The organism is Vibrio sp. CB1-5 (assembly GCF_059412285.1).
The window spans coordinates 115,344-230,686 of sequence record NZ_JBJHPB010000001.1; the positions used below are offsets into that span (position 1 = coordinate 115,344).

Annotated in this window: 107 protein-coding genes and 2 pseudogenes (2 of these 109 cut by a window edge); 43 read left to right on the forward strand and 66 right to left on the reverse strand. The window is 45.0% G+C overall.

What is annotated here, in order from left to right; genetic code table 11:
* A protein-coding gene (locus ACJB0T_RS00455; RefSeq protein ID WP_479290047.1) for a mechanosensitive ion channel family protein crosses the window boundary here: on the reverse strand, positions 1–1,446 show its 5' portion. Its footprint begins 234 nt before the window's first position; only the first 1,446 of its 1,680 coding nucleotides appear in the window; the start codon lies at positions 1,444–1,446; its stop codon lies beyond the left edge, outside the window.
* A gap of 182 nt (positions 1,447–1,628) precedes the next feature.
* Between ACJB0T_RS00455 and ACJB0T_RS00460 the strand changes: the two genes are divergently transcribed.
* A complete protein-coding gene (locus tag ACJB0T_RS00460) occupies positions 1,629–1,880 on the forward strand; it encodes a GlsB/YeaQ/YmgE family stress response membrane protein (protein WP_479290045.1) in 252 nt (83 codons plus the stop codon).
* Between the two features lie 201 nt (positions 1,881–2,081).
* On the opposite strand, the gene ACJB0T_RS00465 is transcribed toward ACJB0T_RS00460, so the two are convergent.
* Positions 2,082–2,501 carry a DUF1801 domain-containing protein gene (locus ACJB0T_RS00465; protein ID WP_479290043.1) on the reverse strand — a complete coding sequence of 140 codons (420 nt, stop codon included), beginning with the start codon at positions 2,499–2,501 and terminating at the stop codon, positions 2,082–2,084.
* A gap of 26 nt (positions 2,502–2,527) precedes the next feature.
* The gene (locus ACJB0T_RS00470) at positions 2,528–3,586 is read right to left on the reverse strand and encodes an oxidoreductase (protein ID WP_479290042.1); all 1,059 of its coding nucleotides are present in this window, start codon (positions 3,584–3,586) and stop codon (positions 2,528–2,530) included.
* Between the two features lie 121 nt (positions 3,587–3,707).
* Between ACJB0T_RS00470 and ACJB0T_RS00475 the strand changes: the two are divergent.
* Positions 3,708–4,139: pseudogene (locus tag ACJB0T_RS00475) on the forward strand (DeoR/GlpR family DNA-binding transcription regulator); the annotation flags it as partial.
* A gap of 54 nt (positions 4,140–4,193) precedes the next feature.
* On the opposite strand, the pseudogene ACJB0T_RS00480 reads toward ACJB0T_RS00475, so the two are convergent.
* The 9 genes and pseudogenes from ACJB0T_RS00480 to nrfB all read right to left on the reverse strand — a co-directional run.
* Positions 4,194–4,307, reverse strand: a pseudogene (locus tag ACJB0T_RS00480) (isochorismatase); the annotation flags it as partial.
* A gap of 35 nt (positions 4,308–4,342) precedes the next feature.
* On the reverse strand, positions 4,343–4,810 hold the full coding sequence (locus tag ACJB0T_RS00485; RefSeq protein WP_479290041.1) for an ASCH domain-containing protein: 468 nt from the start codon (positions 4,808–4,810) through the stop codon (positions 4,343–4,345).
* A 1-nt stretch (position 4,811) separates the two neighbouring features.
* Positions 4,812–5,306, reverse strand: a complete 495-nt coding sequence (locus tag ACJB0T_RS00490) for a GNAT family N-acetyltransferase (protein ID WP_479290039.1) — start codon at positions 5,304–5,306, stop codon at positions 4,812–4,814.
* The gene (locus ACJB0T_RS00495) at positions 5,299–5,718 is read right to left on the reverse strand and encodes a GNAT family N-acetyltransferase (RefSeq protein ID WP_479290038.1); all 420 of its coding nucleotides are present in this window, start codon (positions 5,716–5,718) and stop codon (positions 5,299–5,301) included. Before ACJB0T_RS00495 ends, ACJB0T_RS00490 begins: the two co-directional genes overlap by 8 nt.
* An 87-nt stretch (positions 5,719–5,805) precedes the next feature.
* Positions 5,806–6,234 (reverse strand): cytochrome c-type biogenesis protein, encoded by a 429-nt coding sequence (locus ACJB0T_RS00500; protein ID WP_479290037.1) that lies wholly within the window; start codon positions 6,232–6,234, stop codon positions 5,806–5,808.
* Positions 6,227–8,194, reverse strand: coding sequence for a heme lyase CcmF/NrfE family subunit (locus ACJB0T_RS00505; protein ID WP_479290035.1), 1,968 nt, complete (start codon positions 8,192–8,194; stop codon positions 6,227–6,229). Before ACJB0T_RS00505 ends, ACJB0T_RS00500 begins: the two co-directional genes overlap by 8 nt.
* A 123-nt stretch (positions 8,195–8,317) precedes the next feature.
* Complete coding sequence (gene nrfD, locus ACJB0T_RS00510) at positions 8,318–9,274, reverse strand: cytochrome c nitrite reductase subunit NrfD (RefSeq protein WP_479290033.1); 957 nt, start codon at positions 9,272–9,274, stop codon at positions 8,318–8,320.
* 1 nt (position 9,275) lies between these two features.
* Positions 9,276–9,962, reverse strand: coding sequence for a cytochrome c nitrite reductase Fe-S protein (nrfC, locus tag ACJB0T_RS00515; RefSeq protein ID WP_479290031.1), 687 nt, complete (start codon positions 9,960–9,962; stop codon positions 9,276–9,278).
* A 1-nt stretch (position 9,963) separates the two neighbouring features.
* The gene (gene nrfB / locus ACJB0T_RS00520) at positions 9,964–10,557 is read right to left on the reverse strand and encodes a cytochrome c nitrite reductase pentaheme subunit (protein ID WP_479290029.1); all 594 of its coding nucleotides are present in this window, start codon (positions 10,555–10,557) and stop codon (positions 9,964–9,966) included.
* 503 nt (positions 10,558–11,060) lie between these two features.
* Between nrfB and nrfA the strand changes: the two genes are divergently transcribed.
* The 4 genes from nrfA to ACJB0T_RS00540 all read left to right on the forward strand — a co-directional run bounded on the left by nrfA (position 11,061) and on the right by ACJB0T_RS00540 (position 14,977).
* The gene (gene nrfA, locus ACJB0T_RS00525; protein WP_479292244.1) at positions 11,061–12,479 is read left to right on the forward strand and encodes an ammonia-forming nitrite reductase cytochrome c552 subunit; all 1,419 of its coding nucleotides are present in this window, start codon (positions 11,061–11,063) and stop codon (positions 12,477–12,479) included.
* A gap of 146 nt (positions 12,480–12,625) precedes the next feature.
* Positions 12,626–13,057 carry a hypothetical protein gene (locus ACJB0T_RS00530; RefSeq protein WP_112461725.1) on the forward strand — a complete coding sequence of 144 codons (432 nt, stop codon included), beginning with the start codon at positions 12,626–12,628 and terminating at the stop codon, positions 13,055–13,057.
* Between the two features lie 179 nt (positions 13,058–13,236).
* Positions 13,237–13,917 (forward strand): hypothetical protein, encoded by a 681-nt coding sequence (locus ACJB0T_RS00535; RefSeq protein WP_479290027.1) that lies wholly within the window; start codon positions 13,237–13,239, stop codon positions 13,915–13,917.
* Position 13,918: 1 nt separating this feature from the next.
* On the forward strand, positions 13,919–14,977 hold the full coding sequence (locus ACJB0T_RS00540; RefSeq protein ID WP_479290025.1) for a 3-oxoacyl-ACP synthase III family protein: 1,059 nt from the start codon (positions 13,919–13,921) through the stop codon (positions 14,975–14,977).
* 68 nt (positions 14,978–15,045) lie between these two features.
* On the opposite strand, the gene ACJB0T_RS00545 is transcribed toward ACJB0T_RS00540, so the two are convergent.
* Together ACJB0T_RS00545 and ppsR are read right to left on the reverse strand one after the other, a co-directional pair.
* Positions 15,046–15,669 carry a TPR domain-containing protein gene (locus ACJB0T_RS00545; RefSeq protein WP_479290023.1) on the reverse strand — a complete coding sequence of 208 codons (624 nt, stop codon included), beginning with the start codon at positions 15,667–15,669 and terminating at the stop codon, positions 15,046–15,048.
* A 134-nt stretch (positions 15,670–15,803) separates the two neighbouring features.
* A complete protein-coding gene (gene ppsR, locus ACJB0T_RS00550) occupies positions 15,804–16,637 on the reverse strand; it encodes a posphoenolpyruvate synthetase regulatory kinase/phosphorylase PpsR (RefSeq protein ID WP_479290021.1) in 834 nt (277 codons plus the stop codon).
* 154 nt (positions 16,638–16,791) lie between these two features.
* Here ppsR and ppsA point away from each other — a divergent pair, with 154 nt between their 5' ends.
* Entirely contained in the window at positions 16,792–19,179 is a 2,388-nt protein-coding gene (gene ppsA / locus ACJB0T_RS00555) for a phosphoenolpyruvate synthase (protein WP_479290019.1), read from the forward strand.
* A gap of 97 nt (positions 19,180–19,276) precedes the next feature.
* Here the strand turns inward: ppsA and ACJB0T_RS00560 are convergent, their stop codons facing one another.
* Positions 19,277–19,930 (reverse strand): thiopurine S-methyltransferase, encoded by a 654-nt coding sequence (locus tag ACJB0T_RS00560; protein WP_479290016.1) that lies wholly within the window; start codon positions 19,928–19,930, stop codon positions 19,277–19,279.
* A 231-nt stretch (positions 19,931–20,161) separates the two neighbouring features.
* Between ACJB0T_RS00560 and ACJB0T_RS00565 the strand changes: the two genes are divergently transcribed.
* Positions 20,162–20,938, forward strand: a complete 777-nt coding sequence (locus ACJB0T_RS00565) for a RelA/SpoT domain-containing protein (RefSeq protein WP_479290014.1) — start codon at positions 20,162–20,164, stop codon at positions 20,936–20,938.
* A gap of 118 nt (positions 20,939–21,056) precedes the next feature.
* Here ACJB0T_RS00565 and ihfA read toward each other — a convergent pair whose 3' ends face one another.
* The 5 genes from ihfA to ACJB0T_RS00590 form a co-directional block, all read right to left on the reverse strand.
* Positions 21,057–21,350, reverse strand: a complete 294-nt coding sequence (gene ihfA / locus ACJB0T_RS00570; protein WP_006074250.1) for an integration host factor subunit alpha — start codon at positions 21,348–21,350, stop codon at positions 21,057–21,059.
* 467 nt (positions 21,351–21,817) lie between these two features.
* A complete protein-coding gene (gene pheT / locus ACJB0T_RS00575) occupies positions 21,818–24,223 on the reverse strand; it encodes a phenylalanine--tRNA ligase subunit beta (protein ID WP_479290012.1) in 2,406 nt (801 codons plus the stop codon).
* 18 nt (positions 24,224–24,241) lie between these two features.
* Positions 24,242–25,225 carry a phenylalanine--tRNA ligase subunit alpha gene (gene pheS / locus ACJB0T_RS00580; protein ID WP_112461716.1) on the reverse strand — a complete coding sequence of 328 codons (984 nt, stop codon included), beginning with the start codon at positions 25,223–25,225 and terminating at the stop codon, positions 24,242–24,244.
* 192 nt (positions 25,226–25,417) lie between these two features.
* Positions 25,418–26,116: a class I SAM-dependent DNA methyltransferase gene (locus ACJB0T_RS00585; protein WP_479292243.1), complete on the reverse strand. Its 699-nt coding sequence runs from the start codon at positions 26,114–26,116 to the stop codon at positions 25,418–25,420.
* A 164-nt stretch (positions 26,117–26,280) separates the two neighbouring features.
* Entirely contained in the window at positions 26,281–26,754 is a 474-nt protein-coding gene (locus ACJB0T_RS00590) for a GNAT family N-acetyltransferase (RefSeq protein ID WP_479290010.1), read from the reverse strand.
* A 149-nt stretch (positions 26,755–26,903) separates the two neighbouring features.
* Here ACJB0T_RS00590 and ACJB0T_RS00595 point away from each other — a divergent pair, with 149 nt between their 5' ends.
* The 7 genes from ACJB0T_RS00595 (at position 26,904) to ACJB0T_RS00625 (ending at position 35,277) form a co-directional block, all read left to right on the forward strand.
* A complete protein-coding gene (locus ACJB0T_RS00595; RefSeq protein ID WP_479290008.1) occupies positions 26,904–27,542 on the forward strand; it encodes an NAD(P)H-dependent oxidoreductase in 639 nt (212 codons plus the stop codon).
* Positions 27,539–29,455 (forward strand): monovalent cation:proton antiporter-2 (CPA2) family protein, encoded by a 1,917-nt coding sequence (locus ACJB0T_RS00600; RefSeq protein ID WP_479290006.1) that lies wholly within the window; start codon positions 27,539–27,541, stop codon positions 29,453–29,455. The genes ACJB0T_RS00595 and ACJB0T_RS00600 overlap by 4 nt, the downstream gene beginning before the upstream one ends.
* Positions 29,456–29,600: 145 nt before the next feature.
* The gene (locus ACJB0T_RS00605; protein ID WP_479292241.1) at positions 29,601–30,881 is read left to right on the forward strand and encodes an MATE family efflux transporter; all 1,281 of its coding nucleotides are present in this window, start codon (positions 29,601–29,603) and stop codon (positions 30,879–30,881) included.
* A gap of 94 nt (positions 30,882–30,975) precedes the next feature.
* Entirely contained in the window at positions 30,976–31,272 is a 297-nt protein-coding gene (gene hpf, locus ACJB0T_RS00610) for a ribosome hibernation-promoting factor, HPF/YfiA family (protein WP_479290004.1), read from the forward strand.
* 152 nt (positions 31,273–31,424) lie between these two features.
* Entirely contained in the window at positions 31,425–31,589 is a 165-nt protein-coding gene (locus ACJB0T_RS00615; protein ID WP_495292905.1) for a hypothetical protein, read from the forward strand.
* A 202-nt stretch (positions 31,590–31,791) separates the two neighbouring features.
* A complete protein-coding gene (gene emrD / locus ACJB0T_RS00620; RefSeq protein ID WP_479290002.1) occupies positions 31,792–33,000 on the forward strand; it encodes a multidrug efflux MFS transporter EmrD in 1,209 nt (402 codons plus the stop codon).
* A gap of 225 nt (positions 33,001–33,225) precedes the next feature.
* A complete protein-coding gene (locus ACJB0T_RS00625; protein ID WP_479290000.1) occupies positions 33,226–35,277 on the forward strand; it encodes a GGDEF domain-containing protein in 2,052 nt (683 codons plus the stop codon).
* A 47-nt stretch (positions 35,278–35,324) separates the two neighbouring features.
* Here ACJB0T_RS00625 and ACJB0T_RS00630 read toward each other — a convergent pair whose 3' ends face one another.
* Together ACJB0T_RS00630 and ACJB0T_RS00635 are read right to left on the reverse strand one after the other, a co-directional pair.
* Positions 35,325–37,436: a methyl-accepting chemotaxis protein gene (locus ACJB0T_RS00630; protein WP_479289998.1), complete on the reverse strand. Its 2,112-nt coding sequence runs from the start codon at positions 37,434–37,436 to the stop codon at positions 35,325–35,327.
* A 293-nt stretch (positions 37,437–37,729) separates the two neighbouring features.
* On the reverse strand, positions 37,730–38,812 hold the full coding sequence (locus ACJB0T_RS00635; RefSeq protein WP_479289996.1) for a TRAP transporter substrate-binding protein: 1,083 nt from the start codon (positions 38,810–38,812) through the stop codon (positions 37,730–37,732).
* A 282-nt stretch (positions 38,813–39,094) separates the two neighbouring features.
* Between ACJB0T_RS00635 and ACJB0T_RS00640 the strand changes: the two genes are divergently transcribed.
* The 7 genes from ACJB0T_RS00640 to ACJB0T_RS00670 all read left to right on the forward strand — a co-directional run bounded on the left by ACJB0T_RS00640 (position 39,095) and on the right by ACJB0T_RS00670 (position 46,517).
* Positions 39,095–39,715 (forward strand): LysE family translocator, encoded by a 621-nt coding sequence (locus ACJB0T_RS00640; protein ID WP_479289995.1) that lies wholly within the window; start codon positions 39,095–39,097, stop codon positions 39,713–39,715.
* Between the two features lie 421 nt (positions 39,716–40,136).
* Positions 40,137–42,695 carry a nitrite reductase large subunit NirB gene (gene nirB / locus ACJB0T_RS00645; protein ID WP_479289993.1) on the forward strand — a complete coding sequence of 853 codons (2,559 nt, stop codon included), beginning with the start codon at positions 40,137–40,139 and terminating at the stop codon, positions 42,693–42,695.
* A gap of 2 nt (positions 42,696–42,697) precedes the next feature.
* A complete protein-coding gene (gene nirD, locus ACJB0T_RS00650) occupies positions 42,698–43,021 on the forward strand; it encodes a nitrite reductase small subunit NirD (RefSeq protein WP_479289992.1) in 324 nt (107 codons plus the stop codon).
* A 166-nt stretch (positions 43,022–43,187) separates the two neighbouring features.
* Positions 43,188–44,045 carry a formate/nitrite transporter family protein gene (locus tag ACJB0T_RS00655; RefSeq protein ID WP_479292240.1) on the forward strand — a complete coding sequence of 286 codons (858 nt, stop codon included), beginning with the start codon at positions 43,188–43,190 and terminating at the stop codon, positions 44,043–44,045.
* Between the two features lie 112 nt (positions 44,046–44,157).
* Complete coding sequence (gene cobA, locus ACJB0T_RS00660) at positions 44,158–44,913, forward strand: uroporphyrinogen-III C-methyltransferase (RefSeq protein WP_112461707.1); 756 nt, start codon at positions 44,158–44,160, stop codon at positions 44,911–44,913.
* Positions 44,914–45,167: 254 nt separating this feature from the next.
* Positions 45,168–45,449, forward strand: coding sequence for a CG2 omega domain protein (locus ACJB0T_RS00665; RefSeq protein ID WP_479289989.1), 282 nt, complete (start codon positions 45,168–45,170; stop codon positions 45,447–45,449).
* A 39-nt stretch (positions 45,450–45,488) separates the two neighbouring features.
* Positions 45,489–46,517, forward strand: coding sequence for a DUF4382 domain-containing protein (locus ACJB0T_RS00670; RefSeq protein WP_479289987.1), 1,029 nt, complete (start codon positions 45,489–45,491; stop codon positions 46,515–46,517).
* Positions 46,518–46,668: 151 nt separating this feature from the next.
* On the opposite strand, the gene ACJB0T_RS00675 is transcribed toward ACJB0T_RS00670, so the two are convergent.
* The 14 genes from ACJB0T_RS00675 to ACJB0T_RS00740 all read right to left on the reverse strand — a co-directional run bounded on the left by ACJB0T_RS00675 (position 46,669) and on the right by ACJB0T_RS00740 (position 59,105).
* Positions 46,669–47,682, reverse strand: coding sequence for a tetratricopeptide repeat protein (locus tag ACJB0T_RS00675; protein WP_479289986.1), 1,014 nt, complete (start codon positions 47,680–47,682; stop codon positions 46,669–46,671).
* A gap of 10 nt (positions 47,683–47,692) precedes the next feature.
* Complete coding sequence (locus tag ACJB0T_RS00680) at positions 47,693–48,613, reverse strand: type II secretion system F family protein (protein WP_479289983.1); 921 nt, start codon at positions 48,611–48,613, stop codon at positions 47,693–47,695.
* 1 nt (position 48,614) lies between these two features.
* Complete coding sequence (locus tag ACJB0T_RS00685) at positions 48,615–49,583, reverse strand: type II secretion system F family protein (RefSeq protein WP_479289981.1); 969 nt, start codon at positions 49,581–49,583, stop codon at positions 48,615–48,617.
* 13 nt (positions 49,584–49,596) lie between these two features.
* Positions 49,597–51,048 carry a TadA family conjugal transfer-associated ATPase gene (locus ACJB0T_RS00690; RefSeq protein ID WP_479289980.1) on the reverse strand — a complete coding sequence of 484 codons (1,452 nt, stop codon included), beginning with the start codon at positions 51,046–51,048 and terminating at the stop codon, positions 49,597–49,599.
* Positions 51,049–51,064: 16 nt separating this feature from the next.
* Entirely contained in the window at positions 51,065–52,285 is a 1,221-nt protein-coding gene (locus ACJB0T_RS00695) for a CpaE/TadZ family protein (protein WP_479289978.1), read from the reverse strand.
* Between the two features lie 9 nt (positions 52,286–52,294).
* The gene (locus ACJB0T_RS00700) at positions 52,295–52,837 is read right to left on the reverse strand and encodes a TadE/TadG family type IV pilus assembly protein (RefSeq protein WP_479289976.1); all 543 of its coding nucleotides are present in this window, start codon (positions 52,835–52,837) and stop codon (positions 52,295–52,297) included.
* A complete protein-coding gene (locus tag ACJB0T_RS00705) occupies positions 52,830–53,264 on the reverse strand; it encodes a TadE/TadG family type IV pilus assembly protein (protein WP_479289974.1) in 435 nt (144 codons plus the stop codon). The genes ACJB0T_RS00700 and ACJB0T_RS00705 overlap by 8 nt, the downstream gene beginning before the upstream one ends.
* Positions 53,261–54,475, reverse strand: coding sequence for a TadE/TadG family type IV pilus assembly protein (locus ACJB0T_RS00710; RefSeq protein ID WP_479289972.1), 1,215 nt, complete (start codon positions 54,473–54,475; stop codon positions 53,261–53,263). Before ACJB0T_RS00710 ends, ACJB0T_RS00705 begins: the two co-directional genes overlap by 4 nt.
* Positions 54,476–54,484: 9 nt before the next feature.
* Positions 54,485–54,757, reverse strand: a complete 273-nt coding sequence (locus ACJB0T_RS00715) for a hypothetical protein (protein WP_479289970.1) — start codon at positions 54,755–54,757, stop codon at positions 54,485–54,487.
* A 10-nt stretch (positions 54,758–54,767) separates the two neighbouring features.
* A complete protein-coding gene (locus ACJB0T_RS00720) occupies positions 54,768–56,234 on the reverse strand; it encodes a type II and III secretion system protein family protein (RefSeq protein WP_479289968.1) in 1,467 nt (488 codons plus the stop codon).
* A gap of 9 nt (positions 56,235–56,243) precedes the next feature.
* Entirely contained in the window at positions 56,244–56,999 is a 756-nt protein-coding gene (gene cpaB, locus ACJB0T_RS00725) for a Flp pilus assembly protein CpaB (protein WP_479289966.1), read from the reverse strand.
* Entirely contained in the window at positions 56,992–58,341 is a 1,350-nt protein-coding gene (locus tag ACJB0T_RS00730) for an ATP-binding protein (RefSeq protein WP_479289964.1), read from the reverse strand. The genes cpaB (ACJB0T_RS00725) and ACJB0T_RS00730 overlap by 8 nt, the downstream gene beginning before the upstream one ends.
* Before the next feature lie 9 nt (positions 58,342–58,350).
* Entirely contained in the window at positions 58,351–58,863 is a 513-nt protein-coding gene (locus ACJB0T_RS00735; RefSeq protein WP_479289962.1) for an A24 family peptidase, read from the reverse strand.
* Between the two features lie 62 nt (positions 58,864–58,925).
* Positions 58,926–59,105, reverse strand: a complete 180-nt coding sequence (locus tag ACJB0T_RS00740; RefSeq protein WP_353496052.1) for a Flp family type IVb pilin — start codon at positions 59,103–59,105, stop codon at positions 58,926–58,928.
* Positions 59,106–59,557: 452 nt separating this feature from the next.
* On the opposite strand from ACJB0T_RS00740, the gene ACJB0T_RS00745 reads away from it, so the two are divergent.
* Entirely contained in the window at positions 59,558–60,328 is a 771-nt protein-coding gene (locus tag ACJB0T_RS00745) for a helix-turn-helix domain-containing protein (RefSeq protein WP_479289960.1), read from the forward strand.
* A 109-nt stretch (positions 60,329–60,437) separates the two neighbouring features.
* On the opposite strand, the gene ACJB0T_RS00750 is transcribed toward ACJB0T_RS00745, so the two are convergent.
* The 15 genes from ACJB0T_RS00750 to ACJB0T_RS00820 form a co-directional block, all read right to left on the reverse strand.
* Positions 60,438–61,886, reverse strand: coding sequence for a hypothetical protein (locus ACJB0T_RS00750; RefSeq protein WP_479289958.1), 1,449 nt, complete (start codon positions 61,884–61,886; stop codon positions 60,438–60,440).
* 193 nt (positions 61,887–62,079) lie between these two features.
* Positions 62,080–62,700 (reverse strand): OmpA family protein, encoded by a 621-nt coding sequence (locus tag ACJB0T_RS00755; RefSeq protein ID WP_479289956.1) that lies wholly within the window; start codon positions 62,698–62,700, stop codon positions 62,080–62,082.
* 8 nt (positions 62,701–62,708) lie between these two features.
* Positions 62,709–64,361, reverse strand: a complete 1,653-nt coding sequence (locus tag ACJB0T_RS00760; protein ID WP_479289955.1) for a TadE/TadG family type IV pilus assembly protein — start codon at positions 64,359–64,361, stop codon at positions 62,709–62,711.
* Position 64,362: 1 nt separating this feature from the next.
* Positions 64,363–64,923 carry a tight adherence pilus pseudopilin TadF gene (gene tadF / locus ACJB0T_RS00765; protein ID WP_479289952.1) on the reverse strand — a complete coding sequence of 187 codons (561 nt, stop codon included), beginning with the start codon at positions 64,921–64,923 and terminating at the stop codon, positions 64,363–64,365.
* Complete coding sequence (locus ACJB0T_RS00770; protein WP_479289950.1) at positions 64,910–65,392, reverse strand: TadE/TadG family type IV pilus assembly protein; 483 nt, start codon at positions 65,390–65,392, stop codon at positions 64,910–64,912. Before ACJB0T_RS00770 ends, tadF begins: the two co-directional genes overlap by 14 nt.
* Positions 65,393–65,394: 2 nt before the next feature.
* A complete protein-coding gene (locus ACJB0T_RS00775) occupies positions 65,395–66,012 on the reverse strand; it encodes a tetratricopeptide repeat protein (RefSeq protein WP_479292239.1) in 618 nt (205 codons plus the stop codon).
* Positions 66,013–66,121: 109 nt separating this feature from the next.
* Entirely contained in the window at positions 66,122–66,970 is an 849-nt protein-coding gene (locus ACJB0T_RS00780; RefSeq protein WP_479289949.1) for a type II secretion system F family protein, read from the reverse strand.
* On the reverse strand, positions 66,967–67,869 hold the full coding sequence (locus tag ACJB0T_RS00785; protein WP_479289947.1) for a type II secretion system F family protein: 903 nt from the start codon (positions 67,867–67,869) through the stop codon (positions 66,967–66,969). The genes ACJB0T_RS00780 and ACJB0T_RS00785 overlap by 4 nt, the downstream gene beginning before the upstream one ends.
* Position 67,870: 1 nt before the next feature.
* Positions 67,871–69,142, reverse strand: a complete 1,272-nt coding sequence (locus ACJB0T_RS00790) for a TadA family conjugal transfer-associated ATPase (protein WP_479289944.1) — start codon at positions 69,140–69,142, stop codon at positions 67,871–67,873.
* Entirely contained in the window at positions 69,139–70,380 is a 1,242-nt protein-coding gene (locus ACJB0T_RS00795) for a CpaE/TadZ family protein (protein ID WP_479289942.1), read from the reverse strand. The genes ACJB0T_RS00790 and ACJB0T_RS00795 overlap by 4 nt, the downstream gene beginning before the upstream one ends.
* A 2-nt stretch (positions 70,381–70,382) precedes the next feature.
* Positions 70,383–70,877, reverse strand: coding sequence for a hypothetical protein (locus ACJB0T_RS00800; RefSeq protein WP_479289941.1), 495 nt, complete (start codon positions 70,875–70,877; stop codon positions 70,383–70,385).
* Positions 70,874–72,256 (reverse strand): type II and III secretion system protein family protein, encoded by a 1,383-nt coding sequence (locus tag ACJB0T_RS00805; protein ID WP_479289939.1) that lies wholly within the window; start codon positions 72,254–72,256, stop codon positions 70,874–70,876. Before ACJB0T_RS00805 ends, ACJB0T_RS00800 begins: the two co-directional genes overlap by 4 nt.
* Positions 72,256–73,077, reverse strand: a complete 822-nt coding sequence (gene cpaB, locus ACJB0T_RS00810; protein ID WP_479289937.1) for a Flp pilus assembly protein CpaB — start codon at positions 73,075–73,077, stop codon at positions 72,256–72,258. Before cpaB (ACJB0T_RS00810) ends, ACJB0T_RS00805 begins: the two co-directional genes overlap by 1 nt.
* 37 nt (positions 73,078–73,114) lie before the next feature.
* Positions 73,115–73,549, reverse strand: coding sequence for an A24 family peptidase (locus ACJB0T_RS00815; protein WP_479289935.1), 435 nt, complete (start codon positions 73,547–73,549; stop codon positions 73,115–73,117).
* A 107-nt stretch (positions 73,550–73,656) separates the two neighbouring features.
* Positions 73,657–73,878 (reverse strand): Flp family type IVb pilin, encoded by a 222-nt coding sequence (locus ACJB0T_RS00820; protein ID WP_479289933.1) that lies wholly within the window; start codon positions 73,876–73,878, stop codon positions 73,657–73,659.
* A gap of 483 nt (positions 73,879–74,361) precedes the next feature.
* Between ACJB0T_RS00820 and ACJB0T_RS00825 the strand changes: the two genes are divergently transcribed.
* The gene (locus ACJB0T_RS00825) at positions 74,362–75,249 is read left to right on the forward strand and encodes a LysR family transcriptional regulator (protein ID WP_479289931.1); all 888 of its coding nucleotides are present in this window, start codon (positions 74,362–74,364) and stop codon (positions 75,247–75,249) included.
* Positions 75,250–75,439: 190 nt separating this feature from the next.
* Positions 75,440–77,032: an alpha-amylase family glycosyl hydrolase gene (locus ACJB0T_RS00830; protein ID WP_479289929.1), complete on the forward strand. Its 1,593-nt coding sequence runs from the start codon at positions 75,440–75,442 to the stop codon at positions 77,030–77,032.
* 129 nt (positions 77,033–77,161) lie between these two features.
* On the opposite strand, the gene ACJB0T_RS00835 is transcribed toward ACJB0T_RS00830, so the two are convergent.
* Together ACJB0T_RS00835 and ACJB0T_RS00840 are read right to left on the reverse strand one after the other, a co-directional pair.
* On the reverse strand, positions 77,162–78,619 hold the full coding sequence (locus tag ACJB0T_RS00835) for a glyceraldehyde-3-phosphate dehydrogenase (protein WP_479289927.1): 1,458 nt from the start codon (positions 78,617–78,619) through the stop codon (positions 77,162–77,164).
* Between the two features lie 345 nt (positions 78,620–78,964).
* A complete protein-coding gene (locus ACJB0T_RS00840; protein WP_479289925.1) occupies positions 78,965–79,735 on the reverse strand; it encodes a siderophore-interacting protein in 771 nt (256 codons plus the stop codon).
* A 280-nt stretch (positions 79,736–80,015) separates the two neighbouring features.
* Between ACJB0T_RS00840 and ACJB0T_RS00845 the strand changes: the two genes are divergently transcribed.
* A complete protein-coding gene (locus tag ACJB0T_RS00845) occupies positions 80,016–80,237 on the forward strand; it encodes a hypothetical protein (protein WP_479289923.1) in 222 nt (73 codons plus the stop codon).
* A gap of 101 nt (positions 80,238–80,338) precedes the next feature.
* Here ACJB0T_RS00845 and ACJB0T_RS00850 read toward each other — a convergent pair whose 3' ends face one another.
* The 6 genes from ACJB0T_RS00850 to ACJB0T_RS00875 form a co-directional block, all read right to left on the reverse strand.
* A complete protein-coding gene (locus ACJB0T_RS00850; RefSeq protein WP_479289921.1) occupies positions 80,339–80,722 on the reverse strand; it encodes a Rid family detoxifying hydrolase in 384 nt (127 codons plus the stop codon).
* A 137-nt stretch (positions 80,723–80,859) separates the two neighbouring features.
* Positions 80,860–81,054 carry a hypothetical protein gene (locus ACJB0T_RS00855; protein WP_479289920.1) on the reverse strand — a complete coding sequence of 65 codons (195 nt, stop codon included), beginning with the start codon at positions 81,052–81,054 and terminating at the stop codon, positions 80,860–80,862.
* 99 nt (positions 81,055–81,153) lie between these two features.
* A complete protein-coding gene (gene tnaA / locus ACJB0T_RS00860; RefSeq protein WP_479289918.1) occupies positions 81,154–82,626 on the reverse strand; it encodes a tryptophanase in 1,473 nt (490 codons plus the stop codon).
* A 255-nt stretch (positions 82,627–82,881) separates the two neighbouring features.
* A complete protein-coding gene (tnaC, locus tag ACJB0T_RS00865) occupies positions 82,882–82,956 on the reverse strand; it encodes a tryptophanase leader peptide (protein ID WP_479292237.1) in 75 nt (24 codons plus the stop codon).
* 288 nt (positions 82,957–83,244) lie between these two features.
* Entirely contained in the window at positions 83,245–84,465 is a 1,221-nt protein-coding gene (locus tag ACJB0T_RS00870; RefSeq protein ID WP_479289917.1) for an alpha/beta hydrolase, read from the reverse strand.
* A complete protein-coding gene (locus tag ACJB0T_RS00875) occupies positions 84,458–84,823 on the reverse strand; it encodes a DUF333 domain-containing protein (protein ID WP_479289915.1) in 366 nt (121 codons plus the stop codon). The genes ACJB0T_RS00870 and ACJB0T_RS00875 overlap by 8 nt, the downstream gene beginning before the upstream one ends.
* Positions 84,824–85,101: 278 nt before the next feature.
* Between ACJB0T_RS00875 and ACJB0T_RS00880 the strand changes: the two genes are divergently transcribed.
* Together ACJB0T_RS00880 and ACJB0T_RS00885 are read left to right on the forward strand one after the other, a co-directional pair.
* A complete protein-coding gene (locus ACJB0T_RS00880) occupies positions 85,102–86,307 on the forward strand; it encodes an MFS transporter (protein ID WP_479289913.1) in 1,206 nt (401 codons plus the stop codon).
* Between the two features lie 197 nt (positions 86,308–86,504).
* Entirely contained in the window at positions 86,505–87,230 is a 726-nt protein-coding gene (locus ACJB0T_RS00885; RefSeq protein ID WP_479289911.1) for a DUF3581 domain-containing protein, read from the forward strand.
* A gap of 63 nt (positions 87,231–87,293) precedes the next feature.
* Here ACJB0T_RS00885 and ACJB0T_RS00890 read toward each other — a convergent pair whose 3' ends face one another.
* Both ACJB0T_RS00890 and ydiJ read right to left on the reverse strand, forming a co-directional pair.
* Positions 87,294–87,758: a methyltransferase family protein gene (locus ACJB0T_RS00890; protein WP_479289909.1), complete on the reverse strand. Its 465-nt coding sequence runs from the start codon at positions 87,756–87,758 to the stop codon at positions 87,294–87,296.
* A 67-nt stretch (positions 87,759–87,825) separates the two neighbouring features.
* Positions 87,826–90,864 carry a D-2-hydroxyglutarate dehydrogenase YdiJ gene (ydiJ, locus tag ACJB0T_RS00895; RefSeq protein WP_479289907.1) on the reverse strand — a complete coding sequence of 1,013 codons (3,039 nt, stop codon included), beginning with the start codon at positions 90,862–90,864 and terminating at the stop codon, positions 87,826–87,828.
* A gap of 271 nt (positions 90,865–91,135) precedes the next feature.
* Here ydiJ and ACJB0T_RS00900 point away from each other — a divergent pair, with 271 nt between their 5' ends.
* The 6 genes from ACJB0T_RS00900 to ACJB0T_RS00925 all read left to right on the forward strand — a co-directional run bounded on the left by ACJB0T_RS00900 (position 91,136) and on the right by ACJB0T_RS00925 (position 96,353).
* A complete protein-coding gene (locus ACJB0T_RS00900) occupies positions 91,136–91,816 on the forward strand; it encodes a DUF3334 family protein (RefSeq protein ID WP_479289905.1) in 681 nt (226 codons plus the stop codon).
* Positions 91,817–92,039: 223 nt separating this feature from the next.
* Complete coding sequence (locus ACJB0T_RS00905; RefSeq protein WP_338164238.1) at positions 92,040–92,723, forward strand: DUF2786 domain-containing protein; 684 nt, start codon at positions 92,040–92,042, stop codon at positions 92,721–92,723.
* Between the two features lie 57 nt (positions 92,724–92,780).
* Entirely contained in the window at positions 92,781–93,806 is a 1,026-nt protein-coding gene (locus ACJB0T_RS00910; RefSeq protein ID WP_479289902.1) for a hypothetical protein, read from the forward strand.
* A gap of 163 nt (positions 93,807–93,969) precedes the next feature.
* Positions 93,970–94,158 (forward strand): hypothetical protein, encoded by a 189-nt coding sequence (locus ACJB0T_RS00915; RefSeq protein WP_042498447.1) that lies wholly within the window; start codon positions 93,970–93,972, stop codon positions 94,156–94,158.
* A 340-nt stretch (positions 94,159–94,498) separates the two neighbouring features.
* The gene (locus tag ACJB0T_RS00920; RefSeq protein ID WP_052413260.1) at positions 94,499–94,900 is read left to right on the forward strand and encodes a hypothetical protein; all 402 of its coding nucleotides are present in this window, start codon (positions 94,499–94,501) and stop codon (positions 94,898–94,900) included.
* 346 nt (positions 94,901–95,246) lie between these two features.
* A complete protein-coding gene (locus ACJB0T_RS00925; RefSeq protein WP_479292235.1) occupies positions 95,247–96,353 on the forward strand; it encodes a phosphoribosylaminoimidazolesuccinocarboxamide synthase in 1,107 nt (368 codons plus the stop codon).
* Positions 96,354–96,440: 87 nt separating this feature from the next.
* Here the strand turns inward: ACJB0T_RS00925 and ACJB0T_RS00930 are convergent, their stop codons facing one another.
* Positions 96,441–96,827 carry a hypothetical protein gene (locus ACJB0T_RS00930; protein WP_042498440.1) on the reverse strand — a complete coding sequence of 129 codons (387 nt, stop codon included), beginning with the start codon at positions 96,825–96,827 and terminating at the stop codon, positions 96,441–96,443.
* 234 nt (positions 96,828–97,061) lie between these two features.
* Complete coding sequence (locus ACJB0T_RS00935) at positions 97,062–99,437, reverse strand: helicase-related protein (RefSeq protein WP_479289900.1); 2,376 nt, start codon at positions 99,435–99,437, stop codon at positions 97,062–97,064.
* Between the two features lie 209 nt (positions 99,438–99,646).
* On the opposite strand from ACJB0T_RS00935, the gene ACJB0T_RS00940 reads away from it, so the two are divergent.
* From ACJB0T_RS00940 to ACJB0T_RS00950, 3 genes are all read left to right on the forward strand, one after another.
* Positions 99,647–101,335 carry an NAD-dependent malic enzyme gene (locus ACJB0T_RS00940; protein ID WP_479289898.1) on the forward strand — a complete coding sequence of 563 codons (1,689 nt, stop codon included), beginning with the start codon at positions 99,647–99,649 and terminating at the stop codon, positions 101,333–101,335.
* A gap of 89 nt (positions 101,336–101,424) precedes the next feature.
* Positions 101,425–101,748 (forward strand): DUF3392 domain-containing protein, encoded by a 324-nt coding sequence (locus ACJB0T_RS00945; protein ID WP_112461664.1) that lies wholly within the window; start codon positions 101,425–101,427, stop codon positions 101,746–101,748.
* Positions 101,749–101,771: 23 nt separating this feature from the next.
* Positions 101,772–102,533: a SanA/YdcF family protein gene (locus ACJB0T_RS00950; RefSeq protein ID WP_479292233.1), complete on the forward strand. Its 762-nt coding sequence runs from the start codon at positions 101,772–101,774 to the stop codon at positions 102,531–102,533.
* 36 nt (positions 102,534–102,569) lie between these two features.
* Here the strand turns inward: ACJB0T_RS00950 and ACJB0T_RS00955 are convergent, their stop codons facing one another.
* The gene (locus ACJB0T_RS00955) at positions 102,570–103,862 is read right to left on the reverse strand and encodes a GGDEF domain-containing protein (protein WP_479289896.1); all 1,293 of its coding nucleotides are present in this window, start codon (positions 103,860–103,862) and stop codon (positions 102,570–102,572) included.
* Between the two features lie 867 nt (positions 103,863–104,729).
* Here ACJB0T_RS00955 and ACJB0T_RS00960 point away from each other — a divergent pair.
* From ACJB0T_RS00960 to ACJB0T_RS00970, 3 genes are all read left to right on the forward strand, one after another.
* Positions 104,730–105,785, forward strand: a complete 1,056-nt coding sequence (locus ACJB0T_RS00960) for an extracellular solute-binding protein (RefSeq protein WP_479289894.1) — start codon at positions 104,730–104,732, stop codon at positions 105,783–105,785.
* Positions 105,782–107,470 carry a diguanylate cyclase domain-containing protein gene (locus ACJB0T_RS00965; RefSeq protein WP_495292906.1) on the forward strand — a complete coding sequence of 563 codons (1,689 nt, stop codon included), beginning with the start codon at positions 105,782–105,784 and terminating at the stop codon, positions 107,468–107,470. Before ACJB0T_RS00960 ends, ACJB0T_RS00965 begins: the two co-directional genes overlap by 4 nt.
* 64 nt (positions 107,471–107,534) lie before the next feature.
* Positions 107,535–108,365 (forward strand): DUF2797 domain-containing protein, encoded by an 831-nt coding sequence (locus ACJB0T_RS00970; RefSeq protein WP_479289891.1) that lies wholly within the window; start codon positions 107,535–107,537, stop codon positions 108,363–108,365.
* Positions 108,366–108,418: 53 nt separating this feature from the next.
* Here the strand turns inward: ACJB0T_RS00970 and ACJB0T_RS00975 are convergent, their stop codons facing one another.
* A complete protein-coding gene (locus ACJB0T_RS00975) occupies positions 108,419–109,642 on the reverse strand; it encodes a cysteine desulfurase-like protein (protein ID WP_479289889.1) in 1,224 nt (407 codons plus the stop codon).
* Positions 109,626–110,282 (reverse strand): 2OG-Fe dioxygenase family protein, encoded by a 657-nt coding sequence (locus ACJB0T_RS00980; protein WP_479292232.1) that lies wholly within the window; start codon positions 110,280–110,282, stop codon positions 109,626–109,628. Before ACJB0T_RS00980 ends, ACJB0T_RS00975 begins: the two co-directional genes overlap by 17 nt.
* A gap of 522 nt (positions 110,283–110,804) precedes the next feature.
* Here ACJB0T_RS00980 and trxB point away from each other — a divergent pair.
* From trxB to cydC, 3 genes are all read left to right on the forward strand, one after another.
* Positions 110,805–111,761 carry a thioredoxin-disulfide reductase gene (gene trxB, locus ACJB0T_RS00985; protein WP_479289887.1) on the forward strand — a complete coding sequence of 319 codons (957 nt, stop codon included), beginning with the start codon at positions 110,805–110,807 and terminating at the stop codon, positions 111,759–111,761.
* Between the two features lie 122 nt (positions 111,762–111,883).
* Complete coding sequence (cydD, locus tag ACJB0T_RS00990) at positions 111,884–113,671, forward strand: heme ABC transporter permease/ATP-binding protein CydD (RefSeq protein WP_479289885.1); 1,788 nt, start codon at positions 111,884–111,886, stop codon at positions 113,669–113,671.
* Positions 113,664–115,343, forward strand: the 5' portion of a protein-coding gene (gene cydC / locus ACJB0T_RS00995) for a heme ABC transporter ATP-binding protein/permease CydC (RefSeq protein ID WP_479289883.1). It continues 42 nt past the right edge of the window; 1,680 of the gene's 1,722 nt are visible here — the first part of the coding sequence; it begins with the start codon at positions 113,664–113,666; its stop codon lies beyond the right edge, outside the window. The genes cydD and cydC overlap by 8 nt, the downstream gene beginning before the upstream one ends.

Below are 115,343 nucleotides of genomic sequence, written 5' to 3' on the forward strand. Positions count from 1 at the left end.
AGTGAGAACTGCTTCTGCTTTGAGCAAATCATCGCCGTAACCAATACCAAACACCATATCCACTCGCCTTGTACGCTCGTGAGTAACATTCTTTATTACGTCACCCCAAATTTTACTGTTCGGCACGATGATAATTTGGTTATCGAATGTTCTGATCGTGGTGTTCACAAGACTCATGTGACTTACCTTACCGTCTACACCACCAGCAAACACGAAGTCGCCAACATCAAATGGGCGGTAGATGAGCAGCATCATCCCAGCTGCGAAATTCGAGAGTGTATCTTGCAGTGCAAAACCGATGATCACACCCGCAATACCAAAACCAGTAAGGATGGGGGCGAGGTTTAATCCAATTTGAGACAACCCGACCATAATACCGATCACCCAGACAATATTGCCTGACATCGATACAAAGAAGTTCTGCATAAGGTGAGACAACTTCAGATTTTTATTGATCACAGCCTTGGCGACAACTTTTCTTACCAGCTTAACAATCGCCCGAGTAACAAATAGGATTAGCAGGAAGATCAATACTTGAAATAGTTGCTGTGGCGCGTTGTCAGCCAGCCAGTCTACAGCTTGACTCCACCAGTGACTAATAAGTGACAACATCACTTTTCCGTCAAGGATGTCTTGGGTAATGTTCCCAGTAATCGAGAATACTTGGCGTTTGTATTCTGAGGTATCTATCCCGACCTCATCACCGAGTACAATGAGATTTCGTAAACTTTTGGTCTCAATGCTCAGACGCTGTTTCAAGATAAGTTGAGCAGTTTGCAGTCCCGCTTTATCCGCTTCGGGCGCAGAGGCTATTTGAGAACCTACAGCTGTCGCTTGTTGCCCAAAATACTCAATAGAAGCAGACGTTAATCTTAGTTTGTTCCCAACCAGTCCCTCGAACTCATCTTCCGCCTTTTTGTCTTGAACACCCAACTTTTCAAACCACTCTAAGTTTTGCCAACTCGCGTTATACGTAGTGTTCAAATAGTCCTGTAGCTCACTGTACGAATTCAAAATCGTTAACTTGTTCTCTTCCTTGGCTGCGTTGAACTCTTTTGAAACTTCGTCATTCTTTTTCTCTAGGTACTCTTTAGCCGCAACAGTGTATTGCTGCTGAACTCTTACTTGATCAATCAACGCCTCTTTTGGCAGTGAACCTTCATCAATGGCCTTGCCAATAACCTCGCGAAGATCATTATTTTTATTAAATAATCGAAACTGAATCGCGTCTTTTTGGTCACCTGTGGTGACTTTTAACTGCTCTGATAAATCTTGTATCTCAGCGTTGAGACTATTTAGAGCTATTTCGGTCTTTGATGCTTTAGGGGACGCCGTTTGATCCGTTGCTGTCTCAGCATGAATATATCCGCTAAAAACTGCCAACATCACCGATAGAAAGACCACAATCCGACCGCGTGGAATTGATAAGAAAGAAGAAACACGCATTCAAAACTCCTTGATGGTGCTAAGTTTTTTGTTAGTTCTCTAAATATAGAACACAATCTCAATTTCCCAACGGTCTCCAATGAGAGATTGCTTGGATGATCACCTTCAATCGGCAATGGGAACACAGCACGTGACTTGAATCGTCTATGCTTAACAAGATTCTCACTTCGAAGGAGTTAAGTATGGGTATTCTCTCGTGGATTATACTCGGGCTTATTGCGGGTGCATTGGCCAAGTGGTTAATGCCTGGCAATGACGGAGGTGGCTGGATTGCGACCATGCTTCTTGGAATAGCTGGTGCATTTGTCGGCGGGTTTATCGGTGGATTTTTAGGATTTGGTGGTGCTAGTGGCATCAATATCGGCAGTATTATTACTGCGACACTCGGTGCCTTTGTCTTACTGTTTGTCTACAATCGTTTTCTGAAGAATTAATCGACGGAGCGCAGAATTGCCTTCACAACTGCTCACAAAGTCCGTACATCCGTATTTTGACATGGCGAGATCACGCAGTTTATTAGCGTAAAAGGAGTACTCTTCATCAAGGGTTTGAATCGTAGCTTTAAAGATGACGGCAAACAAATCTAGCTCCCTGCTCTGTTTATCAATATTAGATGGGTTAAATATGGTGTTGCTTCAAGCACAGTCGTATCTGGTTTCCATGTCAGATACCACTTTCTCAAGAAGGTCCTCTAATGCGGAACGATGAATTTTCTCCAAATTCGCGATGTAAAGGCATGACTTAGCCGTTTTGACATTACCTAAAGCCGCTAGCTCTTTCTGGAACTTGTCAAAGCCTTGCATGACATAAATAGTCGTATTGCTCTTTCTGGGAGAGAAACCTGTCATCAACCAAGAATACGTTCCACGAGTGTTAGTGTATCGGTATTCACCAAACCCGATAATACTCTCTCCCCACATAACTGGCTTACGCCCCGTGATTTGAGTGAACATTGTGAGTAATGTCTCAGCATCTGCTCGACGCTGCCAATGTTCCACATTGCGGATAAATTCCACTGGGCTTGCGTCTGTTGGCCGTGTTTTTAGCGATGACATGGTTTGTCCTTGTTTTAGCTATCTCGTTATAGCTTAAACCCTTTTGCCTGTGTAATTAAAAGCTTCTTACCCAAACGACTACTTTCCATCGCCAGCTCAATCAATCGAATGACGTGAAGCGCTTCTTCTGGTTTTACCGGAGGTTCAAGGCCATCCTGAATCGACTTGGCGAGCTGCTTAAAGTACTCCTGATACGCCCCAAGCTCAGTTTTTACTGCCTCTGCTCCTTGCTCTTGATACAGCGTGCCGTAACTCCCCTGTGTCTCTTCTGACCAGTTTAGCGTAATGGGCAGAGCGCCAGAGATGAGCCTAGCTTCTTGAGGATCAAACCCACACTTCTCATAGTTTCCTAGCGTTCCTTTGACGGTGAAACGTCGATTAGGTCCAGCATCAAACATATCGCCGTGCAAAATCGCCAAATGCTCTGGATAATGCAGAATTACATGAAAATAATCGACATTGGTCGAGTTTTCGCGTCGTATTTTGCACTCAGCGCTGACATAATCCGGCATTCCAAACAGCTTCACAGCTTGGTCAATAAGGTGGGAACCGAGATCAAATAAGATCCCACCGCCATCCGTCGTTTGTTCTCGCCAGCGTTGACGGACTTGTGGTCGAAAACGGTCATAGTGGGATTCAAAGTGTTTGATATCCCCAAGCTTCTGTTCTTCAATCAACTTTTTTACCGTTAGGAAGTCACCATCCCAACGTCGGTTGTGATAGACGCTCAAAACTCGATTGTGCTTTTTCGCGATTTCAATTAAGGCTTCTCCGTCTTCAATACGGGTAACAAACGGTTTCTCAATCAACACATGTTTACCATTTTCCAGCGCTAGTTTCGCCAACTCAAAATGAACATGGTTAGGGGCGGTAATAATGACTAACTCTGCATCTGTATCCTCGATCATTGAGATTGCACCGGTGTAGTGTTTAACATCTGGCAACGTAATATTGACTTCATCCGCTTTACTGGTGCTAATGGCAGTTAGTTCAAACTCAGGCAAAGTGGTGATAAATGGGATCTGGAAAGTTTTGGCGGAAAATCCATATCCGATGATGGCGGTTTTAATTCTCTTCTGGGTCATTGAACACTCTCTTCACTTATTAAGACTGCGGCATCATCAGCATTTCACTTAAGCGAAAGCCTTCACTTGTCGCTTAACGTGACGCAAAGCATGCAGATTAACTTACAAAACAGCACAAAACCTTACCGTCAAATCAACGGTCATTACTAACTCAATTGAGAGCTTGAGTGCATTGAGTCATAAGCCTAATGTTCGAAAAAGCGTGCTCGGTGGCGCATTCGATGACTTCTCACACGCCATTCTGGGTGATATGACTATTGAACAGATCAAAAAATATCAGGCGAGCAAGGCGTTTATAGGAATTGGTGCGATATCAGAATCTGGTATCACTACCGATTTAGAGACCGATGCCAATCTGAAACTGGCGATGGCAAAGCAGTCTAAGCAAGTGATTTGTGTAGTGGATAGTACTAAGTTCAACACCCAACTGATGTACCAATCTTGTACATGGGCGGATATTGATATCGTTGTCACGAATCAGCGACCGCCAGAGAACATCGTAAAGCAGATCGAGCTTCATGGTGTGGAAGTGGTTATCCTTCCTGAAACATAAGAACCAAAACCACAGTACGTGGGGTGTGCTGTGGTTTTGGTGCGGCAGAGTGTGCTATCGCTCACCCAACACTTCAAACTCATCATGGGTTAAACGATATAATCCATCTTCTTGTATCTCCAACAATTCTTTTTTTACCACACCGAACGCTTTGTTCATCGGCCCATCTAGAGGCGTTCTGTTTGGATAGTGATACTTGTCATTCAGCTCGGATACACCTTTTTAAAACGCTCAAGTACTAATTCACTTTCGGGTGAAAATACCACACCGATGTCGTTGGCATACCATTCAAAAAACTTAATATGGGCCTCTTTCCACCAAGCGTAAGTCCGATCGCCCTCGCCCTCCGCATAGGCGAACTCTTCGCTCACTTGATTGAACGGACACACTTCGACGGACGTTAATTGAATCACACATATCGGGTTTTGTTGCCAATCTAAGACAAGCGAGTAGCTGCCAACTTGAGGTAATGGTTCGTCTTCGGCATCCCAACCCGCTTTTAATCCGCATGATGCGGTTTTGATCCCTTCGTTAATCAGTCTGGCGCACTCGTTGGCGTTGTACTCATCGGCACAGTAGTGCTCAGCAATGACGTTGTCGATATTGACGCTTTCAGGATTCGGCAGAGTATCGAGAAACTGTTGGAAAAACTCTCGTTGAATAGGTGTCATATTATAGTTCCTTGACCATGACTATCACCTCACAGCCTTTACTATTAGTTTGATGAAGCTTTTTCCATCCGAGTTTCGCGTACAATCCGCCGGATAGATCTTCTGTTTGTAGATAAAGTTTCTCAACCCCAAGGGCTTTGGCTTTCTCGATCACGCTATTGACCACGATTTTCGCAACACCTTGGCCTCGATAATCGGAGTCCACATACACACCACCAAGCCAATCCTCATAGTCAACGTAACTGGGTATTTCATGTTTACGAATATGCGCAGTCGCAATCAGTCGCACGTCATCACAAATAACTATATGCGCTGGAATGGAGCCGTCTTGTAAAAAGGTCTCAAGCTTCTGGGTATAGCTTTCCAACGTATTATTGGGATCTCGCTTGCCCCAAGCATTAAAATACCAATCGATGACTGTCGGCTTGTGCTGAGGCACATCAGTCAACAATACGCTACGCAATTCTTTGTTATTGGGGCGGTTTAAACTAGACATAGGATTCAATTCCCTTTTTCTGCATTAAGAACTCCGGCTGTTGAATCGACTTAAACCCAAACTTTTGGTAGAGAGAATGCGCGTCGACAGTGCCGAGCATGGTACGTCTCAAGTCTTGTAAGTCAGGGTGCTGTTCAATGGTGCTCAATATGAGCTTGGCAATACCTTGCCCTTGCTTGTCATCGACAACAAAGACATCACTCAGATAGGCGAACGTCGCACGGTCAGTTATAATGCGTGCAAAACCGACTTGGTTACCGTCACTGTCATAGGCACCGAAACACAAAGAGTGTTCAATCGATTTTTCAACCACAGATAAAGGAACGCCTTTCGCCCAATAGCTGTTTGAGAGATAACGGTGTATGAGTGTGATATCGAGGTGTTGTTTTTCAGTAGATACCGAATACGGCATAGCGGCTTATCTCCTTCATCCTTGAACTTGTTATAGAGATAAACAATTTAGGCTTTGATATCAATAGTCTATTTATATCGCAGCAAGCTATTTGCGGGAATTTCGACGAATAGTCACAACCATCAAACCACCGAGTGACAAGGCGAAGACGATGGGCATTCCCCACAGGAGCATGTTTTTACCGCTCAATGAAGGTTGATAAAGGACGTGCTCACCATAGCGATCGACCATGTAATCTTTTACTTGCTGATTGCTTTTCCCTGATTTAACCAACTCAAATACTCGTAATCGAATATCCTTTGCGACTGGAGAGTTAGACTCGATCAGGTTTTGGTTTTGGCACATGGGACAACGAAGCGTTTTAGCGAGATCGATGGCTTGCTTCTGCTGTTTGGGAGTATCAAACTCAAACAAGTCAACGGAGTGCGCTTGTGTCGCGAATGCATGACTTGAGCATAGCAAGAGTGCAAACAAAAGCGTGATTGGTGAGAAAGCCAAACGTAATTTATCAATCATTCGCAGTCCCCCTCAATGACGACATCAATGACGCATTTTTTGAAGCTACCACATTCTTGGACGAACTCAGCAATGCGGTACATGCAGAGATACACACCAATAGTGCACCGAACCAAATCCAACGCACAAACGCTTTGAATTGAATGCGCACGGCGTAATCTGTTGTATCCACTTTATCACCCAAAGAAATATAAATATCACCGTGCCAAAGTGGTGTCATGGAAGGCTCTGTCATGGTCATAACTCGCACCGAATAGTGACGTTTTTCTGGCGTAGCGATTCTAGTATATTGGTCGTTGTCTTTATCGATGATATCAATAACGGCTTGCTCAGCGGTAAAGTTTCGACCTACGTATAAATGTGTATCAACGTAGGTAACTTGGTAATCACCAAAGTCTACTTGGCTGCCAGGACCAAGTCTCTTGGTGATTTCATAAGAGTATTCAGCATTCATCACACAGCCAAACGACGCGATAGCAATACCAATGTGCGCAATACATGCCGAGAGCGATGTCTGCTTAGTCTTGGTGAAAACTGCAGCAATATGTGACATAAACACCCAAAGGCTTGCCCAAACCGTAAAGAGCGCCCAGTTCGACCACTGCGCGCCGACTGGCTCATAGTGCGTGGTGCAATAGATCACGATAGCAAAGGCCAATATCATTGAAACAACCAACAAGATAACGGGCCGTCCAATACTCAGCTTCTGACTGGTACTCGACCAGCTAAGAAACGGTACCGCTCCCATAACAAATAGACTCACTATCGCGATGGGACCAAACAACAAATTAAAGTACGGAGCACCCACGGAGATATTCCCAAGCCCTGCAAGTTCATAAACCATCGGATAGAAGGTGCCAAACACAACGACGGCGGTAGCCAATACAAACAAATTGGCTGAAATCAGTACTAGAAATGGCTTAGTCACCACGCTTGTAATACTGAGCGACTTGATAGAGTCGGCTCTAGCGATTAAAGCGACAAACGCGAAAACAAACACTGAGGTTAGAATCGCTAGCAGGCTAAAGCCTTTGGTTGGGTCTACAGCAAAAGCATGCACCGATGTCAGCACCCCAGAGCGTACAATAAAGGTGCCAAGAATACTCAAACAGAAAGTGACAAATGCGAGAGAGTAAGTCCAAAAGACAAGCTGTTTGCTGCGAGCAACCATCATGGTATGCAGCAACGCAGTCGCGGTAAGCCATGGAAGCAGCGATGCATTTTCAACCGGGTCCCAAAACCACCAGCCTCCCCAGCCTAACTCGTAGTATGCCCACCAAGAGCCTACAGCGATGCCTGCTGTCAAAAACAGCCATGCGATTAAGGTATAGAAACGTGCACTTGGAATCCAATCAAAGTCGACGTGTTTTGTAAGTAGCGCACCCAGCGCCATCGCGAGAACCGACGCAAACCCCACATACCCGATATAAAGCAAAGGCGGATGTATGATGAGTCCAATGTCTTGGAGCATCGGGTTTAAATCGCGACCTTGAAGTGGGATGACTGCATTCAACTCGAACGGGTTTGATGCCGCCAGCGTAAACCAAGCGAAGATGGCTACGATGCTCTGCATGATCCAACTTGCGTGATTCTTCGCACTGATACGCTGTTTTGAACAAGCAATGACAATACCCCAAAGTGACAATGTCACCACCCAAAACAGCATTGAGCCTTGGTGTCCGCCCCATGTTGCTGCGAGTTTGTAACCTAAATGGAGTTGGTGATTGGAGTTGTCTGAGACATATCGAATTGAAAAGTCGTCAACCGCAAACGCATAAGCCAACACCACAATGGCGCTCAACGCGAACAAAAAAGATATCGCGCTGAAAAATCGGTTTAAATTATTCGCACTTACAACATTTTGCTGACCTTTGCTCGCGATAAAGGCTCCATACAACACAGCAACCGTACTCGTCACTGCCACTGCAATTAATGTGAATAACCCTATATACCCGAGCATAACACCTCATACGAGACGGCTTTCCATCCCAATAAATCAAACCTTTGAAAACACGCTTTTATTAACCCAACATGCTTTCAAAGATCCCCCGCAAAACACGGGGGAACTAGACTGAAAAACGTTCTAAACTACGGTCATCTGTCCTGCATACAGCACAAACGTACGCAGCATCAGCACCCCAATCAAACTCAAGGTAGTCACCACAAGGATGAAGCCGTGATTCAACTTCACCTCTCCTGGGCTAAAGTAGTTTAGCGCCAATGGCAACAGCATCCCGATACCGATCACGCCATACCAGAACCAGCTAGACCAAAAACCACCGCCGATGGCATTCCATGCTGCCACTTCGTTTTGACCACCACTGAAGATAAGACCGGTAAAGAAAGTCACAATCACAAACAGTTCAAACAACACCACTGGACGCTCAAAGCTGTGCACCCACTTCACGCTTGGACTATGTGAATCTTCTTTAAACACAAGAATACCGAACAGCAAACTCGCTGCTGCGCCCGAAGACAAGCTCGAGAACAAGAACAAGATTGGCAGTACTGGGTTATTTAGCATCGGGTACGTTTTAAGTGCCGACAGTAAGAAGCCCGTATATGCCGCCAATACGATAGCCAGAAACCCTAAAAACAGTTCTAGTCCGTTTTCAATTTTCTCCAGCTTAAGCAAAATGTTTTCGACAAAATCGAATTTGCTCCCTAGCACATCCATGATTGGCTTTCTGAAAATCATACCAATCCAGATAAACAACACCGCCATATACACTTGGAATAAGATGACACCCATCGACATCACTGAGGATGGATTGTAGTAGATCATGATTTTCCAGAACTCAAGCGGTTTGGTCAGGTGGAATACCAAAATAAGCAAGCCAACAATGATGCCAAAAGGTGCTAGCCAAGCCATCGCCTTCATGATGCCATTTTGCGCTGGGTCGCCTTCGATAACCTTACGCTTGAGGTAAATGGCAATTAGAGCGGAGCCTGCTGACATCCCTGCTAAGAAAAGATAGATCGCGATGATCCAGTCCCAAACAAGGGAGTCGAAATGAAAGGCTGTTTCCCACGTACTCATACTACACCTCCCCCTTGTGGAATGCGGCTTTGAACAACTTAGGTTTCGTGCCTAGATGCTCCTTATCGCGATAAATCACTCTAATGCTCAGCATTTTATTGATGTCGCTATTAGGATCATTCAAATCACCGAACACCAATGCCTTAGTTGGACAACTCTCTACACATGCCGGCAGTTTGCCCTGCGCCAAATTAGTATCGCGGCAGAAATTACATTTGTCTGCAGAGTGATTCTCAGGATGAAAAAAGCGCACTTGATAAGGACAAGCGGCTAAACAGTAACCACAACCCACGCACTTTTCTTTATGTACGTCGATGATGCCTGTCTTCTCATCTTTGTATGCTGCGCCCGTTGGACACACGTAAACACAAGGAGGGTTCTCACAATGCTGGCATGATTCACGAGTAAATCGGTACTCGACATCAGGGTACTCGCCTATCGGCTCTGAGCGGTGGATTTCCAGTCTGGATACCCCTTCAGGCACTTTATTCACCTCACGACAGGCATCGGTACAAGCAGTACAACCAATACAAGCATTTTCGTCGTGGAGCATGCCATAGCGCACCGCTTTCTCGGTTTCTTCACTTGCCACCGAATTACGTGCAGTGACGACTGAAGTTGTTGCGACACCAGTGGTGAATATCACAGCGCCCGTGCCGGCAAGAAAGTTTCGTCTTGAACAACTCATATTACTTGCCCTCCTCTTCACGTTTTTCGTTGAAGTCTTTGTGGCAATCGACACACATCTTAATTTTTGTTTTGTGGTCGTAAGACAGCACTTTGGCTTTCTCAGCATGAACTGAATGGCAATTGGTACAGGTTAGATTCTTTGCGTGAACGTCATGCGTCCAGCTATCTTTTTGCAGATATTGGGGTTGATGACAATCTGTACATCGACTGTTTGCTTTGAGAATGGCCTCTGGATCTAACCAAGTTTTATCTGTACCTGGTTGAGACTGTGCAGCATGATATTTAATCACCGTCGACGCACCATCACGATGGTCTGGTCCGATATTGCTATGACAGTCTGTACAGCTTGGCGCCGCACCTCTAATCTCGACAACATTCTTTCCATGAGAGCCTGCCAGAGTTTGTTTCGAGTCTTTGTGACATTGGATACACTTGTAATCCTTGTCACGTATCAACTCCACCTTATGCCGTGTAGAGTCCCCTTCTTGCACGAGGGCTGCATCGTCGGCAAAGGCATTGAGTGAGTAACCACAGAGAGTAAATGCTAGGAGGGCCTGAAGCATTATCACCATGGTCAATTTAACATTGCCCATTGTATCCTTTCCTTAAACCCAATATTGCGAACCTAACCATTCACTTATCGGATTAATAACCAATGACTTTTCCTTTCAATCAACGAACTATTAAATATAAGTCCGAAACTTACTCAGAAATGAAATCAATTCTTATTTAGGATGAGCCACAACGCTTCACGGTTAAATAATAGTACGACTCCCTGTATTCCCCTAACCACTTGCGTTCAATTAGTGAGCGATATCACTATTGTTAGTGTGTGAATTTTTACATAAGCCATTGTTTTTAATGGCAATGAAACTCACATCAAAAACAACCACACCTAACCCTTTAGGGTTAGATGGATGTAGATGTGAGCTTCATCACCTAGCTAAATTGATCTAAAACAGTAAATGGACCGAGTTGTAATCAAATATTACTATCCATGAGTTAATATGAATACGTCTAACAATTAGACATCTCCAAATCTTGTTTAGGAAATTTGCCCCACAACGCATTTCAAAAATTAGAATATGGAGATACCATCGTGAACAAGCACTGGATTATAAGTTCCGTTGCTGCATTAGCTATATTAGGTGCCGCTAGTGTGCCCGCTTTTGCTGCCTCTGAAAAAGAGTTAATGGACCCGAGAAATCAGGCCTACGAACAAGACCATCCTGACCAATACCATTCTTGGAAACAAACGAGCGAGAGTGTCGAAATCGAAGACGCCCTAGCCCACGATCCCAATATGGTGATCTTATGGGCAGGCTACGGCTTTGCTAAAGATTACAACAAAGCTCGTGGACACTTCTACGCACTAGATGATGTGCGCCAAACACTAAGGACCGGTGGCCCGACCGATCCAAAATCAGGCCCAATGCCTATGGCATGTTGGAGCTGTAAAAGCCCAGACGTAGCACGCGTAATCGATGAACGCGGCGAGGACGGTTACTTTGAAGGCAAATGGGCACGCTTAGGTGCTGAAATTTCAAACCCTATCGGCTGTGCAGATTGCCACGACACACGCAGTGAAAAATTCAAGAACGGTGAACCTGAACTCGCACTGACTCGTCCTTACGTTGAACGCGCCTTTGAAGCTATTGGCAAAAAGTTTGATGAACAATCGCGTTTAGATAAACAGGCTTCGGTTTGTGCTCAGTGCCACGTTGAGTATTACTTCACAGGGCCAACGAAAGCTGTGAAATTCCCTTGGGATATGGGCACCACTGTTGGAGAGATGGAACAGTACTACGACGCACTCAACTTTAAAGACTGGCAGCACGCTGTCTCTAAAGCGCCTATGCTAAAAGCCCAGCATCCGGGCTATGAAACTTGGCGTGACGGCATCCATGGCAAAAACGGCGTTGTTTGTGTTGACTGTCATATGCCGAAAGTGACCAAAGAAGATGGTACGGTTTACACAGACCATAAAGTAGGCAACCCATTTGATCGCTTCGAAGATACCTGTGCAAACTGCCATACTCAAAGTAAAGATCAGCTACAAGGCATCGTATCGACTCGCAAAGCACAAGTACTGAATATGAAACTCACGGCTGAGAAGCAAATCGTAGCCGCTCACTTTGAAGCTGGTGCCGCATGGGATGCGGGTGCAACCGAAGAAGAAATGAAGCCAATCCTAACCGATATTCGTCATGCGCAGTGGCGCTGGGACTACGCAATCGCTTCTCACGGCGTTCACATGCATGCACCTGAGATGGCACTAGAAATTCTTGGTACATCCGTCGACAAAGCGGCTGATGCTCGTGCAAAACTGATTCGCTTACTTGCGAAAAAAGGCATCACCGACCCTGTTGAGATCCCAGATATTTCCACTAAAGAGAAAGCGCAAGCAGCTTTAGGAATGGATATGGATAAGATGAACGCAGAGAAAAAGCACTTCTTAGAAACCGTAGTACCGGAGTGGGATAAAAAAGCGGCTGAGCGTGAGGCGAACTACTAGGTTTTCTTACTATTGAATATGTGATCTATTCGAGATTAACGTAAGCCCCAACCCAATGGTTGGGGCTTTTTGCTAGAATCGTAAGTAGCTGAAACTACATTGTGTTTCCAAAAGCACGAACGGCACACATACACATAAGGGATCTCATGAAAAAACGTCTTCTGCTTGGTCTATGTTTAGCCTCTACTTTCTCGTTTGCCGGTACCTACAATAGTGTGTCGGTCGGTACCACCAGCGAAGGTGGCTTTGGTGTAGGCCTCTATTACGACAGAAACCTCAGTTATGGTTTCTACGCAAATTTGGCTGGAGGGACAGGGCCGAATAATGATGATTTTGGCCTCAATGTCGGATTAGTTAAATCGCTCAGCGACAACTTTGTCGGTTATGCTGGTGTAGGCGTAGCGAATCGAAGTGAAGAGAAAATTACAGACGCGCCATTTAAAACGTATGAATCGGATTTACGATTCAACGGTAACATAGGCTTACTCTTTAAAACCGGTGTCACTGGTTTCACCGCAGATGTTGGCTACAACACCGGGTTAGAAGCGGCCTACTTTGGTCTTGGGTATACCTATTAACTCTCACCACCAACTCGTTCTCACCAATAATTCTCACTCGAAAAGTGCCCTGGTTTTCTTCGCAAATGTTTAGATAAACTAAACATGAATTTAATAAAAAACTTAACGTATAAGAAAGGAATTCGGTTCTACCTCGGTCTTGGTGTAGTGTGTGTTGTAAAAGGATTTTGAGAGTGCCCATGAAACCATGTTTTCCAGCAGTTCCCTTTGAAGGTGTCAGTGAGAGTCCGGTTAAGTACTGGCTTCACGAGTATCGAAATACGATATTCGAGTTTACACAGCCACAGCAAATTGCTCTATCTAGACTACTTCCCTTATTGGTGTGCGGAGAGCAAAGCTCACAATGGGTTTTCTACAACGAGGCACAACGTGATCTTCCCAAAACGCTCGCGTCAGCCCAAAGCGACTTTGAACGCATTGTCGCTGATGAGCAATACCATGAAGACGCACTTGAGTTTGTACAATCTCAATTAGAACAACCTGCTGATGTTGTAGCGATAAAACGCCGCAGTCAGCGCTTTTTTGCCTCGCTGGGTTCCAGAAACACTTTCGAAGAACACTTTGCTCAAATCGCGTGTCTTGACGCATTGGTTTGTAAAATCATGTTGAGTCTAGAAAAAGGCCGGCTTGACCCGTACCATCCATTTGTTTTGCTATGCCGATCTATCAAACAAGACGAAGCACGTCATGTTACTGCCGCAAAAAAGCATGCTGTCGCTCTAGGATACGACCGTGCAAAATGGCAAGCACTCAATACACTGATTTCACAAAAACTGTTCAAACTACTCAATACTGAGCGAGAAGCGTTTGAGACGCTTGGCATTACTCTTGAGCACATTTTTGAAGCTAGGGAGAGCTAATATGAGTGCAACGTTTCTGCCTGGCAGTGTATCACTGCTCGCAGCCCACCATTTATTCCCAGAACAACATTTGGACAACGCACAACTGTTAGATGCGTTAGAGCGATTGGCTGGGAAACGCTATGCAAAAATTGCGTCTCGAATTTCGCCATTTCTGGGTATTGAGGGGCGCCATTTCTCTCGCAGCATCTATTCGCATACCAGCGCACCGACGCCAAGTAACTCTGATCTTGTGGTTAGTGTAGTGACACGACTGCTTGAGCAATCTAACACTCGTTTAGACTCTATCGATTATTTAATTGGCCACACTACAACGCCTGACACACAGCTCCCGCCTAGCATTGCATGGGTCGCGGAGAAGCTTCGCTATCACGGCCCTTTCATGGAGTTAAGGCAAGCCTGTACTGGATTTTCAAGCGGACTACAAATCGCCGTTCCTAGAATGGCGATGTTAAACAAGCCTGTGATGATTGTGGGCAGTGAAACGGGATCTGTGTACTTTGATTATCACCCAGATTTTCTCGACCAATCCCAGCTGGTCAATTACATGCAAATGGGTGATGGAGCCAGCGGCGTCATTATCGCTCCAGAAGACGTACCGGGATTGGGTAAGATTTCAGACTGTTTTACAGGTCAAATTGGCGTTGAGCAATCACCAGGTTTATCGCTAGACGGCGGCTCAATGTCCGTATATACCCAAGATGGCAAAGCTCGTTTTCATCACGATGCCAGCAACGTAAGAAAAAGCGGTGAAGCGTTGTTTCAAGCCAGTATTCTTGCTTTGAGAAGCCGTGGCTATGAACTCAACGACTTTGACTACATCATCCCCCATCAAGCAAGCGGCCATATCGACACCATGCTAGCTGAAGCACTAGACATTGATCCAACCAAGATCATTAACGACGCCAAACACTGGGGTAACCTAGGTTCTGCTGCTATTTGGTGCAGTTTCTCTAAACTCGTTAATAGCGGAGCACTATTGAAAGGAAGCAAGGTGGTGATTCTTGGAGCCGAAGCAACTAAGTATATGTATGGTGGATTTGTGTATACACACGCCTAGAAACGAAACAATCTTTATTAGCCGCTAAAGCTTTTAGCGGCAGTGATTCAAAGCCTTTAAGTCATGAACTATTGCATGCCTTTGGCTTGGTTAATTTTTTCAACAAGCGCCGCTCTATCTATACCCACTCGATTCGAATCCAATATCTGCGTCCAAACACGTATCGCCTCATCATATTCTGCATTTAAGAAGTAGTCCGAAGCAATAAGTTGCAATGCCGTGTCGTTGTCACTGTCAAGCTCTAGTGCTTTGTTTAGGTAGCGCTGAATGTCAGGCGTTATCGTTTGTGAGGATTGATAGTAAAGCGCCGTAGCCAAAGCCGCATACTGCCCTGAATACGGCATACTAGAGAGGCGAATTGAGTAATTGAAGCACGTTGCGGCGGAATCAAACTCCAGACTCTGCATATACAGCTGACCTAGCTTAAACCAAGACTCGGCATCGTTTGGGGATTCTGTTAGTGAATTTTGAAGATCAAGCATGACGCTTTGATGGTCTTGTACATGACTGAGAGCGGCTGGCTCTGGTAACGGTGTGCGAAACTGGCTCCATAGCAAAAATGAAAAGCCTACAATACTCGCACTCAACGCCGTGGCGTAGCCAACTCTTTTTTTAAGTTCAGATACTTTGTTCATACTTGCATAAGCGACAACAAAAACTACGGTGATGCTTAGCAACACGAAAATCAACATGGTATGACTGGATTCTTATTCGAATGAAGTTTGCCACTATTATAACGAATAGCTGCAAACAGCGCTGTGAGTCAGAGCGCTGTTTGAAGTCTTGTCATCGGTAACTTTTAGAGTTGGAAATGGGTTCTCTATTCTTAGAATACCCGACGCTTCAATCCAGCTCGCTCTAATACCCTCGTTGAGATCTCCTCCACCGACAGTGACGTTGTATTGATATAAGGGATCGCTTCGCGCCTAAACAACGCTTCAACACTCGCCAGCTCCTGCAGACATTGCTCGGTACTGGCGTATTCACTTCCTGCTAAGCGGTTTTCACGAATCTCTGTGAGGCGCTCTGGGTTGATAGTCAGGCCAAACAACTTATGACGATGGATTTCAAACTCCGGCATTAGGCGCAAGCGTTTAATATCATCATCGATAAATGGATAGTTCACGACTCGCAAACCGAACTGCATTGCAAGATATAGGCTAGTTGGTGTTTTACCACTGCGAGACACGCCCAGTAAAATCAGGTCGGCTTCCTCAAGGTTTTTAAGCGAGACGCCATCATCATGCGCAAGGGTATATTCAACCGCCGCGATGCGATCAAAGTACTTCGCAGAATCCTTGCCAACACTGTGTGAGCGCTGAAGTTTTGGCTTAGGCTCCAATTGTAAATCCGCTTTAACCTGAGCCACCAGACTTTCTAACACATCGTAACAAAACGCTTGTGACTCTAGTAATCCTGCTCGAATTTCAGGCACAACAATGGAGAAAAACACCAAAGGTTTCACGCCATTACGTTCATAGGATTGATTAATTTCCCTAATGAGTTCATCAAGCTTATGAGCGCTCTCTACAAAGGGAAATGTCTTTTCTTTGGCTTTGAATGGAAATTGACCGAGCACTACGTGCCCCAATGTCTCACAAGTAATCGCTGTACCGTCAGAAACGTAGAATACGTCACGACTTTGACTATCATTTTTCATTTTTTATTTAATTTTTCAAATTAATTTAAGTAGGATGCTTTACATAATATCGATAACAAACCCTAGCATTCAATCACGTTCCCCCACAGTTTGTAAAAATAGTTAACTATTTTTTCACTGAATACGTAATCGTTTGCTATATCCTACAGCTGCAATGTTTCTGGAGAAAGACATGCAAAACAACACCCTTTGGTTTAATGGTCTGTCAATGGACGATGTCGATAAGGTCGGCGGCAAAAATGCTTCGCTTGGCGAGATGGTATCTAATCTTGCTAATGCGGGTGTTTCAGTGCCAAACGGCTTTGCGACAACATCCTATGCCTTCAACCAGTTCCTCGATTTCGAAGGATTGGATGAGCGCATTCACGGGCTATTAGACGAACTTGATGTTGATGATGTTGACGCACTGCGTAAGACAGGCGCGACCATCCGTCAATGGGTATTAGAAGCCCCCTTCCCTGCTGATTTAGAGCAGGATATTCGAACTAACTATCAAGAACTCATCGAAGGCAATGAAGAGCTTTCTGTCGCAGTGCGCTCCTCCGCAACGGCTGAAGACCTTCCTGACGCCTCCTTTGCGGGTCAACAAGAAACCTTTTTGAACGTAAAAGGCATTGATGCGGTTCTAGAAGCCACTAAGCATGTCTACGCGTCTCTGTTTAACGACAGAGCGATTTCCTATCGTGTGCACCAAGGGTTTGACCATCGCGGTATCTCGCTATCAGCGGGCATCCAACGAATGGTTCGTTCAGACAAAGCGTCTTCAGGCGTTATGTTTACTTTGGACACTGAATCTGGCTTCGACCAAGTGGTATTTATCACTTCGGCTTGGGGTCTAGGTGAGATGGTAGTACAAGGTGCCGTGAACCCAGACGAGTTCTATGTTCACAAGCCACTACTAGAGCAAGGTCAAGCGCCGATCGTTAAGAAGACGTTTGGTTCTAAGCAAATCAAGATGGTTTACTCTGACAACCAAGAGATTGGCAAACAAGTCGATATCATCGATACGTCTGATGAGGAGCGCAACCAGTTCTCTCTAAACGACGAAGAGATCAAAGAGCTTGCGAAACAGGCGATGATCATCGAGAAGCACTATCAACGTCCAATGGACATTGAGTGGGCAAAAGATGGCATCGACGGCAAGCTGTACATTGTTCAGGCTCGTCCTGAAACCGTGTGCTCTCAAAGCGAACAAAACGTCATTGAACGTTTCCAACTAAACAACAAGGCAGATGTGTTAGTTGAAGGCCGTGCTATCGGTCAACGCATTGGCACTGGTAAAGTTCGTCTTGTTGATTCATTGGATCAAATGTCGCTAGTTCAAGAAGGTGACGTACTGGTTACTGACATGACTGACCCAGATTGGGAACCAGTGATGAAGAAAGCAGCGGCGATTGTGACCAACCGTGGCGGCCGTACTTGTCACGCAGCGATCATCGCTCGTGAACTTGGCATTCCAGCTATCGTTGGTTGTGGTAATGCGACAGATAGTCTAGAAGATGGTGCGGTGGTTACTGTGTCATGCTCTGAAGGTGAAACGGGCTACGTTTATCAAGGTGAGCTGGACTTTGAAATCCGCCGCTCTGCTGTCGATGAGCTACCATTGCTTCCAACAAAAGTAATGATGAACGTGGGCAACCCAGATCGTGCGTTCGACTTCGCTCAAATTCCTAACGAAGGTGTCGGTCTTGCACGTCTTGAGTTCATCATCAACAAGATGATTGGCATTCACCCGAAAGCGCTACTGAACTTTGATCAGCAGTCTCCTGAGCTGCAAGCCGAGATCACTCAGCGTATTCGCGGCTATCAAGATCCAATCGACTTCTATGTGAGCAAGCTGACTGAAGGCATTTCAACCATCGCGGCAGCGTTCTGGCCTAAGCGTGTGATTGTTCGTATGTCGGACTTTAAGTCAAACGAGTACAGCAACCTAGTGGGCGGTAAAGAGTTTGAACCACATGAGGAAAACCCAATGCTTGGTTTCCGTGGTGCTTCTCGTTACATCTCTCCTGTGTTTGAAGACTGTTTTGAACTTGAAACGCAAGCGATCAAGCGTGTTCGTGATGAAATGGGTCTGAAAAACGTTGAAATCATGATCCCATTCGTTCGTACACCAAGCGAGGCGGCACAAGTTATCGACCTACTTGCTAAGTTCGACCTTCGTCGTGGTGAGCAAGGCCTTAAGGTCATCATGATGTGTGAACTACCATCAAACGCCGTTCTTGCTGATGAGTTCTTGAAGTACTTCGATGGATTCTCGATTGGCTCAAACGACATGACTCAGCTAACGCTTGGTCTTGACCGTGACTCTGGCGACGTAGCGCATCTATTTGATGAGCGTAACCCTGCTGTGAAAGCCATGCTGAAAATGGCGATTGACGCAGCGACTAAAGCAGGCAAATACGTTGGTATTTGTGGCCAAGGTCCATCGGATCACGATGATCTAGCTGAATGGCTGATGGAGCAAGGTATTAGCTCGGTATCACTTAACCCAGATACAGTGATCGATACGTGGCTGAAGCTGGGTAACGTAGCTAAGTAACCACTGAATATCATCACTGTGGTAAAGAAAATGCCAGAGCACTCGCTCTGGCATTTTTGTATTCATTTATTGGGATGACATCCCGTGTCCACTTTTATTAACCTTTATGGGTAATAAGCCAAGCTTCTTCTGAAAATCGAGTTAACCCTTGCTGAATACGGCGGTGATTGCTGTCTGCTTCCTCACGCTCTAACAGGGTCACATCAAAGTCATCACCAAAATGTTTCATCACTTCTGTGCTAGGTACGCTGTATGGTGGGCCTGTCATCTCGCTTTGAATATAGTCCAATGTGATAAGAAGAATACGGCCGCCCGGTTTCAGCGTTTGTTTTAGCTTTTCAACGTAGAGCGCTCTCACCTCTTCAGGCATGGCAATCATCGCTGCGCGATCGTAAATCAACTCTACCGGCTGAATCGGCGCGGTAAAATAATCACCGACATAAATGTTCAGCTCATCAAACTGATATAACTCAAACTGACCATTGATTGGGGTGACCATCGGCGTGTAAAAATGCTCTGAGAAAAACGAACGCACCGCAATTTGACTCAGCTCGACGCCTTGTACGTCATCGTGACGCTGCGCCAACCAAACTAAATCCTCTGACTTGCCACAAAGAGGGACAAAGACCTTCTCGTCACGGCTTGGGGATACTCGCTCCCAATACTTAATAAGCAACGGGTTCACATCTTCCAAGTGAAAACCTATTTTGTTTGCAGCCCACTTGTCGTGCCAAAGTTCAAAATCGTTCATTTATCATTCATATTCGCTGTAGATAATGGTTAACGTAGAGTTTACAGAGTGCAGACAAAATGTCACACCCATTCGCGTAGATTTTATTAAGCGATAGGCATCACAGTTTACAAACTCTGTTACACAGTTTGTGTTGGGTTTTCCATAAGGAACCCCATATTATGATTAGCAACACTCCTGCGCGTTAACGCCTTTTTTGTACCCGTTTTTATAACGTAACTAGGAGAGAGAATGAGCACGTTTCTTCGTACTGCAGCACTAATGCTATTGGTACTCAGCCGCGCACCTGCATTTGCGGCCACGCTTAATCAATCCGATTCCACCCCAACAAAAGGAAAGCAAGAGCAAAACGAAGTTTGTCCATCTGTATTCAAACACAGTCTTAGTGGCTTGTACGGCATTGATGCTATTCAAGGCGCTGCCTTCCAACCCCATAACGATTTTGACATCTTGTACAGCAAAGCCCACCAGGCTCAACATGAGCTAGAAGCGCTTTGTAAAACCACCGCCCTACTGACTGACACCGATGCCTACTTTGCAGGCGTAAAATCTGCTGAGCGAGCAAAAGTGAAGATTGACACCGAGCTCAACGGTCAGGTGAATCAAATCACAGATCTGGCTCGAGGTACTATCGTCGCTCAAGACGTTGAAAGCCTTGTAGGCGCTTATGAAGCGCTTAGCCGTGAAGCTCAGGTAGTAAGGGTTAAAAACCGCTTCAAAAGCCCAGCAGCGTCTGGATATCGTGACCTCAATATCTTGGTTAAATTACCTAAGACCGGAATTATCGCTGAAGTACAACTGCACCTTAAAGACATCGCAGATGTTAAAAGTGGACCTGAGCACGATTTGTATGAAATCGTTCAAGGAATTGAGCGTAGAGCCGCCGCTGAAAGCCGCGCACTTAATGAGTTTGAGACTGCACAAATCGCCAGCCTACGACGCCAATCAATGGAGCTGTATCAAAACGCTTGGCAACCTTACATTACGACCAACATTCGAGCGGCCTAGTCCGCTCTTGATTAAACGCATTTAGAGCAATGACTTAGCGTCCGATATCCCCTAAATACCTAACCCCTAAACCACAAAAAGACCACACTAGGTGGTCTTTTTGTTTAACAGTAGGACATTAATCTACTTTGATATTTTCGACTCGAGCCTTCAGTTTCTGACCCGGACGGAATGTCACTACGCGTCGAGCGGAAATGGGAATGTCTTCACCAGTTTTGGGATTTCGACCCGGACGTTCATTTTTGTCACGCAAGTCAAAATTACCAAAACCCGACAGTTTTACCTGTTCGCCACTTTCAAGTGATTTTCTAATTTCTTCGAAAAACACTTCTACCGTTTCCTTGGCATCCCTTTTACTGAATCCGAGTTTCTCAAATAGGTTCTCAGCCAGATCGGCTTTTGTGAGCGCCATAAAACTCCCCTCAAAGCTAATTCATACCTTGTTATCGCAGTGATAACGCTTAAGATTTCGTTCGACCAATCAACAACATAACAGGCCAACTTTGAAAAGTGTAAGCCAACCTTCTGATTTTCGCCAACTTTTTTATTTCAGAACTATGTCAGGATTTTGCTTTAAGTTTTAGCAAGTTATCGGATTTTCAGCATATTTTAGAGATATAGATTACCCAGAAACATTTACACAGAATTTTATTCCAAAGGACAGAGTTAAATTAGACTTTAATAAAGTTATAAACAAAATTGAAAATAGTGACCTTGATGCAGATGAGTTGTAATTTATTGTGTAAAAACAGCGAGTTGCAATATATTTTCGATATGAAACTGGGTTTTTCTTCCCTATTATATTGAGATATAAAAAAAGCGAGTTACTTTTCAGTAACTCGCTTTTTCAGGCAATTCACGTTGATACGCTAATCGCGATTAGTCACGAAGCGATGCACCAAATTTCTCAGAAATATGGGTAACAATTGCGTCTACCGCACCTGCGATATCTGCATCTTCAAGTGTGCGCTCTAGAGACTGTAGAGTCAAAGCAATCGCTAGACTCTTCTTACCTTCCTCAACGCCCTTACCTACGTAAACGTCAAACAATTTCGCGTCTTTTAAGAACTCGCCACCTTGCTCTAAGCAAGCTGCAACGATGTCACCAGAAGCTACTGCTTCATCAACAACAACAGCGATGTCACGACGGTTTGCAGGGAACTTAGAAAGTCCAGCCGCTTCTGGAATCACTTTCGTGTTGATCGCAGACCATTCAACTTCGAATACGATAGTACGACCGTTTAGACCGAACTTGCGCTCAAGCTCTGGGTGAATAGTACCAATGACACCAACCTCTTTGCCATCTACAACAATTGCTGCAGATTGACCTGGGTGAAGTGCTGGGTGTTTTGCTGCAGCAAATGAGTAAGCTTTCTCGTTTGCAGACAGCTCTAGAATCGCCTCTAGGTCACCTTTTAGGTCAAAGAAATCAACCGTGTTGGTTTCAATGTCCCAATGCTCTTCGCTGCGAGTACCCGCAATCACACCTGCAAGCATAGGCTCTTGGCGCATGCCATTTTCAGCACTTTCACAAGGGATGAAACGCAGACCGTATTCGAATAGACGAACACGTGGTTGTTGGCGCTTCTGGTTGTGAACAACCGTATTTAGAAGGCCTTGAATAAGACCAAGACGCATTGCTGACATATCCGCAGAGATTGGGAATGGCAAAATCAGTGGCTCAACGTCTGGCACAACAAGCTTCTGCTGCTCTGGCTCAACGAAGCTGTAGGTAATCGCTTCATGGTAGCCACGGTCAACAAGCAGATCACGTACGCGTTTCAACGGAAGATTCGCTTCAACGTGGTTGTGCATCTTAAGTGTTGCAGCAGGGTGTTGATTTGGAATGTTATCGTAACCGTAGATACGACCTACTTCTTCAATCAGGTCTTGTTCGATTGCGATGTCAAAACGCCATGTTGGTGCAACGCCCGTCCAACCTGTATCGGTTGTCGTTACTGTTAAACCTAGACGCTCTAGGATCTCAACAACTTCAGAGTCAGCGATGTGGTGACCAAGAAGTGAATCTAGCTTAGTACGGCGCAGTTCAACTGTGTTTGGCTTAGGAAGATCAGCGTCAGACTCAACAGCAACGACAGGTGCTACTTCACCGCCACAGATTTCAACTAGAAGCTCAGTTGCACGCTCCATTGCGCTGACTTGCAGTGCGTAGTCCACACCACGCTCAAAACGCATTGAAGAATCTGTGTGAAGACCGTAGCTACGAGCGCGGCCACGAATGTGGTCCGGTGCGAAGAACGCACACTCTAGAAGCACGTCTTTAGTCTCCGTTGTTACACCAGACTCTTCACCGCCAAAGATACCCGCAATAGCGAGTGCTTTGTTGTGGTCTGCAACAACAAGTGTGTCTGCGTTTAGTTCAGCTTCAGTGCCGTCTAGAAGAGTCAGTTTCTCGCCCTGCTCTGCCATACGAACAACGATACCACCTTCAATCTTAGCGAGATCGAACGCGTGCATTGGCTGACCTTGCTCTAGAAGCACATAGTTAGTGATATCTACAACAGGGTCGATTGAACGAATACCACAACGACGCAGTTTCTCTTGCATCCATAGTGGTGTTTCAGCTTGAACGTTCACGTTCTTAACGATACGACCGAGGTAACGAGGACACGCTTCCGTTGCTTTAACTTCAATAGACGCCACATCAGCAATAGATGCTTCAACAGGGTTAACCGCTGGTGCTGTCACGTCAGCACGGTTTAGAACGCCAACTTCACGAGCAAGACCACGGATGCTGAAACAGTCAGCGCGGTTTGCAGTTAGGTCAACGTCAACAGTTACGTCATCAAGACCTAGGAAGTCACGGAAATCAGTACCGATTACTGCGTCTTCAGCCAGTTCCATAATGCCGTCAGATTCAACATCGATACCTAGCTCAGTAAACGAGCACAGCATACCGTGTGAAGGTTGACCACGTAGTTTTGCTTTCTTGATTTTGAAATCGCCTGGAAGAACAGCACCAACCGTTGCTACTGCTACTTTCAGGCCTTCACGACAGTTTGGAGCGCCACAAACGATGTCTAGCAGTTGCTTTTCGCCATTTTCGTCTTGGGCGCCAACATCAACTTTAGTCACGCGTAGTTTGTCTGCGTCTGGGTGCTGACCACACTCAACCACTTTACCTACTTTAACGCCAGTGAAAGAGCCCGCTACAGGCAGTACGTCGTCTACCTCTAGGCCAGCCATTGTAATTTGGTGCGTAAGCTCGTCAGTAGATACTGAAGGGTTTACCCACTCACGAAGCCATGATTCGCTGAATTTCATTGTGATGAACCCTCTGGATTACTTGAACTGTTTTAGGAAACGTAGATCGTTCTCGAAGAACGAACGTAGGTCATTTACGCCGTAACGGAGCATAGCTAGACGCTCGATACCGATACCGAATGCAAAACCAGAGTATTTTTCAGGGTCGATGCCTACGCTGCGAAGTACATTTGGGTGCACCATGCCACAGCCTAGGATTTCTAGCCATTTGCCATCTTTACGCTTTACGTCCACTTCCATTGAAGGTTCAGTGAATGGGAAGTATGACGGACGGTAACGAACTTCAAGATCTTCTTCGAAGAAGTTAGTTAGGAAATCGTGCAGGATACCTTTCAGCTGTGCGAAGTTAACATTTTCGTCAACCAGCATGCCTTCCACTTGGTGGAACATTGGCGTGTGTGTTTGGTCGTAGTCGTTACGGTAAACACGGCCCGGTGCGATGAAGCGGAATGGTGGTTTGCCATTTTCCATCGTACGGATCTGTACGCCAGACGTGTGTGTACGTAGCATCAGATCAGGGTTGAAGAAGAAGGTATCGTGGTCAGTACGAGCTGGGTGATCTTCTGCAATGTTTAGTGCATCAAAGTTGTGGAATGCATCTTCAATTTCAGGACCAGACTCAGTGCTAAAGCCTAACTCACCAAAGAACTTTTCAATACGCTCAACAGTACGAGTAACTGGGTGTAGACCGCCGTTCTCGATACGACGACCTGGTAGGGTTACGTCGATAGTTTCTGCCGCTAGCTTCGCTTCAAGCTCTGCACGTTGTAGTGCGTCTTTGCGTGCTGCAATAGCTTGCTGAACCACGCCTTTTGCTTTGTTGATCTCTTGACCAGCACTGCGGCGCTCTTCTGGTGGTAGTTTACCTAGGCTTTGAAGTTGAGCCGTTAGCTCACCTTTCTTACCTAGATACTGAACACGCACTTCGTCAAGTGCGACTAGCGAGTCTGCAGCGTCAATCGCTGTGCCCGCGTTAGCAATGATCTCTTCTAGATGTTGCATCGTTTCCTCGTCTACCGTCCGGTAGTATCCATAAGGGTGTTTTTTGATAGCTGTACATACTAATAAAACCCGCCGCCAATGCCAAATTGATTTGTAAATTGAACGGGTTATTGGGCAAAAAAAACACGTTTTTTGCCCTTTTGATGAAAAACTAGCAGGAAACGATGAGTAATCGCGGTTTTCTAGAGGCGATTATTTGGCTTGAGCTCGGATGAAAATGAAGTTTGGACGACGAGATAGTCGTTCAAAAGTCTCTGGAGCCAGCGTTTGCATCTCGGGCGCAGGCTTACCTTCAGAAAACTTGTCTAAAATAAAACCGGCTTCAGATAAGCTATCAAATAAGTTCGTTAATGAACGTCTAAAGAATGAAACCTCCACGGGCTCACCAACGGTATCCCAGTGCTCAGTAATACGTTCTACATCAAAGTAGTTATTGAAGGCATCGTCTTCAAAGTCGATGATCGGATGGTGAGTAGAAAAAACAAAGGTTCCCCCCGTTTTCAGAACACGCTGCACTTCTGAAAACAAAGGCACCAAATCTTCTAAGTAGTGAATCATCAGTGGGCAAACAACAACGTCATACTGATCACTGACTTCATTCGGTAAGCCTTCTGTCAAATCTTGCGAATAGCATGTGACAGCGTCACCCAGGCGACGTTGGGTCAACGCGACCATTTCCTCTGATAAATCAATCGCCGTGACAGTTGCACCTTGCTTCGCGAAGAGCTCCGCGTAGACGCCAGGACCACAACCTAAGTCAAGAACCCGCTTGTTTTTCACATCACCGACGAGCGCGAGTGTAGATGGACGTTCATAAAGTGCATTATATGCATTGTTTTCAATCGCTTCGGCATATTTGTCCGCATGCTTGGTGTACATCTCACCCATCAGAGCCTCCAACTTTCACATTTATCAACTATGGTAATCGCGGGCAATCTACCTTTCACATTTTTACTCGTCAATGGCTGACAACGCGATATTACTTAATCTTAACCGCGCCAAACTAAACGAAGCATATCCTTATATTAACGATTTCACTTTAAATTATAGAATCATCATCCAATCTCTTTTTCCATCAGAAAGTTTTTCAAACTTACGCCACGAACATTTGCTTCATTTTCTCTAACGACATTGAATCCGAAATGAAGATAAAACGGCTTGGCCGTGATACTTACATATGAATAAAGCTTGGGTAAGGTCATCTCAGCTGCCTTTTCATGAATAACGCTCATTAAAGCACGGCCAACACCTTGCCCTTGGGATTGATGATGGCAATAAAAATGATCAATGAGACCATCTGGCTGTAAATCGCTGTAACCTAGAATACGTTCACCGTCTGTCGCGACAAACGGCTGTTTTGAACCAATATAGCGCTCGAACACCTCTATTTTCATGTCTAACGGAGCCCAGCAATTAACCTGCACCTCATTGTAATCTTTGCGATTTACAGTGCGAATTGTTTGTTGATAGAGCTTCAGTAGCCACCGAGCATCATGGGTTGTTGCTGGTCGGATAGTAATTTTGCTCAAAACAACTCCTTATCACGTAAACTGTCATGAAAACATCCAGCCATTACTAGGTAAAAGCCTTGCCCGGTCACTAGATGGTAACCAATTGAAAAATAGCTTGTTGTGTACTAAATATTAAGACTCATAGAAAACGTCAAGCGGAAGCTATTATGCCCGAAAATAACAAAAAAGTTCTTGTGCTTTACGCTCACCCTTCACAGCGCCGATCTGAAGTCAACGCTCCCATGTTTCGAGACGCCACATCCGTCAAGGGCGTGACCGCGGTGGATCTCTATTACGAGTACCCCACGTACAACATCAACATTGATAAAGAGCAACAGCGACTCCTTGACCATGACGTCATCATCTTCCAATTTCCTCTCTACTGGTATTCAACGCCCTCTATTCTGAAAGAATGGCAAGACTTAGTCCTAGAATATGGATTTGCTTACGGTCAAGACGGCACTGCCCTGCATGGAAAAACTTTCTTCTGTGCTATCTCAGCTGGCGGTAAAGCGGAAGCGTATCAAACTGATGGTTACAACCATTTCACAATCAGAGAGTTACTACAGCCACTAGAGCAGACTGCAACATTGACAGGCATGACCTACCTTCCTCCATTGTGCCTGTTTGGCTCTCGCACGGCACAAGAAGAGCGACGCATACCAGAACATCGGGAACGCTGGCGTGAGTTACTCACCCTGCTCGTCGAAGATAAATTCGATACCCAACACGCCATGCCAATGGAAAAACTCAATCACTATTGGCCTCAAGAGCCATCTGTTGAATCTGATGAGGGAACGTCATGACCGAGTATTTTTTACAAGCATTCGTCTATTTGATTGCCGCCGTCATTGCCGTACCTATCGCTAAACGGCTTGGCCTAGGCTCTGTTCTCGGCTACTTGATTGCAGGCGTTGTCATCGGACCAATCATCGGACTGGTTGGTGAAGAAACAACCGCCATTCAACACTTTGCTGAATTTGGTGTCGTGATGATGCTATTTTTGGTTGGCTTAGAGCTCGAGCCCAAAATGCTTTGGGGGATGCGACACAAGCTTATTGGCCTAGGGGGGATTCAGGTAGGTGGCACAGCTGCAGCTGTCATGGCTATAGCATTAGCGCTCGGACAAACATGGAGCATTTCGTTAACTATCGGCCTTATTTTCGCGCTCTCTTCTACCGCTATCGTGCTGCAAACCTTCCATGAGAAGGGCTTAGCAAAAACTGAAGGTGGCCAAAGCTCCTTTTCTGTGTTGCTATTCCAAGACATTGCCGTCATTCCAATGCTTGCCTTCATACCGCTTTTAGCGATTCCTGAGTTGGTTGAGCAAGCCCAAAATGCTGTTGACCAAGCCGCAGAACATCATGAGCAGATAAGTTTGGTCGCAGGCTTACCAGGTTGGGCCTATGGCCTAGTAATTACTGCATCTATCGCCGTGGTTGTGGTTGGCGGGCATTTTCTAAGCCGTCCGCTATTTCGCTTTGTTGCATCTTCTGGCCTTAGGGAAATCTTTACCGCTACGGCGTTAATGTTGGTAATAGGGATTGCCGCATTAATGAGCTTAGTGGGTCTATCTCCTGCTCTGGGTACGTTCCTTGCGGGTGTTGTTCTGGCAAACAGTGAGTTCAGACACGAGCTTGAGTCTAATATCGACCCATTCAAAGGCTTATTGTTAGGGCTTTTCTTCATCACTGTAGGTGCCGGCATCAGTTTTGAAATCTTGTTTAACGACTTCTTTGTTATTATTGGGTTAACTCTCGGTGTCATGCTGTTGAAAGCAGCCGTCCTCTACCTCTTAGCCATGATATTCAAAATACAAAACAGTGCTCGCTGGTTGTTTACATTAAGCTTGGCGCAAGCGGGTGAGTTTGGTTTTGTACTCTTGAGCTTCTCGGTACACAACCATGTATTGCCGAATGACATTGCACAGACGCTTTCACTGGTCGTCGCACTCTCCATGTTCTTAACGCCGGGCCTATTTATCTTGTTTGATAAAGTCATCCTGCCCCGCTACGAAAAACAGAGTAACGACAGAGAGGCGGACACGGTTGACGAACGTGGTAGTGTACTCATTGCTGGCATGGGTCGCTTTGGACAGATTGTTAACCGACTGCTCGTCGCCAATGACGTGAGTACGGTGGCATTGGATGTTCGAGCTGACCAAGTTGATAACATGCGCCAAATTGGTACCAAAGCCTTCTTTGGTGATGCCTCCAAACCTGACATTCTTCATACCGCAGGGATCGAGGAAGTAAAACTGCTCGTCGTCGCCATTGACAATCAAGAAGCCAGTATTGAGCTTGTAAAGTATGTTAAACATACGTACCCTCACGTGAAAATTCTCGCAAGAGCGTTCGACCGTGGACATGGCTACCAACTCAGACAAGCTGGTGCGGACTATATTGAATCAGAAACCTATCATTCGGCACTAGAACTTGGTGCCAAAACGATGAATTGTTTAGGCTTCCATCCTTTCTTTGTGGAACAACAAAAAACCACGTACAAAGTCATTGAAGATAAACAATCAGACCATCTCTACGAGGGGTGGAAAGGTGGCGCTGAGGGTGAGCGCTATGATAATAACTACCGTGATCTGTTTATAGAACTAGAGGGTTTTATTAAGGACGCGATGCAAATTGATCGCAACGACAAACACTCTCGCGAGCGTGGCTGGACACCACCTCCAAAAGGCTACGCCGACAAGTTTGAAGAGTCGTAATTAAAGGTCTGTTCAATACAAGGACGGGCACATTGCCCGTCTTTATTGTTTTATTTGCCCTAACCTTTACTCGCAGCATTAGAAACAAAACAAAGAGAACAACGTGGATAAAGATTCAAAAAAGCTAGCTAAGCAACTGTTTAATATGACATTACCTATGGTGCTAGGTGTCCTATCACTGATGAGTTTTCAACTGGTAGACAGTGCATTTATTGGCCAGCTAGGCGTACTACCTCTCGCGGCACAGGGTTTTACCTTGCCGATGCAAATGGTGATCATTGGTATACAGGTTGGTCTTGGCATTGCGACGACAGCTATCATTTCTAGAGCGCTTGGTGCGAACAATGACGAATACGCAAAGCAGTTAGGTGGATTGATTTTGGTGTTTGGTAGTGCTGGTGTAGCAATCATCGGCGTGCTGATCTGGTTTATTCGCCACCCAATTCTTGCCATGTTAAGCGCCCCTGAAAGTGTTTATCCAGTCATCGATAGCTATTGGCCATATTGGTTATTGAGCTCATGGGTGGGTGCAGTACTCTACTTTTATTACAGCGTTTGCCGTGCCAATGGCAATACTGTTCTGCCGGGAATGATGATGGTCATTACCAGCATTATCAACCTTGCCCTTGACCCTTTATTTATTTTTACTTTTGACATGGGCATCAACGGCGCTGCAATTGCAACGATCGTTGCCTTTGGTATTGGTATTGCAGTCGTAGCCCCGAAAGTAGTGTCAAAGAACTGGGCATCATTTAATTGGTCCAACGTGGATATCGGCGAGAGTTTACGCTCAATTTGGAAAATCATGGCGCCAGCCATGGTCAGTCAATTACTACCACCGCTATCTTCTATGCTGGCAACAAAGCTGCTCGCGACTTTCGGCACTGCTGCCGTTGCCGCTTGGGCGCTAGGCTCACGCTACGAGTTTTTTGCCATTGTAACTGTGCTTGCCTTAACCATGTCGATGCCGCCTATGGTGGGCAAACTGCTTGGCGCAAAAAATATCGAGGACATCAAAAAGCTGGTTAACATCGCGGTTGGCTACATTTTAGGATTTCAATTGTTAGTCGCCGTTATTACTTGGCTATTCGCCACTCAACTTTCCTCACTTATGACCAGTGAAGACAATGTATTCCAAATCTTGAATTACCACCTGATTTTAGTGCCATTCAGTTTAGGGCCACTTGGCGTATGTATGCTTATGGTGTCTATTTCAAATGCTTTAGGCAAAGCTAAAACAGCCCTAACCATTTCGACCCTTCGATTATTCGCATTTTTCTTGCCTTGTTTGTGGCTCGGTGCACAATTTGGGGGAATTCAAGGGCTCTTTTATGGTGCGCTAATTGGTAATATCCTGGCTGGATTAAGCGCCTGGTTTACATACAGTTATTCGGTTAATCAGCTAGAGAAATCATTAGTTCAATAACCTCTTTCACTTAAAATGGTAACGGTAACGGCTTTGTCAAACGCCCTCTCCTTTGCTAGGTTTAAAATACGTAGTGAAAGGAGAGGTGCAATTAATGAAAATAAACATTCAGACCCATCACGTATCGATCGGCGACGACTCAAGAGAAGAGATAGAAAGTAAGTTCGAAAAAATTGCGGCTCACTTCCCGCAGCTCATTAGTAGCGACATCATCATTAGAAAAGAGCATGACCAACACGAGGTGGAAATATTCACCAACTACGAAGGCGTAAGGGTCTCAGCCAAAGCTACCCACGACGTCATGTACCCCGCAATCGCGGCATCGTTAAAGAAACTAGAAGCAGGGCTTCGAACTCGTAAAGGCCAGCTAAAAGCGGACATCCACTCTTAAATCAATTATCACGACATCATTGACGTGGTTTCTGCCTAACCAAGATTCCAAAGCCGACAGTACGTCGGCTTTTCAACGCCTGTGGCACAAAATGGCAACTCTACAATTTTCATTCCGCTACTATGTGCTCCTGACAACGTAGAGCAGACAAGATGACCTATAGAGAATTTCAACATACTGACGCATACAAGCTTATGGTGGGCACGGGTGACCTGATCACGTCCATCGCCAACTTTAGCTTTGCAGTAATCAAAGCTGTAGCCAAAGCCGGCTATTGGGTTGCACGAAAAACTCACTTATGGATCGCCCCGCGATAGCAATGAAACTATACCGCGAGTATCCAATACCGGACACTCGCATTACTTTTTCTAATCTACAATAAAAATAATTGTCGTGATTAATATCACACTTTATTATTGATGAAAGATCGGACTGGCACTAATATCTGCGCCCTAACACTGACAGGGCAAATCCTAGGCAGGTTTCATCACTCCCTATTGTTTACGAGATATTTGAGAAATGTCATCCAAATTTCCATTAGCAAAGCTGACCTTTTTGATCGCTATTCTGACCGCCGTAGGTCAAATGACTCAAACTATGTACGTCTCATCTATTGGGCAAATGGCGCAAGAGTTTCGTGTCAACCCTGCCATGCTACAAGCTGTGATGGCGTGTTACCTGATCCCTTATGGTTTATCGCAGTTCGTATATGGTCCTCTATCAGATAAATTGGGTCGTAAACCTATCATTTTAGTTGGATTAGCTATCTACCTTGTCGGTGCTGTTATTAGTCTGTTCGCTCATTCATTCGAGCTATTTTTGCTGGGCAGCTTCATTCAAGGCGCTGGTATCGGTAGTGGCGGAGCGATGTCTCGAACACTTTCTCGAGACTGTTTCTCAGGAGAAGAACTGCACCGCGCAAACAGCATCATTAGTATGTGTGTGATTTTTTCACCACTGCTTGCACCTGTGCTTGGTGGCGTGTTCACCGAAACACTGGGTTGGCGTTCAAGCTACCTGTTCTTAACTTTGTTTGCCGTTGCTGTAGTGATTGTAATGGCATCGAAACTGATGGAAACGCTACCGCAAGAGCGCCGAAGCAAAAGCTCTGCAATGGACAACTATCGATTTGTACTATCAGATCGTCGCTTCCAAGGCTATGTGGTTTGCCTCGTGGCAACCTTTGCCGGAGTTGCAGTATTCGAAGCAGCGGCTGGCGTATTGTTTGGTGGCGTACTTAAACTGTCCGCGCTGACTGTTAGCATTCTGTTTGTAATGCCCATCCCAGGCTATTTGCTGGGCGCTGGTTTCTCCTCCATGCTAGCCAAACGCTACGGTACACAAGCAGCATTTAAATTTGGTTTGGCTGCTATTGTACTTGGCTCTATGGTGGTGTTACTGCCAGGTCTACAAGGTGCAACTGACGCTTGGACACTAACGTTTGGGTCCACAGTCTATTTTCTGGGTGCTGGTGTTTTATTTCCAGCAGCAACCACGGGCGCATTAACACCCTTCCCGAATCATGCTGGTACGGGGGGTGCGGTATTGGGCGGCATGCAAAACCTTGGAGCTGGACTTGCCACACTTGGAGCATCGGTTGTTCCTGCCAGCAGTCAACTTCCGCTCGGGGTAATTATGCTTATCATGTCGCTATTGGCAATGTGGGGGCTTCATATTGCCAATCGTGATAGAGGTCATGACAATAGCAATGGTGCTGTCATGGTCTAAAACACACATTGACAGAATTACCTCACAAGGCGACGTTTAACGTCGCCTTTTTGCCGTAAAAATTAGACTCAATTCGACATATCGTTGCGTTTCAATACCATTTATCGACTTCTATTTTGTTTTCAGTTAGTTAACATTGCAATATGGCATACAGCGGCTAGAATGGTGACTTACCTCTACCCAATAATGCCATGGAAGGAGTCACTGGAGTTGAGAGTTCGCTGTATGCATCACCTTGTTGTCATTGTTATCTCCACTGCTCTAGTCGTCATTAATGCCTTTCCAAGTGCACATGCCGCTAGCACAGAAAATAAAACCTTTCTGGTCTCTGCTCACGAACGTGACTTTCTAGCGAGATTTATTTTTTCGACCATTGAGAGTCAATCAAACTTTCGCTTTGAATATGTGGCGGCATCAGATTTTACTGAACGACTTAATGCCGTTGAAAATCGCAAACTCGATTTTGTCGCCAATATCACTTTTACCAAAGCTCGCTCTCAACGATTTATTTTTTCACAGCCGATCAATATAGAGCCTACCTATTTGTACACTCAAACCGGGCAAAGCTTTGACGAGCTTTCTGTGATTGGCACCACCATGGGGACAGCGTTTAACGATATTATCCAACGCTACTACCCAGATAAACGTGTATTGAGTTTTAACGATAATGAAGTGGCGTTTGAAAGCATGCGCAGCGGCGATATTGATGGCTACATTGGCACATTTTTACAGCTAGAATGGTTTTTAAATGCTGGATTTAAAGCGGCTCTAATTAATGATAGGGTCTCAATACCGCCTGTCTCTATCATTACTAATAAACAAGAGAACGCGCCTTTGTTGGCGAAGTTCAGTCAAATCATCTCACAAGATTCTGTTCAAAAGCAGATACGTAGTTATATCGAAAGCTACATCACCAACATAGCAATCAAACAGTTAAAAAGTGACATTGAGTCTTCTGGCCTAGACCTTAGGGCGCCTCTAGAGGTGCATCTCAACCACAGAAAGCCTTACGTCTATCAATCGAAAGATGGTAATGTAAAAGGCGTCGCCGTCGAACTAGTTAACGAAATCTGTCGTCTCGGCTCTTTGCAATGTGAACTGATCTACGAGCCGAACAAGGCCTGGGCGGCATCGCTGCAAAAACTCATGCTTGCCGAGCACGACGTTATGATCCCTATTGCCGATCTCAGACACCGGAAAAAGCATATGATCTTCAGTCGACCTTTTGCTTCGATTGATGGCGTCGTTGCCAAACGGGTGGGGTTTAAAGAAGAAGTCTACAGGCATATCTCTGAGCTTTTTGCTGAGCGTGTAGGTGTTGTTGAAAATGATGTTTTTGCCACCATTACCAGGCGATTGCTACCAAACAAAGAATTGGTCTATTTCAAAGACACCGAAGCCATGGTACGAGGTTTAATTGCCGGGACGATTGACTACGCCGTCACTAACCGCGTCACACTTAATACTTTGCTTTATGAGCAAGTGCTGTCGGAAATTACCGAAGACCATTACTTTAAACCTTTTTATCAGTCTCAACTGAGTTTTGGTTTTCCGAAAACAGAACGTGGCGAAACATTGGCAAAATTGTTCAACCGTACTTTGGACTTTGTCGATACAGAAGCGATCCATCAAAAATATCAGCCACCAGCAAACTGGCGGGAGCTTAATAAAAAAGAGCTAGATAAAAGGCGCTTGAACATAATCAATGTTCTGCTCGGATTGTTTATTTTAGTCACCATCGTATTTGGCTATCTCACCAACCATAGAGCAAACCACGACGCCCTAACTAAGCTCAAGAATCGTCATGCGTTGAATCGTATTCGTAAGCAATCTTTAGGTAAAGGAAACGGCCTTATTTATATTGACCTTAATGGGTTCAAACAAATAAATGACACTTACGGTCACACTGTCGGCGACCAAGTCCTAAGATGCTACGCCAAGCTACTGCGCCAAACGGTCAAAGGGACGAGCTATCGAATTGGCGGTGATGAGTTTGTTGCTATTACGCCTCTTAGCAAAGATAAATTGTCGGAATTGCTACCAAGATTAGAAAGTTTTGATTTTAAACTTCGTGACCAAGATAAAACACTGCAGCTTCACGCAGCGGTAGGTGTCTTCTTACCTGACAGCAGTGAGCTAAGTATTAAGCAACTACTCATCTACACTGACTTTGCCATGTACGAAGCGAAGAGAAACCAGGATCTTCGAAGTGTTATCGTAGACAAAGCTAAGTTGGCGGAGCTAATAGAAGCTAACGGTATTAATAAAGCTTCTTAAAGAGCTAAGAAACAGTAAAGGAGGCAACGCCTCCTTTACTATTGTGCTTACACTTCAAATCGGCCAACCAATTGATCTAGCCTTGAGATAGAGTTTTGCATAAGTGATGTTCGACGTGCTAACTGCTTGGATTGATATTGCAGTGAACTTGTCGACTCAGCAGCATGCTCCGCTGTCTGTGAATTGGTGTTACTCATGTCCGCCAGTCCAGTAATTGCAGCAAACAATGAGTTTACCGATTGTTGTAGCTGTTCGTTCTGCTTCGATGTATCAGCTAAATAAGCATTGCTTTCAACATTTTCAATCCCCGCACGCATGGTATTCACGGCTTTCTCAGACTGTTGCCTTAATTGTTCCATCAAATCACCAATATCCTTCGCGGCAGCGGCGGTTCTATCTGCTAAAGTTCGCACTTCATCAGCGACCACAGAAAAGCCTCTACCGTGCTCACCCGCCCTCGCCGCTTCAATGGCGGCATTCAGCGCGAGTAAATTGGTCTGTGCAGTAATGTCTGTAATTAATGTGACGATGTCACTTATCTTTTCCATTTCAGTGTTCACGTCATTCACGCTGGCAGACGAAGACTGAACAATCTCTTTTATGTTGTCGGCGCTACTACGAGCCGTTTCATACTCCTGATGCGCTCGCTCCACCGATTCCGTCATCAGCACATGCATTTCTCTTGCATTATCATTAGCAGAACGGATTTCTTCAACTTGCTGGTCGGAAAGATCAATAAGCTGGGAGATGGACCCAGACGTATCCTCACTTGACTTAGACAGTCGCTGACTACAACGAAACATAGATTCAGAGACGTTGTTCACCTCACGACTCGCAAACACCAATTCTGATACCACGGTTTCCAGGTTATCAATGAAGCTGTTTGTCCATCGGCCTAAATCCCCGGTCTCATCCGCTTTAAACTTCGATGCATCGAGCCGTTGCTTTAGATTTCCATCCCCTTCTGCCAGCACCTTCATCACTCCCGTCATCTGCTCAAGGCTTAGTGACAAAGGTTTAGCCGTGCGTGCTCTAAACAGTAACGTTAATGCACCAGCAGTGAGTAATGATACACCCGCACTCGAATACGGATCCCAACCCAAAAAATGCTGAAGAGCGACTGGTAACAGTGTGACCAACATAGCTGAAGCCATAAAGCGGCGAGTTAAACGCCCCACCAGCGAGCGGTGACGGTGTACTTCTTCAAGATCCGACTCACACATCATGCCCCATCGATCAATAGAGCCCGGTAACTGAAAGGTCACACCCTTGCCAATCACTGGAATGTGGCGATAGTCCGAGTATCCAGGATAATCAACATAGATATTGCTGCCATTTTTGATCGTTTCACGCACGCCTGGGTGAAGTTGGTTGGTTGCGGGATCATTAAACACCACCTCAAATTCAGTATGATGACGAATTTGCACTGTCCCCCAATCCGTTTGAACCCCTTGCTTTAGATTCTCACCATGAGAAAAGGTGTTATCTTCAAATCGAGAGCGCGACAACGCTACTCCTTGAGCGATGGACGGGTCAAACTTCGACTCAACCATGAATAGATAGTTGTCCCCAGACTCACTGTAGATATGCCCCGCTTCTCGCTGAATCAAATCTCCCAGTACATCATTTGGCACACGTCCGCAGAGCACAGGAGAGTTAGGTTGATTCACATCGAGAGGTTGGTAGAACATCAAGGTAACAGCATCATGAAACTTGGACGATGATGCCCCTATTGTTAGCGTTTTCTGGTCAACATAAGGACCATGTAAGAATGGCTTCACTTGACCAAGCTCTAACGCCTTTAAAGAAGTCAGTCTTTTTCCATTGTGTTCACGATAGCTAGAGTTGATTGTCACGCCAAGGCTATCGACTAAGAAAAGCTCAGTGAAGTCCTTACTACGCTTAAGCAATAGATCGAGCGCTTCAGACTGTTCATCTTGCGTCTTTGAGGAGAGATAAAACGCGGCATCTTCCAAGAACCTCCATTGATTAAGCGCCCATGTTTCTAGCAGCTTCACCCGAGTTTGAGCAATGCTCTCGAACGTTTGCTCAAGCTCATTGATACGACTGCGATTGGCAAAACAAGCCACGCGCATCGCAATCTTCCCCGTATTCCCAAACCATGGTAGCCAGCGTTTTTCTGTTGTCGTTAAGTTCATGTTCAATCCCTTGAATCTAGTTTGTTGATAATAAAGCAATTTATATACCCGTATTCTGTAGGGTTTAATCACTCACAATTACAAAGGATAGGCGGATAAAAAGGGGCGTCATCGCACTAAATGGCCTTATTTAGCACCAACTCAGTGCAACACTAGCACCAAATGAGGGAACTGCCCTTTCGAGGGGCAAAACATATCCTTTACCAGTCGAGCGACAAACTAATACAAAACGGCCCATTTCAACGAGTGAAATGGGCCGTTTTAGTGCGTAACTAGATACGCTTTAATCACACTTAATTTGTTTGCTCATTCAAGTAAGCTTGCAGTGAGATGTTGGTCCATTCACGCATTTTGGTTAAATATGACGCTTGTGAATCCAAGATTTCTTTTGCCAGTTCATCATTCGCCGCTTGTTGCTTAAGCAGTTCACCGTTCGCTTGTTTTAGAGCATTAATTACTTCAGGTGGGAAGCTACGAACTTTAATGTCTGGGTACTCTGAACTCATCTTAGACCAGCTGTTCGCATTTTCATGGAGCGCTTGGGTATACATATCAAACGCCGCGACGCGGAACGAAGTCTCTAGAATGATTTTTAGATCGTCCGGTAGCTCTTGCCAAACTTTTTTGTTTACTAGGAATTGTGTCTCAGAACCTGGCTCATGCCATGCTGTATAGTAATATGGTGCAATTTTCTGAAAGCCCATTCGTAAATCAAACGCAGGTCCAACCCACTCTAATGCATCAATAGTGCCGCGCTCCAGCGACGTGTAAAGCTCTCCTGGCGCGATATTCGTAGGCTTAGCGCCAACTTGAGCCAACACTTCACCAGCAAAACCTGGTATACGCATTTTAAGCCCTTTCAAATCCTCAACCGTATTGATTTCTTTTTTGAACCAACCACCCATCTGAATATCAGAGTTACCACCCGGGAAGGACAATAGGTTGTGTGGTGAATACACTTGCTGCATCAACTCTAAGCCGCCACCATGATAAAACCATGAGTATTGTTCCATGGTTGTCATACCAAATGGCATTGATGAGAAGTATAGCGTGTTGGGAACCTTGCCTTTCCAGTAGTATGAACTGGAGTGTCCGAGGTCATACTGGCCAGATTTCACCATATCAAAGACACCCAGTGGTGCTTTGTGCTTGTTGGCCGAATCGATGCGAATAATCAAACGTCCGTTCGACATTTCTTTCGCAAGCTTAGCCATATTCTTACTTGCATCCCCTAATATGGGGGTATTCGGCCCCCAGGTTTCAGCCAGTTTTAGTCGATAAACTTTGTCATCGGCTTGAACGTGAACTGCGGCAAGAGTGGTTAGAGATGCGACGATAAGAGTACTGACTCGACGAATGGTTTTTTTGAAGTCCATTTCTTAGATTCCTATGTACGTTATTGGGTAACTCACCAACAATGGATGTAAACACCTTGTATGTCAAAGTGTTATCATTTAGCTTCGCTCGGATTGAGCAGCCAATATGACCAATATTTAACCACTTGCCATTATTTTATCCTTTTCGCCACACCAACCCTTTATTAACCTCCAAACCAAAGGTCGCTATAAATATTCCATTCTGTTTAACAAAGTGATAGTTCTGTCACGGATTCTCTGATATTAATAGCCGAATTGTTCAATATTTTGAAAAGTAACACTATGGACTGGGCTACGCTGACAATATTTATCCCCACCTTTTTCTTTGTATCTATCACTCCTGGTATGTGCATGACACTCGCGCTGACCATGGGCATGAGCATCGGCTATCGACGCACCTTATGGATGATGATTGGTGAGCTTCTGGGCGTTGCGGTTGTTGCTCTCGCAGCTATTTTGGGTATTGCGGCAGTGATGTTGAGATACCCAGAAGTGTTCACCATTTTCAAAGCAGTAGGTGCGACTTACCTCTTCTATTTAGGCGTTCAAATGTGGCGTTCACGCGGTAAACTCGCCATCACATCCGAGGTTGAGCAATCGTCACGCCACAACGATTGGGATCTTGTTGTACAAGGCTTTGTCACGGCCATCGCCAACCCTAAAGGCTGGGCATTCATGATTTCACTGCTTCCACCTTTTATTGATCAATCCAAGTCAATGTTTGGCCAGGTCTCCATGATGCTTGCCATTATCTTGGTCAGTGAGTTCGTCTGCATGACGATCTACGCAACCGGTGGTAAAGGTTTAAAGCGCACTCTGGGTAATGCCAACAATGTACGAACCATGAATCGCATCGCAGGCACACTGATGTGTGGCGTTGGTGTTTGGTTGTTTTTAGGCTAATTTGTTTTGGTTTAAATAGTGGGCTCCTTTTCGGGGCCCATTTTTTTGTTGGGTAACATCAGCAATGACTGCCGGCTCTCATGCCATCAAAAGCATAGTGCCTATATCGGCACTTCCTGTTACTGACGTTAGTACTGCGGCAGTTAGGCCCTAGAACGTACAAATGCGTAGGTAAGTTACACAATATGTAATTAAAGCACCTTAATATGACAACATGTATAGGTCATTATCCGTCGAACCCCCCGCCTACATAGAATATACAGATAGCTAGGGCTCGCTTCTATGCCATTGTCGATTAGTTAATCACCCTCTCTACCCCTTTAGAGTAGTTTAAGTCAGTAATTGATTTACATCATGTATTAATTTGCTTTCACAAATAACAATGCAGACAGATTTGAAGAACTAACACTTAGGTATAATCATGAGCAAGATGAAGCTTGTCGTCGTAGGAAACGGCATGGTTGGTCATCGCTATCTCGAGGACTTAGTCGAGAAAGCAGATATGGCCAACTATGAAGTGACTGTCTTCTGCGAAGAACCCCGCGTTGCGTACGACCGTGTACACCTTTCCTCTTATTTTTCGCACCACACTGCTGACGAGCTCTCTCTCGTTAAAGAAGGTTTTTACCAAAAGCATGGCATTAACGTATTGATTGGCGAGCGCGCTATCAATATCAACCGTGAAAACCACATTGTTTACTCCAGCACTGGTCGTGAAATCAAATACGACAAACTCATCCTCGCTACTGGCTCCTTCCCATTTGTCCCGCCTATCAAGGGCAACGAAAGCAAAGACTGTTTTGTTTACCGCACTATCGAAGATCTAAAAGCTATCGAAGCAACCGCTAAGAAAAGTAAGAGCGGCGTTGTGATCGGTGGTGGCCTGCTAGGTCTTGAAGCTGCTGGTGCACTAAAAGCACTAGGCGTAGAAACTCACGTTGTTGAGTTTGCACCAAAGCTAATGGCAGAGCAGCTAGACCAAGCTGGCGGAAACCAGCTGCGTTCAAAGATTGAAAGCATGGGCGTCAACGTTCACACCAACAAGAACACGCTAGAAATCGCTCCTGAAGGCAAAACAGCACGTAACGTGATGCGTTTTGCTGACGGTACTGAGCTAGAAACTGACTTCATCGTGTTCTCTGCAGGTATCCGTCCTCAAGACAAACTTGCTCGCGAAATGAAGCTAGATATCGCACCACGTGGTGGTATTGCGATCAACGACTTCTGCCAAACGTCAGATAAAAACATCTACGCAATTGGTGAGTGTGCATCTTGGAACGAAACGTTCTACGGTCTAGTAGCGCCTGGCTACAAGATGGCAACGGTTGCGGTTGACCACATTGTAGGCAACGACAGCAAATTCGAAGGCGCTGACATGTCAGCGAAGCTTAAGCTTCTTGGCGTGAAGGTAGGCTCAATTGGTGACGCTAACGGTCGCACTCCTGGCTGTAAGAGCTACGTTTACCAAAACGAAGAGCAAGAAGTTTACAAGCGTCTTATCGTTTCTGAAGACAACAAGAAGCTTCTTGGCGCAGTGATGGTTGGTGATACTTCTGACTACGGCGATCTACTTCAGCTAATGCTGAACGAAATCGACCTACCAGAGCACCCAGATGCACTCATTCTTCCAGCGCATGCTGGCGCTGAAAAGCCTACTTTAGGTGCCGATTCTCTTCCTGAATCAGCGGTTATCTGTTCTTGCTTTGACGTTACTAAAGGCAAAATTGCTCAAGCAGTTGCTGAAGGTCACCACACAATTGGTGACATCAAAGCAGTGACTGGCGCAGGTACTGGTTGTGGTGGTTGTATCCCTCTTGTGACTTCAGTTCTGAATGCTGAGCTTGCTAAGTCTGGTATCGAAGTTAAGAACGATGTATGTGAGCACTTTGCTTACTCCCGTCAAGAGTTGTTCCACCTAGTGCGTATCGGCGAGATCAAGACGTTCGAAGAACTGCTTGAGAAACACGGTACAGGCTACGGCTGTGAAGTATGTAAGCCACTAGCAGGCTCTATCCTAGCATCTTGCTGGGGTGACCACATCCTTAAGCCTGAGCTAGTTAAGCTACACGATACCAACGATAACTTCCTAGGTAACATCCAAAAAGACGGTACTTACTCTGTTATCCCACGTATGGCTGGCGGTGAAGTCACACCTCAAGCGCTAAAAGTGCTGGCTGAAGTAGCTGCAGAATACAACCTTTACACTAAGGTGACGGGTGCACAACGTATCGGTCTGTTCGGCGCGCAAAAAGACGACCTTCCAGCAATCTGGAAGAAGCTGATTGACGCGGGTTACGAAACAGGTCAAGCGTATGCGAAAGCACTACGTATGGCGAAAACGTGTGTGGGTTCAACTTGGTGTCGTTACGGCGTTCAAGATTCTGTTGGTCTAGGCTCTCGCATCGAGAACCGTTACAAAGGCATCCGTACTCCTCATAAGATGAAGTTTGGTGTTTCTGGCTGTACTCGTGAATGTGCTGAAGCACAAGGTAAAGACCTTGGCATCATCGCAACTGACGCAGGTTGGAACATGTACGTGTGTGGTAACGGCGGCATGAAGCCTCGTCACGCAGACCTACTGGCTTCTGATCTAGACGAAGCAACGCTAATCCAATACATCGACCGCTTCATGATGTTCTACATCCGTACTGCTGCGCCACTACAACGCACTTCAGTTTGGATGGAAAACATGGAAGGTGGTGTGGACTACCTACGTGAAGTTATCGTTGATAACAAGCTTGGTATCAACGAGCAACTTGAAGCTGACGTACAACGTCTAGTCGGCGATTACAGCTGTGAGTGGAAAAACACAATTGAAGATGAGTCTCAGCTTACGCGTTTTGCTCACTTCATTAACAGTGACCTACGTGATGACAATGTGGTATTCGTTCAAGAGCGTGACCAACACCGTCCAGCAACATTCACTGAGAAGCACTCAAATGCGAAAGGCGACATCCTACACGTTGAGCTGGAGAAGTAATCATGGCATTTCAAAAAGTATGCGACATCCAAGATATCGTCCCGGGCACAGGTGTTTGTGCATTGATTGACGGTCAGCAGGTTGCCGTTTTCCGCCCAAGTGCTGCAGAAGAAGTTCGCGCTATCAGCAACATGGACCCGTTCTATCAATCTAACGTGCTATCACGTGGCCTGATTGTTGAACACCAAGATGAGCTTTGGGTTGCAAGCCCGCTTAAGAAGCAGCGCTTTAACCTAGCTACCGGTGCGTGTATGGAAGATGAGCGCTTTAGTGTCAAAGCTTACAAAGCTCGCGTGACTAAAGGTGCAGTAGAAATATCTGCTTAACATCGAATATGCGCTGAAGAGTGAATAACCATAGGGGTTGCTTTGGTCCTAGGTCCTAGGTCCTAGGTCCTAGGTCCTAGGTCCTAGGTCCTAGAAACCATGTTTACAACCCCTATCACTATTCAATCTTAACTTTTTTATTTTTACACTTTGTTGGAGAGACATGATGTCTACTGATTTTAAACCTGCACAATTCGTTCAAACTATGATCGACGTTGGCGAAGCGAAGACCAAAACCAGCACTCGCGATCTACTTTTGCGCGGTACTATGGCAGGTATTATTCTGTCATTGGCGGTAGTTGTTGCTATCACAACCATCGTTCAAACAGGTATGGGCGTTGTGGGTGCGCTTGTGTTCCCTGTTGGTTTCGTTATTTTGAGCGTAATGGGTTATGACCTTGTAACCGGTGTTTTCGGTCTTGCACCTTTAGCAAAATTTGAAAACCGCCCAGGTATCACTTGGGGTCGCATCATGCGCTGCTGGGGCCTAGTAGGTCTTGGTAACCTTATCGGTTCATTAATTGTTGCCTACCTAGTGGCTGTATCACTAACAGGTAACTTCTCTCTTGAGCTAAACGCGGTAGCGAAGAAGTTCATTGCGGTTTCTACTGCTCGTAGCCTTGGTTTTGAAAACATGGGTATGGACGGATGGATCACTTGTTTCGTTCGCGGTATCTTCTGTAACCTAATGGTTTGTCTAGGTGTAATCGGCAACATGACAGCACGTACTGTTGCGGGTCGCGTTGCTATGATGTGGTTCCCAATCTTCATCTTCTTCGCACTAGTATTTGAGCACACAGTAGTGAACATGTTCCTGTTCCCACTAGGCATGATTCTAGGTGCTGACTTTGGTATCGCGACTTGGTTGAACTTCAACCTTATCCCTACCATCCTGGGTAACATCGTTGGCGGTCTAATCATGACATGTATCCCGCTTTACCTAACTCACGCTAAAACTGCACCTTCAATCTCTACTGAAACAGAAGAGCAAGTGCAAGCGGAACCAGCTCTAAGCGCGAAGTAATCTCGATATGACCTCACCTTCGTGGTGAGGTCTTTTAACTCTTTGGTTATAAAAAGTCGTACTGCCGAGTATCACTCTTTATACCCAAATTTTGATTTGATAGGCGTAGCTTATGACCACTAATCACACATCTTTAAATGCCGGCTTTGTTTCATTAGTCGGTGCGGGGCCTGGAGACCCTGATCTTTTGACAGTGAAAGGATATCGCGTGATTCAGTCTGCGGATGTAGTCGTTTTCGATAGACTCGTATCCAGAGATATTCTTTCGCTGGCAAAACCTGATGCAGAGATGATCTATGTAGGTAAGAAGCTTGACTATCACTGTGTTCCACAAGATCAGATCAACCAGATCTTGGTAGAGAAAGCCAAAGAAGGCCAAAAAGTCGTTCGCCTTAAAGGTGGGGATTCATTTATCTTTGGCCGCGGCGGTGAAGAGCTAGAAACACTGGCTGAAAACGGCATCAACTTCGAAGTGGTTCCGGGTATCACCGCAGCTGCTGGAGCTACAGCGTATGCAGGCATTCCCCTGACCCACCGCGACCACGCACAAAGCGTGCAGTTTATTACCGGTCACGTGCAAAAAGATGGCCGTGAAATTGAATGGGGCTCGCTTGCTCAATCCAACAACACGCTCGTATTCTATATGGGTCTAAAGCAAAGCGGACGCATTACTGACAAGCTCATTACTCACGGTCTCGATGAAAACACGCCGTGTGCGGTGATCGAGAATGGAACACGCAAAGAACAACGTGTTTTCCAAGGTGCGCTAAACACGCTACCTCAAATGGCCAGCGAAGCAGAAAGCCCAGCCTTAATTGTGGTTGGGAGTGTGACTCAATTGCACGACAAACTTAAGTGGTTTAACTAAGCGTCTTGATGACACTTATATAAATAATGTTTCTATGCAAACGTGCCTTTTAAATTCTAAAGCCAGCGGACTACGCTGGCTTTTTTTACGCCTAATCCCATAAGCTTTCGCTTGTCTTCCGACAGCGTGTCTCACTTCTGCTATCCGCTGACAGAATGCTTTCCCAGCATTGAATAGCTCTGACATATCCTTACTAAACTTAACTAACCTATACACGCTTGACGTGTCCCTCAACTTGCAACGGTAGGTTAGCAATGAAAATACTCGTCTCATTGGCTCTTGGAGCTTTACTCCCCCTTTCTGCTGTACAAGCAGATGTCACAATCAAAGGCGATCGCATGGAAATCAGTGACGATTGCCGAAAAATCGAAGGTGACGTGATGACACTACGTTCAGAAGATTGTGATGACGACTCAAAAGGCGGCAATAAAAACAAGGGTGACAACCGAAGCGTCCATGGCGACGATAACCCGGGCAAAGGACACGGCAAGGACAAAAACAACAAAGGTAAAGACCGCGACAAAGACGATGATTGATCATCAGGTTTTACCAGCAGTGTAATTAAGGAATGAGTTATGAAGTATTTAAAGCTTACCGCCGTTGCGGGTGTCGTGTCACTTGCACTCGTTGGGTGTGGTGGAGATTCAAGTTCTCCGGCAACAACGACGCCTGTGACGCTCAGCGTTACAGACGCTCCTGTGGATGAGGTCAAAGAGGTTGTTGTGACCTTCGGCACCGTGGCGCTATTGCCACAAGATGGTGGTTCACCACTTATCTATGATGTTTACTTAACCGACGATGAAGGCAACCCGGTTGATGAGAGTGGCAACCCTATTCCTGACGGTGAAGACCCAGTACCACTGAGCGTCAACTTGCTTGACTATCAAGGCAGTAAGGTAATGCCACTGATTAAAGATGAAGTCGTGACTGTAGGTAACTACAAACTTTGCGTGTTCGCTAACGATGGTGATCACCCGACCCACCCCTCCTACGTCATTGAGGACGACAATACCGAGCGCGAGTTGTCGGTTAAAGGTAACGGCGCTTGCCCACAAGGTGTAGGTAAAATAGACAACACAGGTGTACTGTACTTCAATGATTCGTTTGCGGTAAATCCGCAAAACAACGACTTTGCAGTAGAGTTTGATCTACGACGAGGCTTAAAAAATAACTCAACGTTCCCAGATTACAGCATTCAACGTACCTCGGTCACTCTGATTAATACGGCTGTGACTGGCAATATTGAAGGCACCGTATCAACGGCGACGTTCAACGCTTGTAACAATCCAGCGGACGCCAATGTAGTGCAAGCTGTGTATTTATATGAAAGCGGCACTACGCAAGAAAACATGGCGCCTATTGGCGGAACCGATACCGTTAAGCCTCTAACCTCTGCAAGCGTTAGTTACAATGAAACGCAGCAAGTCTACGAATTCTCATTTGGTTTCCTAGACCCTGGTAGCTACAACCTTGGGTATACTTGTACTGCGCAGCATGATGATGGCGAAGAAGATTCAGCCCCTGTGGCAGCTGGTTTCAACATATTCAGTGTTCAATCAGATGTAACGGTAGTTGGTAACCAAGACACGAGTGTAGAATTATAATTAAAACTGAAGATTTACTTTTGTTTGAAGCGCTCTTTGATTAAAGGGCGTTTTTTTCATCATAAAACAAAAAAAGCAGCCGCCCATCCTTGGGCGAGCTACTTTGCTGCTACGAAACTCTTTCAACGCAAGTGAGTCAACGCGAGTAAGACTAGTTGTTGGAAATTATCACTTCTTTATTACGTACTTCAGAAAGAGCACGTTCCAGATTATCGTTAGCTAATTCGTAGTATGATGGCTTAGCATCGATCGCCTGTTGAAAGTACGGAATTGCGCGCTCAGGCTTGCCTTTTAACATAAGAAAGTAACCGACGTTGTTTAAAGCCTCGGGCTTTTCAAGATGACGACTAAACATGTTTAACGCTCGATTTTCATAACCTTGAGCTAGGTAAATGAGTGCCATGTTGTTTTGAGCTTTTTCACTGTCGGGCTCACGGTTCAGTGCTCGCTGGGTAAACTCAGTGGCTTTGGTGTAATCTCCAGACATGTAGTAGGAGTATCCCATATTCAGGAGGACCTTATTTTCAAATGGCAAGATAGAGCCCGCTTTATCATAAAAGGAACGTGCAATGTCGTATTCGTTATCAACATCAGAAAGCACCCCTAACCCCATGTAAGCGTAACCTGGTGATGTTCGGTCTGTGCTAAGCGACTCAATAAGAGTGACGCTCACATCCTCTCGTTTAATCGTTTTTGGCGACGAGAATCTCAATTGGTCTGCATTTACTGCTCTTAAAAAGAAACTCTCACTCTCTGGAATACGGCCCGTGCTAGCGTAAAACATACCTAGCTGCTCCAACGACTTACTATTATTCGGGTTAGCATTCACAGACATGTTGAGTGCTCGCTCGGCTAAATCATTATTACCACGAGAAAGATGTATCTTACCAATCGTATACAAGGTCTGGTCCTTGTAGGCAAGGTTTTCAAAGGATAGTGAGCGGATGTATTCATATAACGCGAGATCAATATTCCCTGCATTGAGCGCAGCATCCCCTCTTTGAATAGCTTCAACCTCTGATTGAGGTGGTGGCTCTTGAGTCAGGGTGTCAATCGGTCTACCCTGGTATAAAGATGTGTCATATTTTGGTCCCGTATCGGTAGACGAGCAACCAAAAATCACGAACGTTAAAACTAGCATCAAAAGTGAGGTAAGTCGTTTCATCGTATTTTCCTTATTCGAATGCCGACACTATCGTTATTACTGCAGGACCAATCGCCACAATAAAGAAGCATGGCCAGATAAATAGCAACATTGGAAACAGCATTTTAGTCGGTATTTTCGCTGCAATTTCCTCTGCAGCCTGGTTTCTTCTATCTCGATAATCTTCATTATAGTCTCTTAACGTATCAGATAGGCTGCCACCAATCCTAGAGGCGTGCGACAACATACTTACAAGCCCTTTGAGTTCACTCAAACCCGTTCTAACAACCAACTCATCAAATGCCCTAGGTAACTCAACACCAGCTTTTACTTTGGCACAAATGGTTTCGAGCTCATCCGCTAATTCAGGATGCGAGATATATGTCTCACTCGCGACTCGTTTCATCGCAGCTAAAAAACCTAGACCGGACTCTGTACATACCACCAGCAAATCTAATGTGTCGGGTATTCCTGCTCGAATTCTTCTTTGTCTCTTAGATGCTATACGTGCCAATATAAAGTTGGGCGCGAATAATCCTATAAATACCAACAGTGCCGCATACAGTATGCTTTGGCTGCCATTAGAGCTCAGAACAAACACAACCGCAGCCAAAACTGCACCTATCGTGAATGACAGCATTTTCAACGCATAGAAGTTTGCAATAGCATTTTTATGGTGGAAACCAGCATGCATCAGTTTCAGCCGAACGCTTTGCTGCTCTTTTTCGGATCTAGGTACATAGGAAGGAGCCAAGGACTCTAGTGTATCAATCACTTTGCTCTTTTCCTGTTTTTGCTCAGGAGAGGCAAGATTATGAACTCTCCTATCTAACGCAGACTTGGCACCAACAAACATAAAACCGATACCAAACACGAGTATGGTCACCGCCAGCATTAGCACGGCCAAAAATACCCATTCACGTGGTATGTCAAGAGTTGCAAGCACGTCCATGTTACACCTCGATATTCACTACTTTTTTAATCCAAATAGCACCAATCAGTAAACTTACCATTCCAAAAATTACTGATTTAATGCCTCGCGGATCTGTCCACAATGGCTCCACGAACTCTCTATTACCCAAATAAAGAGCCATGAATAGCACAAACGGAGCCAAGACCAATATCCATGCACCCATACGACTTTCTGCGGACAGTGTTTTGATTTTCCTTGCGAGTTTAAACCTGGCTCGTAAAACCACTGATACTTTCTGTAGGTTCTCTGCCAAGTTACCACCCGTGTCTTTCTGCAATAACACAGCTGATGAAAAGGCAAGCATCGATACGGTAGGAACTCTATCGGCCATAGAAAGAATGGCAATCTTAAGGTCATAACCAAAATTAAGAAGGTTGAAGGTATGTTTAAACTCCCCCCCCACCGGGTTTGGCAATTCATCCCCTACCTCTCGAAATGCCTGAGTCAACGGTTGGCCGGCCTGTAGCATCCGACGCATAATATCTAACGCTTCAGGAAGTTGCTCTTCGAACTTCTCCAATCGACTGTTTATTTTCCAGTTTATATAAAAGATCACACCAGAAATAATGATGACACTTGCTACTAAACCTAAATACCAAGGGTAATCAGTCAACAACAAAGCAACCGTGACCAACAAGCAGAACAATATTGTTCGAGCCAAGATGTCTCCGAGCCCCATTTTTACACCCGCCAACTCAAGCATTTTCTTCATGTTCGCAAAATACTTGATTGACACTAGCCTTCTATCAATAGGTGATAGGGATTTATTGTAGTAGTCATTCAGCAGAGTGATGCTTTCAGTGTCGAGTTGGCCTTTTGCCTTATTTAGCCGCTTCGTAAGCTCAATATGTTTTACTTTTTTACCCGCAGCAGGAAGAATGAGTGCCTGTGAGATAATAAATACGGCAGTAAAAATCAGTACAAAAAACAATGTCATACTCATCTTCAATTCCCTCTAACGCTCATTTCAGATCATTAAAAAGTTCAAACGGTACATCGATTCCCCGTTTAATTAGGTGAGAATGGCAGTCGGGCACCACTCCTGTCGCTACATACTTCCCTTTTACGTTGCCTTCACTATCGAGACCCTCGCGCTCAAACCTAAAGATCTCTGACATGGTAATAATTTCTCCTTCCATGCCATTGATTTCTTGAATTGACACCATTCTTCGTTTGCCATCTTCCTGACGTTCCATTTGAACGACAATGTGGATTGCAGAAGCAATTTGTGACCGCAAGTTTTTAGCCGATATCGTCCAACCTGCCATAGCAAACATGTTTTCAACGCGGCTCAATGCATCGCGAGGTGTATTGGCGTGAATAGTAGCGAGTGAGCCATCATGACCCGTATTCATCGCAGACAACATATCTACCGCTTCACTCCCCCGCACCTCACCAACAACAATACGATCAGGTCGCATACGTAACGAGTTTTTAACTAACTCACGTTGAGTGATTTCACCTTTGCCTTCTAGGTTGGCTGGTCTGGTCTCTAAGCGAATGACGTGTGGTTGCTGAAGTTGCAGCTCAGCCGAGTCTTCAATAGTGATAATGCGTTGATCTGAGGGAATGAAGGCTGAAAAGATATTAAGTGTCGTTGTTTTTCCAGAGCCAGTACCGCCGGAAATCAATACGTTAAGCTCTCCTTTTACTGCTCCTTCTACAAACTTAGCCATTTCAGAAGATACCGAATCCAGCTCCAACAAGTTATCCATGGTGAGTCTATCAACAGCAAACCGACGTATCGACACTGACGGACCATCAATAGCAAGAGGTGGGATAATCGCATTGACCCTCGAACCATCGATCAATCGAGCGTCGACCATAGGTGACGCTTCATCAATCCTGCGGCCTACTAGACTTACTATTCGATCAATGATATTTCGTAAATGTCGGTCATCTAGAAACGTATAAGGTGTTTTCTCAAGTCGACCAAAGCGCTCTACGTAGACGTTTTTAGCACCATTGACCAAGATATCCGACACAGAGGTATCTTTTAGTAGCGGTTCTAGGGGACCTAAGCCAAACACTTCATCTTCGATCTGAGATAACACACGCTGCCTACCCTCCAAGCTCAAGGGATGCTCGTTATCATCGTCCATCAACTGGCAAACTGCATTATACAACTCGGTTCTAGCCGTTTTCTCTTCTAACGACGCCAACAGCCCCAAATCCAGCGTGTCCATTAGCTTTCTATGGAAGTAATGTTTAACGGACAGATCCTGTTCTAGCTGCTTTCGCGTATCCTCTATCGCTTTCTGTTTCAGGCTCGCGGCATCAACAACCTCATCAGTGGCTAGTTTGCTAGTGACTTCGGTGACGGCTTCTGTTTTTTCATCCGACTTAATATCACGGTGGGCTTTACCCTGACTTTCTAGGTCATTGTTTGGACTGTTATTCTTCCTAAAAAACATACTATCCCTCCTTGGATTAGCTGAACAAACGCGCTAGCCACCCTTTCTGTTTGGACTCTTCTGGCATTAGGTCTGCACAGAGCTTATGGATCGCTTTGCCAATCGCACTTTTTTTGCGGTACTCGACGACTGGCTTGCCTAAATTGGCACTTTCGTTCGCGTTCTTAAAGTCGTTAGGGATAACATCCACTTTGATATTCGGTACAGTCGCCTCGACATCCTTAATGGAAATGGGCTGGTTTTTATCAAAACGATTAATGACGACATTCAAACTATCGGCGACAACGCCAAACTCTAACTTGAGGCTCTTCACTAGGTAACTCGTGTTTTTTAAAGACATGTAGTTCTGCTGTAACACTAAAAATATCTTGGTGGCTGGTGTCACCAAGGGTGAAAAAATCGGATCGATGCCTCTCGAGAAATCAATAATCACGTATTTGTAGTATTGCCTTAACAGAGGAATCAATTTTTGCACGTCGGTTGATTTCGCTATCGCGATACTGCCTTGTCCCCTCGTGAAACCAATAGTGTGTAACTTGTCGCCGTACTTAGTAACAAGGCTACCTATCGAGGCTTCATCCATATCTTGCAGTGTCTCAATGGCTTCAACCAACCCATATTTGGGTGAAATATCAAGGTATTCGTTTAGCAGCCCAAACTGTGTATCGATATCGATTAAAAGTACTTGATTCGGGTATTGCTCTGCGAGTGTTACGGCGGAGTTTAATGCTAATGTAGACGCCCCATTACCGCCCTTCGCATTCATAAACAGAAAAAGCTCTCCCATCTTTCTGTTTGCTATTTTGTGCTCTGCGATATCTCTTAAAAAAGGAACAAAAATATCGATTCCAGAATGACGAGAATAGTAGTCTGAAGCACCGAGTTTTAAAGCTAGCTTGAGATTTCCACTGTCGTTTTCATCACCAAATACCAACAAAGAAACTTCATTCTCACCAAAGGGGAGATTGTATTTCTGCAGGTCAGCGACCTTATCTGCCCAATCATCATTGGCTTCCACAATGATGATGTCGGGTTCATGAAAACTGGATAACCCTTGCTCGCTAACCGCGGATAATGAAATGTACTCGACTACGGTATTCTTACTGCGAGTAAGTTCTGTACGAATGTGACTTTTAAATTCACTTGAGCTGTATAGAGTCCAAATATGAAGATTGGTCTTCAATGAAAATTCTACGCCTACAGCGATATTGTTTGTGATCGGCACCGCTTCTCCCATGAACGCCTCCTAGCAATCTTCGGTAGCACCGGATGGCGAGCTTTGGGTTGGTCTTACAACACCAAGGCTTTCCGCCGGTATAACCGTTTGGTAATTAGGTACTTTTATGCTTCCTGCATCTCCTAAAAACGATAAAAATCGGACAAACTGAAATTTATAATCATCCGATACGAACGCTTGTACATATCTTATTTGTGCAAGAACATCATCTTTGTCATCGGTTGACATCGAGCTAAAGCCATCAACCGCTACTGCACTTCCATCTCGATCTAGATAAACAATCTCCAGATCATCAGCATCAAAACCATAAGGACGATTTTCGACAATCTCTGCGAGATCCTTAATATCGTCACGATCACCAATAGAGCACACCGCCGCTAATCGTGCGGCTTTTCTCGTCATTTCGTTAAGCATCTGCATTGAATATACATAGCGCCCAAATTCAAATGCAGAAAGAACCAGAAGCATTGAGATCAACACCGTCAAGGTGAACTCAAGAATCGTTAAACCCCTTGAAGAAGTTCTTCCTCGCCCTTTGATATACCTAGTCATCTCTCTTCTCCATTATTGCAGAAGCTGACATGGTGACACTCAATGCCTGCGTCAAGAACGGTATCGTAGAATAGAGCGGTGAATAGGTATAACTTGCGCTCACAGTGACAACACTACCGGCTTCTACGACTGTTACATCGTCCACTGTCACACCATCGAGCAACGATTCCGATCCGCCTGATCTCACTCCATAAACGACCAAATTTTTTATCTCATCCGTGTCTGCAATACTGCCCCCTACTGTACCGTACACCTCAGTTACGGCATGACGAGCGCCATTGCGAACCATCTTATTAAGTGTTTGATGGTCAATAAAGAAGCTCCCTATCTCCAAGAATAGAGCCATAAAGATGATGATAAGGGGCGTTACTAGCACTAACTCTATAACCGCGAGCCCTTGCTGTTTTTCAGATGTTTGATATTTCATGATTCACCACTCCCTGGATCTTTGTAGAGCTGAATCTTGAATAGACCTTCGGAGTCCGGCACCGAACCAAAACCACCATTTTGTACCGTGCAATCCTCTAAGAACTCTCCAAAAACACCTTGCTTTGCACCATTGTTATTCGGAGCTTTCTGCAGCAAAAAGAAACAACCAATCGAGGTTATTGGTAACGTAGTCGCCCCACCACCAGCACCGCTACAATCAACCATAGGTATTGGTAAAATGCGTCTACCTTTGTTTCCTGAAGTGCAATCACCACTTGCCGAGCCATCACATCCAGCAGCGCCTTCTAAATAGTTCGAGTATAGAAATGAGTTGTCATAGACTACGTTTCCTTCATTATCTGTTGTCGCTTCTGTAGCCGGCTCTCTAACGTATATGTCAGGTGGGAAATCAGCAGCGTTTACACCACCTCCGGAGTAATCGCCAAATCGTGTGTTAAGTCCTTGGCCCACTGGGCCTATCGTGTTACCCGGTTTGGTAGTAGCATTCTCAGTGATGTCAACACAACCGTCAAAACCACCCGCTAGTGCATCTCGTACCGTGCTAGCACCAGAGCCAAAGTCCAATAGCTGAAAGTTACCAGGCCCCATTTCACTTGCATTGTGATCAGCTACCTTTAGTTCGTAGACTTGATGGAAATTAAAGCCCAAGAAGTCATTTGATCCGCTAGAAGTCGCCGCGCAAACGGCGATCGGAACAATGTTACAAGCAAAATTCAAGGAGGAGCTTGGACCAGCAACAGCGCTGGCTGCACCCTGTTTGGAAGAACCAAAAAAGCCGATAAAAAAGCTAGTTAGCGGAACGTCCGCCACAGAGACTCTAACAAAGGTCACCAACGTTGAATCGTAACTTCCTGAGAAATCTTGTGGGTCATTGGAGTATTGAACGGTAATGGATGCATCGGGCACCGTCACTTCGGTGTTTCCTGATGCAGAAAACAGGGTTGCTATCGCCGATTTTGCTGCTGCCGTTGCTACCGTCGTGTCAGAGCCATCACTGACCTTGACCGCAGCAGCGAGCGCCGCCGCATCAACGCTATTTTGTAATCGCGTTTTGTTCAAAGTGGCATGATTAAAGTCAAATGCCAAACCAGCGAAAAACATAAAAACAATAAACACCAACGTAAAAAGGATAAGAGTTAACCCTTTTTGACGTTTTGTTGATTTCGTCATTTTCCGAACGCGATTCATACATCACCCCTATCGAGAACTTCTTCTCTGCTGAACTAGGTCTTTGCCTAGAACTGTTTCCGCTTTGCCATCATAGGCTGACTGACCAGCGTACTCATCATAGGCGACCTGCATGCGAGCCCCAGTACCTGTTGGCACCACACCTAAGTTGTTAGCGGTCGCATTGTGATCATAGGTTTGCTCATGTTTGAGCTTGGCTACCGATTGCCCCAATGGCGCATCATTTGCGCACCCAAATAGAACAAATGTCGCTAAAACAATTCCCAATGTTTGTCTATTCATTGCATTTCCCTTATAGCGAGTGCCCAAAAGAGCCTTCAGAGCCACCTTGGTTAGATGGAACGGTTGTACTCGTTTGGCTTTGTTGGTTAGCATTGCTTGCGTCATCCATCTCTGCGATGTATGCCCCCTGTCCAAGCAGATAGAATTCAACATCATTGGGCTTAACAAACGCATCCGTCGGCAAAAGTAGTTTTGTGCGGTCTACAGGCGTCGCCAATCTTGGCGTTACAAGAATAACCAACTCAGTTTCTCCCGATATAAATTCCTGACTATTGAATAGCTGTCCTAATACCGGTACGTCGCCAACACCTGGTAGCTTGCTAGAAACATCTCTCACGTTTTCACTAAGTAGTCCCGCGATCCCGATCGTTTGACCATCAGCCAATTCCAGTGTTGACGCAGCTGTTCGCTTAGTGATTGGTGGAATAATGTAGGTTGCATTGGTCTCTATTGGATCTAGCGTTAGTGAGCCTGAATTGGCTATTTCACTCACATCTACGGATAGAACAAGATTGATCTTTTGGTCCGAAAGTATGGTTGGGACAAACTTAAGACCAACACCATACTCTTTGTATTCAACCGTGATACCGTCCCTGTTCGGAACTGGGATTGGAAATTCACCTCCGGCCAAAAACTCTGCCTTAGAACCACTCAATGCGGTTAGGTTTGGTTCTGCTAACACTTTGGCAACACCATTCTCTTTAGCGATATCTAGAGCTAGCGTAAACAGAGTATTTCCGTCTAAGAAGGTCGCCAACAAGCCAGTTTCTTCGATACTAGGAACGTTAAAGATCGGCCCGACACCGCCACCAATTGCATCGATGACACCACCACCACTAGTGGCACCCCAACCGAAGTTACCGTTTTGGTTGAAAAAGTGGAAATCAGAATCAAAACGTCTAACCAAGCTACGCTGCACCTCAGCTACCGTGACTTCAAGCATGACTTGCTGAGCGCCACCTATCGACATCAAATTAATCACTTTGGTATCTGCTACCGTCTCATCTTTAGATTCAGTGCCTTCGTCTGCAGGTGCTCCTGCGGTGAACGTTTCTGCTACCTTGACAGCCATGTTCATAACCGCTTGATTGCTCACTTGTCCGCTAAGGATCAGCTTGTCTTGTGAGCTGTGTACTTCGATTGTCTCATTTGGCAAAAACTCAAAGAGCTTGGATTTCACACCATTGAGATCGTGAGTCACTTCGATGTTTATGGACTCTATAAGTCTTCCTCTAGAATCCCAGGCCATCAAGTTGGTTGAGCCAAGCTTTTTACCAATTAAAAACACTTCGTTAGAGCGCAGCATAACTATGTCTAACACATCTGGGTCACCTAAAGAGACACGTTTTGCCTTGCCTGCTAAGATGACATTTTTAGATTTATGATGGGGCACACTAACCAGCTTCCCAGCTTGAGTAGCAGCAAACGAAAGTGTGCTAAAAAGATAAGCGATGAGTATACTGACAATCCATTTCATAGTATTACCTTAGTCCCTTACTCTTATATTTGAGGATTGAGTTCCTTTAATGATCGTTACACTTGGTTGTGGAACGTAAGTTCTTTTCGCAACTGGCTTATCTTTTTGGTGAGGATTTCGCAGCGCCAGTTGTATCTCGCCATTGCTTTTTGCGGTTAGAAGCTTCTCAGCTTCTTTTGGTGTCACTTCCAGCGTCACCGCTCTTACAATGACAGGCTTGTTGTCATTAGTTCTGGCTGTCTGGTCTACCGCTAGCACTTTAATGTTTTTCAACACGGTATCTGTCTTAGAGCGAGTTTGATTAAACTTAACAGTGCTGAGAACGTCTACTTTGTTTCCCGGAAGCAAAAAGCCTGCGACACCTATGACATCATTGACTCGAATCGTCACGGCCCGCTTATCGTCTTCTATTACAGCCGCAAGAGTAGAGCCCTCTCCCGGAACAGAGAGTCGGTAAGAATGAACGATTTCACCCGGAAACAACGATGTGCTGGCCACTTTTCCGACAACATCATCGACAGTAGAGAAGTGATCTTCATCGTCGACCCAGTCAGTTTCTAATAACTTAACCGACAGATGTTTGCTCTCTATTATCGTACCTGCGATGATCTCTTGTTCGACAAAGACTACCGGTTCTCTTTCAACCGTTTCTGTCACAACTTGCGGCTGGTTCTGTTCTTCCATCCATTGCTTGGCGATATAAACGGCAGCCAAACCTAATACAGCAGATATCAACATCAACAAAAAGACTTGTGATTTACTCATTATTTCCTCCCATTCCATCGGAAGTGCAATATAGTCGCCATGCTGACTCCAATATAGATGACGTAATTACGTTCGACTCTTGATTAAATTTAATAATGTCACTACATATCCCAATAATGTCTTTAGGGATGCATGGGTAAAATGGTGTTTTATCTACACTGTGCAATCGCAATACCATTCCCCTAGATTCTGAATTTATAATTAACCCTCTCTTTTCTGCGACTTCGTCTATTAGACTCATATACTCATCTTGACTTAGAGGATAGAATTCTATTTTGTATCCTAAGCGACGCAAAAATGCAGGGTCACCAATATCAAGTGGGTTTAAATTAGTTGAGAAGGCTAGATTCAGCGTGAATGGTATCGCCGCTTGCTGTCCATTCGGTAATTGCAGATAATCAACACAATATTCCATTGGTACAATCCAGCGATTAAGTAACGCTCCGACAGATATTTTCTGCCTGCCTAAATCATCGATAATGAGTAGCCCATTATTTGCCAACATTTGCAATGGTGCCAACCATACTCGATTATGCTGAGAATGATTGACCTCTAGCATCTCCATCGTTAGCTCGCCACCGACTTGAATGTTGGGTCTTTCGCACAAGGCCCAACGCTTGTCATATTGTTCGTTGAAGTGAATTCGATTAACCGTTGAATTATTATCCAACATAACATGGTGCGCGTCAGAGAAAACTCTTATGATGCTTCCGGATGTATATACCGCAAAAGGTATATACACTGATGATTCAAACGAATTAATAAGTTGCGCTGCTACGAAGCTTTTGCCAGTGCCAGATTTACCGTACAACAGTAACGCTCGGCCAGAATTAAGTGCGGGGCCTAGTATATGGATCATTTTTTCTGCACCAAATACTCCGCGCAGTGCTCCCGCAATTTGTTCGTGACCGATGCTGTTCACTTTAACATCTTGCAACGCGACTACCTTACTGTACTCATCCAATGACACTGGTGCCGGGCCGACGTAAGCGTCTTTCATATACGCCAAATCCGCTTCCTGCTCGCCAGCCGCAGACAACCCATAACGCACTTGGTTGTTGCCATAGTCAGCAGAACCGCTTAATCCCATTGGTTGAAACACTTCCAATAACGAGCGCTTACGAAGGTAATTCAGTAACTCATCAACGATATGACTACTCACCCCCATAGCATCTGATAGCTCAAGTACTGTCGCTTTCATCAAGTGCGCGATGTGCTTTAGTACCAAGTTTTCTAACACAACCACGGGGATTTCCAGCTCTTTCAGGAGAGAAGGCATCGGCGGTGGATCGATCTGTGGTGACAGTCGTGGTTTATTGGTAAGAGACGTAATGGCATTCATAAACAGTCCTCACACCCATAGGGGGTATAAAGCAAAACCAGTGATTATCGATGGAGCGAAAGGTAGTCTAAGCTTCTCCGAGACTCTTGTGGCCAAATGCCGTCTCAAAACAATTTCCTCTTTTAGATATGTTATTGCCTGGTCTTTCAATGAAAGTGGGGATCGAGAAATATGACTAAAGAGGTAGAAAAGACTATATACACCACCGCACAACACTGTAACAATCAGAAATGTGACCAAATGCTCGATGCCCGTACCAAGCGCCAAAACGGCCAATAGCTTCACGTCTCCTCCCGCCATCACCTTCATACTGAACAAAGCGAAACCCACGCTAAGCGTCAGCATAAACGCCAAAAGGTTGGAAACCGGTATGTTTGTTACGCCTTGATATTTAATCGATAGCGCTGCCAACATAACGGCGAGCGTAAGAAGTACCCAGTTGTTCGGAATTCTTTGGTCTCGAATGTCAAATACTGCAACAGTCAACAGTGGTAACCATAGAGCATATTCGATAAAATCCATTTTACCTCCCTAAACTCGTTGACCACGACCTCGCGATTAGGTCGTGGCTCCTAGCTGCTGAATTACAACGCCTCGACTTTGTCAATTTGGGAGTCGAGCTCTGTTTTCAAGTCTCCCCAAATACCGCCACCCGCGATAACGAAAACTGTAATAATCAAAGCTGCACCGATGACATACTCCAGAATCGTTAGACCTTCTTCATCTTTGATGAAATCTTTACACAATTTAGTTAGCGTCGACATAGCAATCTCCTTTTGGTCCTGTTTGCTTAACGCTCTTTCAAATTAGGAGAGTACGCATTGATTGGTTAGGACTATTTTATTTAATTCGTATAACTATTTTGTTATCTCTCACATTAAGTTAATCCTATTTACTAAACTAAAGTTAATACCATTCTAAACCTTAGAATTATAAATTAGGCAAAATCACGGATATAAAATTAGAAATAAACAGACTACTATTAACAATCACTGTGGTATTTTTGTTATCCTAGACAGATGAATATAACCACAAGACTTTCATGGAGTGTCTCCAAACATCCATAAATTATAGCATTAAGCATATTGAGTGTATTAACATTGAGACTATCTTGAGCTTAGATGTTATTTTTATGATGTTATTTTGTAAAAACACGGCACTCTACTAGACTAGTTATATAGTTTAATCGTGTTGTCGCAGTTTTGAGAGAGAAAAAATGGCGTATTGGATAGGAAAACCAACTATTTTACTGCCAAGAGTTGTACGAGACTACCTGAGTGAAAAGATCAATGTGATTGAAGTAGGTGATGATGTATCTGTAATAACTCAGCCTTCTCAGCACTTCTGTTTCTATTTTTCGGAGAGTTACGAGGACGATGGTACACTTTTAACGCTGTTGAAGATCTGCCAAAATTTGTCAAAACCCCTAATACTGTTTCACGATTCAACGGTACCAGAGGCCTTCATAAACAGTGGACTGGTCAAAGCCCATGTGGACATCACCTCTCACCAGGTGTTGAAAAAGACCGCACTAGCAATTGAGCAAATAACCTCATTGCTAGAAAAAAACGGCGACACTTTTTCAAACGTGCCAAGCATTCGTGAAACAGAAATGACAAGGGAGATAAATCACAGACCAACTCCCGCTGAACCCAACACCATTGACGCGGCTCTAGACTACATCGAAAAACACTATAGAGAAAGCCTAAGGGAGGTAGAAGTTGCCGCTCACTGCCACTTGTCCACTCAACACTTTTCTCGTGTCTTTCATAAGAAAGTCGGCTGTAGTTTCAGGGATCATGTAAGTAAATTAAGACTCGAATACGCAAAAAATCTACTGTTAGCCAACGATGTGAAGCAAATATCAGCTATCGCATATCAAAGCGGTTTTAATGATGTGTCTTACTTCTCCCGATTTTTCAAGAAGAAAACAGGCATGAGTCCCGGTACTTTTCGAAACTTTAAGGGAATACTAAAGATCAACTAGCAGCATCAACATATTCATGCCCACGATAGTTTTTTACGACGTTGTCGCAGTAACTATATCGAGCCAGCTCATACCGAACATTGCACTACAAAGCCAAAAAGACAATCAATTACTTCATACTAACCATACAGATAAAACGATTGGTATCAAAAGTCTTATCAAACACGTCTTTCTTTTGCGAAGAGTAAACTCGCCCTTCAGCTGTCCAATAATCACCCGGTTTAAGATCCGTATACAGCTCTAGATACTTATAAGCTGCTTTAGTTGGCAACTTAGACGACAGTTTTTGCTCACAATATTGAGTCGCATCATCACGGCTTAGGAACACTTCTGCTGATTTATTGTTACCACGATATACTGGGTACAAATAGGTAAACACTTCATCTTTGTATACAACGGTATTAGAAAACGTCCCTACTTCCTGCTTTGATAACTTTTTCATTTCAGCCGTTTTTGGATCATTTAGCACTTTCTTAGTGATCCGTGCTGCTTGATTGTTTTTCGCACTTTTGACAGCGGGTACCGACTCTTTTGTCACTGGTGCTGCTGATTTAGCTGCAGCTTTTTTCTGAGTTTTCTTTGCAAACGGGAAGAAATAATCTCCGTCGTTTTTCAAGCTCAGGCGCAGCGACTGTGTCTTACCATTGTTTACCGCCTTAACGTTGTAAACACCCACGTAATTACCCGACAGTTCAATCACATCACCACTGCCCACTTTTTCATCATTGATGTAATAGTCTGTTTTCGCAGAGTTGGAGCGGAATACAAATCGGATCTTATCAAGGTTTAGCGCCTTGCGAATTTCACCATCCAGATTCGAGTTGAAGGCATTTTTATACTCTGCTGATACAGTGTAAGTTAAATCGCCATTCAGCTTTTGAGTTGCATCCACTACCTTGTATGACGTCAGGTCGATGCGTTCAGAACCACCCTTTTCAAGCGCAAAAGCATTTTTCATGTAAGGTAGATTGCGGTTCACACATGAAGACAAACTCTCGGTAACTTTACATTCTAGTTTGCCAGAGTAGTTTTCTTTATGAACGACGTTCGCTTCTTTTAGATGACGATCTTTGATGTCGCGATAAAGCGCCAATAGCTGGTCATTTTTATCACGTTCAATTTGAGTCACACTGACTTGATTAGAGGCAATGGTTTTATTTAGCTCATTCAGTTTTGCTTCAGCGTCAGCTAACTCAGTATTGAGTTTATTGATAGATGTCGATACGCCGCGCAAGGCCAAAGCGATGCCTTCATCATACTCACCTTGAAGCAATTTCTCTTGGAACACTTTAGAATCAGCTTTGATGATATCAACGCTGTTCAATAATTTGATTTTGTTGGCTTCGATACTTGAAGAGGTCTTGTTGTATAGAGAGATGGTGTCATCTAGGCCAACTTCGCCATAGCGAGACGAATATTCACTGTTAATGGTATCTAACTTAGCCTGTTCACTGCCATTAACCAACTCAGAAGCCCAAGCGCCCGACATCATCGTCACGCCGGCTAACGTAATCCATGTTTTCGCTCTCAAGTGTGGTAATAATTTTTCTAGATTCACAACAACCTCATAATCCTTCTTAACCGCCTGAACATTTCCATATTCCGCTTGTTTTTATAAAATGAAGGGTTTCTTACTGATATAATTTTCTATTCTATCAAAGCCCCAAAGCAGTGTCGCTACAATGAGGCGTAATAGTGTGATCTTATTCATCAATTAAGAGGAAGTTCAAGAATTGCGTGAAGCCCCCTCATTAATTCTCCGATACAGCATAGATCTCAGCGCGGCGATTTTGAGCGCGATTCTCAGCACTATTATTCGGCACCAATGGTTCGCTTTCACCTAATGACTTAACAGTAATACTGTCTCGCTCGACACCTTGAAAAAGCAATACATCATGTACAGATAGAGCACGACGTAGCCCAAGACCCTGATTGTATTGCGCAGAGCCTTGGCTGTCGGTATGCCCTTCTATGATTAGGTCATAGGAAGCCTCTGACAACATCGAGCTTGTTTTGTTGAGTGACGTTCTCGCCATAGGTGTTAACCCATAGCTATCGAAGGCAAAGTTCACACGCACCACTGGGTTATCAGTACCCGCCTGAGCGACTGACATCACCGAGGTACAATCTGAACGGTCGAAAACCGCGCTGTTTTGCTTTGCCAACATTGAGGCAAATTCATCACTAAACCCTGTTTGCTCAATACTCAGCTTACCTTCTCTGTGTTGAGCGATAGCCCTTACATCAGAGACAGATACTGAATACTGCTGTTCGCCAGCACTGTTTTGACAATATGCCTGAAACTGATCTTCACTCGCATGGCTACTCAACGTAATAACGGATAGCGCGGCGGCGCTCATTAAATATCTCATGAATTCTCCTAATACAACTTGGTTACGCCGCTGCTCTTGGAGCCTTTGCGGATTAGCTCTTCTATTTTGTCAATTAACTCGTCCAATCCATCTTTTACATTGATGATATCTTCAGAGGGGTTTTCTACGCAGTCTTGAAAGCCAGTTTCACCTTGGGCATTGTAACCAATCCCGATCACTCCTATGTACAAGCCTGGAATTTTTTCTCTAGCGACACCGCACATATCATAGGTGTCTTCATCTGCTAAAGCACTAAATATTCCATTTTGCGGTGACTCTTGACCATCACTCAGAATTAGGATCATTTTTACTTTGGCGTTGTACTCTGCGATCTCATCTTCATCGTCTGTATCTGGGGCTCCATCGTTCAACATTCTGAACCCTCGCAAAACTCCCTGAAACACAGCTGTACTGCCGTCTTCTTCCATTTCTTTGACTTTATCAACAAATGACGGGTCATTCGTTAGGTCAATATTGTAGAACTGATCTTCATTATCCTGACCAAAGCCTCGATATAGATCCGCATCCTTGATCAAATAAGCACTGCCTGAATGAACCTCTCGGTCATCAAACATTGAGTCAACCGTGGTTTGAAAGTCGACATATTCAAGCGCATCCGGATAACCGTAAGATATGTAAACGGGCTTTCCTTTCTTCTCTCGTTTTGGAACATATTCTTGCTTAGACAATACATCGTCAACTCGCTTCGCTATTTTCTGGTTTGTCTCAGCCAATAAATACTGAGCATCAGTTGGGCATTTCTTTCCTTTGTCCTTACACTTTTTCCAGCTTTTTTGCTCAAGAGGTTCACATTCCCTAAAATCATCGGCACAATCTTCTACATAATCATCATCGAATGTTCGCCATTCGTTCCAGTCAACGTGACTGTATCTGTACTCCGAAACCCAATCCCTGTGATTATCATTAAAGAAAAGTTCGGTGACCGCATATACCTGATTATTGTATTTGGCACGCGTGCGTATGTTATAAGGAACAAAACCAATCTTATTATCTAGCCTAACTGATTGATCTTCATCATCCGCGCAGCTATCTATATCATCACACAACACCTTCTCAGTTATCGCTTGTATTGCAGCCTTCAAGTCATCAATTTTGGTACTTCTGTTACTCCTACTACCCCATTCAGACGACATGGAACCAGAAAAATCCGAAACAAAGACGATATCGATATTATTATCACCTAAATACGCCGGATATTTACGAGCCAATGAATAACCCGCTAAGTCTTGTGTCTCATCGAAAGACGGAATAAAAGTGCTCGCAAACCATGAATCATGAGTCGTCGTTACGTTAACGGTATATTGTGTATACTCTTCCTGGTCAATATCCAAGTCTTGCTCTTGGAACGTTCTTATCGTGGTTACTGAGCTTGTCTTTATGTCCCGCACATAGTTTTCCACATAGCGTTTCGCCATCGCTTGTGAGTCGGTCTCTACATCCTCAATCGTCACGGCTATGGCTGCAGCCTCAGCCGCATCACGTAGGCGACTAGTTTCTTGCACGTATCGCGTCCCTTCAACCGCCCAAAAGGTAAAACCCATAATCGGCACTAACGTCAGTCCCATCCATATTGCAGCCGCACCCCTTTGTCGATTCAGGCTAGGTCGAGAGTGAGCCATTTTTCTCTGCTTAACGGTCATACTACCTCCCTGGCATTATCGACGAAGAGGTCAGACGCATGTCGGCATCCTCACCCGATGAAAATGCTTCAAACCAAGAGTGGTGTTCTTCACAGAGAGTAACGCGGTATATCGGATACGATAATCCCTTCTCGATGGGGACTAATGACTGATAATTACTCAACGAATCTGTTCGACATCCAAGTGACGAGAACTTGGGACTCCGATGCGTCACCACGCTTTCACCAATCACGTAAGACTCAATTTGCAGCGCGACATTCTCTACGGAACTATCCAACATTCGACTTGCGACGGCAGTTAAATCAGTCAAGTCTTGCTGTGACACCTGCAAATTCGTTCTACCTGCAATGTCAGCATCAAAATAACGAGAGCGCTCTTTGATAACATTGACTAGTGCAAAGCTTGAACGATCCAACTTTGCTCGTACCAATAATTTATGACTAAGGTCGGTAGCGAACAGATATATGGCGCACAAACCAATCAATACGAACCCAAGTTCAATCGCGAAAGCCCCTTTTTGGCTACGCAGGGAAGTAAAACGGGCAACGTTATTCCGCCTCATTTTTCCACCCCTCGTGTTCTAGGTTCAACACCATGGTGCGTGAAATATCCACTTGCTCAGCACCAAAAACTTGAATAATCGGTGCGTACTCATAACTGACTGTGATTTCGGCTAGATCGTAGTTGAACGTGAGATCTTGCTTTGAATAGCCAACGTTATTGACAAAATCTGAGTAGCTCGGGAAATATTTGCCATCAATCGAAAATTTGTCTTCGTCAATGAGAAAACTCCAAAGATTATCTTGATTCGCAATCAAAGTTTGAAACCGAGTCTCATACTGCTCGTGTACTCCACTTCCCTGATAGATTTTGGTGTTGCGTATCGTTTCACGCAGCGCATACTCGGTCATGTTGATCACGTAAATGCGATAACACACTTCAAAAATCGCAAACGTCGAGAACATCAGTACGATCGCCCCTAAGGAGAACTCGACGGCAGTTGCACCACGCTGCTTCCTAAATCCAACCATAATCAGCTCTCTTCGCGATTAAGTTGCTGAGCAATCAGAGTCAGCTCCGCGTAACTGAATTCATCACTGAGTAGTTTTTTAGCCGCATCAATTTGGTCCGCTTTGATAAGTGCAATGGCGAGGTTAGCGCGTACTACTTTATTCTCAGGAGAATCTGCAATGACAGGTGCTAGGGTTTGAATCGCACGCTTGTAGTCTTGCTGAGCGATGTACAGCATGGCGATGTTGTTTTTTACCGCGACATCGTCATAGCCCTTGAGCCTTGATTGATTGAACTGTGTTTTGGCGTTGTCAAAGTCACCTGTTTTGCTGTAAGCCACTCCCAATAGCACATGAATTTTTCCAGAGGTATTGCCTGCTTTTAGCGACGCTAGATACGCTTCAATTGCTTCTTGTTGCAAATCTTGAGCAAGCAATACTTGTCCATGTAACTGATACAAAGCTGCTGATTGGGCACCCTGCTTAATTAAATGATTTATATAAAAGTTGGCTGACTCGATATCGCCTTTTTTGAAATACGCATCGGCCAATTTTTCGACGGTCGCCAACGAGCTATCCCCCGCCTCTAGCTTGGTTTTATAGTGTTTGACCAGTCCGTCATAGTTATTAACTTTTTCCATACTTGCCACGGTCGCTGCTTCAGTTTGAGCAAGATCAGCTGAAGATTGACAACCTAGAAGCGTCAATGCGATGAGCACCAGCAAACCACTTTTGTGTAATCCGTTCACATTAACTCCCTAGCGATATCGACATCTGCATAATCCCTGGAGCTAGAATCAGCACAACAATGGGAAACATAATGAATAAAATCAGTGGCACGCTCATCTTGGCTGCAAGCTTACCAACTTTTTCTTCAACGGTAAGTATTTGAACCTTACGAATGTCTTCCGCTAAGTCACTCATGACTTGGGCGACTGAAGTACCGTATTGAAGATTTTGAATGATGGTCAGAACAAAGCTTCGAACCGCCGGCGTAGGTAGTCTTTGTCCCAAGTCATTGAGTGCTTTTTCTAACCCGTGGATGCGAGCAGAGTCCGACGTGCGTCTAATTTGATAGCACAAATCTTTATCGAACATTTCAAGCTCCGCCGCAAGATAAGCCAAGCTTGCCTCAATTGTCATGCCGGTCTGAACACATACCGACATCATATCAAGCAAATAAGGCAGTTTGGCTGAAGTACGACCTATCACCATTCGGCTGCGGAAAGAAAGCACCATATCTGGCACAACAATAACGCCCACTAATGAGAACATCGAACCAAGCAACTTGTTGGTGTTAGACAAGTCACTCACCGCCACAAACCCAAGCAACAACGCTAGTACAATGAGCTTGAGTGGAAAATAATATTTAGCCAACTCTTTGTTGTAATAACCGGCTTCGATGAGCTTTTGTTCCAATTCTTTGCGGTGCTCTTTACCAAAGCGAACCATAAAATGTTTTATTTTGGTGGTACCAGATTGGGTTTGAATCCCTACCAAACCATCCATTTTTTGGCGACGGCGCTCTGCTCGCAATGACTCAGCGATAATAAAAAGAATGCAGCCAAAGAATACCGCGACCGCAATAAGTATCATCATGCTTTCACCCCCCTTACAAGTAACCATATGATGGTGAGTCCTATCATTTCACTGATCAGCACGTAATAGAGAATCACCCTTCCATCAGGATCATAAAGCACAAAGTCAACGTTACCTGGGTTGATATAATTTAGAAGCACAGTAAAGGCAACAGGAATAGCCGCTACGATTTTGGCAGAAATTCGAGCTTCCGACGTCATGGCCATTTTTTTCTTTTCAAGGGTGCGAGCATCCACTAATACGCGAATGAGTCTCGCTAATACCCCTTTGAGTTGGCCGCCGCGCGAAATATTGGCACGAAGAGTAATGGTAAAAAAAAGAAATTCTGGATAAGGGTAATTTTTGCAAGAGCGCATCAGTACCTTTTCTGGTGTCTCACCCATTTTGAGACGATCCGCCATGAGCTTAAATTCACGGCCGATCGCATTATCCATAGTATCGCCCACATAACTGATCGCCTGCATTAAACTGTCACCCGCCGTCACTGCACTCATTAAGATATTGAGCGCATCTGGGAAGCTGTTTTCAAACTCTGATCGGCGACGCGAAAGCAAAAAGCGATAACCGACCACTAGAAAAACAGCGATCGCTCCACTAATGAGCAAGGGGTTATTTTGACGTAAAAACACCACCAGCAAATACCAAGACGAAGCAACTGCACCAATCGAATAGAGAGCAATATAAAGAGTTGAGCGCGGCCCTAAGATCATCAGTGTGGGTGATATTGAGTCTTTGAACTTTTGCCACTTATGTTTTTGCGACAGTGAGCGAATATTTATCGCACTAACGCTCTCAGTACCCTCGGCGTCAACCTGAAAGTATTGGTCTAGTTTACTTTTCTTGCTGCTTCGATTTAGCAGTAGCGCAAGAGCAAATAGTATTAGCGAGATCCAAAGCATATTAACGCCCCGTGAATGACGCCATTAGGTCTTTGTATAACCCAAAGAATTGTGCTTTTTTGACCAATTCAGAGCGCTGCATAATACCGTTGGTAACAAATTCCCCCTTTACTGCCTCTCCATATTCACTGTCGTCGTAACGAAAGCGATAAATCTCTTCCATCACGACGCTATCACCTTCTAAACCAACTATCTCAGAAATGCTGGTGATTTTACGGCTGCCGTCTCTTAGTCGATTGACTTGAACCACCAATTGCACCGCACTCACAATAGTGCGACGGATTGCTTCTAAAGGTTGATTTAGATTTGCCATCATAACCATTGACTCAACACGCGCTATCGCATCTCTCGGAGTATTCGCGTGAAGCGTTGACATTGAGCCATCGTGACCTGTATTCATCGCCTGCAGCATTTCGAACGCTTCTGCGCCACGACACTCGCCGAGAATAATTCGGTCTGGACGCATACGAAGTGCGTTAATCACCAAATCTCGCTGCGTCACAGCTCCTGTCTGTTCGATACTTGAAGTACGTGTTTCTAACCGTACCAAGTTTGGCTGTTGAAGGCGTAGTTCTGCCGCATCTTCGATGGTCACAATACGCTCGTCTTCAGCAATGTACTGAGACAGAGCATTAAGCAGCGTCGTTTTACCAGAACCTGTACCACCGGAAATCAGCACATTCATTCGACAGCGAGAGGCAATCATCAATACTCGCGCCATATCCATCGACATAGAACCAAATTCGATTAAATCTTCAAATCCAATGCTTTGCTCACGGAACTTACGGATAGAGACTGAGGTACCATCAAGTGCAATCGGTGGTATGACGATATTGACACGACTGCCATCTTCTAAACGAGCATCAACCGTCGGTGATAATTCATCAACACGGCGGCCGACCCGTGAAGCAATACGTTTTGCAATCGAAAGGAGTTGCTCTTCATTAACAAAAGTCAGTTCTGATTTATGGACTTTGCCGTGTCGTTCAAAAAAGATATTGTTTGGACCATTCACCATAATATCGGTGATCGATTGGTCTTCTACCAATGGTTGCAATGGCCCTAGACCGAAAAGTTCATCAATTAAGCTTTTAACCAGTCCCGTTTTCATCAGCGAAGTAATTGGACGCTGGTACCCTGTCGCCAGTAAATCGACTGCACTCTGGATTTGTGACTCGAGTTCTTTGCGGCTCATTTTTTGAACCGCTTCAGGGTCTAATGCTTCGAAAATTTGTCCTCGGAAAGCGAGGTACATCTCTTTATTGGAACTCATTTCGCACCTACCTTACCTAACCAGCGATTTAGCCGTGGTACGGATATCGGTTGACCATTTATATGTTTGACCAAGTGATCGAGTGAACGGCTCATATTGCGGTCATGCTTGTGAGCGCGTTTACCGTCGATAATGATATGTGATAGGTTTTTACAGAATGCAATTTCTAAATTGGGTTCTTGGCCTAAATAGCGTTTGAGATCGCTCTTATCCATAACATAAGCGGCCTCCGGGCGGTGATAATTCACGACGGTGATGATTCTCAGTCTTGATGACAATGTCAGTTGCAAGTTTTCTACCTTATCGATAAGCCGCTTAGCATTGCGCACCGCAGAGACCGAAGCATCCAGCACCATCACTACAACATCAAAATTATCGAGCAACATTTGCGGTTCAACCGGAAAGCTCACACTGCCTGAGTAATCCTCAACAATGAAGTTAGCGTTGCGCGACAATAAATCACATAGGTTTTGGCTATAGTTGAAAATCTCGGTTTGGCTCATTTCACCATCAAGCGCCAATAAACGTAAGTTTTTACGAGCGGTATGAAGATAGCTAAGCGCCCCTTCTTCATCCATTTCATGCAATGGCGCAGCAAACTCATCGATCATTCTTGGTTTAAAGTCTTTCAATGCAAGAAGAACGTCGATATCACTGTCCACGTATTGGTGATCCACTAAAATCGTGTCGGTTCCCTGACTCGACAGTAGCGAACTCAGCTCCGTAGCAATAAACGACGTACCTACGCCGCCTTTCGAGCCTACTACAGCAACACGCTTCGCCTTACGCTCTTTACTTACCCCGGAAAAGTTCTTAAGGTTATTGTTTACGTGAGTTAGGAAGTCGGCAAATTCCTGTTTATTTACAGGCCAAAACACATAGTAAAAACCCATTTCTTTGAGTGAGCGCAGCGTTGAGATAGCATCTTCCTCACCAATAACTACCACGCCTTTGTGCGTTGGGAGCTTACTGGCAAAATTTTTCGCATCTTCAACCACATTACTTGACTCATTCAACTCTAGAATAACGATGTGGCTACTTTGTTGCTCCGTTAGTTTGGCATGCCCTTTCACCGTCCTAACGCAGTTAGGGTCGTTCCAACCTTCAAAACGAAACACTTCTTGAACAAGGTTCAGACACTCATTGGTCTGATAAAACAGAGTACAGCCGGCTACACCGGTTTGATTTTTTGGTTCAGGCTTAACTTTAGTGCTCAGTGCTTTAGTTAGATCAAACACGATTACTCTCCCACTAAGCGTGATTTATACGCCACCTGCTTTAAACGCATCGTTTCAACAAAGCAGTCTGGCTGTGCGATTTCATTTTGTAGTTGAGCGGGTTTGCACGTTTGCGTTTTCAATTGACGCAGAGCGACAACGATCCTCACGTCGGCTATCATGTTCGATACCTCTCGGTACTCAATTCGCGAAGGGTCAATCGATAGACTTGAAAATGACTTAAACGCTTTTTCCGCCAGCTGACGAACCGTTGAAGATTTATAAGAGACCACATAAACAGCTTCTTTATCAAGAGACTCCGAGATAGCAATCAACTGCTCCATCTTCTCTACGGTTTCATTGCGTTTTTTAACAACGTAATCCACGCGGTGTATCTCTTGAAAAACTAAGGCTTCAGCGCCATTACCATCGAAGTAGCGCTCCGTGGTACATCCCGAAATACCAAACAGCAATAAAACACAAGAGAGCGCTATACGCTTCCAATCTAAATGAATCATTGAATAAACCCTCCTTGCTCCACGAGTCGAATCGTCGCATTGGAAGGCTGCATATAGCCATCAGTATCTTCGAGATTTAACCAGCGCATTAGTGTCGACGTTTTACGAATATAAGGAAGCTGAATATCTGTCTCACGCATGGGTTCGACAAGATTGACGGTTGCTACAATAATTAACTCAGTACGTCGCCTCTCTGTGATGGACTTACGAAAGGCAGCACCCAGAATTGGAATATCTCCTACCAACGGGATCTTTTGCATATTTTCAAAATCGGCACTGCTCATCAAACCACCCAAAATGAAGCTGTCGCCATCCGCCAGCTCTACCGTGGTCATTGCGCGTCTAGAGGTAAGTTGTGGTACTTCAATTCCCGCAGCTTTTACATACTTCTCTACTTCCGAGACTTCAGGAAACAATTGCATGCGAATTTTGTCTTGGTTCAAAACTTTCGCCGTCAAATCTAAACGAATACCAAACTCTTTAAACGTGATATTAATGCTGCTGTTGCTTGATACCACTACAGGTACTTCACCACCAACGAGAAAACTTGCGGACTCACCAGATAACACAGTCAGGTTTGGCTCTGCTAATATCTGAGCGATATCGTCATTGCCAAGTGCAGTAATCAAGGTGCCAATGTCTGCGGCTTCAAACTGATTAAAAACAAACTCACCAACGCTACCCCCAACTGACCCCCAGTCTACACCTACTGTTTGTGAGAAGGATTCAGTCACTTGCGCAACGGAGATCTTTACATTCACTTGTTGAACCGTGGTTACCTCAATGCGCTCAATGATGCCTTCCCAAGTCATGTTTCTGGCGAAGATCATGCTTTCTGGCTCTTCAAGGTCACCGCCCGTTGTCTTGAAAGTCAACTTTTGAGCTTCGTCCCAGCGCTCTGTTTTTTCACGCCCAAGTAATGTTGCCACCATACGGTAGATATCATCACGCTCCTGTTCAGACTCCACCACACCACTTACCGCGACCTGCGAGCCTATAGATTCAACCTTGATATTAGCATTTGGGAAGTGGAACTTAAGCTGTCGGCGCACCTCTGATAGATTGAGATCGACAATGATACGATCTGAAATGAGTACATCATCCGTCATCCCGTATACTATTAAGCGGGATTGCCCAACCTTGCTAGCAAACACTACCACGGTGTCATCACTGATCACTTTGTAGTCTGCAACGGTTGGGTCACTTATAAATATCTTGCCTACTGGCGCATCCAATTTAATGTGTTCGCCTTCACCCACCGTAATATAACGCTCTGCTGCACTCGCAAACGTCATTGTCGATAAAATCAAGAGCACACTTAGACAGCATTGAGCTATCCATTTTATGCTTTGCCATTTTCTGCCCAGATTCAACTTCATTACAGCTGCTCTCCTGACATTGACGTTTTGCCACGAAACTCTTCAATTCCCACATAATTGTCCATAATGTTCCGCACCTCGACGTAGGTCGATTGACGGTAGGTTTGGCTGCGATATATTTCGATATGCATAGTGCGCTGCGCTAAAGCTAACCTAGGTAAGTCGTCTGGGTTCACTTCGATAACGACAGTCGTAAAGCCAACCTCTTTGGTCGGCGCTCTCGCAGTCACGGAGCTATCCTCATTGTTGTCAATATTTAGTACCTTGACCTGTTTCAGAAACATGTTGGCATTAACGCCTCTAAAACTTCGTGGCTTATCGGTATTGGCCGCTAAATTGTTATTGGGTGAGCTTACCGTCAGAATATCTATATACGTACCTGGGCGAATATAATCGTTGATGAGGTTTTTATCACTCACCTGCAACGGATAAGGCGTCATGCCTTCTGTGACGAGCAAGTCAATGTAACCGGGTTGCCCTGCCTTAACTTGATACTCTGGCAGCACAATAGCCCCTTTCGCCAGTACACGATTTGTTAAGGTTGCCGGAGAGAAATCGATATGGGTGTCCTGTTTGACACCTTGTGTGAGAGCTTCGCTCAAGGGCAGTTGCACTTTAACAACCTGGTCGGTTTGAATTGGCGTGCCTTTAGCAATATCAGAGCTTGCTCGCCATACTGAGACGTGCTCTTCAACGGGCTGCGATGGAGCAACCTTAGTCTCCGCCTTTGGTGTCGACTTTTGGCTTAGCATATCACGAAGGCCAAAAGCCCCGACCACTAATGCCAATACCGCAATCAGCAGCACTAACCGAGAACGCATGTTCGTTTCCCCCAAGGTGTTCTAATTATGATTAAGCCTATAAAAGCAGAGGCACTTGGTGCACCACAATCACTAAGCAAAATCCTAAACTAATGGCAACGCCATAAGGGATGCCAACTTGACGTTTTTTTCTGTTTGGAAACCAATGGTTAAGCATGAGGTAGCACAATGAAACTGCACCTCCTGTTAAGCCCGTTAATATTGCCGCCATTGGTAGAAGGTTTAAGGGCAACGCCAATGCCAATACGCTGGCAAGTTTAATGTCGCCAGCAGCTATACATCTGCACCAAAAAAGAACCCAACCAGTCACGAGCACAGCTAAAGATGACCATAAATAGAGCTCACTTTGAAACCACAGCAAAACCTGAACAAACAATAAACTAACAATACTGATGTTAGTGATACGACGACAACGAATGTCTTTAGCCGAAACATAGCTACAAACACATAAGAGCAAGAATAGATAAAACATTTAAGTCATTGTTTTAGCATGATCATAATCAATTGAATTTCTCAATCTTTTGGTATCGACTGCGTATAAGAGCTGTCGATACCTTCTTGTTATTGAACTCTATCGAATTAACTGCCAGCAGCGGTTAACTTAGTACCTATCGCTATAAATGTGTCAGTTAATTGAGAGATAAAGTCTGTACCACCGGTAGTAGCAGTACCAAAGATAGCTGTAAGAGCTACAGCCATTGCAACACCAATCAAACCATATTCAATTGCTGTAATACCGCGCTCATCGCGCTTAAATTCGTTTAGAAGCGTCACTGCGCTTACATAAAGCTTAGTCATCATATTTTTATTCCTTTGAACGTTATTCAACAATAAGCACTGTATATTCTAAATTATGCTCAAAATATCAAAAAAATAGCTGCTATCGATTTTATCGATAGTCTGTACAAAGCCCCCCCCCCTTGCTTACAACTCTAACAATGCGGCAACTCTAGTGTCGAACCTGTTGTTATAAGTGTTTATTTTTCGATATCAACTTGTGAAATAGACAGTTTTCACTCCCACAGAGATGCAGATTATGTGGCACAGGTCACGTTTCAGGCTGAATTTATTACACAAGTTGAGGAACGATATTCCACCCCCTAATGGTTGACAGCACGAAACACCATGTAAATCAAAGTTTGTTGCATTGATAAGTGGGTTATCACAGCCAAACTAACACTCTTTGGCTATCACTATTGTAAATCACTTGAAGCCAAGCTAGTGTATGCTCAAAAGCAAGATTATAATAATAAATAGTCAAATGGCATAAAGGTTAGTCAATTTATGAAGCTGCAATTCGACAACATCGCTTCGTTTGTTGCAGTGGTTGAGGCGGGGTCGTTCAGCTCTGCAGCACGCAAGCTGGGCAAATCTCAATCCACGGTAAGTACCGCAATTCAAAATTTGGAGTCTGATTTGGGGTTTAACCTCTTTATCAGGCAAAACGCTAAAGTGACGTTAACTGACAAAGGCAAACGTTTATTTCACCTTTCTACTCCAGTAGTCAGTAAATATCGAGATTTGCTGACAGCAGTGAGTAAAATGAGCCACTCGGAACAGATCGTTTTTCGCGTCGGCATTGATCCTTTGGTTTATAACAGCAATGTGAAACAAACCCTATTTCAATTTTCCGAAGCGTTTCCTGAAATCGACCTCGAAGTCGTCACCAAACCAAGCTTTGTACTGAGTAACTATATTAGCCAAGGAAAAATAGACCTAGCGCTAGGCAATCCATACCACAAAACCGATAACGACTTTAATATGGATGAGTTGTTCAACGTCAATTGTTGGTGGGTGGGACATGCATCACTGTTGGAACACAAACCTAGTCTACCTCGCGTTCTGTTGATGGATGGTTTTGATGAACTGCTTAACCTATCTGATTTGGCAACACATCAGATATGGCGGTTGGATGATCTGTCCACCATTGTCGAACTATGCAAAGCCCAAAAAGGCATCGCATTTTTACCTGAGCATATTGTTGAGCCTTCACTCACTACAAAAGAGCTTGCCATTATGACCGATAACTTAGAGTTTTTTGGTAAAAAAGTGACCGCTTCACTTTTTTGGTCGACTCACTCAGACTTCGGACTCTACAATCAATGGATCCGCAGCCAATTAAAAACTGTCATCGATCAACAAAATTCCTTTGTCGCTGTACTCGCCAACTAAACCGTCTTCATCGATTCCAAGCCTTATCATCACGCCGGGTGTTATTACAGTTGCACCAAGCGTGATTGAGATCTCTCAGCCTTTTTACTCCTCCCTAACAAATTCATCACATGGATGATTCGTCTAATACTCGCCTGGTAAATAATCAAAGATGCCCTATTGAGCGACAAAATTATAATAAGGATGTCTTGTGAAACTGGTTAAATCTCTTATCTCTCTTTCCGTTGGCGCAACCCTACTGTGGGGCTGTTCTGGTGACTCTACCTCGCCAACAGACCAAGGTGGCACCACAACAAGTTATGCGTGTAGCGCTCATAGCGCCAAGCACGCTGATGACTTACGAATCTATCAAGTGATGGTTGAAAGCTTTGTTGATGGCAACCCTTCTATCGGCCATGGTACTGGTTACGGTACCAGTCACCACATGGGTGATATCCAAGGCATTATTAACTCACTCGACTATATTCAAGACCTTGGCATGAATGCGGTATGGCTAACACCGATATTCAATTCTGTCCCCATTAACGGACAAGATCACTGGGCAGATAGGTTAGATGCAACTGGCTACTTCGCGACAGACTACTTTGCCATTGACCCACGATTCGGCAGCATGGAAGATGCTAAAAAGTTGGTGGAAGAGGCACACAAACGCGGCCTTTACGTATTCTTTGATGGCGTGTTCGGTCATCATAAAGACAACGTAGTGGCTTCACCGACGGGCAATAAGCCAGTTGGTGCAAGTAATCCTGTCGGTTACCCAGAAAGTCTTCCTTTCTTCAAAGAAGTGGCTGAATACTGGGTGAAAGAGCTTAAAATTGACGGTTGGCGACTCGACCAAGCTTACCAAGTTCCAACGGACGCATGGGCGGAAATCCGCACAGCAGTTGATGATGCGTCGCAGCAAGTCACCTATACCAATGAAGATGGAGAACTCGTTAATCCACTTGGCTACATGGTGGCAGAGATTTGGCGTGGCGAGAGTGAGATTGCTCGTGATGGCTACGGAAGCACAGAAAACCCAGCACTGTGCTCGGCATTTGATTTCCCGATGCGCTATCGCATAGTACAAACTTTTGCTGTTGAGGAATCAGGCTATGGTTCTACTCAAGGCGGTTTAACGCTCGCTGAAGGTATGCGAACCCATGATGCCTACCCTGCTCACGCCAAACCTAACTTGATGCTTGGTAACCACGACTTAGTACGCCTGGGCGATCTTATTCAACGAGGAAACCTTGCCGAACCAGAAGATTCCGCATATTGGCAAAGGCATAAAGCCGCCATCTCTTTCTTGGGCGCTTATACTGGTCCCATCACGCTATATTACGGTGAAGAAATTGGGGATGAATTAGGAGGTTTTGCTGATCAAGTAACGAATGACTGTGCTATCGCAGGAAAATGTGACGACCACGTAGCCCGTATGAGTGCCAAAATTGAAGGTGTTACTGGTGTCACGCTCACTGCAGAGCAAGCGGATCTCAAGAACTACGTGAAAGATCTAATGACGCTTCGCGCGCAGCACCCATCGCTAGCACAAGGTACTCGCAACAACGTTGTCGCAACAACGAGTGCCTACGCGGATCTAAAAGCATCAGGTGAAGAATCGATTCTATATATCGTGAATACGACAGCATCGCATCAAACCATTGCTATATCTCAAGATAAGCTGTCATTTAGTGGCAACCTTAATGACTTACAAACGAATGACAGCGTAACGTTAGCTTCTGGTTTCTACAACATCGACCTAGCTCCGTTCCAAGCTAGATTCCTATTACTCGAACAATAAACAGCTAGAAGCAGAAAAGATAAGCCGCCTTCAATAAGTATCGAAGGCGGCTTTTTATATCTCGTTTCGTTACTATTCCTAGACGCAAACAATCATTAATACTGACGGCTGGATAATAACGACGGATTGTTATGCTAATGCTGGGTAAGTTTTATATTTCACACCCATCATTTGTTCCATACAGTGCACGACTTGGCAGCTGTAACCAAATTCATTGTCGTACCAGATATAAAGTACACAGCGATTGTCTTGTGCGATGGTTGCTTGTCCATCAACGATACCCGGATGGCGTGCCCCTACTAGATCAGTCGATACTACTTCCGTCGAATCGGTATAATCAATCTGAGCTGAAAGTGGAGATGTTAACGACACTTCACGAAGGTAAGCGTTTAGCTCTTCTTTAGTGGTGTTGCTTTCCAGATTCAAATTCGCAACCGCCATTGAAACATTCGGCGTTGGAACACGAATAGCGTTACCACTCAACTTACCCGCTAGCTCCGGTAATGCTTTCGCAACCGCTTTTGCAGCGCCAGTAGAAGTGAGTACCATATTAAGTGACGCCGAACGACCGCGGCGATCGCCACTGTGATAGTTATCGATGAGGTTTTGATCGTTAGTGTAAGAGTGCACCGTTTCAATGTGTCCTGAGACGATACCATATTTATCATTAACTGCTTTTAATGTTGGCGTTATAGCGTTTGTGGTACAGCTCGCTGCTGATACGATTGTGTCTTCTGCGAGGATGCTGTCATGATTAACACCAAATACGATGTTTTTAATATCACCCTTACCCGGAGCAGTCAGCAGTACTTTATCTGCACCATTGCAGGCAACGTGCTGACCAAGGCCTTCTGCATCTCGCCACACACCCGTGTTATCAACCACAAGTGCGTTCTCAATTCCATATTGGGTGTAATCGACATCCTTAGGGCTATTCGCGTAAATGATTTGGATGTAGTTTCCGTTCACAATCAGGGCTTTGTTATCTTCGTCTACCACAATACTACCGTTAAATTGACCGTGAACCGAGTCACGACGTAGTAAGCTAGCACGTTTTTGAAGGTCACCGTTTCGACCGCCACGTACAACGATAGCACGCAAACGTAACGGATAACCTGAACCACTCTTCTCAACCAAAATGCGAGTCAACAAACGACCAATACGACCAAAGCCGTAAAGAACCACATCGCGAGCTTCGAGCGAGCCATTGCTCTCAATACTTTCATTCAGAGCTGTCAATAAGAAGTCATCGATATTCTGATGGCTGTCATGTTGAGACCAGTATTGCGTCGCTAGCGGTCCAACGTCGATACAACATGGCGAAAGATCAAGTTCTATTAAGCGTTCGATGATAGGGGCTGTTTGGGAAATAGAGACAGAGGTAGAACTGTAATGGCGGGAAACACGGTGAGTTTTAATAATATCGATAGTGGTGGCATTAACAAGTGTCTTCCCAAATAAGAGTACTTCTACACCCTTTTCTCGATACAGTCTGCCAAGAAGTGGCAGAATTGACTCAGCGAGTGTTTGATTTAGTTGCCATTGATTTTGGTGAATTTCAGTTTGCGAGATGTTGCTATTACTCATAGTAACCGGGGGCCTCTCTAGATTAAAGGCTCGCTATGTCTCGTATGTAGGGTACAAGAAATATTGAGCGACACAGGGATGTAATCGTGTTGTTGTATTTTATGCCGCGAAGTGTAACAAACAGACACTTAATCTGCTAGTAAAAATAATCCAGCACAAGAGAATAGAAAAGTGTGACTTAGATAGGATAATTCTTGGTTAAACCCTAGACCTTAGTCGTAAAAAATAGTCACCAAGGTCGAGGTTATTTTATAGAAACAATCAAGAACGATGACAATTCACTGATAGAATCATCATCGGTTCTAATAGATATATTTAAAGTAGTGAGGTCTAGGTCACAATTTGCTATTGAGACTCAAACTTCTCATGGTCCTCTTTCTTTATTGCTTTGTGACCATCTTCTGCCACTCCACGTTTCCAATAACTGCTAATATAAATTGCGTCGCGCGGGATAGCTTTGTCATTTCTAAAATATTGGCGTAGCGCTCTCATTTCATCAAACTCGCTCGCACACCACACAAAAGGTTCACCGCTAAGCCACGGAAGCGCTTTTGCTTCATCAGACAACGAGCCCGTCGTCCAAATAATCTGCATATTTTTAGGAACGTAAATTTCTTGTTTATCTGCCATGTCCTCTAATTGAACCACGGCATACCCTTTCGCATCTTGAGGCAACAAAGTGAGTTTCACTGACAGCGCAGGTAAAGCGGTCATGTCCGCCGTAAAGAAAAACCAGTCTTTGTCTACATTAACTTCTTGCAGCGCACCCGGACCAACAAGCGATATACTGTCCCCTAATTCTGCTGCCATTGCCCAACGAGCACCAAAACCGCAAAGCTTATCTTCCGTCACGTGAGTCACAAAATCGACATCGATTTCACCACGTAAAGTATCTAGACGACGAATCGTATAAGTGCGCATTTTTGGTCGAGAATTGAGGGGCTCATTGTCTAGAACAGTGCCGCCCTGTTCATTGAAAAGTAATTTAATGTAGCCACCTAGACTATCCATAGGAAACTGTGTAAACGCCTCACTATGTAATGTAATGCGTATCATATTAGGTGATAAGGTCTGTTTGCGGCTTACAGATGCTATTTTCGGCGTTGGCTTTTTCATTTGCTCTACTTAATGATTATTGTTTGCATTAAGTTTAACACATGCTTACGAAAACAAGGCACTTCCAAACCAGCATTTTCTCGAATTTACAGACTTTTACTTTACGCATAAGCCAACTGCCATCTACATTTTCAGCTTGCATAGCCTACCCTTCACTGTGCTAAGCAAACTCCTATTATCACTCTTTCGGATATTTTTCTACATAGCACTATTCATAATTTGACCAAGGTAAGATTGACTTCTATTGTTGATAGGCGGCTCACAACAATGGAGGTAAAACATGAAAAAAATGAGCAAGGCATACCGTATGCAAATCATCAAAGAAGTGGCAGAAAGAAAACGGCGTGATCAGTTCGATGACCCGATGGCTGTGTATATTAATCACCTTTTGGATGAAAACCCAAGCATCGACAATGTCGTTGAATACAAACAAGAATTTAGCGGAAGCTACTTTGATGAGAATATTGGGGGATGGATCAGTAAAACTTGGCAGAGCAAATAACATTTCTATTTAGTGTGACCACACAAAAACCCGTCTAGACATTGGGAAGAGCTACGAGCTCACGATAAGGCGCCGCATTAGAGGCGCCCCCAAACTCCGAACTAACCTCTTACTGCAATGACCTCTATCTCCACCTTTGCATCCATTGGTATTCTGGCGACTTCCACACACGAGCGAGCAGGAAACGGAGCATTGTGAGCCAGAAAGAACTGCTCGTAGGCCTCATTCACTTTCGCAAAGTCATTAAGATCTTTTACAAAGCCGGTGGTCTTGACGATGTTGCCGGCGTTCAACCCCGATTCAGTGATAATCGCCAGAGCATTGCGCAGAGACAGACCCGTTTGCTCGGCTACATCTTCTGGCATGGTTTTAGTTTCTGGGTTGATAGGCAGTTGACCTGAGGTGATGACCATGTCTCCAAAGCTCATACCTTGTACATATGAACCAATAGCCAGTGGAGCCTTATCTGTAGAGATTGCGTTCATTTGATTTTCCTAGAAATAAATAGCGTTCAGAATAAACCAGTAGTGCAAAACTACTGGTCACAAAGAACATAAAAAAGTGCGATCTTAAATAAGAAGTAACGGTTGAACTTAGACTGTGAAATTAGGCAGCATTTCCATCATAGAAAGCACGTGGTGGCGGTTAATACCCCAAACCCGATGACAACAGAAATCATGGCACTGCCTCTCGGTGCAGTGACCCCCTCTGCGCCAGCATCTACTTGACGAGTCTTACGAGGCAGCAGCGCTGGAATAATGCACGCGCCACCAATGAGCGACGGATTCTTTTCATCATTCTGCTCTCTTAAATTCACTTTATTGGATTAGGGTGATTTATCGTTATTATGTTGTTTATTATTGTGTTGTTTTTAGGAAAAAGAACGCAGCTCAAAGGCTGCGTTCTTTAGATGTGATTAGGCTTGTTCGAGTTGCTTCTCTTCAGCCTTATGAGCTTCGCCCTTTACCGCCACTTCCACCTCTTTCAGTCTGGCAGTAAAGTGACGCAACACCTCAGGCTCATAAGTAAAGTCGAGCCCTTTCACGTTGTGTGCATTGGCTTTTACTTTCTCAAACGCTTCGATGACGTAGTCCATGTGCGTTTGCGTGTAAGTAGCACGAGGAATCGTTAAGCGAAGTAGCTCGGCCGGACAAGGGTGCTGCTTGCCCGTCGCTGGATCGCGACCTAGCAATAGAGAACCAATTTCAACCGCGCGAATACCCGCCACTTTATACAGCTCACATGCCAGTGCGTGCGCAGGGAACTGATCCGCTGGGATATGTGGAAGAAGCTTACCAGCATCGACAAACGCTGCGTGACCACCAGCTTGCTGACAAATCACACCAATCGCTTCCAAGCCATCTACCAAGTATTGAACTTGATTGATGCGGTACTCTAGCCAGTCTTGACGCATACCGTCATAAAGGCCAACAGCAAGACGCTCCATCGCACCGCCTTCTAGACCACCATAGGTTGGGAAACCTTCTTGAACCACACACAAGGTGCGACATTCAGTGTAGACATCCATAAAGGATTCATCTTTAAAACAAAGTAGTCCGCCCATCTGCACCATTGCGTCTTTCTTCGCCGACATCGCTAAACCGTCCGCGTACTTGTAGGACTCGCGTGTGATTTGCTCGATAGTCCAGTCTTGATAACCAGGTTCACGTTGCTGAACAAAGTATGCATTCTCCGCATAGCGCGCTGAATCCATAATCACTGGAATGTCATACTTCTGAGCAATCTCATAAACCGCTTTTAGGTTTGCAATAGAAACTGGCTGACCACCTGCTGAGTTACACGTAATGGTACTTACGATATAAGGTACGTTTGCAGGACCTGCTTCAACGATCGCTTGCTCTAGCTTCTCAAGGTCAAAGTTACCTTTAAAATCTGCATTTACAGCAGTATCGAAAGCATCTTTTGTATAAACGTTTTTCGCCACACAGCAGTTCACTTGGGTATGACCTTGAGTGGTATCGAAGAAGTAGTTAGATAGCGCCACCATCTTACTGCGATCAAGACCTTTCTCTTTTTCACGCTTTTTAATTAGCACAGGGATATAGATTTGTTCTGCACCACGACCTTGGTGAGTTGGAATAGTCAGCTCATACCCAAAAATGTCTTTTACTGCATTTGACAATGCATAGTAGCTGCGGCTACCGCTATACGCTTCATCACCGCGTAGCATCGCTGCTTGCATTTCTTGTGTAATAGAACCTGTACCACTGTCAGTCAGTAAATCGATAAATACATCTTCACTATCTAATAAGAATGGGTTCATACCCGCTTTAATAATCGCCTGTTCGCGATATTCACGCGTAGTACGTTTTACAGGCTCAACAACACGAATGCGGAATGGTTCTGGTAGGTGTTTGAAGTTTTCCATTATTAATTACCCTATATATTTATCTTTACGTCTTTTATTTAAAGTCGCGACTTAGATAAATTTTAATTATAGATAACCCTATCTAGTAATATATCCAGATACGATTGAGTTTGATTGTTTTTTATGATGCTGCTAGCACAGGCTACGATGATCAACACGGGTAAACAGTGGTTTGATTACACATTGGTGTAAGTATACCTAGTGTTGCAGTCAGCATGTTGCTATCAGGCAGACGCACTGGACAGTGCCGGCGAGTTATCTCGAAGGGAAGAAGAAAGCGATTTTGTAGTCTAGCGTGAACCAGCTACTAATTGTGATTAACTTATTCATCTGTTATTTACCTACTTACAATATTCGACTATTAAAGTCTCACTTTTTCAAACAAGACATTATCGAATCAACTAAGTGTATTATCTATAAGTTACCGTACAAGTCATTACTATAGGATATAATTTGAGAACCTGCTAACAAAAAAGATGGATGTTCTGATATTAAACCTCGTTTGCTAATAATTATTTTGAAGCAGATCAATACAGCGTACTAGTTAATAAATGCGCCAGTATATCTCTTTATAAAATAATCAACGATTTATGGAAAGCTGTCTTCTAGAAGCTAAAATTAGTTGGCCTTAGCCATAAACTTAATGACTCTTTCCATCATAGCATCGAAGTAAGGGTTCCAACTAAGACGTGCACTGACGCGATCTTCTGTTAACAATCCCCAAGCGGTATAGGTAAGCGTTGGCATACCAACACAATCAACTGTATACACCTCCCCCTCCTGTGCACCCCCACACTGGCGCATGAGTCCCCTTTCTCCATATAGAGGGTTGTCGGCACGATAAAGGACTGAGATGTGAGAACCACTTTCGATATTCTGTTCAGAAAGATCCATGGTTCTTTTGATGACCCGCGCGTCTGGATAAGAGTTTTCGCCATACCACACCAAGCGACTATTAGGATCTACGAACTCGGTTCTAAAAAGTGAGTACACTGCTTCGGTATCGATCAATTCATCATTTTCAGTCACCATGAGTAATGCCGGAACGGTCAATTGATGTTGATTCAAATCTTGCTTTACCTGCGTCGTGGTCTGGTAATACAGGGCTGCACCATGCATGGCAAGGGAGTCATAGCGCGTATAGTTTTGCTCTTTGGCAATATTGACCCAATCAACGAATACACTTGCTACTCCAGCAAACCGCACGACAAGATCATCGGGGCTAAACGCTGGTGAGAATAGGACCAGTCCCTTAACTTCATCCGGATGATGAGCAGCATAGGACGTCACTAAATTTGTGCCGGTTGAAAACCCCGCCAACCAGACTTCTTCAACCTCGCGCTTTAATAACGCGACTTGATTGTCGACTGCATTGGTCCAATCGTTGACATCCGGCAGCATTAAATCCGCCGGTCGAGACCCATGTCCCGGCAGGAGCATCACGTGCACTAAATAGCCTTGTTCAGCTAGGACAGGAGCAATATCAACAAACGAGTAAGGAGAATCTCCTAACCCATGCACCAGCAACACCCCTCGCCCATTAGGCTGACTTGGTATTAATCGATAAGGACTGACGGCTTTCATCTCGGCATCATACCCTGCGCCATGAAATACACGTGTCTCATCAAGCCACTGAGTCGTTTGCTCTACATATTGGGCGAAATTAGATTGAGAATATGGTGCCAAAGAACCAGAGGTGGAGTACATCTCTGGCTCTTGCTCAATGATGGGGTTGGTACAGCCTGTCACAGCGAAGGTAAATAGAAAACAGGCAAGCCACAACAAGGGTTGGCTTACGCTGCCAAAAACAGACTGTGTTCTACTGCTGATTTTAACCACCTGCACCTGTCATTTGATGGTCACGAAAATACTCTTCAGCATCCATCACATTTCCATCTGGCAAGGCACATTGCTTCTTGTCCTCTATATATCCACCACCCATCGCCTCACAAAAACGCGCGGCGCTGTCTGGACCTTGCTGATGATGACTACGGAAATACTCCCAAGCATCAACCTTTTCACCAGAAGATAATGTACACATACCCGTTTCTAGATCATAACTGCCCTTTTTCTCACAATAGACCGCAGCGGGGTTTGCCATGCCTACAGGTTCTGGCTCCGACTTAGCACACCCAAAAAGCGCTGCTGGTACGACAGCGGCCAACGCAAAATATCGGACTAGATTTCCAACGTTCATAAGAGCTCTCCTTAACTCACCTTCTCTTACTCTGGTTTTCTCTAGTGGAGGAAGTGGTTCATGTGTGTCTAATAAAGTTAGATGAAGCTATAAAATATGCAACAGATCATATGGTTATTATGGCCTAGTTTCTGTCAACAGCTGCTCTAGTTCGAATTTTTAATCCTTCAAGGTAACACCTCTTCAAATGTGAGAGGGTAACCTAGAGTATGTTACTTGTATCTTCGGACGGATACTTGCAAATTCATGAGTAAACTATTAGTAGAAGGTCACAACTTATGAAGGGTGTTCGATTATGGCATTTTGCCCAAGCTTCACTTGGCATTGTCCAATGGGTAGGCATCGCAATTTTGCTCAATCCTATCATCATTGAAAGAACCGCTAGCGGCGCTTTGCTTGGTCAGGTCATGGCCTTGATTGGTGGTGCTGGATTATTAGCACCATTGATTGGTGGGTTGGCCGACAAATACTCATGCCATAGAATCTTACAACGCCTTGCTTTAGTGACCCATTTTATGGCGTTGTTAACTCTCTACTTTGCCCAAACCTCAATCATGGTGTATTGGTTCGTTGGTGCACTCATTGGGGTAGGCAGTGTCGCACTGTTGGTGCTTAATCCTACCTTCGTCATTGCTTCTAGCAGGAATCAAAAAGAGGAAGGACGCGGATTGGCGAGCCTCTATCAATGTCAGTTTTTCGGCATCGTGGTGACCGGACTCCTTGTCGCGCTCGCTGACTGGATGTCCATTAACAGCACCAACCAATTACTTATTTTGATGGGTCTTGTGTTCGTTGTTCTCGTTATGGTGTTCATTGCTCCACCACCTCCAGTTGAAGCTAATCTACAAGAAGCAGTGTCGAATGAGTTGGAAGAGCACAGACAAACGAAGACCAAAAAAGCCTTACCTTGGCTTCTATTTTTGCTCGCTGTGTTTTTCTCTATGTTTCTCTCTTCTAACCTCATGGAACTGGGGCCTCTGCTTATCAAAGAGGTGTACCACGTAGAGATTGGTAACTCAGCCCTTGGAATGGCCGTGTCTGCTGTCATTAGTATTTTCATGCTTGAATCTGCTGGCCGTTGGATGCAAAAAAGTGGACCGTTTATGGTTTGGTATGCTGCTCAAGCGGTGTACTTAGTCGTCGGTTCATTGTTCTGGTTAACTGCAGGTCATGATGTGAACGCTATACTACCCATCGCGTTACTCGTTGTATTAATGCAAGCCATGTCTTGGAATGACATGATCATTCCGGCCATTGCAGGAAGACTCAGTCCTAATTCACCAGCGCTTACTCAAGGTCTACTTATGCTGTGTATGGCTGGCGGTTTTGGTGTAGGTGCGATGCTGGCAGGTCTATCTATCGACAAGTTTGGTTACGCATCTGTATTTACACTTTCACTAGGTGGCATCATCGTCGCTCTGGCATGCGTAGCTGCGCTCGTTATGGTTACCAAACCAAACATGTCTAAAGCGGCCTCTGCCTAACGCCATATTAGATGACAACAAGGGAGGCGTACTCGTCGCCTCCCCAGCTTTTGCGTCAATCATCACTCAAATTGAGTTCTAGCCCTCAAAGTACTCATCCCTGACTGACATTTCTAAGTAAAATCTATACTGGATGAACCAGTTAAACGATTTCTTAATATATAATCGCCATCAATTGAGTTAATCCTAAGAGAATTATGTTTCTAACACCTTACGTATCAACAAGCGAAAACCAATTTGAATTCACCCGTCAGCAAGCAAGCCACTTTGCTAAAAAGGTCGCAGGCGATTTCAATCCAATTCATGACGAAGACAACAAGCGCTTTTGTGTGCCGGGCGATCTGCTATTCGCTGTCCTGCTTCAAAAAGAAGGCATTAGCCAAAAGATGCGCTTTAATTTCTCCGGCATGGTAGGAGACGGTGTTGCTCTGAGCGTCGTCGAAAAAGGCGAGCACGAGAGTGCTGTTGTTGATACGGCGGGCAAAGAATACTTGCAAATGACTCACCAAGGTGAGGTTAGCCATGACCAAGCGTTCATCGAACATGTCGTGACCAACTATGTTCAATTCTCTGGCATGAACTTCCCTCACATCATGGTTCCATTAATGGAACAAGAGCAAATGATGATCAACTGCCAGCGTCCTCTGGTGATTTACGAGAGTATGGAAGTCGAGTTTGACCGCCTAGATCTTCAGCACCCAGAAGTTGAATTCACTGGAGCGACATTTGATGTTGAAGGCAAACGTGGTGTGGTCACACTTAACTTTGCATTTAAAGAAGACGGTGATGTCGTTGGTAAAGGCGTTAAACGTATGGTTGCAAGTGGTCTTAAGCCCTACGATACCAATGCGGTCGACGATCTTGTAGCTCGCTTCCATGAACGTAAGGATCTGTTTCTTGAGACGCTAAGCCAAAACGCTTAACGAGTATCAAAAAAGCCGTGTCACATTAATATGACACGGCTTTTTGCTTTCTATCAGGTGGCATCAAACCCAGCGCCTAACCTTGTCTTTATATTGCCTGTAAGGCTCACCAAACATAGATTCGAGCACTCGCTCCTCAGGTTTAATTTGGAATCGATTCATATAAGGAATAAACAGCCAACATAAGGTGAGCGCTAAGCCGTCTTCAAGCCAGAACCCCCAGCTGAGCAGCAGAACAAACAGTGCGAGATACATCGGATTTCGGGTTTTTGAAAAGATACCACTATCTACCACACAACTGGCTTTATCAGGTTTGGTCGGGTCGACCGTCGTCTTTGCCCTTCTAAACTCCAACACACCGGACACACCAATAAATCCACTTAAGATAAACAGCCCCGCTGCCCAAACACTTTTCAGCGGGATATAGGTATACAACCAACCATTGTCGTATCTAGCCACAAAGTACATCAAAGCGGCAATAATCAAAAAAACCAAAACCGGCGGTATCTTCAGCTCTAGTGTTTTCACTATCGACTCCTTGATATTTCTTCAATACACATAAAAAAGCGCACGACTAGGACGCTCTATAAGATGGTTAACTCATCAACTGCAGCACAGCTTGCAATGGATGTTTGGTTGCCGCTTGTTCAAAACGCTTCACCTGGCTTCGACAAGAGTATCCAGTTACCAAGCAGCGCTCTGTCGGAAGCTTGTCCAAATTAGGCGCCCAGCTAAGTCCATAAATATCTTTCGACATTTGCAACTTATCTGACTCATGACCAAACGTGCCGGCCATACCACAGCAACCAACTGGAACCGTCGTGAGGCGTCCGCCAAAGTGCTGGAAGATGGTGCCCCACTCTTTTTCAGCATTTGGCATTTTGGTTTTTTCAGTACAGTGAGCAAACAGATACCAGTCCGCCTCATCTACTGTGTTGCTTGGTTCAATATCCTTGAGCATTGGCGTTAACCACTCATGCACTGTGAGGACATCAAAATCACCACGCGACTGCGCAAGTATCTCGGTATATTCATCGCGGTAACAAAGCACCAATGCAGGGTCAACACCGACCAACGGTATATCGAGTGCCGCGACCTCCGCAAGAAAGTCCGCTGTATTTTGAGCAGACTTCGCAAATTGAGCCAAGAAACCCTTAATGTGGGTTGCTTTACCATTGGGTTTAAACGGCAACATCACTGGCTTCTTACCTAGTTTTAGGATGAGCTTGGCGAAGTCTTCCACCACTTGCGCATCATAAAAACTAGTAAACGGGTCTTGAACAATACACACGTAATCTTGACGCTGCGCAGCTGGAATCGCCTGAAGCTGTTCTAAATTAAACTCTGAAACAGGCTGGTGCTTAATTCGCGATTTCAGGGTTGGCACCGACAGCAGTGGTGCATCAATATAGCCCACCGACTTTTCCGTTAGCTTCTGCACTAGAGGCTGCTTAAGCGCAAAGTTCACTACTTTTGGCAGTTTCGCCATATAAGGCAGCATGGTCTCGATGTTCGCCACTAAGTAGTCTTTCGCCGGGCGCTGATAGCGAGTGTAATACAGATTGAGGAACCGAGCTCTAAAACTTGGTACATCAACTTTGATTGGACATTGACTCGCACATGCTTTACAAGCCAAGCAGCCATTCATCGCCTCATACACTTCGTGAGAGAAATCGTACTCGTGGCGCTTGTTGAAGGTATTGCGCCATTTTTCGATCAGCCCTTTAGCACTTGGTGATTGCTTAGTCGCATTTTCAAGCTCTATGACATCAAAGCCCTGTTCCGACAGCTGTCTTAGCCATTCGCGAACCAAACCTGCACGGCCTTTTGGAGAATGACGACGATCCGCCGTCACCTTCATCGACGGACACATTGGCGACGCCGTATCGTAGTTAAAACACAAGCCATTCCCGTTACATTCCATCGCTTGAGAAAAGCTATCTCTTACTTCAATTGGAATTTGACGATCGTAAGTGCCACGCTTGACGTCAGACACTTTCACCAACTCGTCGTCGCTCTCTAACGGCGTACAAATCTTACCAGGGTTCATTTTATTGAGAGGATCGCACGCAGACTTAATTCGGCGCAGCTCGTTAAACAGCTCATCACCAAAAAACTCAGGTCCGTACTCGGAGCGGAAGCCCTTACCGTGTTCACCCCACATCAAACCACCGTATTTCGCCACCAAAGCGACCACTTCATCAGAAACCTGGTGCATGAGCGCTTCTTGATTCGGGTCGCACATGTCTAGCGCGGGTCTTACATGGAGTACACCGGCATCGACGTGACCAAACATACCGTAGTTTAGATTGTGACCATCCAGCAAGACTCGAAACTCTGCGATAAAGTCCGCTAAATTCTCTGGCGGCACACAAGTATCTTCAGCAAAAGCTATCGGTTTAGCGCTGCCTTTCACTGCGCCAAGTAAACCAACGGCTTTCTTACGCATGTTATAGATGCGCCCGATGCTCGCCACATCATTGGTAGTTTGGTAACCAATTATGCCGTCTTGTTCGGTTTTTAATTTCTCATCTAAGCTATCGGTAAGTGCTTTGACTGCACGAGCGACTTCCTTCTCATCTTGCCCTGCATACTCGACCATGTTTAGGCCTTGCATCTCTTTGCCCGGCACGTCACTGATCAAATCACTGACGGTATGCCAAACAATATCTTGCTTAGCGAGATTGAGTACCCTTGAGTCCACGGTTTCAACGGACAATGCGTTAGCTTCTACCATAAACGGCGCGTTACGCAGCGCTGAATCAAAGCTATTGTATTTTACATTGATTAGGGTTCGCGCCTTAGGAATTGGTGTTAAGTTCAGCTTCGCTTCAGTAATGAAAGCCAGTGAACCTTCAGCGCCGCAAAGAATACGCGTGAAGTCAAAGTCATCGCTATCTGGCTGATAAGCATTTTTCAGGTCATAGCCTGTTAGAAAACGGTTTAGCGGAGGAAACTTTTCATCGATTAAGGTTCGCTGTGACTGACATACGTTCTTGGATACCGCGAGAGCTTGCTCGGCAAAACTACCCGATGGAACTGCAGCACCCGAGCCATCACTTTCCAAAAGAGAGCCATCAGCAAACACTGCTTGTAAAGAAAGCACGTGATCAGAGGTCTTGCCGTATTTCAAAGAGCCCTGTCCCGATGCATCGGTGTTAACCATGCCACCCAGAGTAGCGCGATTACTCGTCGAAAGATCCGGTGAAAAGAAATACCCATGCGGACGAACTGCGTCATTCAAGGCATCTTTAACAATACCAGTTTGTACTCGAACCCAACCTTCATCTTCATTAATTTCCAGCACCTTATTCATATGGCGAGATAAATCCACCACCACGCCTGACGTTAAAGATTGACCGTTGGTACCAGTACCGCCACCACGCGGAGAAAACGTCACAGAGCTGAATTTATCTTGGTTCGCAAGCTCACCAATCAACTGAACATCTTGGGTTGTTCTTGGGTGCACAACGGCTTGCGGCAGTTTCTGATAAACACTGTTGTCGGTCGCAACCGCCAAACGGCTAGAGTACTGAGTTTCAATATCGCCGCTAAAGCCATTCGCTTCTAGCTGTTGAAGAAACACCTGCACAGTGGGATGAATATCGGTTTGAGTATGTAATCTTGGTAACATTTAGCTTCCTGCCCCTTAAGTCTGCTGATCCACTCAGCAAAGGAGTAAATTGTATGAATGCTCTTACGCGTACATAGAGACGTCACGGCTAACGTTATATACGTCGCTGAAAGCACATCGATTTTACTTATCCCGCCACTTTACAACAATTAAAAATGTGATCAAATCGGAAACTCGCGGATAACACCTCTGTTTTATGCCTTTTCAACGAGTAAGCTTCGTGACACACTCCTAAACCTATGGAAGACATCATTAGATCAAGCGGTTCGCAATGAAAAAAACAAAAGTAATCACTACAGAAGATATTCTGCTTAAACTCTGTCAGTCGGTCTCTACCGTCCTTACCTCTGCGACACAATCAAGTGTCACCTATTCAGCGATGGTACAGAAGATAACAAAAACCACATTAAAGCCTGACTACGGCTGCTTTGTTTTATTCGATGGCGGATTTTCTGGACTGGTGGTGATTAACTTTACCTCTAAAGCAGCACTTGAGCTTTATACCAACTACATGCGAAACATGGGCATGCCTGAAGAAGAGCTAGCGATTCACCACAACTCAGACGAAGTGGGCGACGTACTGGGCGAGCTGATGAACCAACTCGTCGGTGACTTCACCAACAAAGTACGTAAAGAGCTACAAACCAACATTACCCAAAACCAACCGAAAATGTTGTCTATCAACAAGCAGGTCGTTTTGTCGGTCGACACCAACCTAGAGCGCCCTCAAGCGCGCCGCGTGACCTTTTCCACTGAAAACAACAACATTTTCTATCTTGAGTTTGCGATGGATAAAACCGAATTCATCCAAATGGAAGAGTTTGAAGTCCAGCCAGACGAATGCCCAGATGTAATAATTGAACAAGCGCGCTCCAAACAAGCAGAGAAAGACGCGTCAAAATCTGAAGCTGTCGACAACAGCCAAGATTTGCTCGACGAGCTCGGTATTTAATCCGCCTACTTCCTCTATTGCATACCCAAGTAACTCTTAGTTACTCAGACAACATCGTTACTAAGACAACATAGTTACTTGGGCTATTCGCTCCAGACAAATTTCCATCTCTCCTTATTTCATCAACATACAGTCTAGTTGTGACACTCTTCCCCTTTCGCACAAAAATCGCTAAAATAAGTGCCCCTTTTTTCTTCCGCGGTATAGAGACTTCAGATTGTCGATGGATAAACAGAAAGCCCTTAAAAAGATTGCTAAATGCCTAGAGCTTGGTAACTCTGCAAACGTCAATGAAGCAGCAAACGCCATCAAAATGGCGCATAGACTGATGCTTAAGTATGGCCTCGATAAAGATGATATCGAGTTCATTAAAATGGGCAAGACACAATCGACACACCTACTGCCAACCACCATCAGTTCTACTCTACTCCGCGTCATTCGCGGTATTAATACTAAGTTTGGTGTAGAAGCGGTATTACTGAACCACAAAGGTCTTAAGCGTGTCGAGTTTATTGGTGAGGCGGATCGCGCCATTTTCGCTGCATTCGCGTTTGATATCATCTACCGTGAAATGAATGAACATACAGGTCAATTCCGTAATAGCTTTGCTGGCTCCGGTACCGCGAATACCGAAGTGACGCGACGCGTGAACTCATTTGTTTCTGGCTGGATTGAAGGCGCGCTTGAAAAGCTTCCTGTTATCGCCCCAGATGATGAGTCTACGAATAAGATCAATAACTACATCGATAAAGAATTCAAAAATATCGATCGCGAAACCTTCAAACAACAGCTCAAAGAAGCGATGAAGAACATCACCGCGGACTACGAAGTGGGCTTGAAAAAAGGTCGCAAGATCTCAGTAAACCGCCCTATTGATGGTGCCCAAGCACCAAAACTGCTTAAATAAGCCTCTCAGTTCACCAGCGCGACCATCACGGTTGCGCCCATCCGGAGTGTATCTTTGATGCCAAGACGCTTACTTAAAGTTGTATGTTACCTGCTGCTTTGCTGTGCTTGGTTTTCCGCTCCGGCGTGGTCTTCGCTTTCTCATCTTGAACAACAGGCCAATCTCAACAACGCCGATGCTCAATACCAGTTGGGACTTGCCTATGAAACAGGTGAAGGGGTCAAACGTGACCTTAATAAAGCGACTTACTGGTATCAGCAAGCCAGCGAGAACAATCACATTGCCGCGACCTTCAATTACGCGCAAGCATTAGAGTTTGGTCGTGGCGTACAAGCCAATCCCGCGAAAGCGTTACTGCTTTATACTAAGCTGGCGGTAAACGGTGATGTTACCGCATTAGGGAAAGTCGCTAAACTCTATCAGCAAGGTTCACCTGAAATAGCAGATGAAGACCAAGCCGTGCTTTGGTATTCACTCGCTAAAGATGCTTCCGATAGCTACCAAGATGCCTATGAAGAGGCTTTGCAAGCACAATACAATGCACAGCAATTGCGACAAATCGAAGCCCTAAAGCAGCAAGAGCAAGCAAACCAGAAAAATACGGACTCTACTCATACCACAACATCGCTAGAAGGCGGTTCCGGATTTAGCGGCTGGCTGCATCTGGTTTATCTATGTGTCATCGCAGCATTGGCAGCCCTACTATTCTATCGACACCGCCAAACTCAGGCGCTTGAACAAAAGCAAACGCACAGCACCAATCATCAGAACCATACAGACCAGTTGCAGAGCCAACTCACCAAACAGCAGCTTTATATTCAGCAGCTACAGCGTCAACTCAAACTTGCCAACGATCAACTACGCACCGCTTCGCCTGCTGCACAACCTGTATCCCCTCTTAGAGACGCCTATCTGCGCTTTGGACTTGAGCCCAACCAGGCTTTGAACGCTAAACAGCTAAAGAGTCGCTACAAACAACTGAGCCGCATCTACCATCCAGATGCTCAGGGCAGTGAAGAGGAAATGAAGCAGCTTAACCTCGCTTTGAATACACTGACAGCCAACCTTCAGCCGAAGCACTAAAGCTATTAAAAACGTCTATAATATAACCAAAACTGTCTAAGCACTCTTTTTTGAAACATTAATTTAACAAAAGCCTTGTTTTTGTGTCATAATAAGCCCCGAAAATAACATCCGTACCGAGTACAACTCCGTACTAACGTACATATAAGGGTGGGGAGTAATCATGTATACATTCACCAAACAAGATATCTGCGATTGGTGCCATGCACCTAGCTTTGTCACCAAACACGAGTACATCGATGGCAAACACCATCATTCATGTGAAAAGTGTTTGAGTTTCGCCATTATGGACGTCAGACAGTTCAATCAAGCAGAAATCGAATTTAGAAATCGAGCAAACGCTCAGCAATAACCGCAATGCGCCTCTGCCCTCAGAGGCGTTTTAGTTTCCGCCTCCCAAATACTGCGCGCTCAAAGGCTCTCGCCACCTTCTTTTCCTAGTTTCGATTTTCTTGATCTTGCCTCTAGTCACATGAACCGTGTTTTTGTACAGATCGTCTATACAGTAGTTTTTTATAGTTAGTACTGTATAGCGGGAAACCATTACCAAACATGCCATTCTGTTAAAAAATAAACACTAATAAAAACATAACCTTAAATTATCTTGAAGAATTAATGCTCAAAAAGTGCTTGATCTTTCCCCTGCAAAAAAATACTGTATATCCATACAACATGTATAAAGGAACAGGGTTATGTTAATCAACAATTCAATGCAGTCTAGATACAATGTTTCACGCTCATACACTTCATTTGACAGTGCGGCTGCACAACGTGGGATCCAGGATGAGATCCTTGAAAAGCTGTCGCAATTAACATCTAGACCTCAATGGATTTTGTTAACAGCAGAATGCCCTCGCCCTTCCACAGGCCAAGTTCTACATTTCCATAAGCTTGGCAATCACATGGTACAAATGAAGCCATCGGTAAGTCTTACTCAATATCAAGTGGTCGAAAAAGCTATTCGTTCTGGCAATGCCTGCGCCATCATCGCCAACGGCTCATTCACTACTCAACAGCAAGCGACTTTGAATGCATTGGCACTAGGCCATCAATGTGAAGTGATTTTCCTCTCTGGTGAGCACTACCTGCACTAATTCTTAGATTCATCGTCCTGCAGCTAAGAATTCACTGCTACTTAGTTGCCGGACGATGGGCTATCGCTCATCGTTGTTGTTTATCTTGTTCTTCCTGTAGTTGGCTCTATTATGCTTAGTTCTATAGTAAGTCACTTATTACCACTCTGTTACGTAAAGTCTTTTCCTTATCAAAGCGTACTTTTTCATCGATCAACGTTAGTTTGATAACTAATTGCGCAAACGTTTGCTTTTTCTCTGGCAGGATCAAACAGTTCTGGTATGATGCGTGGCAATTATGAGTGATTCCACTCTTCCACTTGTTGTCGCCCAGTATCGCGACTGTAAACCAGATAGGAATGTCTCCATGAGTCTTGCTGATCAAGTTCTAGCCGTAAACGACGATCTCCCAATCCGCACCGATAAGCCTGTTCACAGTGGCAAAGTGCGTTCTGTCTATTGGTTGACTGAAGAAGATAGCCGCCGCCTAATCAAACAAAAAGGCTACGATGTAGCAGAAGATGCACCACTAGCCATTATGGTTATCAGTGACCGTATTTCTGCGTTTGATTGTATTTGGCACGGTGAAGGCGATCTTCGTGGGGTTCCTGGTAAAGGCGCTGCCCTTAACGCGATCTCTAACCACTGGTTCCAACTGTTCAAAGACAACGGCCTCGCTGACAGCCATATTCTTGATATCCCTCACCCATTCGTGTGGATCGTTCAAAAAGCCAAACCAGTAATGATTGAAGCTATCTGCCGTCAATACATTACAGGCTCAATGTGGCGTGCGTATGAAAAGGGTGAGCGCGAGTTTTGCGGCATTACCTTGCCAGAAGGGTTAGAAAAAGACTCTAAACTGGAAGACATTCTCATCACACCATCTACAAAAGGCATTTTGCGCGGCATTCCAGACGTACCAGAAGCGGATGATGTGAACATCACACGTCAAAACATCAGCGACAACTTCGAAGCGTTTAATTTCTCAAACGCCAAGGACATCGACGGCTATGAGAAATTGCTTAAAGATGGCTTTGGCGTTATCAGTCAAGCTCTTGAAGCGATTGACCAAACGTTTGTAGACACTAAGTTTGAGTTTGGCTATGTGACTGACTCTAAAGGCCAAGAAAAGCTGATCTATATGGATGAAGTCGGCACACCAGATTCATCGCGTATTTGGGATACCCAAGCTTACCAACAAGGTAAGATAGTAGAAAACTCAAAAGAAGGTTTCCGTCAGTTCCTACTTAACCACTTCCCTGATCCAGATATTCTGCTCAACAAAGAGCGCATGCCAGAGCGTGAAGCATTGGCAAAAGACAACGCGCTGCCACTAGAGGCACTGATGGATGTTTCTCGTACATACACGGGCATCGCGGAGAAAATTACTGGACGCCCAATCACATTGAGCGAGAATCCAAAGCAGGAAATCATTGACATTCTGCGCGCTGAATACGACTTAATCGCCGATTAAGTACCGGCAGAGTTAAAGAAACAAAGAGGGGAGCCAATGGCTCCCCTCTTCTGATATGCACCCAGCGAATTACTAGAGCTTAACTAACTAAGCCTGAATCTCCGCAATTAACACATCGTCATCTGGCAATGTGGTGATCACAGCATTTGCCTTGCTTTGTATCTTGTTGATTTGCTCTGGCTCAAGCGAGTACGGCATGATCACTTGTAAACGCTCGATATGCTCATCCCTTGCGATACGAATCAACGACACCAGATTCGATTCATCGCTACGACGGCTAGAAAGCGACTGCAACGCTATTTGCCATAAACGACTGTCTGGATCGCTGTCTTGTTTGGTTGTCTCCTTCCAAGCTTCACCAAACACAGGAGCCACCGAAGCAATAGCTTCGAGGAAAGTCCATTTTTTACTGCACGATTCGCCGAGAAAACTGGTGTAATCAAACTCCACTGGCGATTTTTTATCATCACACATCTTCACTCCCGATTGCAGAATGCTACCTACCTAATCACTATCATTCATACTCGCTTATATAGCAATAGGATATATAAAAATGGTCTTTTATAGCCTTTCAATGCCCACAAAAGTGATATAAAAACCTATCTCGCAACATCTCTTGAACATACACTCATCAAACAGAACTCTGTTGTGTAACTTGTTGTGTACTCTACCGATGCGTAGGCTGTTTTATTTCGAAGCGCGAAGCATTTAGCGCAAATCCAGTACTCTGCTCGCCTTACGATATTTCACTCGCCAACCCGACCATGCTGGCAGTTCTTTACGTTTAGGATCTTCTTTTCGAGAGCCCGATGAATAGCTGACTTCGACCAGCTTGCCTTTACCAAAATACTGCACGGTAAGTGTTAAGCCACTTAGCTGAACCTCTAGTGGATACTTATCAGCAAAATCTTGGTATTCCCACTCAGGGATGCCGTTAAACACAAAATCGGAGGCATCGATTAACTCAAGATCGTCTTGGCTTTCAACGCCCAGCTCAACAAGCTGATGATAAAACCAATGAGTTAAATCATTTGCTGAGTTGTGTTCAGGGTTTTGAACGGATTTCTCACTCGTGCTGTCAGCAAGCCCCAAATCACAATAGAGCTGAAAGTGCTGCATCTGCTTACCGATATTTTCGGCCAGACCAGAATATAACTTTCCTTCCACTATGGCTTTACTGATAACTTCCAGCGCTGCCTCACCTTGCGGCTGACCAGTACGATGACCAATTTTACGCCCAGCGTACACAAGGTGTTGGTGACTCACCAATCCTTGCTCCGTGTGCTCTGTCTCACCATTCACCCATACACCGACGCCCTGCTCACGCAGTAAGTTTAGCTCCACCGGTATCATCAAGGTTCCTAAGGTCATCGTTTGCTTTACCCCTCGCCCTGGCAAGGAGTGGGTAGAAAGCACAAGCGCTGCCTCAGATTGGTCTTTTAACCGGCTCGCTCGTCCTAGCAATACTTCTATGTAGCCATTGCCAAACGCATCTCGCCTGCGTTCACGGCGTACAAACACTAAGTTTGCGTTGGCTTTTATTATCTGAGCTAACCACTGATTTCTGTCGTAGCGAGAAGCAACTTCCAGTGCTGGAAGTTCGAACGCAGCGCGCATTTGCTCTGCAAGCCCTTGTGCTTCTCGAAGCGCATCTGGCTCCGCCGTTACCCCAGAATATTGATGTCCACGAACCAGGCCAACCATCAGCTCGGCATCACAGCCATATTTCTCTTCTTGGTCTAATCGCTCCAACGCTTCTTCATTACAGGTAAGTTGATATAACCTCCCAGTGGTACAAATCGCCGCTGTCAGGTCTATCATCACCTCTTTCAATGCCCTTGTCGGCATCTTAGTCACCAAATCAGCATAGATAGCATCAATAGGCAAAGGGGCGAGATTTAAACCATGCTCGGTAATACCCTGCTGGTCGATAGCCCCAAGTTCGAAAAGCTGCGCTTTGGCACTGGCTAAAGATTTCTCCGGAATAATGTCAATGAAAGATAAACTGTCGAGATCATGACCACATACTGCGGCAGCAAGCATGGGCTCAACGATAGACTCGCGCTGTAACTCGGGTGGTGTCACCGCTTCAAGAGCCGCATGTTCACCATAAAGACGAACACAAACGCCATTCATCACACGCCCAGCACGACCTGAGCGCTGCGCCGCACTGGCTTTAGATATGTGCGTAAGCATAAGCGTCGTTTGACCATTGCGCTGAACGTTGCGACGCTCTAGCCCTGAATCAATGACTAATGAAATGTTGGGGATAGTAAGCGATGTTTCAGCCACATTGGTCGCGAGCACCACTTTTTGTTTAGGCTGCACAGTCATGGCTCGCACTCTTTGATCATCGCTCACAGAAGCATGAAGCGGAGTCACTATCAAATCACGGTTTTCTGCTAATGAAGTCAGTGCACTTTGTACTTGTTGGATCTCTTTTCTGCCAGGGAGAAATACCAACACATCACCCTCGGTTTCATCCAGTCGCAACTCAAGTTCTTGTTTGATTCGACTATCAAGGTGACGACTGTCTGGAAGTTGGCGACTGTCCTCTCGGCGATGCACTACTTCGACATTGTAGACACGTCCGCTCGCAACCAGTCTTGTAGCATCGAAATAGCTCGCCAGTTTTTCACCTTCAATGGTTGCTGAGGTAATAATGGTGCGATGGCTTTGCTTTTGTTTGAGCAAAGCAACCAACAGATCGGTATCCCAGCGGCGTTCATGAAACTCATCCACCACGACCACGGAAAAATCCGCTAACTGATTGTCGGCATACCAACGTAGCGCCACACCAGGGGTAACAAAGACGATATCTGACTCATCACAATATTGATTTTCCAACTTGATGGCATACCCTACCTTTTTTCCGACGCGGTCATCCAAAGACTCGGCGACAAACTCTGCCAACGAGGTACAAGCAATACGCCTGGGTTCAACCACCAGCACTCTGCCCTGCTCCATCGCCCAAATGGGCAGTCTTGTTGACTTGCCGGAGCCTGTCTCTGCTTCAACAATTAGGTGCGAATGAGTGAGTGTGTGTTTAACGTCGTGTTCAATGGCGTCGATAGGTAAGATCATGGATATGTCAGTGGTTTCTCATGGTTACGCCGAGTATACCCTGAACCAAGCTACAGTTGCAGTGACAGTCGCACCGAGCAACCGATTTTCCCTTGATAAATTCTACAATTAGTTAACATTTGGACTTCGCTAACGCATCCTAAATGTGTTAAATTAGCGGCCTTATTGTTCCGACTTCCCGAATGACTGTTCCCATATCAGGTAACCTAATGAACAACAACAAACGACCACTCTATATCCCTTACGCAGGCCCTGCGCTTCTTAGTACGCCATTGCTCAACAAAGGCAGTGCTTTCACTTCAGAAGAAAGAATGTCCTTCAACCTAGAAGGTCTACTTCCAGAAACCACTGAAACCATTCAAGAGCAAGTGGATCGCGCTTACAAGCAGTACACCAGCTTTGATAATGACATGGATAAGCACATTTACCTGCGTAACATCCAAGACACGAACGAAACCCTTTTCTATCGTTTAGTTCAAAACCACATCACAGAGATGATGCCTATCATCTATACACCAACCGTTGGTGCAGCGTGTGAGAACTTCTCTAACATTTATCGTCGTGGTCGTGGTCTGTTCATCTCCTATCCAAACCGTGATCGCATTGACGATCTGCTAAACAACGCCCGTAACCACAACGTAAAAGTTATCGTTGTGACGGATGGTGAGCGTATTCTTGGTCTAGGTGACCAAGGTATCGGTGGTATGGGTATTCCTATCGGTAAACTGGCACTCTATACCGCTTGTGGTGGTATTAGCCCGGCTTACACGCTGCCTATCGTTCTTGATGTGGGCACCAACAATCCGCAGCGCCTTGCTGACCCAATGTATATGGGCTGGCGTCACCCACGAATTACGGGTGATGAATACCGCGCGTTTGTTGAAGACTTTATCCAAGCCGTTCAGCGTCGCTGGCCTGATGCTCTCGTTCAGTTTGAAGACTTTGCACAGAAGAATGCGATGCCGCTTCTTGAGCGTTACAAAGATCGTATTTGCTGCTTCAACGATGATATTCAAGGAACAGCGGCTGTAACGGTCGGCTCACTGCTTGCCGCATGTAAGGCGGCAGGAAGCAAACTCTCTGAGCAGCGCGTTACCTTCCTAGGTGCAGGTTCTGCTGGCTGTGGCATTGCAGAAGCTATCGTCGCGCAAATGGTATCTGAAGGTATTAGCGATGAGCAGGCTCGCTCACAAGTGTTCATGGTTGACCGTTGGGGCCTGCTGCAAGAAGGCATGCCAAACCTACTCGACTTCCAGCAGCGTTTAGTGCAAAAGCACAGCCACACGCAAAACTGGGAATCAGATAATACCGGTTTCTCTCTGCACGATGTTATTAAGAACGCGAAGCCAACCGTTCTTATCGGCGTTTCTGGCGCACCGGGTCTGTTTAGCAAAGAGATCATCCAAGAGATGCACCAACACTGCGAACGTCCTATCGTGTTCCCACTATCGAACCCGACGAGCCGTGTTGAAGCGACGCCAAACGACATTCTTCGTTGGACTCAAGGCCAAGCGTTGGTTGCCACGGGCAGCCCGTTTGATCCAGTTGTGGTCGAGGGTAAAACCTACCCAATCGCGCAGTGTAACAACAGCTACATTTTCCCAGGCATCGGTCTTGGCGTATTGGCGGCGCAAGCATCTCGCGTTACTGATGAGATGTTGATGGAATCAAGCCGTGCGCTTGCCGAATGCTCGCCACTTGCTCAAAAAGGCTCTGGTCAACTATTACCACCTCTAGAAGAGATCCACTTGGTATCAAAACGTATTGCTTACGCGGTTGCTAAGAAGGCGATTGAGCAAGGTGTCGCGAAAGAATGCACTGACGAGACACTACTGAAAGCCATTGAAGAGAACTTCTGGCAGCCAGTGTATCGCAAATATAAGCGTTCGGCGTTCTAACCGGAATCAATGTCACACAAAGGCTCTTGTTATCAAGAGCCTTTTTTTTGTCTAATTAAGCGCTCAGAACTCGAAAAGGAACCCTAGCTATGTTTGATGTCTTTGCGCCCGGCGGACAGTTTATTTCACCCTATCTTCTGGAAATCGCTACCGCTTTAGTCGCTTGCACGCTCGTCGTGCTCGGCGCCGACATTAATCGTTTGATGCGTAACGCATTACGTGATACTAATTTCGTAATTCGAACAGGCTGTTTTATACTTCTTAACGCATTTGGTTATGGATTGATCATCATTAAAGCCACACCAGTGTTAAAGAATGCACTCAGCAACATCGAACCAGGTTTGATGTTTTCCATTGTGGTTTTAAGCTTTATAGGTATCGGCATTTGGGCTCAAAGGAATCGACAGATTTAGTGACCTTTAAACTTGATAAGGACATGTGGCAACGTGGTGCGCTATTTTCATTATTGAAACGTAGCGTGCGCCTACTCGTTGTCGCTTTGCTTACCGTTGTTGTGGTTGTGGTCGCTATTGACCGCTGGATCAGTTGGCGTGCCCAAGACCAACTGTTTACCTCTATTTCTGAGATAGACAATGTTCAAGTAGCAGTCGTGCTCGGTACTAGCAAATATTTAGGCCGTACACTTAATGAGTACTATGCGCATCGCATTAATGCCGCCATCGAACTTTACGACGAAGGCAAGGTTTCCCACTTCCTGCTCAGCGGCGACAACGCCCACCGCTCCTACAATGAACCATGGACAATGAAGCGGGATCTACTCAGAGCAAATGTACCTGAGCCTGCGATTCACCTCGACTATGCAGGGTTTCGCACTCTAGATTCCATCGTTCGCGCCAAAGAAATCTTCGATACTGATAACTTTTTGATCATCACGCAAAAATTCCATTGTGAACGCGCTCTGTTTATTGCTCAGTATTATGACATTAACGCACAATGCCTTGCGGTCGCAGGCCCCGTGTCCAAGTCAGGATATTCAGTAAGACTACGAGAAGTGTTTGCAAGGACCAAAGCACTGCTCGACTTGTATGTCATGCATACTCAACCGCGCTTCCTTGGTCCTAAAGAGCCGATAGTTACAAACTCAAATATTGACTCGGAAGTACCCGAAGCTTTGCAACGTGAAAGCGCTCCAATACAACAAAGGAATGAACAGCTCGAACAAGGCATAGAACCATAACCCTTCATTCAGCTAACCTTGATTCGATCAAGCCGATCAGCCGCTGTTCTCTATCGCTCTAACACAATTTCGTCCCTGCTGTTTCGCCTCATAAAGCATATCGTCGGCCAAATTGATGGTCTCATAAACCTGATGGTTTTGACCCAGCGCCACTCCAATGCTGCAACTCATCTCGTCACCATGCACCCATAAATGTGCATGGACGTAATGACGTATCTGCTCAGCCATCTTCACCAGTTCGCTATTTGATTTTTGCTGGCAAAACACCACAAACTCTTCGCCGCCCCAACGCACAACTTTGTCATTGCTGCCTACGAGTTCAGAAAGCACCATGGCAAACTCACGCAGCACATCATCACCTACACCATGACCGTAAGTGTCATTAATACGCTTAAAATGGTCGATATCGATAAACAGCACACCTATCGAAGATGCCTCAATTTGCAGCTGCTGCCTTTCCAGCCATGCACGTACTGCATGACGATTACGAATCCCCGTTAACTCGTCTTTATGTGCCAACTCCGAAAACTTAATGTTCTCACTCTCTAGACGCTGATTAACTTGAGACAAATAACTGGCTCTACGTTTCTCACGCTCCATCCCCAGCTGATAGTTACGTAGCTCCCACAATAGCGCTATTGTCGCGACTACAATCCACACGCCCAACATAAACAAAAACAGCGTCTCTCCGGCAATATAGCGACCAACCAGAGTAATACTATGGATTTTAATCGAGTGTTCACCCAAAGCAGAATTTGAGCCCGTCGCGAGCTCAAACTTATTGATATTGGTAAATTCTGGCGCTGCGTGCGCGATAGGAATTTTGTTGTCTACCACCCACCAAGTCATGACTTGGAAATTACGCAATGGAATGATCATTTTCCCTGCATCAGCCTGCAGCGTGACGCCGTTATATTTGTGGGTGTACTCATCTTCTGTATTAGAGTAGATAGGATTGTAATTGCGAAAATAGACTCGAAGAGAACGGTCGTCATTAGGAGGAATATCGTAATCGATATCAAGTTCAAGTGTATGATAATCAGAAAGATCTAACCCAAGCTGTGGGTCTGAGTTAAAGTGCACAGAGACGCCACAATAAGGCCATGCGTAATCGCTTTTCTTTAATGTGCAATCGAGCTGAGCGCCTTGTTCCAACTGACTTAGCGAAGAGAGACTCGCGCCACCTTGGAATTGATCATTAGTCGCGAAGAAGCCAAATTTGTCACTCGATAACACAAGCCGTTTTTGATCGCCCCAAAGTCGATAGCTGCTGATCACTACCAAAGTCACGAGGATAAGTGACAACAATAACTTTACCGAAAACTTCATAAAAACGACTCAACAACACCACAAGCCTTTGACAATACCATCAACAAAACTAGCTTGGTGCTCGAACATTAGCAATAGGTAAATTTGGATTGTATGACATCCCTCGCTCGCTGAGGTTGGGAGGATTGACTTTTGTTACCGTTCTATAAAAGCCGAAGGATATTTGACGATATATTTGATAGCATAGTTCCACAATCACAAGTAATGTCATGTCACTATTAGCCTCAGGAACTCTATCTAAAGTGCGCGAACATGCGAATCAACTTAGTCAGAGTAAAGAGCCCTCTCGATACCCGATCTGCGTTCTTAAACCAATCTGACGTAAAGATTTAAAGGTAGAACCATGCTGCCTTAAGTGGTGCTGTAACGCAGTATGACTTGGCTTCTAATCCAATCTAACATTGCTTGCATTGAGAACAGAGGAGCAAATAGAAAAATTCCACTTACAACGAGTGACATTATGATAATAAGCATACGACTCGTTTATCTAAATCTAAGCATCCTAATGTTTTTATTTTATGCATAGCAATCATAGAGACCCCTAGCCGGTAAAAATACAGACCACACACATACAAAAAGAAGATTTACAAAACACCTGTCAATATTAGACACTAATACTTACGAAGTATTTTATATATGTACCACCCAGCCACATACATCATACCGGTTCCAACTTTCGAGACAGGTTGCACACTCATTGCATAATTTAAGAGATCCATGCCACACAAATGACGTGATTTGTGATGTAAATCCCATTAATGACAAGTATATTAACAAACCATAGTTTATTTTTTCTTTAGTACTTTCGGCTAAAGTTACATTGGTCTAAAAACTATATGGAATCTGTTGTTTTGCTGTAGGTACTCAATGAAAACCTTATTAGTTGCACTATTATTGTGCATATCAATAACCATTTCACCAAATGTGTATTCAAAAAACACATTGAAAGTTTTATCGTGGTACGGATATACAGACCAGGATGTGGTAACTGCGTTTAAAACAAAACATCGTGTTAATGTGGAAATTACATACATAAATAATGACCGAGAATTACGCAGTCATATCGAAGATTCAAATAAACAATATGATGTAGTAGCCCTAAACTCAGCAGAATTAAGACGCTACATAAAACTGTTGAAAGTAGACCCCATAAATACCAGTAAGATAAGCAACCTAAAGTGGCTCAGTGACCAGTTCACGCCTCTCTCAAGTAACCCAGAAACTTCATACAGTAGCGATGTTTACGGCATTCCGTATACTTTCTCATCTATGGGCTTAATTTATAGTAAGGATCGTATTGACCAGCCACCAAGAACCTGGCGCGCTCTATGGTCTCTGATATATCAGAATAAAGTCCTGGGATATGATGGTGGTACGCATAATGTCAGTCTCGCTGCTATCGCCCTTGGGTTGCCAGATCCTTTTCAGATCCCAAGTCAACATGACAAACAAATTGCAGAACAATTGATAAAGCTGCGAGAAAATGCACTGACTTTCTACGACTCAGTCGATGAAGCAACTGAGCTTTTCAACAAGTTCGAGCTATCACTTATGTTTGCCAATTATGGCCACCAGCAACTCAATGCGTTACGTAAAAGTGGGGCGAATGTCGGCTACATTATTCCCGATGAGGGGGCTCTTGCATGGGTAGATTGTTGGGCAATTCTCGCCGGCTCTACTCACAATGACCTCGCTCACCTTTGGATAGACTTTCTCTTGGAGCCCTGGGTTCAACGTAGCTTGGTTGACCGGCACGGTCTGCAAAGCTCTTTGGGGCAATTCTCTCAACAAACAGGGCAGGAGAAGCTCATATGGCTGTCACCTGTAGAATCAGGAAGTAAGCGCGAAGCTATGTGGAATGCAGTCTATAGCGGAAAGTCCCTTTCTGCAGTGCTAAAACATATAGAGAGGTTCACTCCATGAGACTCTCCACGAAAATAAGTCTCGCTTTAACCGGTTCTCTGTTGGTATTTTTCTTTGCCATAGCCTGGCTTAGCTATCAAGGCTCACAAACATTACTCATCAAAAATATTGAAGAGAGGATGGCACAAAGTACCAACATTGCGTATCGCTCTTTGCAAGAAAAACTGAAAGACATAGAGCGCGCCAACGAAACGCTCGTTTCTCTCGTTCGAGAACAAGTAAGAACCAATTCTGGTACTGCACAACTCGCCACGACGGTGCACCCTTTTCTCAATAACAACCCAAGTTATTCCAGCATTTCGATCGTTAGCCGCAAGCCTATCGCACAAGAATTGGTCCGCGTTGAACGAGACAACATGGGAAACGTTGTGCGGGTAAACAGCAGTCAACTTAACTCTCTATCGCACATACCGGTGTTTATCGAGGCCACTGCAGCAGCTAAAGGGTCGGTCTATGTGTCGTCAGTTACCACTCACTACGATCGAATTTCCTACCCAGATCCTAAACCATTCATTTTCATTGTTTATCCGTTGATGAAAAACAACGACCAAGGCCTGTCACTTCTCATTGCCATCGATATAGAAAGGCTACTTAAAGGTGCCACACAACTACTTTCCAACCCTACCATGCTGACCATTGCCAATACCGATGGTAGCTACTTGTTGCACCCTAACAGTGAAAAGCAATTTGCTTTTGTAAAAGGAAAAATTGAAAAGCTGCAAATCGATCACCCCGAAGCCAAACCGACTATCGAACAGAATCAAGCCACCTTTTTTGAAATAGATAGTGACGCAGATAGCGAGCGACTTCAGTACGCATACTTCTTGCCTGCAATATTTAAGATTCACAACACGTCAACTGAATACATTCTCGGACTACAACAAATAGACACTATTGGTGGAATGTGGATGGACAAAACGGCAAAAGCACTGGGACTCTCCTCCTTATCCTTGATCGCTATTGTCAGTGTTCTCTCCTTCTCTCTGTTTCGATTTATCACGATTCCGTTAACTAACATTGCTCAGTTTGCAAAGCGTATTACCCTCGAAAAAAGCACACCATATAAATACGATGCTCAAGATGAGATTGGGGATTTAACACGCGCCCTCAATTACCTACAAAGTAACTTGAACGCCCACTATGTGAAGTTGAAGAATTCCGAACAGAAGTTTCAAGAAATGGCTCGTCTTGATGAACTAACCAACCTTCCCAACAGGAAAGATTTTTATGAAAAACTTGAAAGTGAAGTCAAGCACCATCGAGTAAATCAGCTTCACTTCGCTGTGCTGTTTATCGACATCAACAACTTCAAACAAGTAAATGACAGCGAAGGGCATGATGTGGGTGACAAGTTCCTCAAAGGGGTTGCCGAGCTACTTTCAAAAAGCCTGCGTTCAAGTGATCTTGTTTGTCGCTATGGTGGGGATGAATTCATCGTCGTGCTATCCAACCTTAAACAGCTAGATGTGATTCACTCTATTTGCAGTAAGCTCCATCAATCCACACATAGTCTAGTACGTTCGAAAAAGCTCTCTGAGTATGACCTGTCTTTAAGTATTGGGGTCGCTGTCTACCCCGAGTCCACCACCAACGCGAAGGAGCTTATCAAGGTTGCAGACCAAGCGATGTACCGTGCAAAGGATAAAGGACACGCAACCACTTATTGGCATACGCCATTTTGTTAATGTTTACAAAGACCCAAAGACTCTCTTTTGTTAAACTGACCAAAACAATGAAAAGAGTAATGTCATGTCACTATTAGCCTCGGGAACGCTGTCAAAAATGCGTGCTTCCCTCGACTCAACTGTTCAGTACCGCCTTCCGGTTGGCGATGAAGAGATCGCACTGACTCCTTTGATGGGAAAATCCATTACCCTAACCCATACGGGCAACATCTTGTGTTCATCTTGCGGTAAGAAGACCAAAAAGAGTTATTCACAAGGCCACTGCTTTGTCTGTATGAAAAAGCTTGCCAGCTGCGACATGTGTATCATGAAACCAGAAACCTGCCATTACGACGCAGGTACATGTCGTGAGCCTGAATGGGGTGAAGCGAACTGTATGGTTGACCACTTTGTTTACCTATCTAACACGTCTAGCCTAAAAGTGGGTATAACGCGTCATACTCAAATTCCAACGCGCTGGATTGACCAAGGTGCGACACAAGGTTTGCCTATTCTTAAAGTGAAAACGCGCCACATCTCAGGTTTGATTGAAGTGGAATTGGCTAAGCACATCGCAGATAAAACCAACTGGCGTACGCTACTGAAGCAAGATGGTGAACCTATTGAGCTGGTTGAACGTGCTCAGCAACTACTGCCATTGGTCGCGGATAAGATTGACGAAATTCGCGCTCAATATGGTGATGACGCGATTGAAGTGCTTGAGGAAGCTATCACGCCACTGAGCTATCCAGTTGAGCAGCATCCAACGAAAATAACGTCACATAACTTTGATAAAGAACCCGTTGTCAGCGGCGTTCTTAAGGGTATTAAAGGTCAGTATCTCATTCTAGATACTGGTGTGATTAACATTCGCAAATTCACTTCTTATGAGGTGGAAGTGAGTGCGGACGCCTAACAGTCATACTCAAATCACACAGCCCGCATAATGCGGGCTGTTTTCTAGGACGTTTAAAGGCTTTCGAGTGCATCAAAGAAGTGATCGACTTCTTCTAAGGTGTTGTAGTGCATAAAGCCAACTCTCAACACGCCCCCCTTCTCCTCTAGATCGAGTTGCCTAACAAGACCTAGGGCATAAAAGTGACCATTCCAAACACAGATGTTCTGCTCACCGAGTGCCCTCGCGAGCTGCTCTGGCGTGTGTTTATCTGAACGCAGGGCAAACGTTGGGGTTCTCACTGCATGGCTGCTATCTTGACTACCGTAGAGTGTTAAGCCCTCTGCTTGAGACAAACGCTGTAAAAAGTAGCGACTCAATAGCTCTTCATGTTTGCCCATTGCTTCAAACGCATCCGCTAGCTGCCCACGAAATGATGTGCCCTCTCCCCAAGATGCCAAGTACTTAACCGCAGCGATAAAGCCTGCTAACGCCTCAAAACTCTGTGTACCCGTTTCAAACCTTCCGGGGCCAATGTCTGTTGCTGGTTCAACTTTATAAGGTCTTAGTGTCTGCAACCAATCAGAGCTGATGTATGCCACGCCCAAATGTGGACCAAAGAACTTGTAAGCTGAGCAAACCAAAAAGTCACACCCTAACGCTTGTACATCAATAAGGTTGTGAGGCGCGTAATGCACGGCATCAATATAAACCGCCGCATCGTATTGCTTCGCCAACTCAACAATGCGTTTGATATCGGTAATCGTACCTGTAGTGTTTGAAGCGTACGTTACTGCTACCAACTTGGTTTTATTTGATAACAAGGATTCAAAGTGCTCCAAATCGACCGAGCAATCCTGGGGATTGACCTTCACTTGCTTAACAACGGCACCTCGATCCTCAGCAGCTTGTTCCCAGCTAGACACATTAGAATAATGATCCAGCGCAGTCACAATCACTTCATCGCCCTGCTGCCAATCTCTGGTAATCGCTCGGCTCAACTGAAAGGTCAGCGATGTCATATTGGCGCCAAATACAATGTTGTCGGCACTCGACGCATTCACGAAATCACGGCCACAAGCTCTTGCTAGCCCGACTAGATCAACTGTGTGCTTGCTTGAAAAATAATGCCCGCCAAGATTAGAGTTGTAAGCACCAAGATACTCATTCATCGCACTCAACACACTCTGAGGGACTTGTGACCCGCCTGGGCCATCCAAAAAGACCACTGGTTTATCATTGTGTGTTTGATGTAGAGCCGTGAATTGACGGCGCGCTTCATCAGGAGTGAAGTGCATGTTTTACTCCCTTTGCTGTCAATACAAACACATCCATGTAACCTTCGCTTTGCTCGTCGACACAGCGAATAGGTTTGGCGTTATGCCACAAACGAGCATCGTCTAGAATTGCCACTTCACCATCAACGAGTACTTTCTTGAAAAACGGCGCTTCATCATGATTGTTATAGAGCATGATTTCACCACCACTAATGTTCTGACGACCTACCCCGACAAGAGCAATATGATCAAATCCATCTTGGTGCACACCTTCCGGTGCGACCTCAGTTTCGTCATAGACAGCAGCGATACGGATTTGGTGAATCTCAATCTCTTGTCCATTAGGCAAACCATTCGTCGCAACAAACAGTGACACCAACTCGCCCATCGCATCGCTTTGTAACGTCGATTCAAGAACTGGTTCAAACTGCCTCACTACATCACCTTGAAAGTGGTTGTAGTGCTCTGACTGTACAAAGCGACTCGTTCCCGTATCGACAATCTTGCCATCAAGGTGCTGTATGACCGAATAGCGGCGCAAACGGTATTGACCATCCGCATGCTGAGTATTAGGTAGAGTTGAAAATGTTGGCGCAAGCTGCTCAATAGCACGGCCACTGAGACTAGTAAGATGTAAGGTACTTTCACTGGTGTGTAGCATCATTAACTCCTTTCCATGTTATGCTGCGACATCTTTTGTTTACATTTTATTTACAAGCCATTAAATACCAATCATTCTGCCAAATCAACTTTTTACAGCACTTAAATCCAATTTATAGAACAAAAAGAAACTATAATCCGATATATATAACAAAATTAGTACATAAAACCAATTGCAGATATTGGGCACTCAAAAATACAGAACACTTCACTAGGTCAAAATTTCGATGTAAAACAGAACTCAAGAGTTATGTATCTTTCAATGATCTTTTGCATCAAGTTTCAGTACAAAGCACTATCAAATTTTAGTATTACAGGAAGTTAGACCACAGCGAAGTTAGGGCTACTTCCAAAACGAGAGACTATTCGTGCCACTTAATCGCATATATCGAACTGAGTGAACAAAATAACAACAGACAGCAGAAATCTAGTGTTGATTCCTGCCCCCTAACCCCAATATATTAGGTAGCAAAGCTACATCGATTACTGATGTTGATAAGAATTGAGAAAGTGAGATAAAACTATGGCTGACACAAAACACTGTAAATTGCTGATCCTAGGTTCAGGCCCTGCTGGTTATACCGCTGCAGTTTATGCGGCTCGCGCTAATCTCGAACCTGTATTAGTTACCGGCATGCAGCAAGGTGGACAGCTCACAACAACGACAGAAGTCGAAAACTGGCCAGGTGATGCGGTAGGTTTGACCGGCCCTCTGCTCATGGAGCGCATGCAAGCTCATGCTGAGAAGTTCGACACTGAAATTATCTTCGATCACATCAATAAAGTGGACTTTAGCGAACGTCCTTTCAAGCTATTCGGTGACAGCCAAAGCTACACAGCAGATGCGGTTATTATCTCAACGGGTGCATCTGCGAAATATTTGGGTCTGGACTCTGAAGAAGCATTCAAAGGCCGCGGCGTATCGGCTTGTGCAACTTGTGATGGTTTCTTCTACCGCAATCAAAAAGTTGCCGTTGTTGGTGGTGGTAACACCGCTGTTGAAGAAGCTTTATATCTTTCCAATATTGCATCAGAAGTGCACTTAGTACATCGCCGTGATAGCTTCCGCGCAGAAAAGATCTTAGTGAAGCGCTTAATGGACAAAGTCGAAAATGGCAACATCATCCTTCACACAGACCGTACTCTCGAAGAAGTGGTCGGTGATGATATGGGTGTGACAGGCGTTCGTATAAAAGATACCCAATCCGATCTTGTTGAAACTGTCGATGTCATGGGCGCATTTATTGCAATTGGTCACCAACCAAACACAGCTCTTTTTGAAGGCCAGCTAGAGATGAATAACGGTTACATCGTGGTGCAATCTGGCCTCAATGGCAACGCAACGCAAACCAGCATTCCTGGCATTTATGCAGCAGGTGATGTCATGGATCATAACTACCGCCAAGCTATTACTTCAGCAGGCACTGGCTGTATGGCTGCACTCGATGCGGAGCGATTCCTAGACGCGGAAGAGTCGTAAACGACTAAATACATATATCAGCAGCACAATATTGAAATTTGAAAACCCATAGGTACCCCCTCTGGGTTTCTTTTTGTATAATCGCTGGTTCTACTAATAATAATACTCATTAAGCCTTCTACATGGATAAGAAAAAACAACGGAGCTTGAATAAGTGGCTCAAACAGCAAAGTAAGCTTGCCAAGCGCTGGCTTATGATTGCAATAGGGCTCGGCGTTCTTTCAAGTCTGTTCCTTCTGGCGCAGGCTGCACTCATCGCCACTATTCTTCATCAACTTATTATCGATCACGTCGATAAGCACGAACTGATCCCACATTTTGCCGGCCTAATGGTCGCCGTTGCTGGCCGCGCGGCTTGTGCGTGGGGCAGAGAAATAGCTGGATTCAAATGTGGTGAGCAAGTCCGAATTTATATTCGCCAGCTCATACTCGATAAACTAAAAGAGCTTGGCCCTAGCTACATCAAAGGTAAACCCGCAGGAACCTGGGCAACACTGGTTCTTGAGCAAGCAGAAGAAATGCAAGATTTCTTCTCTAAGTACCTTCCACAGATGTCTCTCGCGGTGGCCGTGCCCTTTATCATCTTGATCGTTGTTTTCCCAATCAACTGGGCGGCGGGACTTATTTTCTTGGTAACAGCGCCTTTAGTACCTATGTTTATGGCGCTCGTGGGAATGAAAGCGGCGGATGCAAACCGCAAGAACTTCAAAGCTCTGCAACGCTTATCAGGTCACTTTTATGACCGCTTGCAGTCGATGACGACAATCCGCCTATTCAACCGCACCAAAGCAGAAACCGAAGTACTGCATGGCGCTTCAGAAGTTTTCCGTAAACGTACCATGGATGTACTGCGCCTCGCCTTCCTCTCTTCCGCTGTTCTTGAGTTTTTCACCTCGATCTCTATCGCGATTACCGCCGTGTATTTTGGCTTTAGCTACATTGGTGAACTGAACTTTGGACATTATGGTTTAGGCGTGACGTTGTTCGCGGGTCTGTTTATCTTGATCCTCGCGCCGGAATTCTATCAGCCCCTTCGCGATCTAGGCACCTTCTATCACGCCAAAGCTCAAGCAGTTGGCGCAGCAGAAAGCATTGTCGAGTTTCTAGAGCTCGAAGTACCAGCACTACCAAGTGGCAACACGAAGCTAGATGCAAATCAAGCGGTGACCATTCAAGCCGAAGACCTAGAAGTCTTTAGTCCAGATGGCACTAAACTCGTCGGTCCAATTTCATTTACTCTCGATGCCAATCAGGCAACCGCATTGGTTGGCCCAAGCGGCGCAGGTAAAACGAGCCTTATCAATGCGATCTTAGGCTTTTTGCCTTACCAAGGATCACTAAAGGTCAATAACATTGAACTTAAAGAGGTAGAGCAGTCAACATGGCGCGATGCCGTTAGTTGGGTCGGTCAAAACCCTATGCTTTTGCATGGCTCTATTCTTGATAACGTGACTTTGGGCAACCCAAACGTTAGTGATACTCAAGTGAATGATGCGCTTCTGGCCTCGTTTTCTGCTGAGTTTGTCGAAAAGCATGGTTTAAATTATCAGGTAACGGATCGCTCAGGTGGTCTGTCAGTTGGTCAGGCGCAGCGATTGGCTCTGGCACGTGCTATGGTTCAAAACGGCCGATTCTGGTTACTTGATGAACCAACTGCAAGTCTAGATGCAAAGAGTGAACGATTAGTGACTCAAGGGCTACATACTTCCACGGCCGGCAAAACAACGCTAATGGTTACCCACCAGCTTTCTCAACTTAAAGATGTCGATTCCATCTTAGTGATGAATCAAGGACAAATTGAGCAGCAAGGCAACTATGATGTGCTAGCCAAACAGCCGGGGCTGTTCCAAAGCATGTTGTCAGCACACCACTCAGCCAAATCCCAAGATAAGGGGAATCTAGATGCGTGACCTACTCCCTTATTTGAAGCTATACAAAAAGCACTGGTTTGGCCTGTCGCTTGGCATGGTGTTGGCGTTTTGTACCTTGTTTGCCTCCATCGGTCTGTTGACGCTCTCTGGTTGGTTTATTTCGGCATCTGCCGTTGCTGGCCTAACCATCGCAAGAGAAACCTTTAACTACATGTTGCCTGGAGCAGGCGTTCGCGGCGCAGCTATGGCGAGAACTGCTGGTCGCTGGGGCGAGAGAGTGGTGAGTCACAACGCTACCTTTAAACTGCTTACCGATCTACGCATCTTTTTCTTTAAGAAACTGGCACCGCTGATCCCTGGCAAAGCGGTCAACATTCGCGATGCGGACATGCTCAACCGTTTGGTTGCCGACGTGGATGCCATGGATCATGTTTATTTGCGACTGGTTAGTCCAATGGTAGTTGGCGCATTTGGCATCTTGTGTTTAACCGCAGTCCTATGCTGGTTTGACGCTGCTCTTGGTTTGACGCTGGGCGCAGTTTTGATACTACTACTGCTGATCTGGCCAACGGTATTCTATCGACTCGGTAAGAAAAACGGTGAAGCGCTAACGCTAAACAAAGCGCAGCTGCGCATCAAAACGCTTGATTGGCTGCAAGGCTACAGTGAACTCACTCTATTTGGCGCAGAATCTCGTTATCGCCACGCTATCCTGAACGCGCAAGATGAGCTGATTAAAAACCAGTTCGTTCACGCAAAAATCTCTGGACTCGCACAGGGCCTACTAATCCTTGCGAACGGCTGGCTACTTATTCTTATGTTGTGGTTTGCCGCAGACGGTGTCGGTGGAAACCAACCAGATCCGCTTATCGCCTTGATAGCGTTTGCAACTATGGCAAGTTTTGAGCTACTGATGCCAATTGCGGGTGCATTCCAATACCTAGGACAAACCTTAACCTCGGCGAAGCGCTTGAACGAGGTCATCCTAGCTAAACCGGATGTGATCTTCCCACAGGAAGACACCGCACACAACGATGCTTACTCAATCAAACTGAACCAAGCAAGCTTTAGCTATCCTGGTGCAAGCCAGATGGCACTGCGAGAAATTGACCTTGACGTCCCTGCGGGTCAGAAGCTCGCTGTCGTTGGACAAACGGGATCAGGCAAATCAACACTATTGCAGCTCATCACACGTTACTGGGATGTCCAAAACGGGTCGATTGAACTCGCGGGAGAGAACATTCAATCTTGGAGTGAAGCACAGCTTCGTCAATCAACCAGCGTTGTCAGTCAGAAAGTGGACATTCTTAATGGTACGCTACGTGACAACCTCTCAATGGCAAAACCAGATGCCACTGACGAAGAGTTAACCGCCGTGCTCGTCAATGTCGATCTCGGACACCTAACCGAAGAAACAGGCTTAGACGCTTGGCTGGGTGAAGGCGGTCGTCAGCTATCGGGCGGTGAAAAACGACGTGTTGGTATTGCACGAGCCCTACTGCATGATGCCCCTATCCTATTGCTGGATGAGCCAACGGAAGGTTTGGATAAAAAGACCGAGCAACAGATCATGGCGCTGTTTGAGACTCAGTTTATCGGCAAAACCGTGGTATTTATCACTCACCGATTAGTGAGCCTAGAATCATTCGACCAAGTCTGTTTACTTGAAGATGGTGAAGTCCTTGAGCTTGGCCATCATAATGAGCTGCTC

Bases quoted from the DNA above. Each gene is read 5' to 3' on its own strand.
- ACJB0T_RS00815 (WP_479289935.1), bottom strand. From the start codon at position 73,549: ATGTTTTATCTATTCTTGCTCTTATGTGTTTGTAGCTATGTTTCGGCT.
- ACJB0T_RS00935 (WP_479289900.1), bottom strand. From the start codon at position 99,437: ATGATCTTACCTATCGACGCCATTGAACACGACGTTAAACACACACTC.
- ACJB0T_RS00785 (WP_479289947.1), bottom strand. From the start codon at position 67,869: ATGCTTTGGATCTCGCTAATACTATTTGCTCTTGCGCTACTGCTAAAT.
- ACJB0T_RS00460 (WP_479290045.1), top strand. From the start codon at position 1,629: ATGGGTATTCTCTCGTGGATTATACTCGGGCTTATTGCGGGTGCATTG.
- ydiJ (WP_479289907.1), bottom strand. From the start codon at position 90,864: ATGTTACCAAGATTACATACTCAAACCGATATTCATCCCACTGTGCAG.
- ACJB0T_RS00840 (WP_479289925.1), bottom strand. From the start codon at position 79,735: ATGAAAAAGCCAACGCCGAAAATAGCATCTGTAAGCCGCAAACAGACC.
- ACJB0T_RS00755 (WP_479289956.1), bottom strand. From the start codon at position 62,700: ATGAGATATTTAATGAGCGCCGCCGCGCTATCCGTTATTACGTTGAGT.
- ACJB0T_RS00885 (WP_479289911.1), top strand. From the start codon at position 86,505: ATGTTTCTAACACCTTACGTATCAACAAGCGAAAACCAATTTGAATTC.
- ACJB0T_RS00530 (WP_112461725.1), top strand. From the start codon at position 12,626: ATGAAAAAACGTCTTCTGCTTGGTCTATGTTTAGCCTCTACTTTCTCG.
- ACJB0T_RS00730 (WP_479289964.1), bottom strand. From the start codon at position 58,341: ATGAATGCCATTACGTCTCTTACCAATAAACCACGACTGTCACCACAG.
- ACJB0T_RS00505 (WP_479290035.1), bottom strand. From the start codon at position 8,194: ATGCTCGGGTATATAGGGTTATTCACATTAATTGCAGTGGCAGTGACG.
- ACJB0T_RS00945 (WP_112461664.1), top strand. From the start codon at position 101,425: ATGTTTGATGTCTTTGCGCCCGGCGGACAGTTTATTTCACCCTATCTT.
- ACJB0T_RS00720 (WP_479289968.1), bottom strand. From the start codon at position 56,234: ATGAAATGGATTGTCAGTATACTCATCGCTTATCTTTTTAGCACACTT.
- ppsR (WP_479290021.1), bottom strand. From the start codon at position 16,637: ATGAAAAATGATAGTCAAAGTCGTGACGTATTCTACGTTTCTGACGGT.
- ACJB0T_RS00690 (WP_479289980.1), bottom strand. From the start codon at position 51,048: ATGTTTTTTAGGAAGAATAACAGTCCAAACAATGACCTAGAAAGTCAG.
- ACJB0T_RS00715 (WP_479289970.1), bottom strand. From the start codon at position 54,757: ATGAATAGACAAACATTGGGAATTGTTTTAGCGACATTTGTTCTATTT.
- nrfC (WP_479290031.1), bottom strand. From the start codon at position 9,962: ATGAGTTGTTCAAGACGAAACTTTCTTGCCGGCACGGGCGCTGTGATA.
- ACJB0T_RS00470 (WP_479290042.1), bottom strand. From the start codon at position 3,586: ATGACCCAGAAGAGAATTAAAACCGCCATCATCGGATATGGATTTTCC.
- ACJB0T_RS00490 (WP_479290039.1), bottom strand. From the start codon at position 5,306: ATGTCTAGTTTAAACCGCCCCAATAACAAAGAATTGCGTAGCGTATTG.
- ACJB0T_RS00680 (WP_479289983.1), bottom strand. From the start codon at position 48,613: ATGGACGTGCTTGCAACTCTTGACATACCACGTGAATGGGTATTTTTG.
- tnaA (WP_479289918.1), bottom strand. From the start codon at position 82,626: ATGGAAAACTTCAAACACCTACCAGAACCATTCCGCATTCGTGTTGTT.
- ACJB0T_RS00955 (WP_479289896.1), bottom strand. From the start codon at position 103,862: ATGAAGTTTTCGGTAAAGTTATTGTTGTCACTTATCCTCGTGACTTTG.
- ACJB0T_RS00695 (WP_479289978.1), bottom strand. From the start codon at position 52,285: ATGGGAGAAGCGGTGCCGATCACAAACAATATCGCTGTAGGCGTAGAA.
- ACJB0T_RS00920 (WP_052413260.1), top strand. From the start codon at position 94,499: ATGTTAATCAACAATTCAATGCAGTCTAGATACAATGTTTCACGCTCA.
- nirD (WP_479289992.1), top strand. From the start codon at position 42,698: ATGGCATTTCAAAAAGTATGCGACATCCAAGATATCGTCCCGGGCACA.
- ACJB0T_RS00915 (WP_042498447.1), top strand. From the start codon at position 93,970: ATGTATACATTCACCAAACAAGATATCTGCGATTGGTGCCATGCACCT.
- ACJB0T_RS00905 (WP_338164238.1), top strand. From the start codon at position 92,040: ATGGATAAACAGAAAGCCCTTAAAAAGATTGCTAAATGCCTAGAGCTT.
- cpaB (WP_479289966.1), bottom strand. From the start codon at position 56,999: ATGAGTAAATCACAAGTCTTTTTGTTGATGTTGATATCTGCTGTATTA.
- ACJB0T_RS00910 (WP_479289902.1), top strand. From the start codon at position 92,781: ATGCCAAGACGCTTACTTAAAGTTGTATGTTACCTGCTGCTTTGCTGT.
- ACJB0T_RS00705 (WP_479289974.1), bottom strand. From the start codon at position 53,264: ATGAAATATCAAACATCTGAAAAACAGCAAGGGCTCGCGGTTATAGAG.
- ACJB0T_RS00675 (WP_479289986.1), bottom strand. From the start codon at position 47,682: ATGAAACGACTTACCTCACTTTTGATGCTAGTTTTAACGTTCGTGATT.
- ACJB0T_RS00770 (WP_479289950.1), bottom strand. From the start codon at position 65,392: ATGGTTGGATTTAGGAAGCAGCGTGGTGCAACTGCCGTCGAGTTCTCC.
- nrfD (WP_479290033.1), bottom strand. From the start codon at position 9,274: ATGAGTACGTGGGAAACAGCCTTTCATTTCGACTCCCTTGTTTGGGAC.
- ACJB0T_RS00495 (WP_479290038.1), bottom strand. From the start codon at position 5,718: ATGCCGTATTCGGTATCTACTGAAAAACAACACCTCGATATCACACTC.
- ACJB0T_RS00565 (WP_479290014.1), top strand. From the start codon at position 20,162: ATGAGCACGTTTCTTCGTACTGCAGCACTAATGCTATTGGTACTCAGC.
- pheT (WP_479290012.1), bottom strand. From the start codon at position 24,223: ATGAAATTCAGCGAATCATGGCTTCGTGAGTGGGTAAACCCTTCAGTA.
- ACJB0T_RS00845 (WP_479289923.1), top strand. From the start codon at position 80,016: ATGAAAAAAATGAGCAAGGCATACCGTATGCAAATCATCAAAGAAGTG.
- cpaB (WP_479289937.1), bottom strand. From the start codon at position 73,077: ATGCGTTCTCGGTTAGTGCTGCTGATTGCGGTATTGGCATTAGTGGTC.
- ACJB0T_RS00780 (WP_479289949.1), bottom strand. From the start codon at position 66,970: ATGATGATACTTATTGCGGTCGCGGTATTCTTTGGCTGCATTCTTTTT.
- ACJB0T_RS00790 (WP_479289944.1), bottom strand. From the start codon at position 69,142: ATGAGTTCCAATAAAGAGATGTACCTCGCTTTCCGAGGACAAATTTTC.
- ACJB0T_RS00835 (WP_479289927.1), bottom strand. From the start codon at position 78,619: ATGAGTAATAGCAACATCTCGCAAACTGAAATTCACCAAAATCAATGG.
- ACJB0T_RS00500 (WP_479290037.1), bottom strand. From the start codon at position 6,234: ATGATTGATAAATTACGTTTGGCTTTCTCACCAATCACGCTTTTGTTT.
- ihfA (WP_006074250.1), bottom strand. From the start codon at position 21,350: ATGGCGCTCACAAAAGCCGATCTGGCTGAGAACCTATTTGAGAAACTC.
- ACJB0T_RS00880 (WP_479289913.1), top strand. From the start codon at position 85,102: ATGAAGGGTGTTCGATTATGGCATTTTGCCCAAGCTTCACTTGGCATT.
- ACJB0T_RS00710 (WP_479289972.1), bottom strand. From the start codon at position 54,475: ATGAATCGCGTTCGGAAAATGACGAAATCAACAAAACGTCAAAAAGGG.
- ACJB0T_RS00925 (WP_479292235.1), top strand. From the start codon at position 95,247: ATGAGTCTTGCTGATCAAGTTCTAGCCGTAAACGACGATCTCCCAATC.
- cydD (WP_479289885.1), top strand. From the start codon at position 111,884: ATGGATAAGAAAAAACAACGGAGCTTGAATAAGTGGCTCAAACAGCAA.
- ACJB0T_RS00655 (WP_479292240.1), top strand. From the start codon at position 43,188: ATGTCTACTGATTTTAAACCTGCACAATTCGTTCAAACTATGATCGAC.
- ACJB0T_RS00605 (WP_479292241.1), top strand. From the start codon at position 29,601: ATGACATTACCTATGGTGCTAGGTGTCCTATCACTGATGAGTTTTCAA.
- ACJB0T_RS00960 (WP_479289894.1), top strand. From the start codon at position 104,730: ATGAAAACCTTATTAGTTGCACTATTATTGTGCATATCAATAACCATT.
- ACJB0T_RS00900 (WP_479289905.1), top strand. From the start codon at position 91,136: ATGAAAAAAACAAAAGTAATCACTACAGAAGATATTCTGCTTAAACTC.
- hpf (WP_479290004.1), top strand. From the start codon at position 30,976: ATGAAAATAAACATTCAGACCCATCACGTATCGATCGGCGACGACTCA.
- ACJB0T_RS00560 (WP_479290016.1), bottom strand. From the start codon at position 19,930: ATGAACGATTTTGAACTTTGGCACGACAAGTGGGCTGCAAACAAAATA.
- cobA (WP_112461707.1), top strand. From the start codon at position 44,158: ATGACCACTAATCACACATCTTTAAATGCCGGCTTTGTTTCATTAGTC.
- ACJB0T_RS00625 (WP_479290000.1), top strand. From the start codon at position 33,226: ATGCATCACCTTGTTGTCATTGTTATCTCCACTGCTCTAGTCGTCATT.
- ACJB0T_RS00665 (WP_479289989.1), top strand. From the start codon at position 45,168: ATGAAAATACTCGTCTCATTGGCTCTTGGAGCTTTACTCCCCCTTTCT.
- ACJB0T_RS00745 (WP_479289960.1), top strand. From the start codon at position 59,558: ATGGCGTATTGGATAGGAAAACCAACTATTTTACTGCCAAGAGTTGTA.
- trxB (WP_479289887.1), top strand. From the start codon at position 110,805: ATGGCTGACACAAAACACTGTAAATTGCTGATCCTAGGTTCAGGCCCT.
- ACJB0T_RS00975 (WP_479289889.1), bottom strand. From the start codon at position 109,642: ATGCACTTCACTCCTGATGAAGCGCGCCGTCAATTCACGGCTCTACAT.
- ACJB0T_RS00980 (WP_479292232.1), bottom strand. From the start codon at position 110,282: ATGCTACACACCAGTGAAAGTACCTTACATCTTACTAGTCTCAGTGGC.
- ACJB0T_RS00800 (WP_479289941.1), bottom strand. From the start codon at position 70,877: ATGATTCATTTAGATTGGAAGCGTATAGCGCTCTCTTGTGTTTTATTG.
- nirB (WP_479289993.1), top strand. From the start codon at position 40,137: ATGAGCAAGATGAAGCTTGTCGTCGTAGGAAACGGCATGGTTGGTCAT.
- ACJB0T_RS00775 (WP_479292239.1), bottom strand. From the start codon at position 66,012: ATGGAAAAAGTTAATAACTATGACGGACTGGTCAAACACTATAAAACC.
- ACJB0T_RS00600 (WP_479290006.1), top strand. From the start codon at position 27,539: ATGACCGAGTATTTTTTACAAGCATTCGTCTATTTGATTGCCGCCGTC.
- ACJB0T_RS00615 (WP_495292905.1), top strand. From the start codon at position 31,425: ATGACCTATAGAGAATTTCAACATACTGACGCATACAAGCTTATGGTG.
- ACJB0T_RS00670 (WP_479289987.1), top strand. From the start codon at position 45,489: ATGAAGTATTTAAAGCTTACCGCCGTTGCGGGTGTCGTGTCACTTGCA.
- ACJB0T_RS00820 (WP_479289933.1), bottom strand. From the start codon at position 73,878: ATGATGACTAAGCTTTATGTAAGCGCAGTGACGCTTCTAAACGAATTT.
- ACJB0T_RS00940 (WP_479289898.1), top strand. From the start codon at position 99,647: ATGAACAACAACAAACGACCACTCTATATCCCTTACGCAGGCCCTGCG.
- ppsA (WP_479290019.1), top strand. From the start codon at position 16,792: ATGTTTCTGGAGAAAGACATGCAAAACAACACCCTTTGGTTTAATGGT.
- ACJB0T_RS00640 (WP_479289995.1), top strand. From the start codon at position 39,095: ATGGACTGGGCTACGCTGACAATATTTATCCCCACCTTTTTCTTTGTA.
- ACJB0T_RS00485 (WP_479290041.1), bottom strand. From the start codon at position 4,810: ATGACACCTATTCAACGAGAGTTTTTCCAACAGTTTCTCGATACTCTG.
- ACJB0T_RS00630 (WP_479289998.1), bottom strand. From the start codon at position 37,436: ATGAACTTAACGACAACAGAAAAACGCTGGCTACCATGGTTTGGGAAT.
- ACJB0T_RS00875 (WP_479289915.1), bottom strand. From the start codon at position 84,823: ATGAACGTTGGAAATCTAGTCCGATATTTTGCGTTGGCCGCTGTCGTA.
- emrD (WP_479290002.1), top strand. From the start codon at position 31,792: ATGTCATCCAAATTTCCATTAGCAAAGCTGACCTTTTTGATCGCTATT.
- ACJB0T_RS00465 (WP_479290043.1), bottom strand. From the start codon at position 2,501: ATGTCATCGCTAAAAACACGGCCAACAGACGCAAGCCCAGTGGAATTT.
- ACJB0T_RS00970 (WP_479289891.1), top strand. From the start codon at position 107,535: ATGTCACTATTAGCCTCGGGAACGCTGTCAAAAATGCGTGCTTCCCTC.
- ACJB0T_RS00535 (WP_479290027.1), top strand. From the start codon at position 13,237: ATGAAACCATGTTTTCCAGCAGTTCCCTTTGAAGGTGTCAGTGAGAGT.
- pheS (WP_112461716.1), bottom strand. From the start codon at position 25,225: ATGCAACATCTAGAAGAGATCATTGCTAACGCGGGCACAGCGATTGAC.
- ACJB0T_RS00930 (WP_042498440.1), bottom strand. From the start codon at position 96,827: ATGTGTGATGATAAAAAATCGCCAGTGGAGTTTGATTACACCAGTTTT.
- ACJB0T_RS00740 (WP_353496052.1), bottom strand. From the start codon at position 59,105: ATGTCGACGCTAACTAAATTGTGTAAAGATTTCATCAAAGATGAAGAA.
- ACJB0T_RS00850 (WP_479289921.1), bottom strand. From the start codon at position 80,722: ATGAACGCAATCTCTACAGATAAGGCTCCACTGGCTATTGGTTCATAT.
- ACJB0T_RS00825 (WP_479289931.1), top strand. From the start codon at position 74,362: ATGAAGCTGCAATTCGACAACATCGCTTCGTTTGTTGCAGTGGTTGAG.
- nrfB (WP_479290029.1), bottom strand. From the start codon at position 10,557: ATGGGCAATGTTAAATTGACCATGGTGATAATGCTTCAGGCCCTCCTA.
- ACJB0T_RS00965 (WP_495292906.1), top strand. From the start codon at position 105,782: ATGAGACTCTCCACGAAAATAAGTCTCGCTTTAACCGGTTCTCTGTTG.
- ACJB0T_RS00635 (WP_479289996.1), bottom strand. From the start codon at position 38,812: ATGGACTTCAAAAAAACCATTCGTCGAGTCAGTACTCTTATCGTCGCA.
- ACJB0T_RS00760 (WP_479289955.1), bottom strand. From the start codon at position 64,361: ATGACCGTTAAGCAGAGAAAAATGGCTCACTCTCGACCTAGCCTGAAT.
- ACJB0T_RS00805 (WP_479289939.1), bottom strand. From the start codon at position 72,256: ATGAAGTTGAATCTGGGCAGAAAATGGCAAAGCATAAAATGGATAGCT.
- ACJB0T_RS00595 (WP_479290008.1), top strand. From the start codon at position 26,904: ATGCCCGAAAATAACAAAAAAGTTCTTGTGCTTTACGCTCACCCTTCA.
- tadF (WP_479289952.1), bottom strand. From the start codon at position 64,923: ATGAGGCGGAATAACGTTGCCCGTTTTACTTCCCTGCGTAGCCAAAAA.
- ACJB0T_RS00545 (WP_479290023.1), bottom strand. From the start codon at position 15,669: ATGTTGATTTTCGTGTTGCTAAGCATCACCGTAGTTTTTGTTGTCGCT.
- ACJB0T_RS00950 (WP_479292233.1), top strand. From the start codon at position 101,772: ATGTGGCAACGTGGTGCGCTATTTTCATTATTGAAACGTAGCGTGCGC.
- ACJB0T_RS00540 (WP_479290025.1), top strand. From the start codon at position 13,919: ATGAGTGCAACGTTTCTGCCTGGCAGTGTATCACTGCTCGCAGCCCAC.
- ACJB0T_RS00700 (WP_479289976.1), bottom strand. From the start codon at position 52,837: ATGACTAGGTATATCAAAGGGCGAGGAAGAACTTCTTCAAGGGGTTTA.
- ACJB0T_RS00735 (WP_479289962.1), bottom strand. From the start codon at position 58,863: ATGGATTTTATCGAATATGCTCTATGGTTACCACTGTTGACTGTTGCA.